Genomic DNA, 114,439 nt, shown 5'->3' on the forward strand with positions numbered 1-114,439 from the left:
CGATCACGGACCAGACCTCGTCCGAGATGACATCACGCGACATGTCCTCAGACTCGCGCATTCACGTCCCCGACTCCTTTAGCAACACGCCCTAGCAGCCGTGTCGGCCAGCGCTCATGGGGCGATTTCCCCAGCCTGCAGCGTCATGAATACCACCCAGCAAGTATCGGGCGTCGAGCATTCAGCCCGCCTCACGATTCGCTCGGATTAAACATTCTCAATATTCGCCATCCTAATGAAGTCAATCAAGCCCAGAACATTTTCGCGAAGGTCATGCGGAAAAGTGCCGGGCGGCCAGTTTGAAACGACCTCGCGGGCGATTAGCACCTTATTGGGTGAAATGTGCTCGACCCTACCACCTCGCCCGGAATTAATAACCAACGGGGAATCCCATTTTGTTTCGGGTGGACAATACGTCCCGCGCGGATGCACCTTTGCGACGGCCTCAACGAGTACATCTCGCGGGACATAATTCTCTATTGTCCGACATCCCGTTACCCATGCCAGTCCAGTCGAGGATGGTTCATTGAACTCCTCGACAATGCGCTTCTTTGTGGCGTTAAGCCTAGATTGCGCACTCGTCCTGTCACTGTCAATAACAATCGAGGACCAACGATTCAGCCTCCGCAACGAGATGAAGTCTTCCGCGCCGTCATCTCGGCCATCCCCCTCACTCGAGTCATGCCCCGTTAGGTGTTTCACAAGACCACCACCATAGAACATGACAGAGTAGTGTACACCCTCAATAAACTGACCCGGTGCTAGCACCTCAATCCACTTCCGGATGTATATGCGATCCGATGGACCCTCAACCCAGATGACCGCATTTGCTTGAATGAAATCGGAAGGGCGGTATCCCAGATCATGACAGATTGCAGCAACTTCCGGACCTGAACTTGCAGTTCGACATACTGTACCCTCGAGTTCGTCATGCGTGACATGAAAGACTCTAGCGCCAGGGTGATCCAAAAACTGAGCCGAGTGGGTCGCGATCAAATATTGATTACTAGTCTTCTCATCCAGGAATTTAATGAGCTTCTTCTGCAAGATTGGATGCAGATGAAGCTCCGGCTCCTCCATGCAGATTAGGCTGTCGCTAACCAGAGTAGAGGCCGCTGCAATGATTACAACCTGATGGACCCCTGTTCCTAGATTAATCAACGGAAGAACGCGGGCGCCCTGGCTCACCTGAAGTTCAGTTCTGTCTGCAGAGATCTTGATCTCAACAGATGAATCGTCCAGCACGCTTCGTGCAAAATCGTTAATCGCGTCAAACTTAGGCCGATCTCGCGCGTAGTTCTGGCTAACCGGCCGCTCAAGTGAGGCAAGGTGCTCAACCAGGTTGACACCATTAAGTGACGATGCGATTTCGACATCGCTAGCACCAGGTTCGACTCTAATTTGACGAAATGCATCAATGGTGTACACAGGGGGAAAATTCAAAGGGAAAACCTTATCCAGAACCCGCCGAACGTCATCTCCCTCGAAGCCGCCGGAAGTACCAGTCATCCACATCGAAGCGGAATTCCAGCTAATCCGAGGCACGCGTCGCGGCAGTTCGATCCCTGAAGCGGCCTGCGCGAATTCACCATCAAGGGTCCATCGCTGAGATTCGTAAGGATTGGCATTATCTGGCAGGGAGTATTTGAGCCATACTTCACCCCCTTCCACGGGGTGGAAAATGGGATCGCTGAACATATACTCAAGGCTTGATATGTCACCACCCCTCGTCATAGTCGAGAGATGACGACCGTCAGGAGCAGGGTAAGCTATAAACAAACCCCTCCCCGGGCCATCTGGAATTGGGTTATCATCCCACGCAAAGGGGGTGAATTTTGATCTCAAATAGCCTTGTACGAAGCGTAGGAAGTTCGACTTCCCGGAGTTATTCATTCCGGCAATTATGTTTATTTTTCCCAGGGGTCCTATAAATTGGGGGTCTCGGATGCTTCGATACCCGGCAATGCCCAGCCCGAGGAGAAAGTTCTCCTTACTCATTCCACCCCCTGTACTCTTTGTGACAAATTAAGGAAGAAAAATATTCTACGTGCACCCGAGCGCTTGATTAAAATCCTCCGCCACCACCCGCATCACTTGCCAGGTTCGAGAACCGAGAGTAGTGCCCCTGGAACCCCACCACAATGGTCTTCGTGGGGCCGTTGCGGTGCTTCGCCACGATCAGGTCGGCCTCGCCGGCCCGCGGGGACTCCTTGTCGTACACGTCCTCGCGGTGCAGCAGGATCACCATGTCCGCGTCCTGCTCGATGGAGCCGGACTCGCGCAGGTCGGACACCTGCGGCCGCTTGTCCGTGCGCTGCTCGGACCCACGGTTCAACTGGCTCAACGCGATCACCGGCACGTCCAGCTCCTTGGCCAGCAGCTTCAGGGCGCGCGAGAACTCGGCCACCTCCTGCTGGCGGCTCTCCACCTTCTTGCCCGAGCTCATGAGCTGCAGGTAGTCCAGCACCACCATCTTGAGGTTGTTGCGCTGCTTGAGCCGGCGGCACTTCGCGCGGATCTCCATCATGGTCATGTTCGGGGAGTCGTCGATGAAGAACGGCGCCTCGTTCAGCCGCCCCACCGTCGCCGCGATCTTGGACCACTGGTCGTCCCGGATGGTGCCCTTGCGCAGGTCCTGCAGCGCGATCGTCGCCTCAGCGCTCAGCAGGCGCATCGCGATCTCGTTCTTCCCCATCTCGAGGCTGAAGAACACGGTGGCCATGTTGTGGTGGATCGCCGCGGCCCGCGCGAAGTCCAGCGCGAGCGTGGACTTGCCGACGGCGGGGCGCGCCGCGATCACGATCATCTGCCCGCCGTGCAGGCCCTGCGTCAGCTCGTCGAAGTCGTAGAAGTCGGTGGGCACGCCGGTCATGCCCTCGCCCTGGTTGCCCGCGGCCTCGATCTCGTCGACCGCGTGCTCCATGATCTCGGAGAGCTGGACGTAGTCCTCGGACTGGCGGTTCTCCGCCACCTTGTAGATCTCGGACTGGGCCTCGTTGACGATCTCCTCGACCTCGCCGTCGCCCTGGTAGCCCAGCTGCGTGATCTTGGTGCCGGCGCCCACCAGGCGCCGCAGGATGGCCTTCTCGGCCACGATCGCCGCGTAGAAGTTGGCGTTGGCCGCCGTCGGGACGGACTGGATGAGCTCGTGGAGCACGGCGGGGCCGCCCACGCGGCTCAGCTCCTGGCGCTTGTTCAGCAGGTCCGCCACGGTGACGGCGTCGGCGGGCTCGCCGCGGCCGTAGAGGTCGATGATCGCCTCATAGATCATCTCGTGGCTGGGGCGGTAGAAGTCATGGCCGCGCAGCAGCTCCACCACGTCCGCGATCGCGTCCTTGGAGAGCATCATGCCGCCCAGCACCGAGCGCTCCGCCTCCAGGTCCTGGGGCGGGAGGAACCGCTCGGTGGAACGGCCGCCGTCGTAGGAGCCCGAGTCTCCGTAGTTGTCCGTCACTGCGGAGACTCCCTTCCCCGGCCCCCAACGACGGCGGCCCCCATGGCCGGCGCGCGCCGGCCCCTGATCCTGCTGGTCCCCACGGTGAACCGCCGCACCCACCTGCGGGAGGCGGATGCGGCGGCCCCCGGCCGCGACGATCATGCAAGCGGATGCGCGCCTGGCTCGAGGGCCTGGGGCCAATACCCGCTCTCGCGTTGGGGATACTTCGGGACACTACGCGCGGTCAGGAGGCCGGGCAAGCACGTTGTCCACAGGCAGTGTGGACAACGGGTGGATTCTGCGGCGTGTCGTGTGGACGCCCTGGGGACGGCGCTGTGGACAGCCCTGTGACGCCTCCCAGAATCGGCGCCTGACCTGGCGTTTTCCTATCCCCACGACTGTGGAGAAGAAAATTCTTCCGCATCTGGAGAGCGCGGAGTCGACTTGACAGAGGCCCCCCTTGCCCCCCCGTCTCTCCCCTCTGGCAACGGCGGTTTGCCCGCATTCCATCCACACCGTCCACATCTGTGGACAAACACTGTGGACAAACCCGCCTGACCTGGGGAGAGCCAGCTTGACACCTCCTGTTAACCCGGAGGGCACTTCGGCACCGCCCGGGCGGCGACGGCGGCCCGATGCGCGACACCGTTGGAACTCATTCCTATTTCGCATCAATAGCCCTCTTATGTGGCACGGATCACTCCCGGTATGCATCAATGGCGGAACCTTCTCCACTCCCCCGCAGTGAACGGATCCCCCATGGCCCTGTCTCGACGCCGTTTCATCCTGAGCAGCGGTGCGGCCGCGGCGCTGACCGCCGTGACCGGCTGCGCCCCCACCGACGGCACTCAGCAGTCCGTCTGGTCGACCTACGGAGTCGGCACCGGCACCTACAACGACCTCGCCGCCGTCGCGAACACGCTCACCCAGGTCAACGGGCGCCAAGTCCGCCTCATGACCTCGTCGACCGGCATGGGCCGCATGGCGCCTCTCATCAACGGCACAGCCGACCTCGCCCGCAGCGGCGACGAGTACTTCTACGCCTTCGAGGGCGATGACGAGTTCTGCTCCTCCCAGTGGGGACCCCAGCCGATCCGCCAGGTCTGGAGCCCGCGGGGCAACTACGGCGTGCTGGTCCGCAAGGACAGCGGCATCGAGACCGTGGAGGACCTCAGGGGTCGCAACTATCCCAACCTGGTGGGCGCCACCTCCATCAACCGCAAGCTCGAGGCCTTCCTGAACTACGGCGGCCTCACCCGGGCGGACACCAACCTGGTCAATGTCAGCTACGCGGGCCAAGTGGAGGCGCTCAAGACGGGACAGATCAACGCGCTGTACCAGAACGTCGTCGGGTCCAACATCGAGGAGCTCGCCTCCCAGTACCCGGTGCGGTGGCTGGACCTCAGCAGCGACGACCCCTCACGCTTCGCCTCATGGAAGCGCCTGGCCCCCATCGCCAGACCGGGGCGGTTCACGGACGGCGCGGGCCTGGCTGAGGGCGAGTCCGCCGTCAACATGCAGTACTCCATCCCCCTGGCGACCGTCGCCGCGCGCCCGGCCGACGAGGTGACGACGCTCGTGACCCAGATCCACGAGAACTTCGACAAGTACAGGACCGCGACGCAGGACGCCAAGATGTTCGCCCTCGACAAGATCATGTTCACGCCCATGGTGGTCCCGTTCCACGAGGGGGCGATCGCATTCTTCAAGGACAAGGGCGTCTGGACGCCGCATCTGCAGCGGCGCCATGAGGCTCTGCTCGACCGAGAGGGCCGGCTCAAGGAGGCCTGGCCCGTCTTCCTCGAGGCCCATGACGAGGTGGAGAAGGCCGCTCAGCAGTGGTTCGACTGGAAGCAGGAGAACCTCCCCGACCTGCCCCCCGTGGAAGACCTTCCGGAGGACGACGCCACTTCGACCGACAGCCAGGAGGCTGACGCATGAGCCACATCGCGACCACCGCAGAGGCCGACGGCCACGTGGCCGAAGGCACGGACATCGGCTCCATCGCCGATGCGAACGCGGTGACGAGTCAGAATCCGCGCCTCACCCCCTTCTGGATCGCCGTCACCGTGGTCCTGACCGTCCTGGGCGTGCTCGTCACCATGAACCAGGTGTTCTTCTGGCGGCTCGGCGGAGTCACCCTCCTCCAGAACGCGTTCCTGTACCTCCTCCTGGCCTGCTTCCTCCCAATCGTGTTCATCATGACGCCGGCCGTGAAGCCCAAGACGCGCCAGGACGACGTCGCGGAGGGGACGCCGCCCGGCACCGGGGCGCTCAGGATCCTCGAGGCCGAGGGGATGCTCCAGGCGCAGCGACGCGGCGTCCCCCTCTACGACGTGGTGCTGATGCTCCTGGTCGTGGCCTCCTGCCTGTACTTCGCCGTGAACGGCGTGGACATCCAGCAGTACGGCTGGGAGTGGAACTCCCCCACGATCGCCACGGTCCTCGCCGTCGTGTTCTGGGCCCTGATCGTGGAGGTGCTGCGCCGGGCCGCCGGGTGGATCGTCGCCGCCCTGGCTCTGGCCTTCTCGCTCTACCCCATCATCGCGGGGCAGATCCCGATCGGGATCCTGCAGGGCATCGACTACGACGTCCTCACCCTCGCCCAGATCCACTCCATGGGCACCGAGTCGATCCTCGGCATGCCCCTGCAGGCAGCCGGCACCCTCCTCGTCGGCTTCCTCCTGTTCGGCACCGTGCTCCAGCACACGGGCGGCGCGGACTTCTTCCACAGCCTCTCCATGGCCGTCTTCGGCCGGTATCGCGGCGGTTCCGCCAAGGTCGCCGTGACGTCGTCCGCCGCCATGGGCATGATGTCCGGCTCCGCCGTGTCCAACGTGCTGACCACCGGCCCCATGACCATCCCCGCCATGATCCGTTCCGGCTTCACCCCCCGCGTGGCCGGCGCCGTCGAGGCCACGGCGTCCTCCGGCGGCTCCATCACCCCGCCCATCATGGGCACGGCCGCCTTCCTCATGGTGTCCTTCGTCGGCGTGCCCTACACGTCCATCCTGGTCGCCGCCACCATCCCCGCCTTCCTGTACTTCTTCGGCATCTTCCTCCAGATCGACGCCTACGCGGCGGTGCACGGGCTCAGGGGCACCCCCCGGCACCTGCTGCCGCGCCTGGGACGCTCCCTGGTCCAAGGCTGGCCGTACCTCGGCGCCCTGACGGTGCTCACGGGGCTGCTCTTCATCCTCGACTCGGAGGCCCAGGTGCCCTTCTGGGTGGTGGGTCTCCTCATCCTGATCGCCGTCCTCAGCCCCCGCGTGGCGATGACCCGCCGCGCCTGGCTCGACATGATCGTGGACTGCGGCAGGACGCTCGGGCAGATCATCGGCATCATCGCCGGCGTCGGCCTCATCCTCGGCGGCCTGACCGCGACGGGCGTCGCCCTGTCCCTCTCGCGCGACCTGGTGGCCCTCGTGGGCGACAACGTGATCCTCCTGCTGATCGCCGGCGCCGCCGTGTGCTTCGTGCTCGGCATGGGCCTGACGATCTCCGCGGCCTACGTGTTCCTGGCCATCGTGATGGTCCCCGCGGTCATCGCGCTCGGCGTGGACCCCATCGCGGCGCACCTGTTCGTCATCTATTGGGCCTCGGTCTCCTACATCACCCCGCCCGTCGGGCTGGCGGCCTTCGCGGCCGCCGGCATCTCGAAGGCCTCCCCCATGGCCACCTGCTTCGAGGCCATGCGCCTCGGCGCGGTGAAGTACATCGTGCCCTTCGGCTTCGCCCTGAACCCGGCCCTCGTGGCCCAGGCGGGGACGGGGGAGATCGTCCTGGCGTTCGTGTTCAGCCTCATCGCCGTCTACGCGATCGCCGGCGCCCTCGGCGGCCACCTCGCCTTTGTGGAGCGGCGGGTCCCGCTCTGGGCCCGCGTGGCGCTGGCCGTCAGCGGTTTCCTCATGTTCCTCCCGCAGATGTGGATCACCCTCCTCGGCCTGGGCCTCACTGCGGCCGTCATCCTCGTGGTCCGCCTCACCGTGCCGGGGGACCGGCCGGCCGGGCTCGCAGACGGCCCCGATCCCGCGGGCGCGCTGGCGGCGCGTGGGCCCGCCCGGCCCTGACCCGGCCCACCCCCGTCCTCCCACCCTGAAGGAGCCCCCGCCATGACCGACCCCCAGCCCACGAACGCCGACGAGCAGGACCTCGTGCTGCTCACCGCCTTGGACGGCATCGGCGTGATGACCGTCAACCGACCCGAGGCCCGCAACGCGATGGATCAGGCCGTCCAGGCAGCCGTCCGGCAGGTCCTGGACGAGGTCGAGCGACGCGACGACATCCACGTGCTGATCGTCACCGGTGCCGGGGACAAGGCGTTCGTCGCCGGTGCGGACATCCGGGAGATCACCTCACGCGGCCCCCTGGACGGACTCGCCGGGCGCATGCAGGGCCTGTACGCGCGCCTCGCCGCCATGGAGACCCCCACCGTCGCCGCCGTGAACGGCTACGCGTTCGGCGGGGGCTGCGAACTGGCGATCGCCTGCGACGTCCGCATCGCCTCAGACCGGGCGCAGTTCGCCCTCCCCGAGACCGGGCTGGGGATCCTCCCCGCCGCAGGCGGGACCCAGCGCCTCGCCCGGCTGGTCGGCGTGGGGAATGCGACCGAGATGATCCTCACCGGACGCCGCGTCCCGGCCGAGGAGGCCCTGCGCATGGGCCTGGTCACCGCCGTCACGCCCCCCGAGGAGCTCATGGCCCGGGCCCGGGAGACCGCCGAGGCGATCGCCGCCCGCGGGCCACTGGCCAACCGCCTGGCCAAGACCGTCCTCGAGCGCGCCTTCGACTCGGACCGCGAGACCGGGCTGCTCCTCGAACGCCTGGCGGTCGGCATTCTCTACGCCCACACGGAGCGCGACGAGGGCACCGCGGCGTTCTTCGAGAAGCGCGCACCCCGGTACCGGTGACACCCGATCAACAGCACAGGAAGGCCACTCCATGAGCACCGACATCCGCACCGTCGTCGTCCTCGGCGCCGGCACCATGGGATCCCAGATCGCCGCCGTCGCAGCCCTCGCGGGCTACACCACGGCCCTCGTGGACATCCGTCAGGAGCAGCTGGACCACGCGCGCGCCCAGCTGCGCTCCCGCCTGGACCGGGACGTGGAGAAGGGCCGCCGGACCCGCGCCGACGTCGACGCCGCCTGGGAGCAGCTCACCCTGACGACCGACCGGGACGCCGTGGCCGCGAGCGCGGACCTCGTCATCGAGGCGGCCGTCGAGGACCTGAAGATCAAGCGGTCCATCTTCGCGGAGCTGGACCGTGTGTGCCCCCCACACACCCTGCTCGTGACGAACTCCTCCAACATCGTCTCCTCGCGCGTGGCCGACGCCACCGATCGCCCGGAGAAGGTGTGCAACCTGCACTTCTTCAACCCGGCCCTCGTGATGGCGTGCGTCGAGGTGGTGCCGCACGAGACCACCGCCCCCGAGACGGTGGACGCCGCCACGGCCTTCGTCGAGTCCCTGGGCAAGACCCCGGTGCGGCTGAAGCGCGAAGTCCCCGGCTTCGTGGCCAACCGCCTGCTGAACGCCCTGCGCCGGGAGGCCGTCGGCCTATACGAGGACGGCGTCGCGGACTTCAAGGACATCGACCTCGCGGCCAAGACGGCCCTGGGCCATCCCATGGGACCCTTCGAGCTGATGGACCTGGTCGGCATTGACGTCGTCTACCTCATACGCCTGGCCGAGTACGAGCAGACCGGAGACCCGTCCGCCCTGCCGGCACGCTCCGTCAAGGAGAAGTACGAGGCTGGGGACTTCGGCCGCAAGACGGGCCGCGGCTGGTACGAGTACCCCGGCGCATGAACGCCTCAGTCGCCCTCGCGCGGCGGGGAGAACAGTGCCGCGGCGATGCCCGTGACGCGCTGGACGGCGCGGTTGGCCTCGTGATCGCGCCAGATCAGTCGCACGTCCAGGGGCGGTCCCCCCGCCTCGATCGCCAGCCACGACACGCCGTCCGCCCCCACGTTGTCCCGGACCGAGTCCAGGGTGAGCGCCACGCCCACCCCGGCGTCGACGAGCAGGATCTGCGTCCACGAGTCCGGCGCCTGCTCCCGGATCCTGGGGACGAAGCCCGCGGCGCGGGCGAGGCTCTGCAGCCGGTTGGTCAGCGCCGACGTCGGCCCACCGGGCAGGACGATCCAGTCCGCATCCGCCAGGGCGGCCATGGACACCGACGAGGCCCCGGCGAGCGGGTGGCCCCGGGGCGCCGCCACGAGAAGCGTCTCGCGGGCGACGACGTAGGAGCGCACCTCCGCGGGCAGGTAGTCCCAGCGCCCGAGGCACAGGTCGAGCTCCCCGCTCAGCACGTGCTCGAGACCCTGCGGGGAAAACTGGGAGCTGTGCAGCTCCAGGCGCACGCCGGGACACCGGGCCCGCACCTCGCGTGCCAGGCGGGCGACGCTGCGGTTGATGGACGCCCCGGCGAAGCCCAGCCGCACGAGGCCCGTCTCCCCCGTCACGGCGCCCCGGACGACGTCGCGCGCGCGGTGGGCCACCGCCACGAGCTCGCGGGCCACGTCGACCAGGGCGACCCCCGCGGGGGTGAGGGACACGTGCCGGGTGCTGCGGTCGAACAGCACGGCCCCGACATCGGTCTCCAGGCTCTTGATGAGGCGGCTCAAGGCCGGCTGGGCCATGCGCAGCCGCAGCGCGGCGCGGCCGAAGTGCAGCTCCTCAGCGACCGCGAGGAACGCCTCGGCGTGATGGACGTCCATCAGACCACCTCTCTGCGACGCACCGTGGGTACACGAATTGATGCGTCCGGCGAATATATCAAGCGTCCAATATGTATTGGACGGGATCCAATCACACTGCTTTGGTGGTGTCCTGCATGTGCTGCACATCACAGAGAGGAGAGCATGGCATGAACGCCCTCGATCCCGGACGCCCGGGGGAACGACGCCCCCTCGACGGCGTCGTCGTCGCCGACTTCTCCCGCGTGCTCGCCGGCCCCTATGCCACCATGCTGCTGGCAGACATGGGCGCCACCGTCATCAAGGTCGAGTCGCCGGCCGGGGACGACACACGCCTGTGGATGCCTCCGGAGCGTGACGGGATCGGCACGTACTACCTCTCGGTGAACCGCAACAAGCACTCCATCGTCCTGGACTTCTCGGACGAGGAGGACCTGGCCACGGCGTACGCGATCCTCGATCGCGCCGACGTCTTGGTGGAGAACTTCAAGCCGGGCGGACTGAAGCGCTTCGGGCTGGACGCGGAGACCGTCGCCCACCGGTGGCCGCAGCTCATCCACACGACGATCACCGGATTCGGCACCGCGGGCGGCGCGTCCATGCCCGGCTACGACCTCCTCGTCCAGGGCATGTCCGGATTCATGCATGTGACCGGCCATCCCGACGGCGATCCCCAGCGAGCGGGCGTGGCGATCTTCGACGTCGTCACCGGCCTGCATGCCGCGGTCGGCATCCTGGCGGCCCTCGTCGAGCGGGGCCGCAATGCAGATGCCGGAGGGCAGCACGTCGAGCTCAACCTCCTCTCATCCGCCCTGTCCGGCCTGGTGAACCAGACGACGGGGTATGCGGCCGCGGGGAACAACCCCCAGCGCCTGGGCAACGACCACCCCAGCCTCTACCCTTACGGCCCCTTCCCCACCGCCGAACGCGACCTCATCATCTGCGTGGGCAACGAGAGCCAGTTCTCCCGCCTGACGGCCTGCCTCGGCCTCCCCGAGCTCGCCGCCGACCCGCGCTTCCGCTCCGTACGGCTGCGCAACGAGAACCGGGACGAGCTGCGCGCGCTGATGGTCGAAGCCCTCGCCGGGCACGATGCGGACCACTGGTTCGCCGCCCTGCAGTCCGTGGGCGTCCCCTGCGCACCGATCCTCGACATCGCCGACGGCGTGGAGCGGGCCGCCGATCTCGGCCTCGAACCAGTCGTCCAGGTCGGGTCCCCCGAGACCCGCCAGGTCCCGCTCATCCGCAATCCGGTGTCCTTCAGCCGGACCCCCGTCGCCTACCCGAAGGCGCCTCCGCACCTGGGCGAGGACGACGACGCGGTCCGCTCCTGGCTCGCGACGACCCCAGCCCGCGCTGCGCGGCTGGCCACGGCCGGGCCCCGGACCGAAGGGGAAGCATGAGCGGCCCCGACGCCCCCGGCTGGTTCGAGTGCCCGCTGCCGGTCCGCTGGTCCGACCAGGACCTCTTCGGACACGTCAACAACGCGCGCATCGTCACCCTGCTCGAGGAGCTGCGCGTCACGGCCTTCCGGGAACGGATGGACTGGAGGCCCGACCGACGGGTCCCCCGCGTCCTGCGGACCCTGAACGTCGACTACCGGCGGCCCGTGCACGACGTGGACCCCCTCACGGGGCGGCTGTGGATCTCCCGCATCGGCCGCAGCTCCTTCGTGGTGCAGCACGCCCTGCACCAGGCGGGACGGCCCGTGGTCACGGCGGAGGCGGTGCTCGTCCAGCTCCACCCCGACCAGTCCGGTTCACGGCCCCTCGACGACGACGCCCGCGCGTCCCTCGTGCGGATCCTCCGGCCCGACGTGACCGCCCACGCGGAGGCGGACGCCGAGGAGCACCACGCCTCCAGCGCCTGACCACCCCGCCGCACCTCGCACCACCCCCGACAGGAGACGCCGACATGACCGACCGACCCGCCCTCATCGACCACCCCGACTTCTTCCTCCTCGACGAAGACCTGGACGACCGGGCCCGCGGGGTCCGCGACCGCGTGCGCGCCTTCGCGATGGAGCACGTGGAGCCCGTCATCAACGAACACTGGGAGCGCGCGGAGTTCCCCGCGGGGATCCTTCCCGCGCTGCGGGACACCGGCATCGTGGGCACCTACATCCAGGGCTACGGCTGCCCGGGGATGTCCCGCCTCGAAGCAGGCCTCGTGGCCCGGGAGATGGGCCGCGTGGACGGCTCCGTCAACACCTTCCTGGGCGTCCACGCGAACCTCGGCATGGGCTCCATCTACATCCTGGGCAACGAGGAGCAGCGGCAGCGCTGGCTCCCGTCGATGGCCCGGCTGGAGAAGACCGGCGCGTTCGCCCTGACCGAGCCCGCGCACGGCTCCGACTCCGTGTCCCTCGAGACCTCGGCCCGACGGGACGGGGACGCGTGGGTCATCGACGGCCACAAGCGCTGGATCGGCAACGGCGCCGCGGGAGACGTGGTCGTCCTCTACGCCCGGGATGAGGCGGACGGCCAGGTCAAGGCGTTCGTGGTCGAGAAGGACGAGGACGGCCGCTACCCGGACGGCTACTCCCCCGAGGTGATCACCGGGAAGGTCGCCAAGCGCGCCATCCACCAGGCGGACATCCGCATCGAGGGCCTCCGCATCAAGGAGGAGGACCGCCTCGCACGCTGTGAGTCCTTCGCCGGCGTGAACCGCGTCCTCAAGGCGACGCGAGGCGGGGCCTCGTGGGAGGCCCTCGGCCACGGGATGGCCGCCTTCGAGATCGCCGCCGGCTACGCGCTCGAGCGCGAGCAGTTCTCCGCGCCGATCGGCTCCTACCAGCTCGTGCAGGAGAAGCTGGCCACCATGCTCTCCGACCTCGTGTCCATGCAGCTCATGTGCCGGCGGATGGCAGAGCTCGCCGAGCAGGAGCGCCTCTCGGACGCCATGGCGTCCCTGGTGAAGATGACCACGTCGCGGAAGGCCCTGGCCATGTGCCGGGAGGCCCGGGACATGCTGGGGGGTCAGGGGCTGCTGCTGGAGAACCACATCGCGCGGCACATGACGGACATGGAGGTCGTGTCGACCTATGAGGGCACGGACTCGATGCAGGCGCTGATCGTGGGTCGTGAGATCACCGGCATCTCCGCCTTCACTCGGAAGAGCAGGACGCCCCGCCCCACCGACGCCGCCCGTTCCCACTGAGAGGACCACTCCCATGACCACCCCCTTCCACACCGAGTCCGACTCCTTCTTCGGCCGCGTCGACGTCGTTGGCCTCGACGCCCTGTTCTCCGACGAGGAGAAGGCCACCGCGCTGGCCGTGCGCGCCTTCGTGGACGAGCACATCCGCCCACACATCGCCTCCTGGTACGAGGACGCCGTGTTCCCGCGGGAGATCGTCCCGGAGCTGGGCCAGCTCGGCGTGCTGGGCATGCCCTACGCCGGCTACGGCTGCCCCGGGCGCTCGGCCGTGGAGTACGGCCTGGCCGCCCAGGAGCTCGAGGCTGGCGACTCCGGCCTGCGCACCTTCGTGTCCGTGCAGGGCTCGCTGGCCATGGGCGCCATCCACAAGCACGGCTCCGAGGAGCAGAAGAACGCGTGGCTGCCCCGCATGACCAGGGGCGAGGCCGTGGGCTGCTTCGGCCTCACCGAGCCCGCCGCGGGCTCGGACCCGGCCGGCATGCTCACCACGGCCCGGCAGGAGCCGGGCGGGGACTGGGTGCTCAACGGCACCAAGCGGTGGATCGGGCTGGGGACCATCGCGGACGTCGCGATCGTCTGGGCGCAGACCGGCGAGCACGGGGACGGCCGCGGCGTGCGCGGCTTCGTGGTCCCCACGGACACCCCCGGCTTCACCGCCGAGGCCATCACCGGCAAGCTGTCCATGCGGGCCTCCATCCAGACCGAGCTGCACCTGGAGGACGTCCGCCTGCCCGCGGACGCGATCCTCCCGGCCGACTCCGCCGTCGGGCTCAAGGGCCCGTTCCAGTGCCTCAACGAGGCCCGCTACGGGATCATCTGGGGGGCGATGGGCGCCGCCCGCGACTCCTTCGACGCGGTGCTGGACTACACGATGGGGCGGAAGCAGTTCGGCGCTCCCCTGGCCTCCTACCAGCTGACGCAGGCGAAGCTCGCGGACATGGCCGTGGCGATCGGCAAGGGCTACCTGCTGGCCCACCAGATCGGCCGCGCGAAGGACGCCGGGCCGCTCACGCCGGCCATGATCTCCGCGGGCAAGCTGGACAACTGCCGCGTGGCCATCGGGATCGCCCGCGACGCCCGCGAGATGCTCGGCGGCAACGGCGTCACGCTGGAGCACTCGCCGCTGCGGCACGCGAACAACCTCGAGTCCGTGCGCACCTACGAGGGCACGGACGAGGTCCACCAGTTGACCCTGGGCCGGCACCTCACGGAGATCGGGGCGTTCGCGCACCGGGGCTGAGCCGTCCCCCTCACCCCCGCCGCGGGCTGAGCGCCGCCGGGCCGTGCTGCCGCACCATGTGGACCAGCGGTGCGACGGCGCTCATCCGATCCTGCGGCTCGAGCCCCTTCCCCAGCCGGGCCAGCTGCAGCTCGTACCAGGGCAGGGCCAGTGCCGGCCCGAGCGTGGAGTCCACGGCGGCGAGGCCGGTCCTCACGCGCGGCAGCTCCACCTCGATCTCCTGCCCCGCGATCGCCCGGGCGGCCAGCTCCGGCTCGATCACGAACGGCCGGGCCAGGCCCACGATGTCGGTCACCCCGTCCGCGAGCGCCGCCGCCATCGTCGCCGCGGAGCGGAATCCGCCGGTCAGCATGACGGGGACGTCGGTGACGTCCCGCAGGCGGCGGGCGTACCGCTCGAAGTACGTGCCGCCGTCGTTGTTCCCGCCCATCATGGCGGGGCTGGTGTAGGAGCCGCCGGAGACCTCGAGGAGGTCCAGGCCCAGCTCGCCCATGCGCTGGGCCACCCGCCGCGAGTCCTCCTCGGTGAGGCCGCCCTCGGAGAAGTCGGAGGAGTTGAGCTTGAGGCCGATCGGGAAGCCGTCCCCGAGCTCCTCGCGCAGCGCGGCGTAGATCTCCACGAGGAAGCGCATGCGCCCCTCGAGGTCCCCGCCGTAGCGGTCCGTGCGGCGGTTGGCCTCGGGCGAGAGGAACTGGTTGACGAGGTAGCCGTGCGCACCGTGGATCTGCACGCCGGTGAAGCCCGCGGCCCGGGCGTGGGCGGCCGTGACGGCGAACCGCTCCACGATCCCGCGCACCTCCTGCGTCTCCAGGGCGCGGGGCATGCCGAAGAAGCGGCCCGCGGAGCCGCCGAGGGGCACCGCGCTCGGGGCGGCGGGCGTGCGCATCACGGACTTCGGCGCCTGCCGGCCGGGATGGTTGAGCTGCATCCACAGGTGCGCGCCGCCCTGAGTGCCGGCCTCGGCCCAGCGGCGCAGTGCGGCCGCGTGCCGGCCGTCCTCCACCGCCACGTTGCCCGGCTCGCCCAGGGCGTGCGCGTCCACCATCACGTTGCCCGTGATCAGCAGGCCCGCGCCGCCGCGCGCCCAGCGCCCGTAGACCCGCTCGTGGGCCACGGTGGGGGCGAGGTCCCTGCCCGCGAGCGCCTCGCTCATGGCGGACTTGGCGATGCGGTTCTTCAGCACGGCCCCGCTCGGCAGGGTCAGCGGGGCGCCGAGGCGGGCGCCGGCGGCGCGGGGATCAGTCGTGGGAGCGGAGTCGGGAGTGGGGGCAGGGGTCGCGTCGGTCATGCCCCCACCCTGGCACGCGGCACCCGCACCGGGCACCCGGCGACGACGGCGTCGGCCGGCCCGGGCGTTCCTCTCCCGCTCGGCGTAGCGTCGCCCCTGACGACCCGCCCGTCCGGGCGCCCGCCGACCCTCAGGAGTGCCGCGCATGAGCACAGCCCACGATCCCGCCCCCTTCGAGACGGAGCTGCAGCTGCGCTGGTCGGACCAGGACGCCTACGGCCACGTGAACAACGGACGGCTGGTCACGCTGGCGGAGGAGGCCCGGGTGCGCGCGCTGGCCGATTGGGCCTACCCCCTCACGCCGGGCAGCGGCGCGCTCGTGGTCCGAACGCTCCACCTCGAGTACCTGCGCCCCGTGCACTACGCCCCCGCGCTGACGGCCCGGGTCTGGGTCTCGCGGATCGGCACCACCTCGTTCGTGCTGCAGCACGCGCTCATCCAGGACGGCGCCGTGACCGTGACCGCCGAGGCCCTGATGGTGCATCTCACCGCGGACATGAGCGCCACCGCGCCGCTGTCCCCGACCCTGCGGGAGGCCTTCGAGGCGGTGCACCGCCCCGGGGTGAGCGCCGCGCAGGACCTCTGACGGGACGACGGCGCCGCACCGTCCGGGCGTGAACTGCTCCCGGACGGTGCGGCGCCGTCGTCGTGCCCGGGAGGGCCCTCAGGCGTCCGAGCCGGTGCCCGGATCCGTGGCGGACAGCGCGGGCGCGGCCGGCGCGGCGGCCGCCTCCTCGGCCACGGGCTCGAGGATGGGGTTCTCCGGCAGCTTCCGCACCTTCTTCGGGCGCCGCGAGCGCGCCGGGATGAGCGAGCGCATGTTCTCCAGCTTGCCGAAGCACAGCAGGCGGTCGCCCTCCTCGAGCACCTTGGAGTCGGCGGGGTTGGGGAACACGGACGTGCCGCGGTGCAGCGTGAGCACCTGGACGTCCTTGGCCAGCAGTCCCGAGTCCTCGATGCTCTCGCCCACCATCTCCGAGCCCGCGTGCACCGCGACCTCGGCCACCCCGTAGCCGCGGGAGACGGAGAGGCGCTGGCGCACGTCGATGTCCGGGAAGCCGGCCTGGTCCGCGATGTAGTCCACGATCGCGCCAGCCACGTCCAGCTCGGTGGCCGCCTCGATGCCCTGCAGGCCGGGCGAGGAGTTGACCTCCATGACCAGTGGCCCGTCCGTGCCCTCGAGCATGTCCACGCCGGCCACGCGCAGACCCATGATGTGGGCGGCGCGCAGGGCGGTCTCCTCGTACTCGGGCGTGAGCTCCACGCGCTCCACGGACCCCCCGCGGTGCACGTTGGAGCGGAACTCGTCCCCCTGGGCGCTGCGGCGCATGGCCGCCACCACGCGGTCCCCCACCACGAGCGCGCGGATGTCCTTGCCCTTGGACTCCTCCACGAACCGCTGGATGAGCACCTGCTGGTTCGTGCCGTGGAGCGTCTCGATGATCGCCTCGGCCACCTTCTTCGTGGGGGCCAGGATCACGCCGATGCCCTGCGTGCCCTCGAGCAGCTTGATGACCACGGGGGCGCCGCCCACCATGTCGATCGCGGACGACACCTCGCCACGGTTGCGCACGAACACCGTGGCCGGCATGGCGATCTGGTGGCGGGAGAGGATCTGCGTGGCTCGCAGCTTGTCCCGCGAGTTCATGATGCCGGCGGCCGTGTTGGGCGTGTAGACGTCCATCTGCTCGAACTGGCGCACGACGGCGGTGCCGAAGTAGGTGACCGAGTTGCCGATGCGCGGCAGCACGGCGTCGTAGGAGGAGAGGGGACGGCCACGGAAGGTCAGGTCCGGCTCCTCCGTGGAGAGGTCGATGCCGAAGCGCAGCGTGTCCAGCACCTTCACGTCATGGCCGCGCTCGAGGGCGGCGGACTTGAGGCGCTGGGTGGAGTAGGCGCGCGGGGAACGGGAGAGGATCGCGAGCTTCATCGGGTGTTCCTGCGAAGATGGGTCACGTGACCGAATCTAAGCACACGCAGGTGTCCATCCCCGCAGGTGTCCACACCGGTCACGACGGCGGCGCAGACGCCCCCGGCGCCCGCGTCGGCTGGCGTGAGTGGGTGGGCCTGCCCGGGGCACAGACGCCATGGATCAAGGCGAAGATCGACACCGGCGCCCGCACCTCCGCGCTGCACGCCTTCGGCATCCGCCGGTTCGAGCGCGAGGGCGGCGACTGGGTCCGCTTCGAGGTGCACCCGTGGCAGACCTCCGCCGCGGACGCACGGGTGGTCGAGATGCCGATCGCCGACGTGCGCGCCGTCCGCTCCTCGAACGGGAACGTCCAGGACCGCATCGTCGTCGTCATGCCGCTCACGCTCATGGGCCGCACCGTGCAGGCCGAGGTCACGCTGACCCACCGCGACGAGATGGGCTTCCGCATGCTCGTGGGCCGCACCACCCTCGCCGCCGCCGGGCTCCTGGTGGACCCGGCCGCCTCCTACCTGGGCGGCCAGCCGCCGCGCGGCGTGCGCCGCCGCAACCGGGGCGCGCTGTGAGCGCACCCGGCCGCCACGACGGCGACGCGCCCCTCGCGGAGCCCACCCGGGCCCCACGCGGCCGGCGGCGCACCCGCGAGTCCTTCCGCCTGGGCGAGGTGGAGGTGCGCCCCGGGCACCGCCGCGAGGTCTCCCTGCCGATCTCCCGCCTGGTCACCGGCGCCGAGGTCACCCTTCCCGTGCACGTGCTCCACGGCCGGCACGACGGCCCCACGGTGTGGGTGTCCGCCGCGATCCACGGGGACGAGGTGGTGGGCATCGAGGTCATCCGCCGCGTGCTGCAGCGCCTCTCCCCCGGCCGGATGCGCGGCACGCTGCTGGCCGTGCCGATCGTCAACGTGCTGGGCGTGATGGCCGGGGACCGCTACCTCCCGGACCGCCGGGACCTGAACCGCTCCTTCCCCGGCGCGGCCCGCGGCTCGCTCGCGGCCCGGATCGCTCACCTGATGATGACGCAGATCATCAGCCGCTGCGAGGTGGGGATCGACCTGCACACCGGCGCCGACCGCCGCTCCAACCTCCCGCAGATCCGCTGCGACCTGGAGGACCGGCGCACCCGGGAGCTCGCCGAGGCGTTCGGTGCGCCCGTGCTCTTCCACGCCAAGCTGCGCGACGGCTCGCTGCGCGCCGCCGCCCGGGAGACCGGCGCGCGCGTGCTCCTCTACGAGGCCGGCGAGGGCTGGCGCTTCGACGAGTACGCGATCGCCCCCGGCGTGGACGGCGTGCTGCGCGTGCTCACCGCGCTCGGCATGGTCGACGGCGGAGACGTGGGCGTGGCCCTGCCCCCGGCGTCGGCCGAGGACGCGGCCCAGGCGGCCGACGTCGTGGTGCCCCTCGGCGACGCCACCACCGACGTCCCCGAGGCCCTCGACGCGATGGGCGAGGACGCGGAGATCGTGCACGCCAGCGTCGTGGACGGCGAGCAGGACGCGCCCCTGACCGTGTGGCACTCCAGCTGGGTGCGGGCCCGCGCCGACGGCCTGCTGCACCTCGAGGTCACCCTGGGCCAGCAGGTGCGGGCCGGGGAGAGCATCGGCGCGCTCTACAACTCGTTCGGCCGGCGGCTCTCGGACGTGAAGGCGGAGCTGTCCGGCGTGGTGATCGGCCGCACCGAGGCCCCGCTCGTGCACCGCGGGGACGCGCTGGTGCACATCGGCGAGCTCGGCGGCCGGCCCGGCTCCACGTTCCCCACCCCCGACGGCGGCCGGCGCCTCCCCTCGCGCGTCGCCGAGGGCGACCCGGAGGCCGCACGGCGCTCCACCGAGGACGACGAGGGCTGACACCGTCCGGAGGTGCGGGCGTCTCGTCAGGATGGGGGGACGACGACGCCCCGGCCTGCTCGAGCGAGCGGACCGGGGCGGCGTCGGGGTGATCGGCGAGCCGATCGGTCAGAAGCGGATGATCACTTCTTGGAGGCCTTGGCGGCGACGACCTGCAGGTCGATCACGGCCACGACGTCCTCGTGCAGGCGCACGTGGGCCTGGTGGGTGCCCACGGACTTGATGTGGGCCGGCAGGGTCACGGTGCGCTTGTCGATGGAGCCGAGGCCGGCGGCCTCGACGGCCTCGGCCACGTCCGCGGCCTGGACGGCGCCGAACAGGCGGCCGCCCTCACCGGCGGTGCGCTCGAGCTTCACCGTGGCGCCCTGGAGCTTGGCGGCCAGGGCCTGCGCGTCCTCCAGGTTGGCCACGGCGCGCGCGGCGCGGGCGTTCTGCATGGACTCGACCTGCTTCTCCCCGCCCTTGGTCCACACGGTGGCGACACCGCGCGGGAGCAGGTAGTTGCGGGCGTACCCGTTCTTGACCTCGACCACGTCACCGGAGGCGCCGAGGCCGGCGACCTCCTGGGTCAGGATGAGCTTTGCCATCTGTCTTCCTTCCTCTGCTCGATCAGCCGCGGCCAGCGCCGGCGTAGGGCAGCAGGGCCACCTCACGGGCGTTCTTGACGGCCTGGGCGATCTTGCGCTGCTCCTGGACGGTCACGCCGGTCACGCGGCGAGCGCGGATCTTCCCGCGGTCCGAGATGAACTTGCGCAGCAGGGCCACGTCCTTGTAGTCGATCTCCGTGATCTTGGCGGCCTTGAGCGGGTTGGACTTGGGTTTGGGCTTGCGGAGTTCAGCCTTCGCCATCGTGGTGCTCCTCAATGTTCTCTGGAGCCCGCAGAACGGTTCTGCGGGATGGGATCACGCGGCGACCCGGAGGGGCCGCTGCCGCGTGAGAGGCGCCCCGGCGGTGCCGGGGTGCTCGGGGTGGTCCGCCGGGGGGCGGGCCTCCGGGCGCCGTGCGCCCGGACGGAAGTCGTCTCGGTGTCCTTCGGTCCCGTGGCGGGACGGCTCAGAACGGAGGCTCGTTAGAGGAGGGGGTGTCCCATCCTCCGCCGCCGCCGCTGCCGGCCCAGGGGTCCTGCGGAGCAGCGTTGGCGCCGCCCTGCTGACCGCCCCAGCCGCCGCCCTGCTGACCGCCGCTCTGCTGACCGCCGCCGAAGCCGCCGTCGTTGGAGCCGCCGCCGGCGTTGCCGCCGAAGCCGGAGCCGCCCTGCTGGGGACCGCCGAAGCCGCCGCCCTGCTGGCCGCCACCGAACCCACCGCCGCCGCCGCGCTGAGAGCGCGTGACCTTGGCCGTGGCGTACTTCAACGAGGGGCCGATCTCGTCCACGTCCAGCTCGTAGCTGGTGCGCTTGTTGCCCTCGCGGTCGTCGTACGTGCGCGCCTTGAGGCGGCCCTGGGCGACCACGCGAGTGCCCTTGGTGAGGGTCTCGGCCACGTTCTCGGCGGCCTCACGCCAGATCGACGCGCGGAGGAACAGGGTCTCCCCGTCCTTCCACTCGTTGGTCTGACGGTCGAACGTGCGCGGGGTGGACGCGATCGTGAAGTTCGCGACCGCCGCACCGTTCGGGGTGAAGCGCAGCTCGGGGTCGGCGGTGAGGTTGCCGACCACGGTGATGACGGTTTCTCCGGCCATGGTCACTCCTGGTGTTCGCGGGAACGGGCGGGTGGTCAGGACACCCGGACGAACGAGGTCACTCGGCGGTGACCTTCTGCTCCTCGGGACGGATGATCTTGGTGCGCAGGATCGTCTCGTTGATGTTCAGAAGACGGTCCAGCTCCTGGGTGGCGGCCGGCTCCGAGTGGAAGTTGACGACCACGTAGATGGCCTCGGACTTCTTCTGGATCTCGTAGGCGGTCTTGCGACGGCCCCACACATCGACATTGTCGATGGTGCCGCCAGCGTTGGTGACGACCTCAAGGTACTTCTTGAGGGTCGGCTCCACGGTGCGCTCGTCGACCTCAGGGTCGATCAGCACCATCAGCTCATAAGCACGCATGCGAACCCACCTCCTCTGGGCTTGCGGCCACGGTCTCTCCGTGGCAGGAGGTTCTGTGCTTGTCCCCGCGTGGGTGTCCGCGCTCTTCGGCGGCACGCAGGGAACCAATCGAGTCTAGCAGGTGCCGGCACCGATCCGCCGGGCACCAATCAGTCTGGCACCGATCAGCCGGGCACCGATCAGCCGGGGACCGCTCAGCTGGGCGCAGTACTGCCAGGTAACGCCGGGGGTTACTTGGCAGTACTGCGCCCAGCTGATGGGTGCTCCGCTCATGACTGCCCCGCACCTGACGACAGCGCTCCGACCGCGCCCATCTCATGCGTCTCCTGCTCATGCGTGGCCCCGCTGCCGAAGAAGCCGGGCCACCCGCTCCACGAAGCGCGGCCACTCCGCGAGGCCGAAGACCTCCTTGTCCACCCGCAGCACCTCGACGCCCGCATCCCGCAGCTCCTCGTCGCGGCGCATGTCCCGCCGGTACTGCGCGGCGTGGGTGAAGTGGTGCTCCCCCTCGTACTGGATCGCCAGGCGAGCGCGCTCGTAGAACAGGTCCACCGACGTGGACTGCAGGACCCGCCCCAGGGCGTCGCGCAGGAGCACCACCGGGGGATTCACCTCAGGCTCCGGCAGCCCTGCCTCGACGAGACGGAGCCGCAGTCGCGTCTCCTGCGGGGAGTCCGACCCCTCCCGGACCCGCTCGAACACCTCTCCCATCACGCTCCACCGGCGCAGGCCGCGCCACTCCTCCGCGCCCTGCCACATCGCCGTGCGACTCGCCAGCGGGTGCCTCCATCCCCTCGGCAGGCTGCCGCGGGGGCCGTCGGCCCGGCGCAGGAGCGAGTCCCCGGCCACCACCAGGTCCTCCACGGGCAGACCGCTCGCGGTGAGATCGGCCCACGTGCGGACCGGACTCGTCACGGAGTAGGCGTCGTCGTCCTGCCCCAGCGTGATGACATGCCGCTCCGGGTCCAGGCGCAGCCGGTGGCCGTGCGCGCCCTTCACCCGCGGCTGGGCTCCGGGCCGCACGCGTGAGAGGTGCGGCCGCACCTGGCCGCCATGAGGGAGCCAGATCCCCCACACGGCGGCAGCGGTGTTGTGACTGAGGACCAGGCTGCGGTCGTGCCGAGCATGCGCGATCGCGGTCTGCAGGGGGTCCGGTGGGGATCCCCGACGACGGCGCAGCCCGCGGCCGGCGGCCTCCAGGTCGCTCCGGCGCGCTCGGCTCGTCGTCAGACCTGCCGTCACCGCGCGGTCGACGGGGAACACGGACTCGGGCAGGGCGTCGAGAGGATCACTCACTCCCGCAGTGAAGCGCGGCGCAGCGCCTCGCCGGCATGCCCGCGGCCCATCTGTGCACAGGAATCCGGCCCGCGGAGCCGGTGCAGGAGCCGACGTCGAGGGCTCCAGGTCTCCCCACCGGCAGATCGGATGGCGGGATGCTCCGCCGAACGGACCGCCGAAGGGACCGCCGTGCAGGTCGATGGACGGGTGGCCTTACGGGTGGCCGTACGGGTGGCTGGACGCACCGCCGGCCAGCCGCCCACTAGCTGGGCGCAGTACTGCCAAGCAACGCCGGGGTTACCTGGCAGTACTGCGCCCAGCTGATGCCGCGCCGCGCTCACCTCGCCCGGACCACGCCGGCTCGCGCCCAGCTGATGCCGCGCCGCGCTCACCTCGCCCGGACCACGCCGGCTCGCGCCCCGCCTCCCGCTCACACCCCGCCCCAGGACTCCGGGCCCGTCTCCCGCTCACACCCCGCCCCAGGACTCCGGGCCCGTCTCCCGTTCACACCCCGCGGAAGAACTCCCGCACCGCCGCGCTCAGCCACGCGGGGTCCTGCGCGCCGCACATCTCCCGGGCGGAGTGCATGGAGAGCAGGCCGATGCCCACGTCCACCGTCCGCACGCCCAGGCGCGTGGCGGAGATGGGGCCGATCGTGGAGCCGCACGGCATGTCGTTGTTCGAGACGAACGTCTGGAACGGCACGCCCGCCGCCGCGCACCAGCGCGCGAACGCGGCCTCGCCCTCGGCGTCCGTGGCGTAGCGCTGGTTCGCGTTGATCTTCAGCAGCGGGCCGGCGTTGACGCGCGGGTGGTTCACGGGATCGTGGCGCTCGGCGTAGTTGGGGTGGACGAGGTGCCCCGCGTCGGCGGAGAGCAGCCACGAGCCCGCCCGCGAGCGCGCCCTCCCCTGGCCTCTCACGCCGAGCGCGTCCAGCACGCGGTCCATGACCTCCTCGAGCAGCGGCCCGCCCGCACCGGTGCGCGTGGCCGAGCCCACCTCCTCGTGGTCGAAGGCCGCCAGCACCGGCACGACGACGCCGCCCGCACCCCCGGCGCCCTCCTCGCCTGAACCGGGGGCCAGGGCCTCCATGGCCGCCAGCCCGGCGTGCACCGAGGAGAGGTTGTCGAGGCGGCCGGAGGCGAAGAACTCGCCGTTGGCGCCGAACGCCCCCGGGGCCTGTGCATCCGCGACCACCACGTCCACGCCGCGCACCTCCGCCACGTCCACGCCCGCCTGGGCCGCGAGCAGCTCGATCACGTTGCCGCCGAGCTGCACGGACGCGGTGTCCCCACCGGCGGCCGAGCCCACGGCCGCGACGAGGGGCTGCGTGTGGCGCTGGCGCTGAAGGGCCAGGCCGTCCGAGTTCACGTCGCGGTCCAGGTGGACGGCCAGCTGGGGGATGCGGCCCACGGGCCCGGTGGCGGCCAGCACCTGGGTGCCGTCCGCGAGCACGAGCCGGCCGGCGAAGCGCAGCTCCCGGTCCAGCCACGAGTTCAGCAGTGGCCCGCCGTACACCTCGACGCCGGCCTGGACCCAGCCGTCAGCCGTCACGCTCATGTGCTGCGGCTTGAGCTTGAAGCCGGGGGAGTCGGTGTGGGCGCCGAGCACGCGGAACGTCGGAACGCCGCCCACGCCCCGGCCCGCACGTCCAGCCGCACTCCCGTCCACACTCCCGTCCGCGCCCTCCGGCACGATCCAGGCGATCACGGCGCCGTCACGCACCACCACGTACCCGCCGGGGGCGGCCGGGAAGTCGGCGGCCTCGTCCAGGCGGGTGAAGCCCGCGGCCTCGAGCCGGCGGGCGGTCTCGGCGGCGGCGTGGAAGCTGGAGGGGGAGGCCTGCACGAACGCGGCCAGGTCCTGCAGGTGGGCGGAGAGCGCGGGGGTGTCCGGGGTCACGGTGGTCATGTCCCGACCGTACCGCGCACCCCGGACGCGGCACCCGCACCGGGCACCTGCCTGCACCTGACGCCCGGCGGCCGGCGGCCCGCGGCCCGGCACCCCGCGCCCGGCATCTCACGACCGCGCCACGCCCACGCCCGCGCCCCGCCCCCGTAGCCTGGGCCCGTCGCCGTCGTCGAGCGAGGAGGAGACGCCGTGGAGATCCTGACCGCCGTGGCCGTGGGGGTGTTCCTCATGGTGGCCTGGACCGTGGGCGGCTGGCTGATCGTGCGCATGGGCTTCGCCCGGGACAGGGACGCCGCCCCGCACCGCACCCCCGGCGCCCCCGCCGTGGACCCCGGCACCGACCCCAACGCGGCCTGGCGGGCGCAGATGAAGGCCGCGACCGCCGCCTCGGGCGCCGTGTGCGCGTGCCCTCAGCCGGCCGGAGCCGCCGACGGCCGCGGCGCGGGTGCCGGCGTCACCGGCGCCGACGTCGTCGAGCCCTCCCCCGACTGCCCGATCCACCGCTGGGACTTCGCCTGACCGGTGCCGACCGCGCCGGGTGTCCCGAACGCGCCGGCGAGCGGGTCGGCGTCGGGACCGGCGCCCTCGGACTGCTTCACCAGGTCCTCCTCCGGGTGCAGGATCTCCCGCACCACGCGGGCGCAGAGCCAGAGGACGGCGAGCATGTGGGCGAGGATCGCGGCCACGTACACGGAGTCGTCCATGGAGTGCTGCGGCATGGAGCCGGCGGCGGTCTTGGCCAGGTACATCCACACGGCGAAGAAGTGCAGGGCCTCCACGGTCTGCCACACCCAGAAGTCCCTCCAGCGCGGCAGGGCCAGCGCCATGAGCGGGATCAGCCAGATCACGAACTGCGGCGAGTACACCTTGTTCGTCAGCACGAACGCGGCCACCACGAGGAACGTCAGCTGCCCCAGGCGCGGGGTGTGCCGCGCGCGCACGCCGAGCACGAAGATCGCTGCGCAGCACACCGCGAACGCCCCGTAGGCCAACAGGGAGAGGGAGTCCGCCGGCACCCTCCCCCACCCGGCCTGGACGGCGACGACGTCCCACGCGTGCCACACGCTCGACAGGCCGGGGCCGCGCTCGCCGGAGAAGGTGAAGAACACGGACCACGCGTCGAAGTTGGCCACCATGAGGGGCACGTTGACGGCGGCCCACGCGAGCAGGGTGCCCGCCGTCGCCGTGAGGAACGGCGCCCAGCGGCGCGAGCGCACGGCCAGGATCAGCAGCGGCCCGAGGATGAGCAGCGGGTAGAGCTTCGTGGCGGCGCCGAGACCGAACAGCACACCCGCCCAGCCGGGCCGCCCGCGGGAGAACACCCACATGCCCCACGCCATCAGCGCCACGGCCCACAGGTCCCAGTTGATGGTGCCGGCCAGGATGATCCCGGGGGCCACGGCCACCATGAGCCCGTCCGTCCAGCGGCGGCCCGCGGTGCGCACGGTCAGCACGGCGACGGCGGCCCACAGCCCCGTGACGAACAGCAGGTTCACGATCCAGAACACGAGCGTGCCCTGCTCGGCGCCGAACGGGAGCCCCTGCGTGATCTGCGCGGTCACCGATCCCACGAGGGACATCAGCACGGGGTACTCGAAGGTGGACCCGGCCGCGAACGGCGCCCACGCGTTCTCCGCGAACCCCCGCCCGCCGTACAGCGCCGCCCAGTCCGAGTAGCACCCGGCGTAGTACACGTTGGGCGCGCCCCAGCCGTTCAACAGGCACGGCGCCTTCTGCAGAAGGCTCACGACGGCGGCCAGCGCCACCAGCAGCCCGGCGAGGGCCGCGGGCGAGGCCCAGGATCCGGTCCCCCGGCCGGGGCCGTTCGCGGCCAGGCCCCCGGGGAGGGCGAACCGGCCCGCCTCGCGCCCGATGCGCGCCGCCGAGGCCGCCGCGTGTGCGCCCTCAGCGGAACGCGCGGCGGCGCCACGGCCCTGCTCGGAGGCCTCCCGGGAGGGCCCGGAGAGGGCATGCGTGGGCGGCTCGTCAGGGGTGGCGGCGTGCGCCGGGGCCGGGCTCATGCTCCCATCCTAGGAAGCGCGGAGGACACCTCGCCGCGCCCCCGTGCCCCCGTGCGTCGTAAACTGGGGGCGCTGTTCCCCCGGGACAGTGCGCCCGCGCACCGCCGCGCGGGCCCCTCGTGCGCGCCCGCCGCGCCGAGCATCCATCCCGGATCCGCTGAGGAGAGAACCTGACCGTGGCCAAGAACCCCATCCGCGTCGCCATCGCCGGCGTGGGCAACTGCGCAACGTCCCTGATCCAGGGCGTGGAGTACTACCGCGACGCCGCGCCCACGGACGCCGTGCCCGGCCTGATGCACGTGCAGTTCGGGGACTACCACGTCTCCGACCTGGAGTTCGTGGCCGCGTTCGACGTGGACGCGAAGAAGGTGGGCCTGGACCTCTCCGAGGCGATCCTCGCCTCCGAGAACAACACCATCAAGATCGCCGACGTCCCCCACGCCGACGTCACCGTGCAGCGCGGCCCCACCTTGGACGGCCTCGGCAAGTACTACCGCGAGACCATCGAGGAGTCGGACGCGGAGCCCGTGGACGTCGCCCAGGCGCTCAAGGACGCGAAGGTGGACGTGCTCGTCTGCTACCTGCCCGTGGGCTCGCAGCAGGCGGCCGAGCACTACGCGCAGGCCGCGATCGACGCCGGCGTCGCCTTCGTCAACGCCCTGCCCGTGTTCATCGCCGGCACCCCCGCGTGGGCCGAGAAGTTCACCGCGGCCGGCGTGCCGATCGTGGGCGACGACATCAAGTCCCAGATCGGCGCCACCATCACCCACCGTGTGATGGCCAAGCTCTTCCAGGACCGCGGCGTGACCCTGGACCGCACGTACCAGCTCAACGTCGGCGGCAACATGGACTTCAAGAACATGCTCGAGCGCGAGCGCCTCGAGTCCAAGAAGATCTCCAAGACGCAGGCCGTCACCTCCAACACCACCGCGAAGCTCGCGGCGGACGACGTGCACATCGGTCCCTCCGACTACGTGGCCTGGCTCGACGACCGCAAGTGGGCCTTCGTGCGCCTCGAGGGCCGCAACTTCGGCGACGCCCCCGTCAGCCTCGAGTACAAGCTCGAGGTGTGGGACTCCCCCAACTCGGCCGGCGTGATCATCGACGCCGTGCGCGCCGCGAAGATCGCCCTGGACCGCGGCATCGGCGGCCCGATCCTCTCGGCGTCCTCGTACTTCATGAAGTCCCCGCCGGTCCAGCACAACGACGACGAGGCCCGCGAGCTCGTCGAGGCGTTCATCCGCGGCGACATCGAGCGCTGACGGACCGCACGCCGCACTGGGCGCAGTACTGCCAGGCAACCCACCGGGTTGCCTGGCAGTACTGCGCCCAGCTCATCTGGGGGAGGCCCCGGTGACCCCGAGGCCTCCCCCCTCAGAAGAGCCCCGTCACCGTGCCGTCGTCGGCCACGTCCATGCGGTCGGCGGCCGGGGAGGCGGGCAGACCCGGCATCGTCATGACGGCACCGGTGAGCGCGACGACGAACCCGGCCCCCGTCTTCGCGGAGAGCTCGCGCACGGACACGGTGAACCCCTCGGGCGCGTTCAGGAGCGTGGGGTCGTCCGAGAACGAATACTGCGTCTTGGCCATGCACACCGGCAGGCGGTCCAGTCCACGAGCGCGCAGCTGCGCGAGCTGCCGCCGGGCCACGGGGCTCAGCTCCGCTCCGGCGCCCCCGTACACGCGGCGGACGACGGCCTGGATCCGCTCCTCCACCTCCATCCCCTCGGTCCACAGCCCGGTCACCGGCGGCGCGGGCTCGCCCGGGGCCGGCAGGTGCTCCCCCAGCAGGCGAGCCAGCTCGAGGGCGCCCTCGCCGCCGCCGCCCCACACGTCCGCGACGGCCACGGGCACGCCGTTCTCCACGCCCCACGCGCGCAGCACGTCGAGCTCGGCGTCGTCGTCCTGCGTGAACCGGTTCACGGCGACGACGACGGGCACCCCGTACGCGCGCATGTTCCCGACGTGCCGCTCGAGGTTCGCCAGGCCGGCCCGCAGGGCGTCCACGTGCTCGGCGCGCACGTCGGCGAGGCCCCGGCCCGAGCGCTCGGCCGCCTCGGCGATGCCCGCCTTCACGTCCGGCAGCGCGATCCCGGCCTGCAGCTTGAGCGCGCGCACCGTGGCGACGACGACGGCGGCCGCGGGCGGGAACCCGCCGGCCACGGCCGTGATGTCCATGAACTTCTGTCCGCCGAGGTCCGCGCCGAACCCGGCCTCCGTGACCACGAGGTCTCCGAGCCGGCGGGCCGTGCGCGTGGCGATCACGGAGTTCGCCCCGTGGGCGATGTTCGCGAAGGGGCCGCCGTGCACGAGCGCGGGCGTGCCGCCGAGCGTCTGCACGAGGTTCGGCTCGATCGCGTCCTTGAGCAGCACGGCCATGGCCCCCTGGGCACCGTTCGGGCCGATCTGGGAGGCGGTGACGGCCTCGCCGTCGTACGTGTAGCCCACCGTGATGCGGCCGAGGCGGGCCTTGAGGTCGGCCAGGTCCGCGGCGAGGCAGAAGACGGCCATGGTCTCGGTCGCCACGGTGATCTCGAAGCCGCCCTCGCGCGGCACGCCCTGCGTGCGGCCGCCCAGGCCCGTGACGACGTCGCGCAGCGTGCGGTCGTTCATGTCCAGGGCGCGCTTCAGGGCGATGGTCCGCGGGTCGATGCCCAGCGCGTTGCCCTGCTGCACGTGGTTGTCCACGAGGGCGCAGAGCAGGTTGTGCGCGGAGGTGATGGCGTGGAAGTCGCCGGTGAAGTGCAGGTTGATGTCCTCCATGGGCACCACCTGCGCGCGGCCGCCGCCCGTGGCGCCGCCCTTGATGCCGAACACCGGCCCGAGGGAGGGCTCGCGGAGCGCGACGACGGTGCGGGCTCCGGCGACGGCGGCCGGCGCGTCCGGCTGCTGCGCCAGGAGGTTGAGGCCGTCGGCCAGGCCCACGGTGACGGTGGTCTTGCCCTCGCCGGCCGGCGTCGGGCTGATGCCGGTGACGAGCACGACGCGGCCGCGCTCGGGGGCGGTCAGCGCGTGGACGTCCACCTTGGCCATGTGTCGGCCGTAGGGGATGAGCAGGTCCTCGGCGATCCCGGCCTCGGCCGCGATCTCGGCGATCGGACGGATCGGATGGGCGGCGGCGATCTCGGCGTCGTTCATGGGGCCGATCCTGCCACCTGGCCCTCGCGGGCCGCCGCCCCTCAGCCCTCCGCGCCCTCCTGGGCCTCCGGCTGCTCCGCCCACCAGCGGCGCAGCTCGGCCTCGGCCACATCCGCCTCATGCGGGCCCTCGTCGAGGCGCCACTCGAGCAGGTGCCGGTAGGCCCGCCCGACCACGGGGCCGGGGCGGAGGCCGAGCAGCGCCATGATCTGCTCGCCGTCCAGGTCCGGACGGACGGCCGCCATCTCCTCCGCCTCGGAGATCTCGGCGATGCGCCGCTCGAGGTCGTCGTACGCGTGGGCCAGGGTCTCGGCCTTGCGGCGGTTGCGCGTGGTCACGTCAGAGCGGGTCAGCGCGTGGAGACGCGGCAGGAGGTCCCCGGCGTCGTGCACGTAGCGGCGCACGGCGGAGTCGGTCCACCCGGCGTCCCCGTACCCGTAGAAGCGCATGTGCAGCTCCACGAGGCGGGCCACGGCCTTGGTGGTGTCGTTGTCGAACTTCAGGGCGCGCAGCCGCTTGCGCACCAGCTTGGCGCCCACGTTCTCGTGGTGCCGGAACGTCACGGCGCCGCCCTTCTCGAAGCGGCGCGTGGCGGGCTTGCCGACGTCGTGCAGCAGCGCGGCGAGGCGCAGGACGACGTCGGGCCGCTCCGGGGAGTACTCCGCCTCCAGCTGGGCGGCCTGCTCGAGCACCGTGAGGGAGTGGTCGTAGACGTCCTTGTGGCGGTGGTGCTCGTCCGTCTCCAGCTTCAGCGCGGGCAGCTCGGGCAGCACGTGCTCGGCCAGGCCGGTGCGGACCAGCAGGTCCAGCCCGCGCCGCGGGTGGGCGCCGCACACGAGCTTCACGAGCTCCTCCCGCACGCGCTCGGCGGAGATGATCGCGATGCGCTCGGCCATGGCCGTCATCGCGGCCTCCACCTCGGGCGCCACCTCGAAGCCGAGCTGGGAGGCGAAGCGGGCGGCGCGCAGCATGCGCAGCGGGTCGTCCGAGAAGGAGTCCTCGGGGGTGCCGGGGGTGCGCAGCGCGCCCGCGGCGAGGTCCCGCACGCCGCCGTGCGGGTCCACGAGAGCCATCTCGGGCAGGCGCAGGGCCATCGCGTTCACGGTGAAGTCGCGGCGGAAGAGGTCGTCCTCGAGGCTGTCCCCGAAGGCCACCTGCGGCTTGCGGCTCTCCGGGTCGTACTGCTCGGCGCGGTAGGTGGTCACCTCCAGCTGCCAGCCGCCCTTGCGGAAGCCGATCGTCCCGAACCGCCGGCCCACGTCCCACGTGGCGTCCGCCCAGCCGGCGCCCACGGCCTCGGCGGCGTCCGGGTCCGCGTCCGTGGTGAAGTCCAGGTCCCCCGAGTCCCGCCCCAGGAAGAGGTCGCGCACCGGGCCGCCCACGAGGGACAGCTCGTGCCCGGCGCCGGCGAACCTCTCCCCCAGCTCCACGACGACGGCGGGCAGGGAGGCGTCCGCGGGGAAGCCGGGGGGCAGTGCGAGGGAGTCGTGGCTCAGTTCCATGATGCCTACAAGGGTGCCAGACCCTCTCCGCCCCGGCTCCGCGCCCGCCGCGTTAGAGTTGTGGGCATGACCAGCCCCGATCCTTCTGCGCACCGGGGCGCCCCCCTGCCCTCCGCACTGGGGCTGCGACGACGTCGTCCCGAGCCCGTCCGAGCGGAGGCTCCCCCCGCCGTCGCGCCGCGGGCCCCCGGGGCGGCCGGACTGCCCACCGTCGAGGAGGTCTCCGCCGGCGGCATCGTGATCCGCGAGCACGAGGACGGCCTCGAGGTGGCCATCATCGCCCGGTACAACCGCGGCGGACGCCTCGAGTGGTGCCTGCCCAAGGGCCACCCCGAGGGCGCCGAGGACCACCGCCAGGCGGCCGTGCGCGAAGTCGAGGAGGAGACCGGGATCGCCGGGCACATCCTCGAGCCGCTGGGCTCCATCGACTACTGGTTCACCGTGTCCCGCCACCGCGTGCACAAGACCGTGCACCACTTCCTGCTGCGCGCGACCGGCGGCGAGCTGACCATCGAGAACGACCCGGACCACGAGGCCGTGGACGTGGCGTGGGTGCGCCTCGAGGACGTCGCGCGGCGCCTCTCCTTCGCCAACGAGCGCCGGATCGTGGACCTGGCGCGGCGGATCGTGGACCAGCACTTCCCCGCGGGCGGCGCCCGCGACCACCGCCCCTGAACCCCGGCCCCGAGCGCGGGGCCGCCTGAGAACGACGGGTGACCCCCATGAGCAGCAGACCCGCCCCGCGCCGCGCGCTGGAGACCGCCCCGGCCGCCACCCCCACCCAGGACGAGGTGACCGCCGAGGGGGCCGCGCAGACCGCCTCCCCCGGGGCGACGCCGTCGGCGGCCACCGAGGCCACGGCGCCCGCCGACGTCGTGCCGGAGGGCGAGCAGCGCGCCGCCCGCTCCACCGCGATCATGGCCGCGGGAACGCTCGTCTCCCGCGTGCTGGGCTTCGTGCGCACCATCCTGCTGGCGGTCGCGATCGGCTCGACCGCGCTCGTGGCGGACGTCTTCGAGTCCGCGAACACGATCCCCAACGTGATCTACATGCTGCTCGCGGGCGGCATCTTCAACGTGGTGCTCGTGCCCCAGCTGATCAAGCACGCGAAGGACGCCGACCGCGGCGCGGACTACACCTCGCGCCTCATGACCCTGGCGACCCTCGTGATGGCGGCGTTCACGGTGCTGCTGACTCTGGCCGCCGCGCCCCTCATGAGCACCCTCACCGCGGGCTGGTCCGAGCCGATGCTCGCGCTCGGCACGGTCCTGGCCGTCTGGACCCTGCCCCAGGTGTTCTTCTACGGGATGTACGCGATCGTGGGCCAGGTGCTCAACGCCCACGGGCGGTTCGGCGCGTATATGTGGGCGCCCGTGGTGAACAACGTGGTCGCGATCGCCACGATCGTCCTCTACCTCGTGATGTTCGGCCGCTACTCGGGCGGGGACCAGCTCGCGGAGTGGACCACCACGCAGACCATGGTGCTCGCCGGCGGCCACACCCTGGGCATCGTGGCGCAGGCGCTCATCCTGTTCCTGCCCCTGCGGAGGCTCGGCCTGGGCCTGCGCCCCACGTTCGGCTGGAAGGGCATGGGCCTGCGCTCCACGGGCAGGCTCGCGGGCTGGACCCTGCTGACCATGCTGGTCGGCAACGTGGTCAACCTGCTGTGCACCCGCATCGTCACCGGTGCGACGGCGGCCCGCGCGGACGCCTCCGCCCGCATCCCCGGCACGGAGGGCTGGTCCGACGCCTTCGCGCAGGCCGCGGTGCCCGGGCTCCAGGCGTACAACGTGGGCATGCTGATCGCGATCCTGCCGCACTCGGTGTTCGTGATCTCCCTGGCCACCGTGCTCTTCAACCGGCTCACCCGCGCCGTGGGCAGGGGCGACGACGGGGCCGTCCGCGACTCCCTGCGCTCCGGCCTGCGGGCGTTCACGGTGCCGCTGCTCTTCGCCGTGGGCCTCTACGTGGTGCTCGCCGGGCCCCTGGGCCGCATCTTCGGCTCCTCCGCGGACACCGCGCTGGCCTCCGGCGTGGCGATCGGCCAGATCCTCCTCATCCTGGCCGCGGGCCTGCCGTTCCGCTCCGCGAGCTTCTACCTGCTGCGCAGCTTCTACGCGGCCGAGGACGCCCGGACGCCCATGGTCATCCAGGTGACCTCCGCCCTCGGGATGCTGGTGCTCGCGTACGCCGGCGCCTGGGTGCTCCCGGCCTGGTCGTTCGGCCACTGGGTGGCCGCCGTCGGCACGCTCTCCTACGTCTACCAGTTCGTGGTCGCCCACGTGCTGACGGTGCGGCGCATCGGCGACTACGGCCTGGCCTCCGTGGTGGCCGCGCACGCGCAGACCGGCCTGGCGGCCCTCGTGGCCGCGGTGCCGGGCGCGGCGGTGGTGTGGCTGCTCGGCGGCTACGACGGCGGCTACGCGTGGGACTCCATCCTGACGGCGCTGCTCACCTGCGCACTGACAGGCGCCGCGATGGCCCCCGTCTACCTGATGGTGCTGCGGGCCCTGCGCTTCCCCGAGCTCGACGACGCGCTGCGGCCGATCGTCAGCCGCGTGCCGGCCCTGGGCCGCGTGCTCGGCTCCCGTTCCCCCTCCGCCCGCTGACCCCGCCCCCGACCCGCCGTGGCGGGCCCCGCCCCAGTATCATCGGGATTCGTCCCCGTCGTCAGGAGAAGACCCCGTGACCCAGCCCCTCGCCGTCGGTTCCGTCCTGGGCGGCCGCTACCGCATCACCGAGCACCTGGTCACGTCCGCGGACCAGAACCTCGTGTTCCTCGGCGCCGACCAGGTCCTCAACCGACGCGTCACCATCCTGGTGGCCTCAAGGGAGGACGCGGCCCAGGTGGCCACCTCCGCACGCGAGCTGGCCACGGGTGAGCGCCAGGACGACGTCCAGGTCCTGGACCTGGGGCTCAGCGAGGGGCGGACCTACCTGATCGCCGGCGGCGGGCCCGACCCGGACGTCCTGCTGGGCCTGGCCTACCCCCAGGAGGTGTTCGTCGAGCCGTTCCAGACCGACACCCTGGGCTCAGAGATCTTCGGCGAGGCGCGCCGGGGCGAGGCGCACCGCTACGAGGACGACGAGGACTACTACTCCGACCTCGACCGGCAGCTGCGCGCCGACGAGGAGCAGTCGCGGCGCCGCCCGGGCATCCTGAACCGCATCTCGGACCGCCTCACCGAGCGGATCCGCCCCGCGGACGGCACCGCGGCCAAGGCCGCCGCGGCGGCCTCCGCCCTCGCCGCCGCCGACGCCGCCACGCGCGCCCGCGTCGAGGAGGTCAAGGCCCGTGAGGAGCGCGAGGCCTCGGAGCAGGCCGGCGCCCAGCAGGCTGAGCTGAGGCCGCGGGACGAGCTCACGCAGGAACCCGATCCCACGGAGTCCGTCGCCGTCGTCCAGGCGGACGGCGCCACCGACGCCCCGACGGCGAACGAGGCCGCCGACGCCCCGACCGAGACCCAGGCCGACGCGTCCGAGACCCTCGAGGATGCCGCGGCCACGCCGTCCACGGAGACTCGCGCACCCGCTCCGACGCACCCCGAGGAGCCGTCGGCTGACACCGCGGCCTCCTGGCGGGCCGACGTCGCCGCGGCCACGGTGGCCGCCACCGGCGCCGAGCCGGCGCCGCGCACCCGTCCCGCGCCCCGCCGCGCGCTGCCCGCCTTCACGCCGCTGAGCACCACCCCGGGCACGGAGGGCGGGGAGACGCCCGCAGCGTCGTCCGGGGAGTCCCCCGACGCGTCCCGCGCCCCGCTGACCCCCATCGCTCCCCTGGCCCCCGACGCCCTGCCGCGCGCCGCGGAGGCGGCGGCGCGCCCCGCCGTCGCCCCCGTCCCCGACCACGTCCACGACGCCGAGGCCGGCTCCCGCGCCGAGGCCCCGGAGGGCTCGGGCGGACGGTCGAAGTGGCTGCTGCCCCTGCTGATCCTCCTGGGCCTGCTGGCCGCGGTGGCCCTGGGCTTCCTGCTGCTGAACCAGAACCTGCGCGCCGTGCCGGCGGCGGAGAGCTCCTCCCCCGCCGCACCCCCGGCGGCCTCGTCGTCCCCGGCCTCCTCCCCCGCGGAAACGGCCACCAGCCCGGCCGAGTCCGAGACGCAGTCCCCGGCCGAGTCCGCGGCCCCGGCGGCGAGCTCCCCCGCCGCGACCGGGGACGCGTCGTCGTCGGAGACGGCCCCCGCCGGGCGCCCCCGCGCCGCGGGCGTGGCCCGGTCCGTCCCGGACATGCCGAGCCTGGAGGACGCCCACGACGGCGAGCTGGGCAGCCTCGTGGACGGCGACACGTCCACGGCCTGGCAGAGCTACACCTACACGCGCCCCAACTTCGGCGGCTATGTGGCCTCGATGGACCTCGCGGTCGCCCTCGAGGAGCCGGCCCGGGTGAACGAGGTCGTGGTCGACCACGCCGGCGGCTCCGGCGGTGCGTTCACGGTGCTCCTGGCGGACTCCCCCGACGGGGAGAACGCCCGCGAGGTCGGCCAGGGGACCTTCGACGCCGACCGCGCCGTGGTCCCGGTGGAAGCCGACGACGCGGCGGCCGGCCACGTGATCCTCCGCGTCACCTCCCTGCCCCGCCTGGAGGCCGGGGGCGGCGAGCGCCCGTACGGACTGCGCCTGACGGAGGTCACCGTCCGCTGAGCCGTCCCACGCGGGGCGTCGGGAACCACCCGGGGCGCCCGCGGGCGGAATACCCGGGGCGCGGCCGGCTGTTGTGCCGGGTGAGCGTCCGTCATCCCGACCCCACCTGGAGGAACCCCCGTGGCACCCACCGATCAGGACCCGAGCGTCCGCAACGTCGCCATCATCGGCTCCGGCCCGGCCGGCTACACCGCCGCGATCTACACCGCGCGCGCCCACCTGGAGCCCGTGCTGCTGGCCGGCTCGGTGACGGCCGGCGGCGAGCTGATGAACACCACCGAGGTGGAGAACTTCCCCGGCTTCCCGGAGGGCATCCAGGGCCCGGAGCTGATGGCCAACCTCGAAGCCCAGGCCCGCCGCTTCGAGACGGAGGTGCGCTACGACGACGTCGTGGAGGCCGACCTCACCGCCACCCCCAAGGTGCTCACCCTGGGCGACGGCACGCGGATCAGCGCCCACGCCGTCATCATGACGACCGGCTCGGCCTACCGCGAGCTGGGCGTGGAGGGCGAGAAGCGCCTCTCCGGTCACGGTGTGAGCTGGTGCGCCACGTGCGACGGCTTCTTCTTCCGCGACCAGCACATCGCCGTGGTGGGCGGCGGCGACTCCGCGATGGAGGAGGCCCTCTTCCTCACCAAGTTCGCCTCCAAGGTCACCGTCCTGGTCCGGAAGGACTCGCTGCGGGCCTCGAAGATCATGGCGCGCCGCGCCGAGGAGAACGAGAAGATCGAGTTCCGCTGGAACACCGAGGTCGTCGAACTCGTGGGCGCGGACAAGCTCGAGTCGGTGCGCCTGCGGGACACCGCGACCGGCGAGGAGTCGACCCTGGACGTCACCGGCCTGTTCGTGGCGATCGGCCACGATCCGCGCACCGACCTGGTGCAGGGCCAGCTCGAGCTCACCGAGCACGGCACGATCCGCATCGACCACCCGTCCTCCCGCACGTCGGTGCCCGGCGTCTTCGCGGCCGGCGACGTCACCGATCACAGCTACCGCCAGGCCATCACCGCGGCCGGCTCCGGCTGCGTGGCCGCCCAGGACGTCGAGCACTACCTGGCCACCGTCGCGGACGTGGAGGAGGCCGCCCCGGCCGAGCCGGCCTCCGACAGCGTGCCGGCATGACCGTCTGACGTTTGACCCGTGAGATCTGCGGGACTGCGTCACCCTCGTACCAAAGAACGACCCTGAACCCGTCTCGAACCGAAAACCAGGAGGCTCCCATGAGCACCATCACCGTCACCGATGCCGACTTCCAGCAGAAGGTCCTCGACTCCGAGCTCCCCGTCCTCGTGGACTTCTGGGCGGAGTGGTGCGGCCCGTGCCGCATGCTCGGCCCCGTCCTCGAGGAGATGTCCGACGACTACGAGGGCAAGGTCGTCATCGCCAAGGTGAACGTGGACGAGAACCCGGCCTCGGCCGCCCAGTACGGCGTGACCTCGATCCCGCTGGTCCTCGGATTCCAGGGCGGCCAGAAGGTCGCCGAGTCCGTGGGCGCCAAGCCCAAGGCGGCGCTGGAGAAGGAGTTCTCCGCGCTGCTGGGCTGATCAGTTCCCCTGACTCACGCAGCAGGGCCCCCTCCAGACGGAGGGGGCCCTGCTGTGTCCGCGGACGCGGACCGATGCGCGGTGTGCGGGGTCAGCGGTGTGCGGGGTCAGCGGGAGGTGTCTCCCTGGATGACGTCCATGATCCGGTTCAGATCGTCCACCGAGGCGAAGTCGATCGCGATCCGGCCCTTCCGCGCGCCCAGCGTGATCTTCACGTTCGTGTCGAGCCGCGAGGTCAGCGCCGTGGCGAAGTGGTCCAGCCGCTCGTGGTGGGCGCTCTCCCCTCGCGTGCGTCGCGCCGCGGGGCCGGGGCGAACCGTGCCCTGGAGCTGGGTGACAGCCTCCTCGGTGGCACGCACAGAGAGCCCGTCGGCCACGATCCGCTGAGCGAGGCGCTCCATCTCCGCCGGATCGGTGAGGCCCAGCAGAGCGCGGGCGTGGCCCGCGGAGAGTGCTCCCGCGGCCACCCGACGCTGCACCAGGGGAGGCAGGCGAAGCAGGCGCATGGTGTTCGAGATCTGCGGCCGGGAGCGGCCGATCCGCTGCGAGAGCTCGTCCTGGGTGCAGGCGAAGTCCTCCATGAGCTGCTGATACGCGGCAGCCTCTTCGAGAGGATTCAGCTGGGATCGGTGGAGGTTCTCGAGGAGCGCGTCTCGCAGCAGGTCCTGATCCGGGGTGTGCCGGACGATGGCGGGAATGGTCTCGAGCCCGGCCAGCTGGGTGGCCCGCCAGCGGCGCTCACCCATGATGAGCTCGTACGGCACGGCTCCGGAGACCTCACGGACCACCACCGGCTGCAGCACGCCCACCTCGCGGATGGAGGTGACGAGCTCCGCCATGTGCTCCTCGTCGAACACCTCACGCGGCTGCCGCGGGTTCGGCTGGATGTCCCCCACGGGGATCTCCCGCAGCACGGCGATGCTCGTGGGGACGGTGCCCTCGCTCTGCGGTGCAGGACGGGCGGCAGTGGCGCGCCCGGCGGCTGGAGCGGTCGTCTCAGGCTGAGCGGGCGGAGCTTCCGTGGTCGTGGCGCCCGTCGCTCCGGCATCGGCCGGCTTCGTCCCGGTGTCCGCTCGTCCGGGCCTCTTCTTCGCCGGGGCCTTCACCGTGGGCATGACCGGCCGGCCGCCCCGCGGGGCCTGTCGAGAGACAGGCTCATCGGAGGGCGCCGCTGGGGTGTTCTCGACGGCTGCGGATGCCTCTCCCGAAGACTCGGGCTCGGCGGGAGAGGAGAAGAAGACGTCCACGGGGCGCGGTCCTGCGGCTCCCCCGCTCTTCTGTGCGGTGCCGGCCTTGGACTGCGGAGCATCGTCCGTGGAAGGGGCGGCCTTCGTCTTGCCCCCGGTGCCGGCTTCGCTGTCTGCCTTGTCCGCAGGGCGCGACTTCTGAGCGTTCTTCGTCTTCGGCGTGGCGGCCGAGGCGTCCTTGCCGGCCTTCATGTCGCGTGCCTGCTCGACGGGAGCGAGAGTGGCCTCCTCCCCCGCCTCGGTCTGCTCGATCTCCGGCTCGGCGGTGCTCTGGATCAATGCTCCAAGGCCTCGGCCGAGGCCTCCGCGGCGGCTGGTCTTCACGGGTCCTCCTGGCGAGTGGGGTGGTCGAGGTCAGTCTATGCGCGGCTCTCGCTCTCGGTTGCTCCCTGTTCCTTTCTGCCGCAGCCGCGTTGCGGCAGGAACGACGCCAGCGAGGACGGCCGTCATGGGGTGGCATGTTCCCCGGCGGCTCTGAGGGTCTGTCGTTTCACGTGAAACATCCGCGCGCCCTGAGGCAGTCGTCTCATGGTTGTCAGTTATCAAGGTTCGCACTGACCCGACAGGTGTGCGCTCACGAGGCCCTGTCCCATCCGAAACCGCCTCGCAATCGTGTGGTCAGAGCGGCGGCGTTTCACGTGAAACACCACCCACACCCTTCGACCGCAGGGGAGATTCAGAACTCCGGGGCTATCGACGTACACGCTCGGCTGAGGCCCCGCTCCCGTACAGAGACTCGTTTCAACAAGCAGAAGAGCCTGTATCGGAGTTCTTCAGATGTGCTTCGGCCGCTGAGGTCCAGATGTGCCGATGCGGCCCTCAGCTGACGGCCTTACAACCCGTGCCAAGTATTCAGTGACCAGTGCCCAGTGCCTAGTGCGCAGTGCCCAACTTCGAACATGGCACATGACTCCCCGCTCCCGCAATTGACGGCCGCGCCGATGACCTACGCCGTAGAGAAGTCCGATCCCGTCCATCTGCGGGGATCCACTCCGCCCTAGGTGCCGAGACGAAACGCTCCACGTTTCACGTGAAACATGTGAGGCCAGCTGTATCACAGATGCGGTCGTCAGGCAGTTATTCCGACTCTTGGGCTACGGGCGGACGCGCGCATGGACAACCACCGGCACGTGCCGATGCCTCCGCCCCTCGCGGCCCGACGCTAGCGCCCACCTATGCGCCCGGGAGAGGAGGGCTGTCTTCTGCGGAGTGTCGTATCCGGAAGACCACTTCAGGGCGCACCCTTCCGCCTGCGTCAGGCCCAGAGGGAGAGCAGAGACTTCACTCAAGGTTCGCCGGATAATCCTCAAATGCATCTCTCAAGGATGGCGATCAGGGTACTCGGAAGTGCTTCAGAACCACGGGCCACAGAGTGCGCGAGGTCGAATCGCCCCCTGTTTCACGTGAAACACGGCTGAGGCAGCTGGGCGTCGCCTTCGCTCACCCGTTGCGTGCGTCCTTCTCCGTCCCCGCTCACGCCGGGGCCGCAGGTGAACTAGACGGTGCAGGTGTCCTTCCCGATGGGGGAGCGGTCCGTCCAGAAGCGAGGTGCCACCCGGCCAGCACCGCTCTCCCAGAACGGCACAGCACGCCAGGGTACGTCCCCGTGTATACAGTTCCCGGCTCAGCCATTGAGCGCTCGCCTTTCCCGGCGAGAGGAGTCTGAGGGAAATCACATCCCTTCTGCCTCTGAATTCGCCACGGGAAACAGCGGGGACAAGGGGTGCAGGGGGCCCGTGCTCGGAGGATGCCCGAGCATCTCAGCCGCATTCCACCGTTCACTTCGTCCCTCAGACCGCAGCTGGCAGCTCGCAATCCACAGACCGGTGCCTCGTGCCCACCGCGATGTCCACAAGCGAGAGAGTCACAAGAGGCCCCGTTATCCACACGGAGGTCTTTCATAGACCGCAATTGACCTGTGTGCCAGCAGACCGCTGTCTTCGTTGTCCACAGGAGTTCTCCACATATCAACAGCGGATCCTCCTCCTGCTCCCCGGGGCTCCACGGTCATCTACGCTCCCTTATCCCCTGCGCGGTCGCCTGGGATCGACCCGCGGCGCTGGGGGAATGGGCAAGTGGCGAGCGGGGTCTCCGCGGGGATGGCGCGCCCAGCACCGCTCGTATGCACTGAGGTCCGTCGCACGCGTGGACCCCGTCGCTGTCCGCACAGAGGCGGCACCGCCTGGGGGAGAGGCCCCGACGCCGGCGCCGACTGCTCGTTGCAGAGTGGCCCATGCCTGGGGAGGCGTCCCGCGCCAGATAGGCACGCCTCGAACACCCCGCCGCACCGGGCCCGCGGCCCCGACCGGCACCCACCGGCCCGGGCCCGCACAGTCCCCTCCCGCGGAGGGTCGACCATCGAGGATGCCTCACGCGCGGTTTCACGTGAAACGGCGGCGCCCGCAGGCGCCGCCGTTGCTCCTCCTGCCCTGCACGATCCGGGCAAACATCAATTCATCGCGTTCGATGTCACGCGGGCCGACCCGTCACAGAGGCGTCGGAGCACCTCGCCCGGCGATCTCGACCGCCGCCTCCCGATACGCCACCGCACCCGCAGACGTCGGGTCGTACGTGAGCACCGTCTGCTGATAGCTCGGGGCCTCGGAGATGCGCACGTTGCGGGGGATGGCGGTCTGGAGCAGCTGCTGGGGGAAGTGGGCCCGGACCTCTTCGGCGACCTGGACCGCCAGGTTGGTCCGCGCGTCGAACATCGTGAGGAGGATGGTCGTGACCTGCAGCCTGCTGTTCAGGTGCTTCTGGATCATCTGCACGTTCTTCAGCAGCTGCGAGAGGCCCTCCAGGGCGTAGTACTCGGCCTGGATGGGGATGAGCACCTCCTCGGCGGCCACGAACGCGTTCACGGTCAGCAGGCCCAGCGAGGGCGGGCAGTCGATGAACACGTAGTCCAGCCGCTCCTGGCCCTGCTCGGCGCGCCATGCCACGTAGCGCTCGAAGGCACGGGAGAGGCGCTGCTCGCGGGCCACGAGGGAGACCAGCTCGATCTCGGCGCCGGCGAGCTCGATGGTCGCGGGAACCACCTGCAGCCCGTCGACGTCGGGCGCGTCCTGCACGACGTCCTGGATCTCCATCTCGTCGAGCAGCACGTCATACACGGAGGGGACGTCCCCGGCATGGGGGATGTTCAGCGCAGTCGACGCATTGCCCTGCGGGTCGATGTCGATCACCAGCACGCGCATCCCGGCCCGCGCCAGGGCGGCGGCCAGGTTCACCGTGGTGGTCGTCTTGCCGACGCCACCCTTCTGGTTGGACGTGGTGATCACCCGCGTCCGCTCCGGGCGCGCCAGTCGGCGCGCCTTCGGACGGGCGGCCTCCTCGGCGCCCGACTTCTCGGGGGGCCGTCCGGACCACTTCTGGCGCAGGGCCTTCCAGGCCCCACCCCGGCTCTCCTGCTCCTGCGCCATGCGGCTCTTCCTTCCGTGAGGCGGGTACGACGTCGTCGACGGGGATCCGCGCCGGCCCCTCCCGGGGGAGGGGAGGGTCAGCGGGGGCGTCGGGCGGCCACGCGCACCACCGTGGTGGTCTCGGGGAGCAGCCCCTCGCCCAGCGTGAGGATCTCCGGTTCAGCTCCACCATACGTGCGGAGCACTTTCCGGGCCGCGCGGATCTCCTCGGGCGCGGAGCGTCCCTTGATGGCCAGCAGCTCGCCCTCCCCGCGCAGCAGGGGCATGGTCAGGGGCAAAAGGTTCTTCATGGCTGTCACAGCGCGCGCGGTCACGACGTCGGCGCTGACCTCGCCCACCACCTGCTCCGCACGGGCACGGACCACGTCCACGTTCCCCAGGCCCAGGTCCTCGACCACCATGTCCAGCCACTCGACACGCCGCTCGAGGGGCTCGATGAGCACGAACCGGCAGTCCGGGCGAGCCAGCGCGAGGCAGAGCCCGGGCAGCCCGGCGCCCGAGCCGACGTCGGCCACATGCGCGTCCCGGGGCAGCAGCTCCGCGACGACGGCGCAGTTGAGCACGTGCCGCTCCCACAGCCGCGGCGCCTCGCGCGGGCCGATCAGGCCCCACTCGATGCCGGTGTCCGCGAGGTGGGCCACGTAGCGCTCCGCGAGGGGCAGAGCGTCCCCGAACAGCTGACGGGCGGGCCCGGCCAGCTCGGCGGTGAGCGGCGGGGCCGGCTGGCCCTCGGGCGCGGGTCGTTCCCCGCGCTCACCCGGGCGCAGCCCGGGCCGCTCCTCGTAGGACGGCGTCGGCGACTCAGGCATCGGCGGACACGACGACGTGGCGCCCAGCGCCCTCGCCGTCCGACTCGGAGGTCAGGGCCGCCTCGGCCACCACGTCGTGCACGATCTTGCGCTCGTAGGCGCCCATGGGCTCCAGGCGCACCGGGCCCTCGCCGTCACGCACGCGCGCGACGGCGTCGGCGGCCAGCGCGCGCACCTCGGCGTCCCGGCGCCGACGGTGCCCGCAGATGTCCAGGATGAGGCGGGAGCGGTGCCCCGTGGACGTCAGCACGGCCAGGCGCGCCAGCTCCTGCAGCGCCTCGAGGGCGCGGCCGTCCTGGCCCACCAGGGCCGCCAGGCGCTCGTCGTCCTCCTCGGACACCACGGAGACGTAGGTCCGGCCGTCGCGCACCTCGATGTCGATGTCCCCGTCGAGGTCGGCGATGTCCAGCAGCTCCTCGATGTAGTCGGCCGCCACCTCGCCCTCCTCCTCGAGGCGGCGCAGGCCGTCCTCCTCGGGTGCCTCGTCCGCGCCGGGAGCGGCGCCGTCGTCGGGCACTGCACCTCCCTCCGGAAGGCGGACGTCCTCCTCGACGGCGGGATCCTGTGCGGGCACGGTCACTTCCTCCTCCGGTTCTTGCGCTGCGGCTGCACGCGCTGACCCGGGCGGAGCGGCTCACCGTTGAGCACGGTGCCGGCGGACGCACCCGAGGTGTGCGCGGAGGACGAGGCGGCCGGGGCCTCGGTGACCTTCTTGCCGACGGGAGGCAGGCCCTTGGCGGCGCGGCGCTCGTTGAGCTCCTGCTCGGCGATCGAGCCGGGGGTGGGGTTGTTGCGGATGATCCACCACTGCTGGCCCACGGCCCAGAAGTTGGAGTACGTCCAGTAGAGAAGCACGCCGATGGGGAAGTTGATGCCGCCGATGCCGAAGATCAGGGGCATCGCGTAGAGCATGATCTGCTGCGTCTGGGCCATGGGACCGGTCAGCGCGGTCTGGCTCATGTTCTTGGACATGAGCATCTTCTGCATGTAGAACATGGAGCCGCTCATGAGCAGGATGAGGACCAGCGCCACGATGAGCACGGGCAGGCCGCCGTCCTGGCCGAACGAGCGCATGAAGGTGTCCGACATGCGGGCGCCGAAGATCGTGGAGCCCTCGAAGGAGCGGATCTGGTCCGCGGAGAGCGCGTCCATGCCCTGGCCCTGCTCGGCGGCGGTCCGCGCGCCGATGAGCACCTGGTAGAGGGCGAAGAAGAACGGCATCTGCACCAGCAGCGGGAGGCACGCGGCGAACGGGTTCGCCTTGTGCTCCTTCATGAGGGCCTGCTGCTCGAGCGCCATGGCCTGGCGGGAGAGCTGGTCCTTCTTGCCCTTGTACTTGGCCTGCAGCTTCTGTAGCTCGGGCTGGATGGCCTGCATGGAGCGCTGGGCGTTGATCTGCTTGACGAACAGCGGGATCAGCAGGGTGCGGATCAGCACCACCAGCAGGAGGATGGACAGCGCCCACGTCCAGCCGGAGTCGGAGGGCATGCCCACCGTCTCCAGCAGGGTGTGGAACGCCCCGAGGATCCAGGACATGAGCCAGCGGAACGGGGCGAGGATGGCTTCGAACATGGGGGTCAATCCTCCGGCTGAGGGTCGGGTGGGACGGGAGGGTGGTTCAGGGAGATGATCCGGGGCTGCCGGCCCGGCGGCCACACGCGTCGGCCTGGCGGCACGGGGTCCACCCCGCCGTCCGCCCACGGGTGGCAGCTGGCGATCCGACGAGCGGTGAGCAGACTCCCCTTCGCGGCCCCGTGCACGTGGACGGCCTCGAGGCCGTAGGCGGAGCAGCTGGGGAAGTACCGGCACACCTGCCCGTACAGGGGCGAGACGGCGAACCGCCAGGCCATGATGACCCACGCGAACAGCGTGGAGGGCAGGGCGCGGAGGGGTCCCCATTCCCGCGCGGGCTCGCGCACCGTGAACGGTGAGGAGGCGGTGGCCATCAGGCCTCCTTCGCGAGGGGCGGCGGCGGGGGGAGGGGAGAGGGGTCCGCGGTCAGGCCGCGGGTGCGCAGCGCCTTGGCGAGGGCGCTGCTCACGTCTCGGCGCAGCGTGGCGTGGTCTGCGTCGGCCGCGGCGGGCAGGGCCCGCACCTGGACGAGCACGGGCAGCCCCCGAAGGGCCGGGGTCTCGAACTCGTGGCGGACGATGTCCCGCAGGCGGCGCTTGACGCGGTTGCGGACGACCGCGTTCCCCACGGACTTGGAGACGACGAACCCGGCCCGCGGTCGCTGAGGCGTGCTCAGCGTCGAGGGCCGGGTCGGCGCAGGGTCCAGGGCGAGGGACACCACGACGCTCCGACGGCCGACCCGGGTGCCGGTGCGGCCGATGTGGCGGAACTCCGCGGGGGTCCGGACGCGCCGGTCTCGGGGCAGCACGGCGCGCGTCAGCCCTGGAGGCGCCTGATCAGGCGGACAGCTCCGCGCGGTTCTTGCCGCGGCGGGCGGAGAGGATGGCGCGGCCGGCGCGGGTGCGCATGCGGGCGCGGAAGCCGTGCTTGCGGGCGCGGCGGCGGTTGTTGGGCTGGAAGGTGCGCTTGCTCACTGTGATCACTCCACGACGTGTTGTGTGTGCCTGCGACCGCCGACCTGAACAGGTGAACCAGGGGGATGGACCGGTGAGGCTCTGACATGAAATCCCCGGCGGGCACGATGGATCGACAGCCCGGGGGACCAGGCAACTCTAGTTCCCACGGACGCGCGGGTCAAACGGGTGCGCGGGCGAGCCCGGGCGCGCGGGGCGGGCGGGCGGGGTCGTCCACAGGAGGATAAGGGTTGTCCACCGACTGTGCACAACCCTGTGGACAGTCGCTAGACTCCCCTCACCGAGTCCGATGGACGCCGTTCGCCGCAGTCTCCTCACCTTTGGTGGGCTGCCCCAGGAAAGGAAGTCTCCGTGGTGGCAGATCAGGCCGTGCTGACGTCGTGGCGCTCCGTCGTGAGCACGCTGGAGGACGACGCGCGGGTCAGCGCGCGTCTCATGGGCTACGTCTACCTGGCCCAGCCGCAGGGGCAGATCGGCAACACCCTCCTGCTGGCGGTGCCCAACGAGACCACCCGCGAGACGCTCCAGAGCGCCCAGGTGGCCGAGGCCCTGACGGACGCCCTCACCGCGGTGTTCCGCGAGGAGATCCTGCTCGCCATCTCCATCGACGCGAACCTGCAGCCGCCCCGCACCCCCGAGCCGGAGGCCCGCCGCTCCGCCCTCGCCGGCGAGCCCGTGAGCGCCGAGCCGACCCCGGACCCCGACTCCCGGCCCGGCCGTCGCGCGGTCGCCGCCGAGCTCCCCGGCTTCGAGCGTCGCCAGGAGGACCCCGCGCCCGAGGCCCCGGCCCCGGGCGGTCCCGCCGCCGGCGCGCCCACGCCGGCGCCGCCGTCGACCTCGGCCGAGACGAGCCGCCTCAACGAGCGCTACCACTTCGAGACGTTCGTGATCGGCTCCTCCAACCGCTTCGCCCACGCCGCGGCGAACGCCGTGGCGGAGGCGCCGGCGAAGGCCTACAACCCGCTCTTCATCTACGGCGAGTCCGGACTGGGCAAGACGCACCTGCTGCACGCGATCGGGCACTACGCCCGCCGCCTCTACCCGGGCCTGCGCGTGCGCTACGTGAACTCCGAGGAGTTCACCAACGACTTCATCAACTCCATCCGCCATGACGAGGGCGCCTCGTTCAAGCAGCTCTACCGCAACGTGGACATCCTGCTGATCGACGACATCCAGTTCCTGGCGGACAAGGAAGCGACCGTGGAGGAGTTCTTCCACACCTTCAACACGCTCTACAACAACAACAAGCAGGTGGTCATCACCTCGGACCTGCCGCCCAAGCAGCTCTCCGGGTTCGAGGACCGCCTGCGCTCCCGCTTCGAGTGGGGCCTGATCACGGACATCCAGCCGCCGGACCTGGAGACCCGCATCGCGATCCTGCGCAAGAAGGCGGAGGCCGAGGGGCTCGTGGCCCCGCCGGAGGCCCTCGAGTACATCGCCTCCCGCATCTCCACCAACATCCGCGAGCTCGAGGGCGCCCTCATCCGCGTGACGGCGTTCGCCTCGCTGAACCGTCAGCCGGTGGACATCGAGCTGGCCGAGCACGTCCTCAAGGACCTCATCACGGACGACTCGGCGCAGGAGATCACGCCGGAGCTGATCCTCCACGCGACGGGGGAGTACTTCAACCTCACCCTCGAGGAGCTGACCAGCAAGTCCCGCACGCGCACGCTCGTGACGGCGCGCCAGATCGCCATGTACCTGCTGCGCGAGCTGACCGAGATGTCCCTGCCGAAGATCGGCCAGGAGCTCGGCGGACGCGACCACACCACCGTGATGCACGCGGACCGCAAGATCCGCGAGCTCATGGCCGAGCGTCGCACGATCTACAACCAGGTGACCGAGCTCACCAACGAGATCAAGCGCAAGCAGCGCGGCGCCTGAGGGACGTCCGATCCCCTTCAACCGGAGCCTGAGACTCCATCCACATTGTCCACCACTGTGGACAACCCTGTGGAGAAGCGCCCCCGCTGTGGACAACGCGCGCCCCGTCCCCGCGGGATCCCCGCGCCGATTCCGAGCAGTCCACACCCCTGGGGACGGTGGCCGCGCACAGGGTGGGGAGCCGGCCTCGAGCGAGGAGTTCTCCACCGTCATCCACAGGCGTCCACAGGCGTGAACCGCATGATTCCGCGGATCCAGCGAGCTGTGGACAAGGTCTGTGGACAGAACTGTGGACGGCCGGAGGACAAACGGTGCAGCGCACCGCACAACCTCCCACACCCCTGTGGACGACGTCGGTGGGCTGCGATCGGCTCATCCACCGGCCGTGCACACCCCCGACGGGACGGAATCCCCACGCCCCCCACAGCGAGATCGGCGGCCTGACGCCGCACATCGTGGTTGTCCACAGAATCCACACGTGCTATTACCCCTACTGACCCTTCCGTAGAGATCCTGTCAAGCAACATCAAGGCTCCCTGCGCCACGCCCCGCTCCCGGCCCCTGCCGGGCCCCTGAATGACACGTCCTCGGCAGCCCTCCACAGAGCGGGGGTGAACTGACACCGCCCGCGCCGAGCGCCTATGCTGACGTTCACGTGACGGCTCGCCGAACCGCGGTCCCGCACCGCACGCCCGAGTCCGTCACCGCCGAGGCCTCCCATCCCCTCCGCCGGCGCTCGCGCCGAAGAGGGACGGGTCTCCCATGACCGACGTCCCCGCCAGAGAGGCAGTGCAGAGCTCGTGAAGTTCACCGTCGAACGCGACATCCTCAGCGACGCCGTCTCCTGGACCGCCCGCTCGCTCTCCCCGCGGCCCCCCGTTCCGGTGCTCTCCGGCCTGCTCCTCACGGCGGAGAACGGCCTGGTCTCCCTGGCCAGCTTCGACTACGAGACCTCGGCACGCCTGGAGATCGAGGCAGACGTGGAGGCCGAGGGCCAGGTCCTCGTGTCCGGGCGCCTGCTGAACGACATCGTCCGCTCGCTGCCCGCCGCCCCCGTCACGGTGGAGCTCGACGGCGGCAAGGTCGTGGTGACGTGCCGCTCCTCCCGCTTCGCCCTGGCCACCATGCCGGTGGGCGACTACCCCGCGCTCCCGGAGCTGCCGACGGCCGTCGGCACCGTGGACGGCGCGGCCTTCGCGCACGCCGTGGCGCAGGTGACCGTGGCCGCCTCCAAGGACGACACACTCCCGATCCTCACCGCCGTGAAGGTCGAGATCGACGGCGACACCATGACGTTCCTGGCCACGGACCGCTACCGGCTGGCCATGAAGGAGATCCGCTGGACCCCCGCCGACCCCTCGATCTCCACCTCGCTGCTGGTCAAGTCACGCACCCTCACCGAGGTGGCCAAGTCCCTCGGGGGCGGCGGCGACCTCGAGATCATGGTCAGCGAGAAGGTGGACCTCGTGGGCTTCGCCTCCGGCGGCCGCCGCACCACCTCGGTGCTGGTGGACGGCGAGTACCCCAAGATCCGCTCCCTCTTCCCGGAGTCCAGCCCCATCCAGGCCGTCGTGGAGACCGGCGCCCTCGTGGAGGCCTCGCGGCGCGTCGCCCTCGTGGCCGAGCGCAACACCGCGCTGCGCATGGTGTTCCGGGAGGGCGAGGTCAGCCTCGACGCCGGCACGGGGGACGACGCGAGCGCCACCGAGTCCGTGCCCTGCACCCTCGAGGGGGAGGAGATCACGGTCGCCTTCAACCCGTCCTACCTGTCCGAGGGCCTGGCCGTCGTGGACCAGCCGCAGGTGCGCTTCTCCTTCACCGCCGCTCCGAAGCCCGCGCTGCTCACGGGCGTCTCCGAGGACGCCGGCACCGTCTCCGACTACCGGTATCTCGTGATGCCGGTGCGCCTGGCCTGACGGGCCCGGCCCCCACCCCGTGCACCTGTCCCGCCTGACCGTCCAGGACTTCCGGTCCTACCGGTGGGCCGACCTCGAGATGCAGCCGGGCTCCACGGTCCTGCTCGGGGCCAACGGCGTGGGCAAGACCAACCTGGTGGAGGCCATCGGCTACCTGGGGTCGCACCAGTCCCACCGGGTGAGCGCCGACGCGCAGCTCATCCGCTTCGGCCAGCCCGGCGCCAGGATCGCGGGCCGGGTGCACCGCGGCTCGCGCACGGTGGCGCTCGAGCTCGAGATCCTCCCGGGCCGCTCGAACCGGGTGGCCATCAACCGCGGCGCCCCCGTGCGGGCCAAGGAGGGCCTCGGCATCCTACGCACCGTGGTGTTCGCCCCCGAGGACCTCGGCCTCGTCACGCAGGACCCGGGCGGCCGCCGTCGCTTCCTCGACCAGCTCATGGTGCAGCTGCGCCCCGCCCTGGGCGAGGCCGCCTCGGACTTCGAGCGGGTCCTGCGCCAGCGCAACGCGCTGCTGAAGTCCGCGCGGCGTGCCCGGCGCTGGGGCGCGGAGGAGGAGTCCACCCTCGCGGTGTGGGACGAGCACCTGTGCGCGGCCGGAGCCCGGCTGCTGCACGGCCGACTCCACGTGCTGCGCCTGCTGGCCCACCCGCTCCAGGAGATGTACGCGGCGCTCACCAACGGCTCCAAGGCCGCGACCTACGCCTATGACTCCACCGTCCCGCTGGCCCGCGGCACGCACGCAGAGGTCCCCTCCGTGGCCGAGCTGGCCGCGGACATGGCCACGGCCCTCCTCGCCCAGCGCGACGAGGAGCAGGCCCGCGCCCTCACCCTCGTGGGCCCGCACCGGGACGAGCTGACCCTCTTCCTGGGCCCGGCCCCGGCGCGCGGCTACGCCTCGCACGGGGAGACCTGGTCTCTCGCGCTCGCCCTGCGCCTCGCGGCGTACGACGTGCTCGTGGCCGACGACCCAGATCCGGACGGCCGTCCCGTGCTGATCCTCGACGACGTCTTCGCGGAGCTCGACTCCGCCCGGCGCTCGCGCCTGGCCCGCCTCGTGGGGCGCGCGGAGCAGGTGATCGTCACGGGCGCCGCCGTCGAGGACATCCCGGCGGAGCTGACCGGGCCGCGGATCCTCATCCGTCAGGACGTGGAGGGATCCGAGGCCGTGCCGGCCGCCGACCCGGTGGAGGGAGACATCCGCGCCCCCCGCGAGGGCGGCCGCGATGGCTGAGCCGGAGCCCCCGTTCACCCCGGACCGCCCGGACCTCGCCCTCGTGCAGCTGCGCCGGGTCCGCGACGCCGCCCGGGAGCGCGGAGAGGCCCCCCTGCGCACACGAGGGAGCGGCGCGGGGCTCGCGGCGTCGATGGCGGGTACGGGCGGCGGCCCCCGCGGGCACGACGACGGCGTCCGTCGTCGCCGGCCGTTCTCCGGCGCGGACCGGGACCCGGCCGAGGTCTCCGACGTCTTCTCCCGCCTCATCCGGGACCGCGGCTGGTCCACGCCCGTGGCCGTGGGCTCCGTGCTGACGCGCTGGACCGAGCTGGTGGGCCCGGAGATCGCGCTGCACTGCCGCCCCGAGTCCTTCGAGAACTCCGTGGTGCGGGTGCGCACCAGCTCCACGGCATGGGCCACGCAGCTGCGGCTCATGGCGCCGGTGCTGCTCGAGCGGTTCGACGAGGCGCTCGGCCCGGGCGTGGTCACGCGCCTCGAGGCGCTCGGCCCGCAGGCGCCGAGCTGGCGGAAGGGCCCGCGCACCGTGCGGGGCGGCCGCGGCCCCCGTGACACCTACGGGTGACCCGGGACCGTAGGCGCCCCTCTGACGCACGGAGGGCCCGTCAGACGGCCCGGGTGTCCTGGACGGGATCCCGCACCCCTCCTGAGTGGTCTCTGGGGCCGCTCAGGGGCGGTCTCGGCCTCCGCCTTCCGCGATGTGGCGGGCACGAGGGCGGCAAGCGCCTAGACTGGTGGGGAACTGCGGAGCCCCGGTCCCATCCGACGCTCCGCCCCCGCAGCAGCCCGTCCGCGTCCTCCCGCAGGACCGCGGCGCCGTCCGCCCCCCGGCCGGGCGCCCGCGCGCGGGATGCCACGTGAGGATGCCGCCGACGTTGAGGAGTGACCAGCACCCGTGAGCGACGCAACGCCCGAGAACCCGGCCGAGGTGCCCGCGGCCACGCCGCAGCCCGAGACGCCGCAGGCCTCCGCCGAGGCCGCGCCGGCCCCGCGCGACCGCAAGGTGCCCGGCGACTACGGCGCCTCCGCCATCACGGTCCTCGAGGGCCTCGAGGCCGTGCGCAAGCGCCCCGGCATGTACATCGGCTCGACCGGCCCGCGCGGCCTCCACCACCTCGTGTACGAGGTGGTGGACAATTCCGTGGACGAGGCCCTGGCCGGGTACGCGGACGGGATCGACGTGACGCTGCAGGCCGACGGCGGCGTGCGCGTGGAGGACAACGGCCGCGGCATCCCCGTGGACGTCCACCCCACCGAGGGCAAGCCGACCGTGGAGGTCGTCATGACGATCCTGCACGCCGGCGGCAAGTTCGGCGGCGGCGGCTACGCCGTGTCCGGCGGTCTGCACGGCGTGGGCATCTCCGTGGTCAACGCGCTCTCCCGCCGCGTGGACACCGAGGTGCGCCGCCAGGGCCACGCGTGGCGCATGAGCTTCGCGAACGGCGGCGTGCCGCAGGGCGAGCTCGTGAAGGGCGAGGAGACGGACGCCACCGGCACCGTCCAGACCTTCTACCCGGACCCGGAGATCTTCGAGTCCGTGGAGTTCGACTGGGAGACGCTGCGCGCCCGCTTCCAGCAGATGGCGTTCCTCAACAAGGGCCTGCGCATCACGCTCACGGACGAGCGCGTCCAGGAGGACAACGCCGTCCAGGACGACGAGATCGTGGGGGAGGGCACCGCCGGGGACGCCCTCGAGGAGAACGGCCTCGACGAGGCCGCGCCCGCGCCCCAGCGCCGCACCGTGACCTACCGGTACGAGAACGGCCTGCTGGACTACGTGCGCCACCTGAACTCCTCCAAGAAGGTGGAGCTCGTGCACGAGGACGTCATCGCGTTCGAGGCCGAGGACGGGGACCGCTCCATGGCCGTCGAGGTGGCCATGCAGTGGACGGGCGCCTACTCGGAGTCCGTGCACACGTACGCCAACACCATCAACACCCATGAGGGCGGCACCCATGAGGAGGGCTTCCGCGGCGCCCTGACCGCCCTCATCAACCGGTACGCGCGGGACAAGGAGATCCTCAGGCCCAAGGAGGACAACCTCACGGGCGAGGACATCCGCGAGGGCCTGACGGCCGTGCTCTCCGTGAAGCTCGCAGAGCCGCAGTTCGAGGGCCAGACGAAGACCAAGCTGGGCAACTCCGAGGCCCGCGGCTTCGTGTCCAAGGTGGTCACGGAGCACCTGGGCGACTGGCTCGAGCGGAACCCGGGCACCGCGAAGGAGATCATCCGCAAGGCCATCCAGGCCTCGCACGCCCGCCTGGCGGCCCGCAAGGCGCGCGACCACGCGCGGCGGAAGTCCCCGCTCGAGTCCTTCGGCATGCCCGGCAAGCTCGCCGACTGCTCCTCGAAGGACCCGGCGCGCTGCGAGGTGTACATCGTGGAGGGCGACTCCGCCGGCGGCTCGGCCAAGCAGGGCCGCAACCCGGACACCCAGGCGATCCTCCCGCTGCGCGGCAAGATCCTGAACGTGGAGCGCGCCCGCCTGGACAAGGCCCTCGGCAACGCCGAGATCCAGTCCATGATCACGGCGTTCGGCACCAACATCGGCGAGGAGTTCGACCTCTCCAAGCTGCGGTACCACAAGATCGTGCTCATGGCCGATGCGGACGTGGACGGCCAGCACATCACCACGCTGCTGCTCACGGTGCTGTTCCGCTACATGCGCCCCCTCATCGAGGCGGGCCACGTGTTCCTGGCCCAGCCCCCGCTGTACCGCGTGAAGTGGTCCAACGCCCCGCACGACTACGTGTTCTCCGACGAGGAGCGCGATGCCGCGATCGGGGCCGGCCTGGCCCGCGGCTGGCGCTACCCCAAGGACAACGGCGTGCAGCGCTACAAGGGCCTGGGCGAGATGAACTACCAGGAGCTGTGGGACACCACCATGGACCCGGAGCACCGCACCCTGCTGCAGGTGACCATGGAGGACGCGGCCGCCGCGGACGCCGTGTTCTCCATGCTGATGGGCGAGGACGTCGAGTCCCGCCGCGGCTTCATCCAGCAGAACGCCAAGGACATCCGCTTCCTGGACATCTGATCCGCGCCCGACACGCGGGCGGGCATCCCACGGGTGCCCCGCGCGTCGGGCCCCCGGACTTCCCCCTGCATGAGCTGACGAGGACGAGAGGACCCGCGTGAGCGAGATGACCCCCCCGGAGAACGAGTCGCCGGAGAACGAGACGCCCGAGACCGGGATGCCCGAGGGCACCGCCCCGGAGGGCGGCGTGCACGCCGCCGCGGTCCCGGCTGAGGTGAGCGAGGGCATCGAGCACTACGTGCTGCCCGAGGGCGCGGCCGACAAGGTCGAGCCCGTGGACCTCGAGTCCGAGATGAAGCGCTCCTACCTGGACTACGCGATGGCCGTGATCGTCGGCCGCGCGCTCCCGGACGTGCGGGACGGCCTCAAGCCCGTGCATCGCCGCGTCCTCTACGCGATGTACGACGGCGGCTACCGCCCGGACCGCTCCTTCAACAAGTCCGCCCGCGTGGTGGGCGAGGTGATGGGCAACTACCACCCGCACGGCGACACGGCGATCTACGACGCCCTCGTCCGCCTGATCCAGGACTGGGTGCAGCGCTATCCGCTCGCGCTCGGCCAGGGCAACTTCGGCTCGCCCGGCAACGACGGCGCGGCGGCCCAGCGCTACACCGAGACCAAGATGGCCCCGCTGGCCATGGAGATGGTCCGGGACATCGACGAGGACACCGTCGACATGCAGGAGAACTACGACGGCAAGCAGCTCGAGCCCGTCGTCCTTCCCGCGCGCTACCCGAACCTGCTGGTCAACGGCTCCTCCGGCATCGCCGTGGGCATGGCCACCAACATCCCGCCGCACAACATGCGCGAGGTGGCCTCCGGCGTCCAGTGGTACCTCGAGCACCCCGAGGCCACGCGCGAGGAGCTGCTCGAGGCGCTGCTGCAGCGCGTGCACGGCCCCGACTTCCCCACGGGCGCCCAGATCCTGGGCCGCAAGGGGATCGAGGAGGTCTACCGCACCGGCCGCGGGCCCATCACCATGCGCGCCGTGGTGAACGTGGAGGAGCTCCAGGGCCGCACGTGCCTCGTGGTCACCGAGCTGCCGTACATGACCAACCCGGACAACCTCGCCGCGAAGATCGCGGAGATGGTACGTGACGGCAAGATCAGCGGCATCGCGGACATGCGCGACGAGACCTCGGGCCGCACTGGCCAGCGCCTCGTGATCGTGCTCAAGCGGGACGCCGTGGCCAAGGTGGTGCTGAACAACCTCTACAAGCACACCGAGCTGCAGTCCAACTTCTCCGCGAACATGCTCGCGCTCGTCGACGGCGTGCCGCGCACCCTCTCGCTCGACGGTTTCGTGCATCACTGGGTGAAGCACCAGATCGACGTGATCGTGCGCCGCACCGCGTTCCGCAAGCGCAAGGCCGAGGAGCGCGCCCACATCCTGCGCGGCCTGCTCAAGGCGCTCGACATGCTGGACGAGGTCATCGCCACCATCCGCCGCTCCGCCTCGGCCGAGGTGGCGCGCGAGGCGCTCAAGGAGCTCCTGGACATCGACGACGTCCAGGCGCAGTCCATCCTGCAGATGCAGCTGCGCCAGCTCGCTGCGCTCGAGTCCCAGAAGATCCAGGACGAGTACGACGAGCTCATGGCCCGGATCGCCGCGTACACGGAGATCCTGGAGAGCCCGCAGCGCCAGCGCGAGGTGGTCTCCGGCGAGCTCGCGGAGATCGTGGCCAAGCACGGCGACGACCGCCGCACCGAGATCGTGGCCGGCTTCGACGGGGACATGTCCATCGAGGACCTCATCCCCGAGGAGGAGATGGTCGTCTCCATCACGCGCGGCGGCTACGTCAAGCGCACCCGGATCGACCAGTACCGCTCCCAGGCGCGCGGCGGCAAGGGCGTGCGCGGGGCCACCCTGCGCGGCGACGACGTGGTGGAGCACTTCCTCACGGTGTCCACGCACCACTGGCTGCTCTTCTTCACGAACTTCGGCCGCGTGTACCGGATCAAGACGTACGAGCTGCTCGAGGCCGGCCGGGACGCGAAGGGCCAGCACGTGGCCAACCTGCTCGCGTTCCAGCCGGACGAGCGGATCGCCCAGATCCAGCCGCTCACGGACTACTCCCGGGCCCCCTACCTCGTGCTCGCCACGCGGGGCGGCCTCGTGAAGAAGACCCCGCTGCTGGACTACGACACGAACCGCACCGCCGGCCTGATCGCGATCAAGCTGCGCGAGGGCGACGAGCTCGTCTCGGCCCGGGTGGTCTCCGACACGGACGACCTCGTCCTCATCTCCCGCCTGGGCCAGTCCCTGCGCTTCACCGCCACGGACGAGGCGCTGCGCCCCATGGGCCGCGCGACCTCCGGCGTGACCGGCATGAAGTTCCGCGGCGGCGACTCCCTGCTGGCCATGGACGTCATCCGGGCCGAGGGCGACGACGACGCGTACGTGTTCACCGTGACCGACGGCGGCTACGCCAAGCGCACCCGCGTGGACGAGTACCGCCTGCAGGGCCGAGGCGGCCTGGGCACCAAGGTGGCCAAGCTCGTCGACGACCGCGGCGGCCTCGCCGGCGGCCTCGTCGTCCACGAGGATCAGGAGGTGCTCGTGGTGATGGCCTCCGGCAAGGTGGTGCGCTCCGCCGTCGCGGGCGTGCCCGCCAAGGGCCGCGACACGATGGGCGTGATCTTCGCGAAGCCGGACAAGAAGGACCGGATCGTGGCCGTGACGCTCAACAACGAGCAGGAGATGGTGGCCAAGGCGGACGCGGAGGCCGATGCCGAGGTGAACGCGCCCGAGGCGGCCAGCGAGGCCCTCGGCGACGCCGCGGATCCGGCGGTCAGCACGGCCGGCCTGGGCGTCGTGGCCGGGGTGGAGACGGGAGCCGACGAGGCCTCCGAGGACGGGCCGGGCCCGGATGTACCCTTGGACGCAGCAGCCGATCAGAACGACCCCGTAGCCGAGGCCGACGGCGCCCTCGAGGCGTCCGATGCTGAGGATGCAGACGGAGGAAAGCAGTGAGCACGTCCGCAGCGCAGCGCCCGTCCGGCTCCGGCCGGGCCGCGGGCGGCACGGAGAGGTCCTCCCGTCCGGTCCGCAAGGCCACCTCGTCCGCGGGGCAGGAGAACCTGGTCCGCGCCGTTCCCAAGGCGAAGGTGCGCCGCGCGCGCCTCATGCTGAGCCGGATCGACCCGTGGTCCGTGCTCAAGCTCGCGTTCCTGCTCTCCGTGGCCCTGGGCATCCTGACCGTGGTGGCCTCCGTGGCGCTCTACTCGCTCGCCGACGTCACGGGCGTGTTCGAGAAGGTCAACGGCATCCTGGGCACCGTCCTGGGCGTGGAGGCCGGCCGCTTCACGGTGCAGAGCCTCGCGCCGCTGAGCACCGTGACCTCCCTGGCCACCGTGCTCTCCGTGCTGAACGTGATCCTGCTGACCGCTCTCGCCACCGTGTTCGCGCTGCTGTACAACCTCTGCGCGTCCCTGGTGGGCGGCATCGGCGTCACGCTCACGGACGACTGACCGCCGCCGTCGGCCTCTCCCGTACGGGCCGACGGCGGTGGGCGTCCGCGCGCATTTGCGCCGGGCGCCCGCGCTCGTGTAGTGTCATCTCCTGTTGTGAACGGCTTCTGCCGAGAACGACGGTGAGGGCGTATAGCTCAGGCGGTTAGAGCGCTTCGCTGATAACGAAGAGGTCCCAAGTTCAAGTCTTGGTACGCCCACTCCCACCACAGAGCCCCGGTCCGCTGGGGCTCCGTTCGTACCCGGAGGGTTTCCCATGGATCGTCTGGCCCGCGTCGCCCTCGTGGCGGCCGCCGCCGCGGCGGCCTACGGAGCCCGCACGTGGCGGGCGAACCGTGAGGGGAAGGACATCTGGGCCTCGGCCACGGATGGCCTGCCGGAGAGCGTGACCCACGCGGACCCGGCGCCGAAGGACCGACCCGCCTCCTGAACCGGAGACGTGGAGCGGACCGCTCGGGGGCATGGCGCAATTGGTAGCGCACCTGCTTTGCAAGCAGGGGGTTAGGGGTTCGAGTCCCCTTGCCTCCACGGACGAACCATCACGAGGGCCCCGCCGGACGATCGAGACGATCGGCTCCGGCGGGGCCCTCGCCGTCTCTGCAGATCTCGCCCGTGCGCCCGCCGCGCGCTGACCGGTCCACGAAGTGGACCACGGACGTCCCGGGGACCGTCAGGAGGGTGTCCGGCGCCCTGCCCTCCCCGGTCCACGAGGCCCGCTGACGCCGCGCCCAGGCGGCGACGCCCGGGAGGGACATCACGAGGCCCGCCCAGAGGACCAGCCCGCCCGTGACGGTCAGGTAGCCCGCGGCGACCGGTGCACCCGGCGTGGCCTCCCACGCGGTGTGCACCACGGCGTACGCGAGCAGTGCCGTCACGGCGAGACGCATCCGGCGCCGCTTCGCCTCCTCATCCGGGCTGCGGGGCGGCCCGTGCAGCGGCGGGGGCGCTGCGCGCGGTGGGCGGAGGAGGACACGGCCGGCCGACCACCAGGCGGCGCCGCAGAGGAGGAGCATCAAGGTCACCTGCCGGCGATCCCGCCTGCCGAGGGGCGGGCTGCCGGTCCACGCCTCCAGCACCCCCCACGCCGGGAGGGCGAGGCCCAGCACGGTGACCACGGCCCCTCCCACGATTCGCCTCCTCCCCTCCATGCCGCCGACGCTAGCGGCCCGCCCCACGCCTCCGGGATTCCCTGTGGACAACGCGAGCCGCCGCCGTCGCGCCGGGCCTGCCCCGCGGGATGGTTGGATGGGTCGGTGAACACCACCGAACACCCGACCACAGACCAGCCCGCATCTGGGCAGGGCCCCGCGTCCTACGCCGCGGTGCCCCACAGCTACTACGACATCTTCGTGGGCGTCTTCATCGCCCTCCTCATCCTCTCCGGCGTCACCGCCGCGAAGCTCTTCTACGGGCCGACGGTGCCGATCCTCTCCGACGTCTTCTACGAGGGCGGCCCCCTCATCTTCGACGGCGGCGCCTTCCTGTTCCCGTTCGTCTACATCATCGGCGACATCCTGGCCGAGGTGTATGGCTGGCGCCGGGCCCGCCGCGCCATCCTCACCGGCTTCGCGATGCTCGTGCTCGCCGCCGCGACCTACACGGTGGTCTCCTGGACCACGCCCGTCGAGGGCTTCGAGGTCTGGGACCAGGCGCTCTCGCCGATGCTGCGCATCACGATCGCCGGCTTCGTCGCCTTCCTCGTGGGCTCGCTGCTCAACGCGACCATCGTGGTCCGCCTCAAGGAGCGCATGAGGGAGCGTCACGTGGCGTTCCGGCTGATCCTCTCCACGATCGTGGGCCAGTTCTTCGACACGCTGATCTTCTGCACGATCGCCTTCGCCGGCAAGATCTCGCTGCTGGAACTGGTGAACTACACGGTGACCGGCTTCGCGTACAAGACGCTCATCGAGATCCTCATCGTGCCTGTCACCCTGCTGATCATCCGCGCCCTCAAGAAGCGGGAGCCCACCTACCGGGCCCCCGGCTTCGAGATCCACCGCGAGGCCTCGCCGGCCGCCTGAGCGAACGCCGCGAACACCGCATCGGGGTCGTTGCCCGTGACGCGCCGCGCGTTCGGGCGGCGGCCCCAGATGCCGCGGTCGTCGTGCACCGTGGTGCCGCGCAGCAGGTCCGAGTCTGCCTCCACGTCGATCACCGTGGCCGCCGTCGTGATCTCCGCCTGACCCGTGGCCACCTGCGCGGCGAACAGGTCGTGCAGGTGCGCCACGTAGCCCTGGTCGTAGTCGTGGTGGAACTCGAAGTAGAACCGCAGCGCGTCGGCCAGCACGTCCAGCACGGCGCTCCCGGTCCCCGCGAGGGGGCCGGGCTGCCGGGCCCGGTCCGCGCTCCACCCGACGGGGGAGCGGCCGGCGCCCGCGAGGAGCGCGTCCAGCAGGGCGGGGGTGTACTCGATCCGCTCCGTGGTCTCGAGTGCACACACGATCGGCAGCCGCTCCTCGGGCAGCCCCTCGAAGGCCGCGAAGACCTCCTTCGCCGCGTCCGGGTCACACCACGTGTTCCACTCCGCGGAGGGCGTGGTGTTGCCGGGGTGGTGGAAGGCGCCGCCCATGATCACGATCTGCTTCGCCCTCTCCGGCAGGCGCGGCTCGGCGCGCAGGGCGAGGGCCAGGTTCGTCAGGGGAGCGGTGCACAGCAGCACGCTCTGGCCCGGATGTGCCCGCAGCTCCTCGAGCCACACGTCGAGCGCGGGGCGCGCCGAGATCCGCTCCTCGCGCCACGGCACGCGCGCGTAGCCCAGCCCCTGCGGCCCGTGCGTCTCCGGGGTGGTCTCGGCCGGGCGGCGCAGGGGGGCCTCCGCACCCAGGGCGACCTCGACGTCGTCGTGCCCCAGGACCTCCAGCAGGCCGGCCGCGTTGAGGGCGCACTGCCGGGCGGAGGCGTTGCCGCCCACCGCCGTCACCGCCGCGATCTCGGCGCCGGCGCCCACGAGCTGGATCAGCGCGCACGCGTCGTCGATGCCCGGGTCCATGTCCACCAGCACGCGCATGCTCACGGTCCGGACCCTATCGCCTTCCGCCGCCGCGCCCGCTAGCCTCGGCCTCATGAGCGAGCTCTTCGAGAACGAGCAGAAGCAGTCCATGACCCGCGAGCAGGCGGCCGCGCGCCTGCGCGAGATCGCCGACCAGCTCTCACGCCAGAACGAGGTGCGGGTGGTGCAGGGCGGTCGCGACGTCGTCGTGGCCGTGCCCGACCGGGTGGAGCTGGAGGTCGAGGTGGAGGTCGAGCAGGGCGGGACGTCCGAGCTGGAGATCAGCCTGTCCTGGTGACCGGCTGACGGCCCCCACGACGTCGAGGCCCCGCCGGAGCGATCCGGCGGGGCCTCGTCATGTCAGCGGGTGGGCTCGCCCAGCACGCGGGCGTCGGCGTCCGCCACGGCCTGGCCCTGGCCGACGACGCGGTGGCCCGTGGCCTCGGCGACGGCCTCGCGCTGCTTGGCGTAGGGGTCGTTCGCCGCACCGCGCTCCACCACGGGGATGTTGGCGGTGATGGGGCCGGGGGTCGGCGCGGCCCACGGGTCCTGCACCGGCTTGGTGAGCTTCCAGATCGCGAAGCCGGCGCCCGCGGCGGCGGCGGCCATGCCCGCGACGATCCAGCCGCGGCCGCCCGCGCGCTCGGAGCGGTCGGCCTTGCGCGCGGTGCGCTTGAGGTCCTTCTCGGTCTGGCCGGCGTAGTGCTCGGCGCCCTTGCGCAGCTTGGCCACGATCTTCTCGTCCCCGGTGAGGGCGATCAGGGCCTGCTCCACGGAGGTGGGCACCTGGACGTCGTGCGCGGTCTGGCGGGCGCTGCCGGCCACGTCGGCCAGACGCGAGGCGGCGACGGGCGCGAACTCCTCACGACGCTGCTCGGCGTAGCGGGAGGCCTCGGCGAGGCGCTCCTGGACCTGCGGGGCCAGCTTCTCGCCCTGGTCCTGGACGGCGGCGACGGCGGCGGCCAGGAGCCCGGCGGCGGTGAGCCCGCCCTTCGCGGCGGCGTCCTTGGCCTTGCCGGCCTTCTGGGCGGTCAGGAAGCCCAGCACGTCGGCCTTCGTGTCCGCCTTCTTGGCGGCGCCGCGGGCATCCTTGCGGACCTGCTTGGTCTTCTTCGCGCCGCGCTTGCCGGCCTTCTTCGCGGCCTTGCGGGCGGACTCGGCCTCCTTGGTGAACTCCTCGCCGAGCTCGGCGGCCTGGTCCTGGAGCGCGGAGAAGAACTCGTGCAGGCCGTCCTTCTGCTTCGCGACCACGGGGGCGACGGCGCCCAGGCCGCCGGCCACGGCCTTGCCGGCGCGCTCGGCCAGGGGGGCCATGTCCTGCTTGACGTCCTTGGCGCGGCGGCGGCCCTCCTCAGCGGCGACGGTGGTGCCCACCTCGCCGAAGGCGGTGCCGGCCTCGCCCCACGCGAGGGCGGCCTCGATCCTGGGCTCGGCCCAGTGGCGCAGGATCTCGCCCTGGCGGGTCAGGAATGTGTCCGCCCCGCCGTCGTGCTGGATCGCGGAGTCGGTGGTCGGGTTCTTGCGGGCCATGTCTGCCTCCCGTGCAGTCGGATGTTCGCTGGACTGGTCGTCTCCGGATCAGCCTAGTGGCGTGCGGTGGCCATGGCACGGTCCGAGCGCGCCCCTTCTTCGAGCACCGCCCCGCCGGGGCGCCGCGATTCGGCCCACCGCGAAGACGCGGAGGGCGCGTCGGTCGAGCCGGTGCAGGCGGGGGCCGCGGGTGGAACAATGACGCCCATGACCGCCAACGCAACGCACACCGCGACCATCCACACCAACCACGGCGACATCGTCGTCGAGCTCTTCGGCAACCACGCGCCGAAGACCGTGAAGAACTTCGTGGGCCTCGCCACCGGCCAGCAGGAGTGGACCCACCCCCAGACCCGCGAGAAGAACAACGGCGCCCCGCTGTACTCCGGCACCGTGTTCCACCGCATCATCAAGGACTTCATGATCCAGGGCGGCGACCCGCTGGGCATGGGCGTCGGCGGCCCGGGCTACCAGTTCGGGGACGAGATCCACCCCGAGCTCCAGTTCGACCGCCCCTACCTGCTCGCCATGGCCAATGCCGGCCCCGGCACCAACGGCTCGCAGTTCTTCATCACCTCCGTGCCCACCGGCTGGCTCAACGGCAAGCACACCATCTTCGGCGAGGTGAAGGACGAGGCCTCGAAGGAGATCGTGGACCAGCTCAACGCCGTCGCCACGGACCCGCGCGATCGCCCGCTCGAGGACGTCGTGATCGAGTCCATCGAGATCGCCGAGGCCTGAGCGGCCCGCTCCCGGTGAGCACCACCCCCGAAGGACCGCACGGCCCGGAGTCCGCGCACGGCACACCCCCGGTGTGCCCGCGGCATCCGGGCCATGCGGCGTTTGTGGCCTGTCCCGCGTGCGGCCGCCCCGCGTGCCTCGAGTGCCAGCGCCCCGCCGGCGGCGCCATGGTGTGCGCGGACTGCGCGGCCCGCGCCGCGGCACCCGGCAGCGGCGCCGCCGCGACGCCGTCGTCCGCCCCCGCGCGGGCGTCCCATGGGCGCGGCGGCGTCCTCGGCGCCCTGACCGCGGCACCGATGACGACCGGCCTCATCGTGCTCACCGCCCTCGTGTACGCGCTGCAGTGGCTGTACCGGGACCCCGTCACCGGCGTGACGCCGTCCCTCTGGTACGCAGGCCTCTACACCTCGCCGCTGGCCTTCGAGCCGTGGCGCCTGCTGACCTACGCCCTCGTGCACGACGTCTCCGGGCCCACTCACCTGGCCCTGAACCTGCTGGCCCTGTGGGTGATCGGCCGCGTGCTCGAGCCGGTGCTGGGCCTGTGGCGATTCCTCGCCCTGTACGCGATCTCGGCGCTCGGCGGAGCCGTGTTCGCCCTGTGGACCTCCGCCCCGCTGCAGCCGGTGGTGGGCGCCTCCGGCGCCGTCTACGGGCTCTTCGCGGCGCTCTTCCTCCTCACGCGGATCGGCGGCGGTCAGGTGCGCTCGATCGCGGTGCTCATCGGCCTGAACCTCGCGGCCTCCTTCGCCCTGCCGGGGATCTCGTGGCAGGTCCACGTGGGCGGCCTGCTCACGGGAGCGGCGGTCGCCCTGGTCCTCACCCGGCTCGGCCCGCTGCCGGGCACTCCCGGGCGGGGGCGCGGCGGGGTGGGCGCCCAGGTGGCGGGCCTCGTGGTCGTGCTGGCGGCACTCGGGGGCCTCACCGCCCTGGGGGCCTCCCGGATCGGACTCGACGCGCTGGTGATGTGAGCCGTGCCGGTCCGCGCCGCGCGGGCCGGCAGGCCGGCCCGCGCGGTGGCGGACTGTCCACAGGGGCCCTGTGCAGGAGTGGCCCACTCACCGTCCACACCTGTGGACAAACCCGGGGACAACAGCTTCAGCCGCGTCAGCGGGCCGAAGAAGTTCTCCACAGGGTTGTCCACCGCTGTGGAGAATCACACCCGTGTCATTCGCTCCAGCGGGACATCATGAGGAACCCGAGAAGGGCGAGGCCGAAGCCGATGAGGATGTTCCAGCCGCCGAGGCCCACCAGCGGGAAGAGCCCCTGCGTGAGGTAGTAGGTGCAGACCCACAGCAGGCCGAGGATCATCAGGCCGAACATGACGGCCTTGTACCAGCGGGGCAGGGGAGCGGGCCCGGCGTCGACGACGCCGAGGTCGGTGCTCACGGAGGAGGCGCGGGCGCCGGAACGGGCCCTCTCGAGCTCGGCGCGCTTGCGGCGGGCCGAGTCCTTGCGCTTGCCGGAGGGGGCTGCCACGGTGATGCTCCTTCTGCTGCCCGGGTCCGGGCGTCGCGGGTGGGACGTGGGGGTCCAGGGGCCACGCGGTATCCTTCCCTGACCTGCCGAAGGACCGGCGCGCGGCGTGCCGGGCCAGTCTATGCACCCCGCCCTCGCGCGGCGGGGAGGAAGAAGCGGCCCTCGTGAGCGACTCTCCGGTCTCCGTGCTCGTCGTCGACAACTACGACAGCTTCGTCTACACCCTGGTGGGCTACCTCCAGGAGCTGGGCGCCCGCACCACCGTGATCCGCAACGACGAGGTGGACGCCGAGCGCGCCCTCGCCCTGGCCGCGGAGCACACGGCGGTGCTCATCTCGCCCGGGCCGGGCGCGCCCGCCGACGCCGGCGTCTCCCTCGACCTCATCCGCTCCGCGGCCGACGGCGGCCGGCCGCTCTTCGGGGTGTGCCTGGGCCACCAGGCGATCGCGGAGGCGTTCGGCGCGACCGTGACGCACGCTGAGACGCTCATGCACGGCAAGACGTCCGTGGTGCGCCATGACGGGCACGCGACCTTCACGGGGCTGCCGGAGCGCTTCACGGCCACCCGCTACCACTCGCTCGCCGCCGTGCGCGACACGGTCGACGAGTCCGTCCTGGAGATCACCGCGGAGACCGACGACGGGGTCGTGATGGGCCTCGCGCATCGCACGGCCCCGCTGTGGGGCGTGCAGTTCCACCCCGAGTCGGTGCTCACCGAGGGCGGCTACCGCATGCTGGGCAACTGGCTCGAGTCGGTGGGGCTGGACGGCGCCGCCGAGCGCGGCGCGCAGCTCACGCCGCTCGTCCGCGAGGACGCCTGACCACGAAGGCCCACGAGGACGGCTGAGCGGTCCCCGCCGCCCCGCGGCTCACGTGGAGGGCGTCGGCTCGATCGAGGGCTCGGGGAGCACGGGGCCCACGCCGCCCGAGGTCGAGGGGTCCGGATCGGCCGGTGCGGTCGGATCCGGCTCCGGGTCGGGTGCCGGGCCACTGGGTGAGGGCTCCGAGGGGTCCGGGCCGGGCACGGGATCGCTCGGCGGTTCAGTGCTCGGGTCCGGGGTCGGCTCGACGGAGGTGCTCGGCTCCGGGTCGTCGCTGCTGGGCCGCGGGTCGCTCGGAGGCGCCGGGGCCGCGGTGGTCGGATCCGGCCGCGGGGCGGTGGCGGGCGGCTCCGCCGGCGGGGGGTCCCGCGTCGGCTCGGGCTCGATCCAGGACGGGGCGGGCGCGGCCGGGTCCTCCACCAGGGCGGGTCCCTCCACGCTCGCGATCGCGGAGGAGGACGTGGTCAGCGTGATCGCGGACCGGTTGTCCACGCGAGTCCCCGCGGGCGGATCCTGGCCCACCACGACGCCGGTGGCCACGGCCCCGCCCTCGTCGGACTGGACGCGGGTCGCCAGGTCCGGGGCCGTCCGGCGCAGCGTCGCCTGGGCGTCCTCCACCGTCATCCCCACCAGGTCCGGGACCGGCACCATGCCGGAGGAGAGGTAGAGGACCACGGGAGTGCCGGAGTCCACGCCGCTGCCGAGCGTCGGGTCCGTGCGCACGAGCCGGCCCCGCGCCATCCCGCCGGCGTCCTGGTACTCCACGGAGGACACGGACAGTCCCAGCCGCTCCAGCTCCGCGCGCACCGTGGACTCGGGCGCGCCCTGCAGGGACTCCGGGACCACGACGTCGGCGGGGCCGCGGGAGACGTGCACGCGCACCTCGGCGCCCCGGTCCATGGCGGCGCCGGCGGCAGGATCGGTGTCCACCACGTGCTGGGCGGGCACGGAGGCGTGGAACACCGGGACGACGGCGGCGGTGAGGCCCGCGTCCGAGAGCGCCGCCACGGCCTCCGCCTCGGTCCGGCCCCGCAGGTCCGGCACCGTCGAGGGGCCGAGGCCCCGCCCGCCCAGCGTCAGGGTGAGGACGGCGGCCAGGAGCAGCAGCACCGCCCCCATGGCGCCCACGAGGGCCAGGAACCGACGGCGGGACGTCCCCGGCTCGGGCGGCGGTGCGGCATGGGAGCCCGCGGGCGTCGGGGCTGCGGGCACGAGGGCCAGGGGGCCGGTGGTCGGGCGGGCCGGGGCCACCGCGTGGTGCGAGCCGGTGCTGGGGGAGCGTCCGTCCACGGAGGCCGCGGCGGCGAGCTGGGCGGCCGAGGGTGCTCCGGGCAGGGAGGTGCCGGCCACGGCGTGCCCGGCCACAGCCTGGGTGTCCGCGTCGTCGGGCGCGTCGCCGGGCCGTCCCCCCTCGCCCACGGCGGGCGGCGCCGCCGGGAGCGAGCGGGTGACCGGTCCCTCCTCGGCGAGGGGGAGCGCGGTGGGGTCGGCGACGGCGGCCTCGAGGGCACGGCGGAACTCGGTGGCGGAGGCGTACCGCTCGGCCGGGTCCTTGCGCAGGGCGCGCAGCACCACGGGGTCCAGCGCCGGCGGCAGCCCGGAGGCCACCTCCGAGGGCGCGGGAGGGGTTTCGCGCACGTGCTGGTAGGCGACCGCCAGAGGGGTGTCCCCCGTGAACGGCGGCCGTCCTGTGAGCAGCTCGAAGAGCACGCAGCCCGCCGAGTACAGGTCGGCACGGGCGTCCACCGCGCGCCCCGTGGCCTGTTCGGGGGAGAGGTAGAGGGCGGTGCCGACCACGGTCTGCTGGGACGTGTTCGCCGAGGTGTCCGCGAGGGCGCGGGCGAGTCCGAAGTCCGTGACCTTCACGTCCCCGGCGGGGGTCACCATCACGTTGGCGGGCTTCACGTCCCGGTGGACGATCCCCTCAGCGTGCGAGTGCTCGAGGGCCTCGAGCACGCCCACCGTCCACGCGGCGGCGCGCCGCCATGGCACGCACCCGTCGTCGAGGACCTCGCGCAGGGTCCGCCCGGAGACGTGCTCGAGGACCAGGAACGGGCAGTCGATGGGATGGTGCTGGTCCTCGCTCATGCAGACGTCGCCCGTGTCGTACACGCCCACGATCGAGGGGTGGTTGAGGGCGGCGGCGGCGCGGGCCTCGCGCCGGAACCGCGCCTGGAACTGGGCGTCCCGAGCGAGGTCCGCGCGCATCAGCTTCACGGCCACCGTCCGGTTCAGGCGCAGGTCCCGGCCGCGGAAGACGTCGGCCATGCCGCCGCGTCCGATCAGCTCGTTGATCCGGTAGCGGTCGTTGAGGATGCGGGGTCCGGGCACGGGCACCTCCGTCGGCCGGCGTCAGCCGGCGGGGGTCGCCGTGGACGTCGGGACGTCCGTGGCCGAGGGGTCGGCCACGCCGGGCGAGGAGGCGCCCCCGTCCGCGGGGGACGGGGTGCTGGTCTCGGCCGACGAGGGGTCGGGGGGAGTCGGGGCCGGGGCCTCCGTGGTCGACTCCGGGAGGGGTTCGGCCGCCGAGGAGGTCGGGGAGGCCTCGGGGGTCACCGGGGCGGCCGGGGTGCTCTCGGCGGGCTGGGAGGTGCTGGGCGCGGCCGGCGGCGCGGCGGGGGCCGAGGACGACGCCGGGGCCGGCTCCACCGGCGGGGCCGCGGGGGCGGTCCCCGAGCCGGCCGTGGCCACGATCACCTGGACGGGCGTGTCGAAGCGGTGCCGCTCCCCCGAGCCGGGCACGACGCGGACCACCTCGCCGGCGGCGCCGTCGGCCTCCGGATCGTCCACGCGGTCCACGCTGAACCCGCGCTCGCGCAGCAGCGCGACCACCGTGTCCACGGGCTGGCCCACGAGGTCCTGGGGGAGTGTCCCGGCGCCGGTGGAGACGGCCAGGGTCACGGTCTGGCCGCGTTGCAGGGGGCCCACGGGGTTCACGCCCACCACGGTGCCCTCCGGCTGCGGGTCGTCACGGTCCTCCTGCGCCACGGTCAGGCCGAGCCGCTCCAGCTCGGGGCGCACCTCGGCCACGGGGCGGCCCCGGTAGGCCTCGGCGTCCACCTGGACGGCCGAGGCCGAGGGGGAGGAGCCTGGGGCGCCGCCGTCGCGCGCCCCCATGATCAGGGGCCACAGCAGGGCGCCGAGCACCGCGAACACGAGGAGGGCGAGGAGGGCGATGAGCGGCCAGCGGGGTCCGCGGCGTCGGCCCGCGGGCGCGGAGCCCGACCGGGGCGCCACCGCGGGGGCGCCCCAGGACTCCTCGGCCGGCGCCACCATGGGCGAGGGGCGGGTGTCCGCCGGGCGCGTGGCGGAGATGTCCTGGTCGGCCTGGGGCGCGGGCGCGGCGGCCACGGGCAGTTCCGCGGTGGCTGGGCCGTCCCCGCCGCCCCGGCCGTCCTCGGAGCCGCTCTGATGCGTCGCGCGCATGCCCGCGTAGTCGAGCGTGGCGGTCTCCTGGTCCGCCTCGGCCGGCACGCCCTGCTCCTCCAGGAACGAGGCCAGCACGGGCGCGGCGGCGACGGCGGCCCGTGTGTCCCGCTGGCGCAGGGCGTCCGCCGCGTCGGAGAGGGCCGTGGCGTCGGAGGGACGCTCCCTCGGGTCCTTCGAGAGCATGCACATGATCAGCGCGCGGACCGGCGCGGGGACGGTGTCCGGCAGCGGCGGAGGGGTGTCGTTGACCTGCGCGAGGGCGATCGCGATCTGGGACTCGCCCGTGAACGGCCGGCGGCCGGCGAGGGCCTCGTAGCCGATGATGCCCAGCGAGTAGATGTCCGAGGACCCGGTGGCCTGCTGGCCCGTGGCCTGCTCGGGGGCCAGGTACTGGGCGGTGCCCATCACCTGCCCCGTGGCCGTCAGCGGCACCTGGTCCGCCAGGCGCGCGATCCCGAAGTCCGTGACCTTCACCCGGCCCGAGGGCGTGATCATGAGGTTGCCGGGCTTCACATCCCGGTGCACCAGGCCCTGCGCGTGGGCGGCGGAGAGCGCCGCGGCGGTCTGGGAGATGATCCGCAGGGTGCGCTCCGGGGAGAGGGAGGTCTCCTTCTCCAGGATCGCGGAGAGCGGCTGGCCCGGCACGAGCTCCATGACGAGGTAGGCGGAGCCCTTCTCCTCGCCGTAGTCGTACACGTTGGCCACGCCGGGGTGGTTGAGCAGGGCGGTGTGCTGGGCCTCGGCCCGGAAGCGGCGCAGGAAGTTGGGGTCGCCCGTGTACTCCTCCTTGAGGATCTTCACGGCCGTGATCCGGCCCAGGACCTTGTCCCGCGCCTTCCAGACCTCGCCCATGCCGCCGATCGCGATCCGATCGGTCAGCTGGTACCTGCCCCCGAGGGTGATCCCCGATGTCGGCCTCATTCTGCGACCACCGCTTCCATGATGCTCTTCATGCCCTCCACCACTGTCCGGTGTCCGAAACTCGTGTCCACGTCCTCGATGACGATCGTCACCGCGACCTGCGGGTCCTGCGCCGGCGCGAAGCCGGTGATCCATGAGTGCACGTTCTCACTGTCACCGATCTCCGCCGTGCCCGTCTTCGCCGCGATCCTCATCCTGTCCGAGGCCGCGCCCGTCGCGGTGCCGCTGCGGACGACCTCCTCCATCATCCCCGTGATCTGCCGCGCCACGTCCGCGTCCGTGCCTCGGCCGTGCTCCCGGGGGCTGAACTCCTCCACCGTGGTCAGGTCCGGGCGGCGCACAGCCCGCACCAGTTGCGGCTCCATCACCATCCCCTCGTTGGCGATGCCCGCGGCCACCATGGTCATCTGCAGGGCCGTGGCCTGCACGTCGCGCTGCCCGATGGCGGACTGCGCCAGGGATGCGTCGTCGAGGTCCTCGGGGAAGCGGGACGCGGCGATCGGCAGCGGCATCGAGCCCTCCTCGTTGAAGCCGAAGCGCTCGGCGGTGTCGCGGATCGCGTCCTCCCCGAGCTCGACGGCGGCCATCGCGAAGGGGGTGTTGCAGGACTGGGCCATGATCGTGGTGAGCGTGGCCTTCTCGATGCCGTCGCACTGGCCGCCGTCGTAGTTGCCCATCTGCGCCGAGGTGCCGGGCAGGGTCCACCGCGCGGGGACGTCCAGGACGTCGTCCGGGGCGTAGTCGCCGGACTCCAGCATGGCGACGGCGTCGATCAGCTTGAACGTGGAGCCGGGGGAGACCGTCTGCTCGGACGGACGGTTGCGGTACGCGCTCGCGCCCGGGATCGCCTCGAGCGCGGACATGGCCTCCTGGGCCTTCGCACGCGTGTGGGAGGAGAGGGCATTGGAGTCGAAGCCCGGGCGGGAGGCCATCGCGAGGATCTCGCCCGTCTCGGGGTCCGTGACCACCACGGAGCCGCGCACGCCCTCGGGCAGCGCGGCGTAGGCGGCGCGCTGGGCCTCCGGGTCGATCGTGAGCTCCACCTGGTCGCCCTCCGCGGTGGCGCCCGTGATGATCTCCACGGCGCGGTCCATGAACTGCGAGGTGGGGGTGCCCGCGAGCTGCTCGTTCATGGCCTTCTCCAGGCCCTCCGTGCCGTACGTGAGCGAGTAGAAGCCGGTCAGCGGCGCATACAGCGCGGTGTCGTGGTAGACGCGCTGGTAGGTGAAGGCGTCGTCGGACTCCACGGACTCGGCGATCGGCTCGCCGTCCACCAGGATGGGCCCGCGTGGTGCGCCGAACTCCAGGAAGATCTGGCGCGAGTTCAGGGGGTTCTGCTTGAGCCGGTCCGCGGCCACCACCTGGATCACGGAGGCCGCTGCGGCCAGCACCAGGAACATGGCCACCATGACCGTCCACGTGCGTCGGATCGCCTCGTTCATCGCGGGCCACCCCCCGTGGAGGAGGAGCCGGAGGCGACGGCGGCGCGCGGCAGCTCCGCGCCCGGGTCGAGGTGGCCGGCGCCGGGGCCCGAGGCGTTCACCATGGCGTCCACCACGACGGGCCGGCGGGCCGCGTGCGAGATGCGCAGCACGAGGCCCACGATGATCCAGTTGGCCAGCAGGGACGAGCCGCCTGCCGCCAGGAACGGCGTGGTCAGGCCGGTGAGCGGCAGCACGAGGGTGACGCCGCCCATCACCACGAAGACCTGCCACGCCATGGTGAAGGCCAGGCCGGAGGCGAGCACCTTGCCGAACGCGTCCCGCACGCCGAGGGCCGCCCGCATCATGCGGGTGACGAGGAGCAGGTAGAGGACCAGCACGGCGGCCAGGCCCACGAAGCCGAGCTCCTCGCCGATGCTGGCGAGGATCATGTCCGAGAAGGACAGCGGCACCTGGGTGGGGTTGCCCGCTCCGAGGCCCGTGCCCATGAGGCCTCCGGAGGCCATGGCGAACAGGCCCTGGACCACCTGGTAGGAGCCGCCGAAGTCCCGGTGGTAGATCTCCGGGTCGAACGCGTGGAGCCAGATCTGGAAGCGGGCGGTCACGTGCGGCATGAACAGGAACGCCAGCACCGCGCCCGCGGCCACCAGGCCCAGGCCCAGCAGGATCCAGGAGAACCGCGAGGTGGCGATGTACAGCATGGCCATGAACATGCCGAAGAAGAGGAGCGCCGAGCCGAGGTCCCGCTGGAACACGAGCACGCCGAGCGCCACGAGCCAGGCCGCCACGAGCGGGCCGAGGTCGCGTACCCGGGGGAACGTCAGCGGGCCCACGCGCCGCCCGGCCAGCAGGATGAGGTCCCGGTTGGCGGAGAGGTACCCGGCGAAGAAGATGGCCAGCGTGATCTTGGCGATCTCGCCCGGCTGGAAGGTGCCGAAGCCGACGTTCACCCAGATGCGGGCGCCGTTGGCGCTCAGACCGAGGCCGGGCACGAGCGGCAGCACCAGGAGGAGGGCGGAGGCCGCCAGGAAGAGGTACGGCCAGCGGCGCAGCAGCCGGTGGTCCCGCACCAGGAACACCAGGGCCGTGGCCACCGCGACGGCGAGGACGGACCACATCAGCTGCGAGTCGGCGCTGGCCCCGCGCGTGTCCTCGCTGAGCCGGCGGATCACGGCGATGCCCAGGCCGTTGAGCAGCGCGGCGATCGGCAGGATGAAGGGGTCCGCGTAGCGCGCGCGCAGGCGCAGCACAACGTGCATCACGAGGGTGGCCGCGGCGAAGACCCCGAGGGGCACGAGGTCCGTGCGGGTCACGGTGCCGCCCGCGCCCAGGATGCCCAGCAGGTCCGCGCCGACGGCCACGGCCAGGGCGAAGACCAGCAGGATCAGCTCGGTGGTGCGGCGCGGTCGCGGCGGGGAGATGACGTCGGGCATCAGCGCTCGCCTCCTTCCGGGGTCTCACCCGTGGGCGCGGGGGCGCCGGGGGCGAGGGACTCGCTCAGCTCGGTCACGATCTGCTCGGCGTGGCCGAGGTCACGGGCCGCCATGCCGGAGCGGACGCGCTCCTGGGCGTACGAGGGGAGGCCGTCCACGGACAGGTCGGTCCGCCGGTCCACATGGGAGAGGTCGAGCGGGCCCAGGTGCTGGGGGACGCCGCGGTACACGGCCACCTGCCCGGCGTCCTCGCCCACGTAGTACTGGGTCTGGGTCCACAGGTAGCCCCACAGCGCCACGGCGGCGAGGAGGAGGGCCAGCAGGGTGGTGAACACGGGGATGAACCAGCCGCGGCGGTACTGCGTCGGCTTCCCGTCGCGCCTGCGGCGGCTGTCGCCGTCGGCGCCGTCCGCCGGGGACTGCGCGGTCGCGGAGCCCTCCGGGGTCCCGACGGCGCCCGCCGCCGCGGTGTCCGAGGCGGACGCGGCCTCCGCCTCCCCGGGGGTCCCGGGACGGTCGGACGGGCCGTCAGCGGAGTCGAGCGGCGCGGGGGTGACGGACTCGCCGCCGCTCGTGAGGAGCGCGGCCGTCCGGCGGGGACGGTTCTCCGGGGCGGGCGTCTCGCCGAGCAGGGCGGCCGCGCGGCGGCGGGTGGAGCTGCGGGTGACCACGGGGATGCGGTCGGTCTTCACCGCAGAGGAGGCGGCGCCCACGATCAGGTGGGGCCGCGCCGCGAGGTCCTCGCGCAGCAGGCGCCCGGACACCGCGCCGGCCTCCGGCGCCTGGGCCACGGCCAGGGCGTCCTCCGAGAGCTGCACCTCCGGCGGAGGGGCGAGCTCCTCGGGCGTGCCCTCCGCGACCTCGAACACCACGATGGTGACGTTGTCCGGGGCGCCGCCCTTGAGGGTGAGGTCCACCAGGTTGTCCACCACGGTGTTGAGGGCCTCGCCCTCGGCCAGCTCCTGGTGGATGCGCTCCACCGTGACCACGTCCGTGAGTCCGTCGGAGCAGAGCAGCCAGCGCTCGCCGGCCGCCACGGGCACGTCGAACACGTCGAGCTCGGGGGAGGCGTCCACGTCTCCCAGCACCCGCATGAGGACGTTCTTGTTGGGGTGGAACTGCGCCTCGGCAGCCTCCAGGCGGCCCTCGTCCACGAGCTTCTGCACGAACGTGTGATCGCGCGTGACCTGGGAGAACGCGCCGTCGGCGAGGCGGTAGGCCCGCGAGTCGCCGATGTGCGCCATGTGCAGCGTCTCGCCGGCAAGGAGCGCGGCGGTGCAGGTGGTCCCCATGCCGGCCAGCTTGGGGTTGGCGTGCACGAGCTCGTTGAGGATCAGGTTCGCGTTCTGGATCTCGTCCGGCAGGACCGTGCCCGGGTCCTTGTAGCCGACGTCGTCCAGCGGGGCCAGGTCCAGCACCGTGGAGGCGCTCGCGACGTCTCCGCCCACGTGCCCGCCCATGCCGTCCGCGAGCACCGCCAGGTGACGGCCCACGTAGGCGGAGTCGTCGTTCTTGGAGCGCACGCGTCCCACGTCGGACCGAGCGGCGAAGCGGAGGACGAGGGTCATCGGATCAGGCCTCGAGCCTCATGACGGTCTTGCCGATGCGGATCACCGATTCCGGGCCCACGGGCAGAGCGCGGGTCACGGGCGCGCCGTCCACGGCGGTGCCGTTGGTGGAGCCCAGGTCCTCGAGGAACCAGCGGGTGCCCTGCGGGAAGAGCCGTGCGTGGCGGCCGGAGGCATAGTCGTCCACGAGGACCAGGCCTGCGTCCTGCGCGCGCCCCATGAGCAGCGGGCGGCCGTCCAGCTCCACCGTGCGGCCCGCGAGCGGGCCCTCCACGACGCGCAGGGTGCGGGCCAGGCGCGGGGCAGGGAGGGTGGGGGCGCTCGCGGCGGCGGGCGCGGCGTGTGCGGGGGACGACGACGGCGCCGCGGGCGAGGACCCGGCCGCGGAGGCTCCGGCGGTGGCCGGGACGGGGCCGGCGGCCACCCGGGCGACGGGGGCCTGGACCTCGGCGTCGCGCCGGGCCTGCTCGAAGCGGGTCTTGTTGCGTCGGCCCACCACGAGGTCCCGTCCCTGGGAGAGGACGATCGAGATGATCAGGATCCACAGGGCCAGCAGGAGGCCGAGGCGCAGCACGGCGATGGCGAGCTCGTTCATGCCCGGCTCCCTCCGGTCGGCGCAGCGGCGTGGAAGACCAGCTCGGTCTGGCCCACGGTGATCCGATCACCCTCGCGCAGGGTGGTGGAGCCGTCGACGCGACGGCCGTTGACGAGCACGCCGTTGCGGCTGCCCAGGTCGATGAGGGTGACCGTGGCGCCCACCCGCACGAGGCGCGCGTGCTCGCGGGAGACCGAGGTGTCCGGCACCACGAGGTCGGCGCGCTCGGCGGACCGGCCCAGCACCACGTCTGTGGTGTCGATGCGGTGGTGGACGCCGTCCAGCTCGAGTGCGGGAACGCGGGGCTGGGCCGGCTCGCGGGGCAGGACCACGGTGGGCTGGACGGCCGGCGCAGCGGCTCGGCGCGGGGCCGGCCGGCGTGCGGGCTGCGGTGCTGCCGGTGCCGGCGGCGGTGCGGGGGCAGTCGGCGCCGGAGCGGCGGGGGAGGAGGAGCTCGAGGAGCCGTCGTCGAGGTGCGAGACGACGCGCAGGCTGCCGGGGCGGACCGCCTCGTCCGCGTGGAAGGCCACGCGCACCGCGCCGGGGAGGCCGTACCCCTGGGTCTCGGCGTGGCGGATGACCTCGTCGCAGAGCTGGCTCGCCAGGGGGCTGCCCCACGCGCGGGCACGCTCGAAGTCCGCGGGGGAGAAGTGGACCACGAAGTCGTTGGGCGCCACCGTATGGCCCTCCGACAGGGCGAAGGACTCGTCGTCCATCGCGTGCCGCAGCGCCGTGGCGATCTCCACCGGCTTCACCGAGCGTGAGCCGCCCGCGGAGAACGCGGAGCGCACGGCCTTCTCCAGGCCGTGTTCGAGGTTGTCCAGAAGTCCCACCGATGGGGCCCCTTTCCACAGTCGTCGCCTCCGATAGTACGGGGCCGGACCGTGGCGAGAGGATTTGCGGGGCGGCCGGGCGTGCGGGTAGAGTATCCCTCGCTGCCTGCGGCGGTTCGTGTGAAAAGCGGATCACGAGCAGGAAGCCACTCGCGCGAGTGGCGGAATAGGTAGACGCGCTGGCTTCAGGTGCCAGTGTTCGAAAGGACGTGGGGGTTCAAGTCCCCCCTCGCGCACAGCGGGCCGGACACCGGCCGCACGGAAGGACCCGGGAACCTCGGAAGAGGATCTCGGGTCCTTTCTGCATGTCCGGGCAGGGGCGTGCTCGTGCCCACGCTCAGGGAGTCAGGCGGACCGGGAGTGGTCCGTGAATCTGTACCCGATCGGGTACTCGGCGTAGAGAACACGGCGCGGGAAGAGGCAGCTCACCTCGTCGGAGAACGCTGCCGCCGCCGAGCGGGATTCGAAGACGCCCAAGACGGTGTTGTCCGGCGTCTCATCCTGGAGGACGATCCAGACACTCGGGCGGTCCTTTTCTGAATTCATGTGGTGATCATGCACTCCAGCCTCACTCGCAGACGACCCCGTCATCGTCGCCGTCGCGGTACCAGGCGTACTTGGGGTCCGAGCCGGACGCGTAGGGGCCGTACCCGGCGTCCTTGGCCTTCTTGCAGCTGCTGAAGCGCGGGTCCGTCGCGGATTCCTCGGCTTCAGCCTCATCCGGTGCGGCCGCCTCGGGCTCGGTGGTCGCCAGCCGGGGCGCGGCCTTGGTCGGTGCGGGTTTCGGGGCGGGGGCGGGCGCCGCGCTGCTCCTCACGGGCTCCGGCGCTGCCTGCGGTTCGCTCATCGCCCCCGGCGACGCGCCGCCGTCGGGAAGCTCCTGGTCCGGGCAGGACTCGAGTACGCGTTCCATCGCGCCCTTCTCCCCGTCGGTGACCCACAGCGTGTAGGTCATCTTCACCGCGATCTGCCGCGCCACGTAGGGGCACCGCGCCGCGCTCCGCGGGGGCAGCCACGAGGCGGCGTCGGCGTCGGACTTCTTCTGGTTGGACGGGCCGTCCACGGCCAGCAGGTTCAGCGGGTCGTTGGCCAGGGCCGTCCGCTGGGCCTCGGAGAGCCCCTGGGCGCCCTTCTGCCACGCGTCCGAGAGCGCCACGACGTGGTCGATCTGCACCGCCTCCGACGTCCCCTGCCCGCGCGTGAAGTGGATCTGGGTGCCCGTGTACGGGTCCTCGAGGACACCCGTGAGCACGACGCAGTCCCGCGTGCCCGGCTTGAAGGTCTCGTCCACGAGGTCACGGGCAAGGACGTCGTTGCGCGTGTCGCAGCCGTTGTGGTCCGTGTCCGTCCACGCCGGGCCGAACTCCGCGCGGTCGTAGCCCGTCTTGGGCGCGCGGCCCTTCACCTCCAGCCGCTCCAGGGCCGCGAGGGCGCTCCCGGATCGGGCCTGCCCCTGGGCCTCCGGCGCGGACGACGACGTCGGCGCGGGCTCGGGAGGGATCGTCGCCTCGGGCGTCGCGGACCCCGACGGCGGCCCGGCCGTCGTCGTAGGGCTGGAGGCCGCCTCGGGTGCGGGCAGCGTGGGTTCGGCCGCCCGGGTGACGGACGCGGCCGCCCGGCTCGGGTCCGGCGTCGGCGTGGAGGCGGTGCTGTCCGGGGGGACGCAGCCGGACGCGAGGAGCGCGAGGGCGGCCGTGAGCGCGGCGAGGGCGCGGGAGCGGGGGAGGGGCATGCGAAGGGTCCGGTCTGTCCCCAGGCGGACGGCTGTCCCGCGGTCGGCCCTCCTGGGTGCGGGCGGCCGCGGGGGCACCTCGGGGTCAGCGGGACGATCCGGCGCGGGTGCGGGGGCCGGATCGGGGAAGGAGAGCGTTCCACCCTATCGGCGGGGGTCGTCCCCCCATGTCAGGGGCGGGTCCGGCGCGTGTCGTGGGGTGTGACGCGGGCCGCCGTCGCCCGTCCCTGGGGTGTGGCGCCTCCGGCCACTACGCTGGCCGGGTGCCCGCTGACCGTCCACCTGACGGCGCGGGCGTGAATCCGTCCGGACCGGCCTCCCCACTGACGTGGACGCCCGCTCAGGTCCGGCCGGTGACCACCCCCATCACCGACCGAGGACGTTCAACGATGACGACCACCCCGACCGGCGCCGCCACGGCGCCGGCGCCCCGCTCCCCCCTGGACGACGCGAAGGACCAGCTTGCCGCCGCCGTCGCCACGCTGGGCTACGACGAGGGGCTCCACCAGCTCCTCGCCACCCCCCGCCGCGAGATGGCCGTGGCCATCCCGCTGCGCCGCGACTCCGGTGAGGTCGAGGTGCTGCGCGGCTACCGCGTGCAGCACAACCTCTCCCGCGGCCCCGCCAAGGGCGGCGTGCGGTTCGCTCCCCACGTGGAGCTCGACGAGGTCCGCGCGCTGGCCATGTGGATGACCTGGAAGTGCGCCCTCCTGGACGTGCCGTACGGCGGCGCCAAGGGCGGCGTCAGCATTGACCCGCGCCAGTACTCGGCCGGCGAGCTCGAGCGCGTCATCCGCCGCTACACCTCCGAGATCCTGCCGATCATCGGCCCGGACCAGGACATCCCCGCCCCGGACGTGGGCACGGACGAGCGCATGATGGCCTGGATGATGGACACCTACTCCACCAGCCGCGGCCACACCACGCTCGGCGTGGTCACCGGCAAGCCCGTCGCCCTGGGCGGCTCCCTGGGCCGCGCGTCGGCGACGTCGGCCGGCGTCGTGCACGTCGCGCTCGCCGCCCTGCGGCACCGCGGCATCAAGCCCGAGGGCGCCACCGCGGTGGTCCAGGGCTTCGGCAAGGTCGGTGCGGGCGCGGTCGAGTTCCTCGCGGAGGCCGGCGTCAAGGTCGTCGCGGTCTCGGACCAGTACGGCGCCGTGCACAACGCGAACGGCCTGGACTACGACTCGCTGCTGGCGCACATGCTGGAGACCGGCAGCGTGGTGGACGCCCCGGACACCGAGCCGATGGACGCCGCCGCCGTGCTGACGATGGACGTGGACCTGCTGGTCCCGGCCGCCGTCGAGGGTGTGCTCACCGAGGAGAACGCGGGCGACGTGACGGCGCGGATCGTGGTGGAGGGCGCCAACGGGCCCACCACCTCCGCCGCCGACCGCATCCTGACCGAGAACGACGTCCTCGTGGTGCCGGACATCCTGGCCAACGCGGGCGGCGTGGTCGTCTCCTACTTCGAGTGGGCCCAGGCCAACCAGGCCTACTGGTGGTCCCGCCAGGAGGTGGACGAGCGCCTCGAGAAGCGCATGGTCACCGCGTGGGACGCGCTCCTGGAGGCCAGCCAGAAGCGAGGCCTCACCCTTCGTGAGGCCGCCACCGTGACCGCGGTGGAGCGGGTGGCCGACGCGCACCTGCTGCGCGGCCTCTACCCGTGATCGGGGGCGCCTGAGGGCGCCTGTGCACTGCACCTCGGCCCCGCGTCTCCCCCTCGGAGGCGCGGGGCCGACGTCGTCACCGGGGTGCGGGTCAGGGCTTCACGCAGAGCACGGGCACGCGGGCCTCGAGGATGAGCTGCTGGGCGGCGGAGCCCAGGAGGAGCTTGCCCACGGGGGAGCGGTGCTTCACGCCCACCACGATCCGCGTCGCGCCGATGCGCTCGGCGTGGTCCAGCAGATCTCCGACGGCGTCCCGTCCGCGCTCCTGGGCATGCTCCACGGACACCTCGACGCCCGCGTTCCCCGCCTCGGACGGGTCCGGCTCCGTGCCGTCGAGGGAGAAGTACACAAGGTTCTCGCCGCGCAGGGCGGCCTCACTCAGGGCGGCCCGGTGGGCTGCGGCGCTCTCGGGGGAACCGGTGCCGGCGATCACGATAGTCATGGGGTCCACTGTGCGCGATGGGTCGGGCGTTTGTCCCCTCCAGGAGACATGTGGCGCCCTCGATCGAATGTGACCCACATCGCTGATACCGTCTCACCACCACTCGCACCAAGACCCGTCGGCGCGGATGTCTCCGCCCTGCCGGGTCTCGTCAGAAGGACCCCAGCATGCCCTCCTCCTCGACGGCCGATCCGCCTCGCCGCGGCGGCCTCGGTCGCCTCCTGTTCTCCGTGGTGGCGGTGATCACCGTCATCGTCGCCAGCGCGTTCTCCATCGGCTCGGCCTCGGGCGGCACGGACGTCCGCACCAACCTCACCCTGATCGCCCCGGCCGCGGCCGGCGGCGGCTGGGACTCGTTCCAGCGGGAGCTCCAGCAGGCGATGCGCGTGAACGGCCTGGTGAACAACGTGCAGGTCGTGAACATCCCCGGCGCCGGCGGCACCATCGGCCTGGGCCAGCTGAGCACGCTGGAGGAGCCGAACAACCTGATGGTGGGCGGCACGGGACACATCGCGACCCACGCGGCCCGGGGGGCGGGACCGCAGCTGTCCGACGTCACGCCGATCGCCCGCGCCGTGGAGGAGTACAACCTCGTGGTGGTCCCCGCCGACTCGCCGTACCAGAGCATGGACGAGCTCATCGAGGCATGGCGTGCGGATCCGCCGCACGTGGCGTGGACCGGCGGCGGATCCTTCGACCAGCTCGTCATGGCGGACCTCGCCGGGCAGGCCGGGATCGATGTGGAGGAGACCACCTACATCAACTCCGACGGCGGCGGAGAGGCGATCCAGGCCCTGCTGAACGGCACCGCCCAAGCCACGGCGGGCGGCTTCGCCGACATGTACCCCCAGGTGCAGGGCGGCCGCCTCCGGGCGCTCGGCGTGGTGGCCCCGGAGCGACTCACGGGCGTCGAGGACATCCCCACGCTGCGGGAGCAGGGCTACGACGTGACGCTGACCAACTGGCGCGGCCTCTTCGCCCCTCCCGGGATCTCCACCGAGGACCGGGCCGATCTCGAGGCGCTCGTCACCGAGGCGCTGCAGACCCCCGAGTGGGCGGACGCGGTGGAGCGCAACTACTGGAACCTCGTGCCCCTGACCGGGCCGGAGCTCGAGACGTTCATCGACGACGAGGTCCAGCGCATCCAGAGGCTGACGGAGGAGATCCGATGAGCGACTCGACCACCGTCTCCGCCGTCTCGCCCGAGCGCTCCCGCTGGGGGCGTGCCACCGGCCTCTCGGCCCTCGTCATGCCCGGCGTGCTGGCGGCGTTCAGCCTCTACCTGCTGATCGGCTCGCTCCGCATGGACACCGAGGGGATGGACTTCCCCGGCCCCTCGTTCTTCCCGCTGATCCTCGCGGCGGTCGGGCTGGTGCTCGCCGTGGCCCTCGCCGCCCAGGTGGTGGTGACGCGCGAGTCCCCGGAGGGCCAGGCGGACGCGGACGGCGAGGTCGGCCAGCCGGCCGGTTCCCTCACCCGCTTCCACTCGGACTTCTCCGCTTTGGCGTGGGTGTTCCTGGGCTTCCTGGCGTTCTCGCTGCTGCTGCCGTGGCTCGGCTGGATCCTGGCCGGCGCCCTGCTGTTCTGGACCGTGGCCCGCGCCTTCGGCTCGCCGCGGCCGGTGTTCGACATCCTCGTGGCCCTGTTCGTCTCCTCGCTCGCGTACCTCGCGTTCGCGGTCGTGCTCGGTCTGACCCTGCCCTCGGGCATCCTGGGAGGTGGCTTCTGACATGGAGACGCTCGGTCTTCTGATGGAGGGCTTCGCGGGAGCCCTCACCCCGATGAACCTGCTGTGGGTGGTGCTCGGCTGTCTGCTCGGCACCGCCGTGGGCGTCATGCCCGGCCTCGGGTCGTCCATGGCCGTGGCCCTGCTGCTGCCCATGACGTTCGCGCTCGAGCCCACGGCCGCGTTCATCCTGTTCGCCGGCGTGTACTTCGGCGGCCTGTTCGGCGACTCGACCATGGCCATCCTGATGAACACCCCGGGGCAGGCCTCGGCCATCGCCTCCACCTTCGAGGGCCACCGCATGGCCCAGGACGGGCGCGCGGCCCAGGCGCTCGCGACGGCGGCGATCGGCGCGTTCATCGGCGGCATCATCGCCTCGGTGTGCGTGGTGTTCCTGGCGCCCGTGCTGGCCGAGTTCTCCACGAGCTTCGGACCGGCCGAGTACTTCGCGCTCGCCCTGTTCGCCTTCGTGGCCACCTCCTCCGTGGTCGCCGACTCCGTGCTTCGGGGCCTGGCATCGCTCGTGCTCGGGCTGGGCATCGCCGTGGTGGGCATCGACGGCGTCACCGGGACCGAGCGGTTCACGATGGGCTCCTCGCAGCTCTTCGACGGGATCCCGCTGGTGACCGTGACCGTGGCCGTCCTCGCCCTCGGCGAGGTGTTCCATGTCGCCTCCCGCGTGCGCCGCGAGCGGAGGGACCTGCGGATCCGCCGCACCGGCCGGCCGTGGCTCTCCGGGGCCGAGTTCCGCGAGGCCGCCCCCGCGTGGCTGCGCGGCACCGCGATCGGCCTGCCGTTCGGCATCGTCCCCGTCGGCGGCTCCGAGGTCCCCACGTTCCTGGCCTACTCCGCGGAGCGCCGCCTGGACAGGCGCCGCCGGGTCCCGATGTTCGGCAAGGGCGCCATCCGCGGCCTCGCCGCCCCGGAGGCCGCGGGCAACGCGACCACCGGCATGGCGATGGGCGCCCTGCTCACGCTGGGCCTGCCCGTCTCGGCGACCGCCGCGATCATGCTCGCGGCGTTCCGGCAGTACGGCCTGCAGCCCGGCCCGCTGCTGTTCGACCGCTCGCCCGACCTCGTGTGGGCGCTGCTGGCCAGCTTCTTCATCGCCATGGTGGTGCTCCTGGCCATCAACCTCCCGTTCGCCCAGCTGTGGGCCAAGCTCCTGCTCATCCCTCAGCACTACCTGTACGCGGGGATCACCCTGTTCTGCGGGCTCGGGATCTACGCCACCACGGGCGCCGTGTTCGACCTGCTCATGCTGCTGGCCCTCGGCGTGCTCGGCTTCCTCATGCGCCGCTACGGCTACCCGCTCGCCCCGCTCATGATCGGCATGGTCCTCGGGCCGCTCGCCGAGACCAGCCTCAGGGATGCGCTGCTGAGCTCGGTGGGCGATCCCGCCATCCTGGTCTCCAGCCCCATCACGTGGGTGATCTACGGGATCCTGGCCGTCGTCCTGGCGTTCTCGGTGCGTGCCGCCGTCGTCAGCCGCACCCGCCGGGACGTCTGAGCGGAGGCGGGATCCGCGCCCCCCGAGGCAACACGGGTTGAGTTGTCACCGGTGTGCGGCCTCCGCACCCGTGACAACTCAACCCGCGTTTCTGGTGGGCGACGGCCCCGCTCAGTAGTGGTACGTGTCCGACGGCGCCGTGATCGCGTTGTCCTGGTCCGGGTACCGCGTGGAGTGCACCCCGAACGCGGCGGCCAGCCCGAGGATCTTCTCCGCGCGCGCCTTGCGGGGCAGGTCGGAGCCGTTGCGGATCTCGCCGCCGTCGGCCTCGAAGTCCGCGAGGAACTCGTGGGCCCACGCCAGCTCCTCCTGGGACGGGCTGAGCCCCTCGTTCACGGCCGCGCACTGCTCCGGCGCGAGGCACAGCTTGCCGGTCATGCCGAACTCCGCGGTCACCGCCGTCGCCTCGGCGAGCTTCACGCCGGTGGAGCCCACGGTGGGCCCGTCGATCGCGCCCGGCAGCCCCGTGGCCTTCGCCGCGATCGTGAACTGGGACCGCGTGTACGCCAGCGCCATCGGCGACTCGCCCAGGCCGGTGTCGCGGCGGAAGTCGCCGATGCCGAACGCCAGGCGGAACGTGCCCTTCGCGGCGGCGATCGAGTCGATCCGCTGCAGTCCGCGTGCCGTCTCCACGAGCGCCACCACGGGCACGCCCGGCAGCCGCTTCGCGGTCTCGTTCACGTGGTCGGTGGACTCCACCATCGCCAGCACGACGCCGGCCAGGCCGCCCTCGGCGACCGGCCCGCCCAGGTGCGCGGGCAGGGTCGCGGCGAGCGCCGCGACGTCGTCCTCCCACCACTTCGAGCCGTAGCCGTTGAGGCGCACCCACGCGGTGTGGCCCGAGGTGAGCCAGTCGACGGTGTCCTGCAGGGCCTTGGGCTTGTCCGCGGGGGCCACGGAGTCCTCGACGTCCAGGATGACGATGTCCGCGGCCGAGTCCTCCGCGGGCTGGAAGCGCCCGGGCTGCGCGGCGTTCACGAGCAGCCAGGAGCGGGCGAGCTCGGGGTCGATCCGCTGGCCGGGCACGGGGGAGAACGGCTGGGTGGGCGAGGGGGAGAGGGTGACGGTCATGGCTGGGCCTCCTTCAGGCGGGAGGGCGACGCGGGGGCGGGTCGCCGGGGCTGGTGTCGTCGTCGGACGGTCCGCGGGCGGGGTGCCTCACGCGGATCGGTCGGACGGGGAGGACCAGGTGGGGGCCCGTCGTCGTCGGCGCGGGTCGGCGCCGGGAGCGGCCGCGGGTGGGCGGCACGTGTGGCCTAGGTTACAGGACACCGGTCGCGACGACGATGCCCGCGCCCCCGGCGCGCGAACGACGAGATTCCGCGGTTCACACGTGAAGTGTGACGGAGTGTTTCTGACTTTCACGTGCAAGTCCTGGACGCGCGATGGAGAGAGATGTTTAGATTTGAAACAAGCACGGGGGAGCACCCTGTGACCGCAGATCCGAACATCCTTGAAGGAGCATCCCCATGACGCAGGTCACCCCCGGAACCTGGAACCTCGACGCCTCCCACACCGAGGTGGGCTTCACGGTCCGCCACGCGGGCATCTCCAAGGTGCGCGGCACCTTCCAGGCCGTCTCCGGCACCCTCACCGTCGCCGAGGACTTCGCCCGCTCCTCCGCGGACATCACCGTGGACATGCAGTCCATCGACACCAAGGACGCCAACCGCGACGGCCACCTCAAGGGCGAGGACTTCTTCGACGTGGAGAAGCACCCCACCATGACCTTCCGCTCGACCGAGGTCCGCGGCTTCGACGGCGAGGAGTTCGTCCTGGTCGGCGACCTCACCATCCTCGAGACCACGAAGCAGGTCGAGCTGGAGGTCGAGCTCGGCGGCCAGACCACCGACCCGTTCGGCACCACCCGCGTGGGCTTCGAGGCCAAGACCGAGATCTCCCGCAAGGACTTCGGACTGACCTGGAACGCCGGGCTCGAGGCCGGCGGCGTGCTGGTGGGCGACAAGGTGAAGATCGAGATCGACGCCGAGTTCGTCCAGGCCTGATCCGGGCCCGGCCCGCCGGACCCGCAGACGTCCGGGGCTGATCGTCTCCCCCCCCGGACACCCCACGACGCCGGTCGCCCCCACTCCGGGGCGGCCGGCGTCGCCGTGGCCGGACCGGGTGCAGGTCAGCGGGCCGCGGATGCACGAGAATCGTCACCATGGACTCCGCCTCCCCGGTCCCCGCCGCCCCGTCCGCCTCCCCGGTCCCCCGCCGCCAGGTGGACATGCCCGCCCTCGCCGACGCCGCCGAGCTGCGCAACATCACCGACGTCCTGGAGCGCCGCGTCGCGGGGCACCCCGACGTGGTGGCCTTCCAGGTGCGCCACCCCGCCGCGCCGTTCGACGCCCCGTGGGAGCCGGTCACCACGGCCGCGTTCCACGCCCGGGTGCGCGCGCTGGCCAAGGGCCTGATCGCGCTGGGGATCCGCCCGGGGGACGCCGTGTCCATCGTCTCCGCCACCCGGTACGAGTGGACCCTGATGGACCTCGCCTGCCTCTACGCGGGCGCCGTGGTGGTCCCCATGTTCGACTCCGCCCCGGCCACGCAGATGGCGGCGATCGCCGACGTCGTGGGCGTGCGCGCCGCCTTCGCCGGCTCCCGGGCCGCCGCAGCCACGCTGCGCGAGGCCCTCGACGCGCGGGACGGCGCCGCTCGCGGCCCCCACGGGTCCGCGGTGTGGACCCTGGACGACGCCGACGCCGACGGCGCCCCCGCCGGCGACCTGCGCGCCCTCGAGGCGCTCGGCGCCGACGTCACCGACGGGGCGCTCGAGGCGGCCCGCACGGCCCGAGGCCTGGACGACGTCGCCACGATCGTGTTCACGTCCGGCACCACGGGGGAGCCCAAGGGGACGAGGATCCTGCACCGGTCCTTCGTCCACCAGGTGCTCAACGTGGCCGAGGCCTACCGGGGGTTCGTGCACCCGGGCGGCTCCACCGTGCTGTTCCTGCCGCTGGCGCACGTGCTCTCCCGCGCCGTGCAGATGATCTGCCTGCACGGTGGGATGTCCGTGGCGCACGTGGGCTACCCGAAGGCCGCCGTGCCGTCCATGGGGCAGATCCGCCCGACCTTCGTGATGGTGGTCCCCGGCGTGCTGTCCAAGATCGTGCTCGGCGTGGAGGAGAAGGCGCGCGGCACCCGCGTGGGCCCGCTCTCCGTGGGCGTGCTCTGGGAGCGCGCCCGGGCGGCCGCCGTCGCGAAGGGGCGCGTGGTGCTGGGCGAGGACCCCAAGCTCCTGGTGCCCGTGCGCGCCCAGCTGGCCCTCTACGAGCGGCTCTTCTACCGCCGGGTGCGGCACCTGCTCGGCGGCCGGGTGACCCACCTGCTGTGCGGCGCGGCCAAGCTCGACCCGGACCTGCTGCGCCTGTTCACCGGCATGGGCCTGACCGTGTTCGAGGGCTACGGGCTCACCGAGACCACCGCCCCCGCCGTGGGCCATCGCGAGGGGGACGTGGTCCCCGGCACCGTGGGCCTGCCCCTGCCCGGGATGTCCGTGCGGATCGCTGACGACGACGAGATCCAGATGCGCGGCCCCGGCGTGTTCGCCGGGTACACCGACGAGGATGAGACCGCCGCCGCGTTCGACGGCGAGTGGTTCCGCACCGGGGACCTCGGCCGTCTCGACGACGACGACCGGCTCACCGTGACCGGTCGCGTCAAGGACGTGATCGTCACCGCCAACGGCAAGACCATCAACCCCGCCGCGTGGGAGCGCGAGGTGGAGCTGCACCCCGCGGTCGGCCACGCCGTGGTGATCGGCGATGGCCTGGACCACCCCACCGCCATGATCCTGCTGGACCGCGAGGCCCTCGCCGCGTGGGTGCAGCGTCACCTGCCGGACTGGCAGGTGCCCGACGCCGTGTCCGCCCGCCTGCGGGACGGCGCCGAGACCGCGGAGCGGTTCAGGGACGAGGCCGGGCGCATGATCGAGGTCTCCGAGCAGCGGATCCGCGACTCGGTGGGCGCGGCCATCGACGCCGCCAATGCGAAGGTCCCCGTGCCCGAGCGGCTGCGCTCCTACAAGGTGCTCCTGCCGGACCCCGAGGAGCTCGCCGCGCTCCTCACGCCCACGCAGAAGCTCAAGCGCTCGGCGCTCGCGGAGCGGATCGCGCACCTGCTGCCGAAGCGCTGAGGTGCTGAAGCGCTGACGCTCCGACGCTTCGGCGCTCCGGCGCGCCGGCGCGTTGTGGTCACGACACGCCGTCCGCCCCGGAGCGTGCGCGGCGTGTCGTGACCACAGCGCGGAGTGCGACCAGCCCTCGCCGCACCCCGGGCGCGATCCGTAGGGTGGGGCGCATGATGGCTTCCAAGACCCCGCACCAGAACGTCTCGTTCAACCTGCCCACGAAGGACGCCTCCCGCGACGGCGACCAGCAGGGCCACGGCTACCTTGCCCTCCCCGAGTCCGGCCAGGGCCACGGCGTGATCGTGATCCAGGAGTGGTGGGGCCTCGTGGACCACATCAAGGACGTGTGCGACCGCCTCGCCGAGGAGGGCTTCGTGGCCCTCGCCCCGGACCTCTACGGCGGCTGGATCGCCCATGACGGCGACGAGGCCGGCGAGATGATGGAGAACCTCCCCGCCGAGGAGGGTGCCCGCCAGCTGGCCGGCGCGGTCGACTACCTCCTCTCCCGCGACGAGGTCACCTCCGAGACCGTCGGCGCGATCGGCTTCTGCATGGGCGGCGGCTTCGTGCTCGCCCTGGCGAACCAGCAGGGCGCGAGGGTCTCCGCCGCCGTGCCCTTCTACGGCGTGGGCCAGGGCGTGCCCGGCGACTTCTCCGGCGTCCGCGCCGCGGTCCAGGGCCACTACGCCGAGCGCGATCAGATGTTCCCCGTGGAGAAGGCCCGTCAGCAGGAGCAGCAGATCCGCGAGGAGTCCGGCGCGGAGGTCGAGTACTTCTACTACGACGCCGACCACGCCTTCCACAACGACGAGAACCCGGCGGGCAACTACCAGGAGGCCGAAGCGAAGCTCGCCTGGGGCCGCGCGGTCTCCTTCCTGAAGGAGAAGGTCCGCTGAGCCCCGCACGAGGCGGCCGCCCCTCCCGCTCCGGCGGAGGCGCGCGGCCCGGACGGCCCGGCGGCAAGACGGGTGCGGGCAAGGCCGGCGGGGCGAAGGGCGGCGCCGGCCGCCGTCGCGACGCCCCCGCGGCGAAGGTGCGCTTCGACGTCGCGGAGAACCCGCCCGAGACGCTGTTCCTGGCGACCATCCCCGGGGCGACGCCGTCCACGTGGGTCGGACGGTTCAGCTCGCGCGAGCGCGTAGTGAAGCTGGTCAACCACGACGAGTCGGCGCAGTTCGCGCACCTCGCCCATGACGCCTACGGGCTTCCGCTGCACCCGCTGCCCCAGCTGGGGTACGTGCGGTGGCGCCGCGACCGCACCCTGGACGAGGTGCTGACCGCGGCCGGCGTCGATCTGCGGCACGTGCACACGGTCACCTCCTACTCCGAGCTGCCCGTGGTGTGCGTCGGCAAGGACCACCTGCTCTCCGCGTGGGACGTGGACGCGGACGGCCCCGTGCCCATGGCCGAGCTCGACCCCGAGGAGGAGCTCGAGCCCGCCCGCTTCGCCCCGGCCCCGAGCGAGGACCCCCTGGACCCGGCCGAGGTGCCGGGCGCGGGCGAGCGCATGGCCATCGAGATCGCCGCGTCCGGCACCGGGCACGTCGTGCTGCCGATGTCCGTGGCGCGCATGTTCGGCCGCAAGGACGTCGTGGTGCTGCCCGTGGCCAGCGCGCTGGACGACGTCGTGGGCAAGTCCCGCGCCGACCGCGAGGCCGAGGCGATGCTCCAGGAGCTCGAGGGCGAGGCCGCCGTCGAGGACACGGGAATGGAGGGCGAGGTGTCCGCGGAGGGGGCCGCCTACGAGGCCGGCGACCCCCGTCATCCCGGCTGGGACGTGGGCCTGGCCTGGCTCAAGGAGGCGGACACGCCGCTGGTCCAGACGTTCGTCGGCGTGAGCCGGGGACGGCGACCCGGGAGCTCGCGATGACCCGGCGGGCAGACATGACGAGCACCGCCGACAGGACGAGCCCTGCGCCGTGGGGCCCATCCGCGGTGAAGGGGGCCCACGGCGCAGGGGTCGTCGACGGGGGCGGCCGAGGCGGGAGGGCCTCCCGGACGCTGCGCACGGCCGTGCTGGCCGCGTGCGCCCTGGCGTATGCGCTCTCTGTGGGGTCAGTGGTCCTGGGCCATCCGAACGGGCTGACCGTCTCCGCCGACCCCTCCGCCCCGACCCTGCCCCTGTGGCAGGTGTTCCTGCCGCCCGTGGTGGGTGTCGCTCTGACCCTCCTGCTGCCGCCCCGGCGGACGTCCCAACCGGCGGTGGTGGGAGAGGCGCGGGCGTTCCGGCACGGCACGGCCTTCCTGGTCGGGCTGGCCGTGCTCACGATCGGGCTCGGCCTCTCGCCGCTGTCCGACGTGGACTTCGTGCTCTCGAAGGCCCTGCTGTTCATGGTGCTGCCCGCCCTCGCGCTGCGCTTCGTGTGGCGTGGCGGGGTGGAAGTGCTCCGCGCTGGAGGGGCGTGGCGCTGGTGGGCGCCGCTCGCCGTCGTCGTGGTGTGGGCGTGGCTGTCCCAGGCGGCGCCGTGGGTGCCGGCCGCGGACTTCTCCGGCCACGACCTGACGTTCCTGCTCCTCGGGGCGGCGGTGACGGCGCTGACGGCGGGCGTGGGCGAGGAGCTGTTCTACCGCCGCTGGCTGCAGACGCGGCTGGAGGTGTGGCTGGTGCCGGCGGCGGGCATCGCGCTGACGTGCGTGCTGTTCGGGCTCATGCACTTCGGCACGCACGGGTCCACGGACCTGGCCCGGGATGCCGCACTGATCGTGGCGGTGCAGGGCACGTCGGGCCTGTTCCTGGGCCTGCTGTGGTGGCGGTACCGGAACATCGCGATGAACATCCTGGCGCACCTGATCATGAACGGCTGGGCCGTGGCGGCGTACCTGCTGACGCGGTGAGCCCCGGCAGGGCTCGCCGCCCACCTCAGCCGAGGCGGCCGGCCTGGGTGGCCTCGTACCGCTCGGCGTCCTCGTCCTCGGGGACCGGCTCGGTGCCGCGCCAGCGGGCCACGGCCGTCATGAGGTGGTGCACCACGAGCGCGGCGATCGTGCCGAGCGTGATGCCGCCGAACACCAGCCCGCCCGCCGTCAGCTGCGGGTCCGCGATCGCCACGATCAGGCCCGCGCCCGCCGTCATGAGGTGGATGGTGTTGGAGAAGTCCACGCGGTTCTGGACCCAGATCCGCACGCCCATCACGCCGATCATGCCGTAGAGGATGATGCCGGCGCCGCCGGCCACACCGGCCGGGATGGTCGCGACGGCGGCCCCGAACTTGGGCAGGAAGGCGAGGGCGATCGCGGTGAGGCCGGCCACCCAGTACGCGGCGGTCGAGTACACCCGCGAGCTCGCCATGACGCCGATGTTCTCCGCGTACGTGGTGGTGCCGACACCGCCGCCCAGGCCGGAGAAGGTGGTGGAGAGGCCGTCGGCGATCAGAGCGCGGCCGGTGAGCGGGTCGAGGTCCCGCTTGGTCATCAGGCCGACGGTCCTGACGTGGCCGATGTTCTCGGCGATCAGCACGAGCACCACCGGCAGGAACAGCGGCAGCACCTGGAGGCTGAACTCGGGCGCGTGGAACGGCGGCAGGCCCACCCAGGCCGCCTCGCCGACCGCGGTGAAGTCCACCTGGCCCTGGGCCAGCGCCAGCACGTACCCGGCCAGGATGCCCACGAGGATGGACAGCCGTCCGACGAGGCCGCGGAACAGCACCGCCGTGAGCACCACCGCCAGCGCCGTGCCGAAGGTGGTCAGGGGCACCTCCTGCATGGCCGCCGTCGTCGCGCCGGCGAGGTTCAGGCCGATCAGCGCCACGATGGTGCCCATCACGGCGGGCGGCATGAGGGCGTGGATCCAGCCGGTGCCGGACAGGTGCACGACGACGCCGATCGCCGCGAGCAGCAGCCCCGTCGCCATGATGCCGCCGAGCGCGGCGCCCGTGCCCTCGAGCGCGGTGGCCGCCGTGAGCGGGGCGATGAACGCGAACGAGCTGCCGAGGTAGCTCGGCAGGCGGTTGCCGGTGATCACGAGGAACAGCAGGGTGCCGATGCCGGAGAAGAGCAGCGCCGTCGTCGCGGGCATGCCGGTGATGGCGGGAACGAGCACGGTGGCGCCGAACATGGCCATCACGTGCTGCACGCCGATGCCCACGGTGCGTGGCCAGCTGAGGCGTTCGTCCGGGGCGACGACGGTGCCCGGCGTGATGGTGCGGCCGTCGCCGTGCACGCGCCAGCCGAACCCCCGGGAGGGGTCGGCGTGCCGAGCGGGTGAGGTGGGGGTGCTGTGGGCCATGGCCGCCTTGCCGTTCAGGAGTGGATGAGGGCGCCGGACCGGGCTTCGGCTCGGGGCGCGCGTCGGTCTGTAGGGTACCGTTTGAGGTGTGTCTGAGTACTTCGGAGTGATCGGCGAGGCCCTGGTGGACGTGGTCCTCTCGGACACCGCCACGCCCCGAGCGCACGTGGGCGGGAGCCCGCTGAACGTGGCCGTCGGCGTGAGCCGCCTGGAGCGCCCCGTGCTGTTCGCCGGCCGCTTCGGCCAGGACGAGTACGGCGCCATGATCGCCGCCCATCTCGAGGGCAACGGCGTGCGCAGCCTCCTGGAGCCGGACTCCTCCCCGACGTCGCAGGCCACCGCGCGCCTGGACCCGACGGGCGCCGCCAGCTACGAGTTCGACCTCGACTGGACGCTGCCGCCCGCCGCCGCCCTCGTGCGGGACCTCCGCGCGGCCGCCGGCGGGTCCCTCAAGCACGTGCACGCCGGCTCGATCGCCACGATGCTCGCCCCCGGCGACGCCGAGGTCATGGGTCTGCTCGAGGCGCTCTCCCCGGAGACCACCGTCAGCTACGACCCCAACGTGCGGCCCAGCATCGTCCCGGACCGGGTGTTCGCCCGTGCTCGCGCCGAGGAGTCGGTGCGCCTCTCCGACGTCGTCCACGCCTCTGATGAGGACATCGCCTGGCTCTACCCGGACCGGCCGCTGCTCGAGACCCTGAAGGCGTGGCAGGCCATGGGCCCGGCGTTCGTGGTCATGACGCGCGGCGCCGAGGACATCGTGGCCGTCACTGCACACGGCGTGCGCGAGCGCCCGATCGTCCCCGTGGACGTCGCGGACACCGTGGGTGCCGGCGACTCGTTCACCGCGGCGCTCCTGGCCGCCCTCGACGACCGCTCCCTGCTCGGCGCGGCCCACCGCGAGCGGCTGCACGCCATGGACCCGGCCGATGTCGAGTCCGTGCTGATCTACGCCTCCCGCGCCTCCGCGATCACGGCGTCCCGCCCGGGCGCCGACCCGCCGACGCGGGCCGAGCTCGCGGGCTGACGACGCCGCGGGCGGACGCCGTCCGACGCAGAGTGGTCACAACACGCCGCGTGCGGACGCCGTCGGACGCAGAGTGGTCACGACACGCCGCGTGCCATGTCTCCAGACGGCGTGTCGTGACCACCCTGAGGGGCGGGCGGCGTCCCGTCGTCCGGCGCCCGCCCGTTCCCCAGCCGGCTCGCTCAGAGCAGCCCGAGCCCCGTGACGGCCTCCCGCTCCTCGTCGAGTTCGGCCACGGTCCTCTCCAGGCGCTCAGCCGCGTCCGGCAGCAGAGCGGCGTCTGGCTCCAGGCCCGGCACGATCCGCCACTGCCCGCCCTCGGACTCCACGGGGAACGAGCTGATCAGGCCCTCGGGCACGCCGTAGGAGCCGTCGGACACGATCGCCGCGGAGGTGCGCCGGGCCTGCCCGTCCGTGCCCACGCCCGTGCCGAGGAACCAGTCGCGCATGTGGTCGATCGTCGCGCTCGCGGCCGACGCCGCCGAGGACGCCCCGCGCACGCTGATGATCTCCGCGCCGCGCTCGGCCACCCGCGGGATGAACTCCTCGGCGGCCCATCCGGCGTCCACAACCTCGAGCGCGGGGCGCCAGCCGCCGTCGGCGCCGCCCACCCGCACGCGCGCGTGGGTGAGGTCCGGGAACTGCGTGGCCGAGTGGTTGCCCCAGACGGTGATGCCGTCCACGTCGGTCACCGCGACGCCGGCCTTCGCCGCGAGCTGCGAGACCGCGCGGTTGTGGTCCAAGCGGGTGAGCGCGGTGAAGCGGTCGGCCGGCACGTCCCGAGCGTGGGAGGCGGCGATCAGCGCGTTCGTGTTCGCCGGGTTGCCCACGACGACGACGCTCACGTCCTCCGCTGCGTGGTCGTTGATCGCCTGGCCCTGGGGCCCGAAGATGCCGCCGTTGGCCTCGAGCAGGTCGCCGCGCTCCATGCCGGCCGAGCGCGGGCGGGCGCCCACGAGCAGGGCGTGCTGCACGCCGTCGAAGGCCACCGCGGGATCGTCCGTGACCTGGACGTCCGCGAGGAGGGGGAACGCCGCGTCCGCGAGCTCCATCGCCGTGCCCTCGGCGGCCCGCAGCGCCGCCGGGACCTCGAGCAGGCGCAGGCGCACGGGGACGTCGGCGCCGAGCATCTCGCCGGAGGCGATCCGGAAGAGCAGCGCGTAGCCGATGTTGCCGGCCGCGCCGGTGACGGTGACGGTGCGGGGGGTCTGGGCCGCACTCATGGGGGCGGGGGCGGTGCGCGCGGCGCTGCTCTGGGTGTCCATGCGCTCATCCTGCCAACTGCCCGCGCCCCTCGCGAGGACCCCGCCTAGACTCGACGCATGCCTCTGCCGACCTCGATCCGCCGCCCCCGGCTCGTCGCCACGGACCTGGACGGCACCGTCATCGGCTACGCGCACACCCGCTCGGGGCGGCTCTCCCCGCGGACCATCGCGGCGCTGCGGTCGGCGCACGAGGCGGGCGTCGTCGTCGTGTTCGTGACGGGGCGGCCGCTGCGCTGGCTGGACGCGCTCGCGGACCAGCTGGGCGACGTCGGACCGGTGATCTGCTCCAACGGCGCCGTGGTGGTGGATCCCGCGACCGGCGAGGTGCTCGAGTCCCGCCCGATGGAGCGGGGGACGGTGTGGACGGCCGTCGAGCGGCTGCGGGCCCTGGACCCCACCGCCACGTTCGGCGCCGAGACACTGGACGGCTTCTTCTGGGAGACCGCGTTCACGGAGGCGTCGGCGTTCGAGGACGCCACGCCGGCCGCGGCTGCCCTCGAGGGCGTGCTGCCCGCGGAGGCCGTCGTCGTGAAGCTGATGGCCCGCTCCACCGCCCTCGAGCCGGACGCGTTCCTGGAGGCCGCGCGCGCCGAGCTCGGGGAGCTCGTCAGCGCGACGCACTCCGCGCCCGGCGTGGCCCTCGTGGAGATGTCCGCGCCGGGCGTGCACAAGGCGGCCACCCTCGCGGACTTCGCGGCGAGCCGGGGGATCGCGCCGGCGGACGTCGTCGCCTTCGGGGACATGCCCAACGACGCCGAGATGCTCGCGTGGGCGGGCCTCGGCTGCGCCGTGGCCTCAGGCCACGTGAGCCTGCGCGCGGCGGCGGACGCGGTGGTCGGGGCCTGCGACGACGACGGCGTGGCCGGGGCGATCGAGGAGCTGCTGGCGCTGCCGGAGGGCTGACGGGCGGGCGCGGCCGACCGGCCCGGCCTGCCCGCCGGGGTCACCAGCGCTCGCGGGTGAGGTCGGCGTCCTCGGCGCGCACCGGCTTCGAGCCGGTGACCAGCTTGTGGCCGAGCCACAGGGCCAGGAACAGCGGCAGGCCGAGGTACGCGGTGGCTGCGGCGAGCAGGTCCACGCCCTCGCCGAACGCCCCGTACCCCTGCCCCAGGACCACCACGGTGCACAGCAGCAGCGCGACGATCGGGCCCAACGGGAAGAGCGCGGCGCGGTAGGGCAGGTCCTCGAGGCGGCCGCCCTGGACGATGTACGCGCGGCGGAACCGGTAGTGGCTCCACGCGATGCCCATCCACACGATGAACCCGGCCAGTCCGGAGGCGGAGACGAGCCACACGTAGGCGGCCCCGTCTCCGACGAGGGTGGTGAGGAAGCACAGGGCGCCGACGGCGGTGGTGACCAGCAGCGCGTTCATGGGAACGCCGCGGCGGTTGACCTTGGCGAGGAACCGCGGGGCCTTGCCCGAGTCGGCCAGGGCCCAGAGCATGCGGGTGGAGGCGTACAGCCCCGAGTTGCCGGCGGAGAGGATCGCTGTGAGGATCACGGCGTTTATCACGGCGGCCGCGGCCAGCACGCCGGCGTTCTCGAACACCAGGGTGAACGGGGAGATCGAGATGTCCTCCACGCCGCTGCCCAGCAGGTTGGGGCTGGTGTAGGGGATCAGGAAGCCGATCACGGTGATCGCGCCGACGTAGAAGAGCAGGATGCGCCAGAACACGGTGCGGATGGCCTTCGGGACGTTCTTCTCCGGGTCCTCCGCCTCGCCGGCCGCGACGCCGACGAGCTCGGTGCCCTGGAAGGAGAAGCCGGCCACCAGGAAGATCGCGAGGATGCCCGGGGCGCCGCCCACGAACGGGGCCTCGCCGGTGGTCCAGTTCTCGAAGCCCGGGGCGGCGCCGCCGAGGATGCCGGCGATCATCATGACGCCGAGGACGAGGAAGACCACCACGGTGACGACCTTGATGAGCGAGAACCAGAACTCGGACTCGCCGTAGGCCCGGGTGGAGAGCGCGTTGAGGCCGAAGAGGATCGCCAGGAAGAGCGCGGACCAGGCCCACGAGGGGACGTCCGGGAGCCAGTAGCGCATGACCAGAGCGGCCGCGACGAGCTCCGCGGCCACCGTGATCGCCCAGTTGTACCAGTAGTTCCAGCCGATGGCGAAGCCGAACGAGGGGCTGACGAACCGGGTGGCGTACTCCTCGAAGGCGCCCGAGACCGGCAGGTAGGTGGCCATCTCGCCGAGGGACTGCATGAGCAGGAACACCATGAAGCCGATGACGACGTACGCCAGCAGCGCGCCGCCGGGGCCGGCGGTGGCGATGCTGTTGCCGGAGGCCACGAACAGGCCGGTGCCGATGGCGCCGCCCATCGCGATCATCATCAGGTGGCGGGCGGCCAGGGTGCGGCGCAGGCCGTTGTGCGCCTCTGACGGGGCGGGAAGGGCGGCGGTGCTGGCGGCGGGAAGGGCGGCGGTGCTGGCGGCCGGCAGGGCAGAGCCGGGGGTGTCTCTGGAGTCCACGGAGGTCTTTCGTCGCTGGGGGCGGGCGCACGTCGGGCGCCTCCACCCCGGATTCGAGGTCGCAGAACTCTACACCCGGACGCGGCCGCGGCGCGCGTCGCCCTCGGGTCAGCCCGCCGCTGCGAGCTCCTCGCGCAGGGCCGCGACGAACGCGTCGACGTCCTCCTCCGTGGTGTCGAAGCTGCACACCCAGCGGACCTCGCCCGTCGCGGGGTCCCAGTCGTAGAACCGGAAGGACCGGCGCAGCCGGTCCGCGACGCCGGCCGGCAGGGTCGCGAAGACCGCGTTGACGTCGGTGTTCTGGGTCAGCGCCACCCCGGGGAGGGAGCCGTCCGCGATGCCGGCCGCCACGGCGTCGCTGAGGCGCCGGGCCATGGCGTTCGCGTGGCCGGCGATCCGCAGGTGCAGGTCCCCGTCGAAGAGCGCGATCAGCTGCGCCGAGACGAAGCGCATCTTGGACGCGAGCTGCATCTGGTGCTTGCGCAGGTAGGCCAGGCCCTGCACGGCGTCCGGGTTCAGCACCACGATCGCCTCCGCGGCGAGCGCCCCGTTCTTGCTGCCGCCCAGGGAGAGCACGTCCACGCCGGCGTCCGTGGTGAACGCGCGCAGCGGCAGGCCGAGCGCGGCCGCGGCGTTGGCGATCCGCGCCCCGTCCAGGAACACCGTCATGCCGCGCGCGTGCGCGTGCTCGGTGATCGCGCGGATCTCCTCCGGCGTGTACAGGGTGCCGAGCTCGGTGGACTGCGTGATCGCGACGACGAGGGGCTGGGCCCGGTGCTCGTCCCCCCATCCCCACGCCTCGGCGTCGATCAGCTCCGGGGTGAGCTTGCCGTCCAGGGTGGACACGGGCAGGAGCTTGATCCCGGCGGCCTTCTCCGGCGCGCCGCCCTCGTCCACGTGGATGTGGGCGGTGTCCGCGCAGACCACCGCGCCCCAGCGCGGCAGCATGGACTCCAGGGCGACGACGTTCGCGCCCGTCCCGTTGAACATCGGCCAGGCCTGCGCCTGCTCGCCGAAGTGCCCGCGGACCACCTCCTGCAGCCGGGCGGTGTAGGCGTCCTCGCCGTAGGCGGTCTGGTGGCCGCCGTTGGCCTCGGCGATCGCCGCGAGGACCTCCGGGTGCACCCCGGAGTAGTTGTCCGAGGCGAACCCGCGGCTCTCGGCGTCGTGGATCCTCTGCATGTCGGTCCCCTTCCGGTGGGTGGTCATCGTGCGACGCGCCTCAGGCGTCCGCGGCGCGGATGCCGGCCGTGGAGTCGATGACGCCCCGCATCTTCTTCTCGAGCGCCTCGAAGAACATGGAGAGCGGGAACTCGTCGTCGAGCACGAGGTCGGTGAGCCCCTTCGGCGGGCCCGCCAGCACGTCCTGGGGGAGGCCCTGCGCCCACGCCGAGGCCGGATGCGGGGCCACCACGGACGCGACCAGCTCGTGGGCCTTGAGCCAGTGCACGGTCTTGGGGCGGTCGATGGACTCCCAGTACAGCCGGTCGATCGCGTCGCCGAGCTCGACGACGGCCGGTGCCAGGCCCTCCCAGTCCACGCTGAGCTTCACGTCCCGCCACTCCACCACGTGCCGGCGGTGGAGCCACGCGAAGAGCAGCTGGCCGCCGAGGCCGTCGTAGTTGCGCACGCGGGAGCCGGTGAGCGCGAAGCGGAAGACGCGGTCGAAGAGCACGGCGTAGTGCACGAGCTTCGCGTGACGCAGGGTCGCCTGCTCCGTCTCGCTCAGGTCCTCCCCGGCCTCCGCGCGGGCGGTGAGGGCCTGCTCGATCCGGACGCACTCGCGGAACGCGGTCAGGTCGCAGCGCATCTCCTCGAGCGTGTAGAGGAAGAACGGCATGCGCTGCTTGATCATGAACGGGTCGAAGGGCAGGTCGCCGCGCATGTGCGTGCGGTCGTGGATGAGGTCCCACATGACGAACGTCCTCTCGGCGAGGTCCTGGTCCGCCACGAGCTCCGCGGCGTCGGCGGGCAGGTCCAGCTTCGTGATGTCCGCGGCCGCGGCGACGACGCGGCGGAAGCGGGCCGCCTCGCGGTCCTGGAAGATCGCGCCCCACGTGAACGTGGGGATCTCGCGCATCGCCACGGTCTCGGGGAACAGCACCGCTGAGTTCGTGTCGTAGCCCGGCGTGAAGTCGATCAGCCGCAGGGACAGGAAGAGCTTGTTGCCGTAGTCGCCGGCCTCGAGGTCCGCGATGAACTCCGGCCAGATGGCCTCCACGATCAGAGCCTCGACGTGTCGGTCGGGCGAGCCGTTCTGGGTGTACATCGGGAAGACCACGAGGTGACGGATGCCGTCCACGCGGTGCTCCTGGGGCTGGAACGCCACGAGGGAGTCCAGGAAGTCGGGCACGCCGAAGCCGTCCGCCTCCCAGCGCGCGACGTCGCGGGGCAGGGCGGCGAGGTAGGCGGCGTCGTGCGGGAAGAGCGGGGCCAGCGTGGCGACGGCGGCGGTGATCACGGCGACGTGGTCGCGGGCGGCGGGGTGGTCGACGGGGTCAGGCACCGAGCCGTCCTTGGCCTGGAGTCCCTGGAGTGCCGTGGCGGCCGCCTTGAGCCGCAGCCAGGCCGGGTGGGACTCGGCGTGGCGGGCGTCCTCGACGACCTCCGGCTCGCCGATGATGGCCTGCTCCGTGGGCAGAGAAGTGGTCATGAACGCCTCCTGTCGCTGTGTCGCCGGTAAATCTCCCGCGATCCGGGCTGTAGACAGAAGAATCATCACCTCACGGGTGTGATGTCAAGCACACGGGGCGTGCCTGCTAGCGTTCGGCCCATGGACGACCCCGTCGACGTGCGCCTGGCCGCGGAGGTCTCCCGCGATCCGCGTGCCACCCTCGCCCAGCTCTCGGAGCGGGTCGGCCTCTCCTCGTCCGCGGTGCAAGCGCGGCTGCGCAAGCTCGAGGGGAGCGGGGTGATCACCGGATACCGGGCGCTGCTGGACCCCGAGGCGGTCGGCAAGCCGCTCGCGGCCTTCATCGAGATCACGCCGCTGGACCCCCGGCAGCCCGACGACGCGCCGCAGCTCCTGGAGGGAATCGCCGCGATCGAGGCCTGCCACTCCGTGGCCGGGGACGCGGCGTACATGCTGTTCGTCCGGGTGGGCTCGCCACGCGGGCTCGAGGCGCTCGTCAACGAGATCCGCCACGTGGCCTCCGTGAACACGCGGACCACCGTGGTGCTGCAGACCTTCTACGAGCACCGCCCGATGCTGCCCCTCGAGGAGCCCGGCCCGGTGCGCTGACGCACGGGGGCCGGTGGCTCAGAGGAACTCGAGCGGATCGAACTCGGCGACGTCGATGACGCGCAGGCGCGGCAAGGACGAGTCGAACGCCTCGACCTTGTACTCGAGGTCGAAGAACTCCACGCCCGGGATGGCCCGCAGGATGCCGGAGAGGAACTCCTCGAAGCCGATGATGCCGGTGCGGCGGCCCGGGGTGGAGGCCAGGTCGGCCAGCTGCGGGGCGAAGTCGGCGTCGTGGCTGACGAGGACGACGTCGTCCTCGCGTGCCTGGAGCGCGGCCATGGTCTTCTGGATGCCGAGGTCCACGACCTTGCCCTCGCCGCGCAGCATGATCGGCTGGTAGCCGAGTGCGGTGAGCGCCTGCACGAAGGGGATCGGGATCTCGCCGTCGATGGCGAGGAAGAACAGGCCCTTGACGGGCTGGTTCCAGTGGTCCTGCATGAAGTGGAGCAGTCGCTTCCAGCGCGGCCGCTCGTCGGACTGGGGGCGCCGCTGGAGGATGGACGTGCCGAGGGTCGCGTCGATGTTCTCGCCGTCGACCAGCAGGTAGGTGGTTCGCTCGCTCACGGTCTCGAGGCTACCCCGCGGGGCGGACGCGGTCCGCGGGGCGGTGGCGGTGGCGGGGTGGAACTCGACGGCGGGCGTCTCGAGCGAGCCCGCGGGAAGGTCGGCGCGGCGGGCCATCAGCGGCCGCCGATCCGGTCCGTCACGAGGCGCGCCACGCCCTCGATCGGGCCCGCCCGCCAGGGCCGCGACCGCACGTACGTGCGCCACAGCAGCGGCAGCGCGATCGCGCCGAGGATCAGCACGACCACGTTGAACCACGTGTCGTCCGCGCCGCCGGGCGTGCGCCACGGGCCGGGGCCCGCAGCGCGCGCCGCCCACCCGAGGTAGGCGTGGTGCGCCACGTACACGGACAGGGTCATCGCTCCCGGGATGGAGAGCAGCTCGGTGGCGGGGTTCGCGTGGTTCGGCACGACGGCGGCGCACAGTCCCAGCACCAGCAGCACCAGGCCGGTGTCCACGAGGACCTCGGGCACGGTGCCGGAGTACGGGACGGGCATCGCACCGGTCCTCGCGCGGGAGGACGCGAGGACGACGCCGGCCAGGGCCGCCCCGCCGACCGCCCACCACACCGCGTCCACGCGCATGCGGCGGGCCGGGTCCTCGCGGGTCCCGTGCAGGGTGCGCAGGACGACCGCTCCGAGCAGCGCCCACGCGAGCAGCAGGGGCAGGCGGTAGGGCGCGTCGGTGAGCATCGTGGCCACGCCCGTCGCGAGGCGGTCCGCGGGCAGGCCCACCGCGTCGGCCAGCGGCAGGAGTGCGGCGACGGCCGCCGTCGTGCCCTGGGCCACGAGGGCGACGCCGCCGGACCCCGAGAGGAGGGCGAGGACGAGCTGCGCGGCGAGCGGGAGCGCGGCGAGCAGGCCCATGAGGAGGGCGACGACGGCGAGGTGGCCCAGGATGTCGTAGACCTGCGCCTCGAACAGGCCGACGAGCCAGGAGCACGCCGCGAGGACGAGCGCCCGGATGACCGCGCGGGCCGCCGCGCGGCCGATGCCCAGGTGCTGGACCTCGAGGCGGGCGGAGACGCCCACGAGCGCCGCGAACAGGGCCGCCGTGAGGTGCTCGGTGAGGTTCAGGACACCGCCGGGGCCGCCGGTGGGCGCGGTGTGGGCGATCATCATGCTGATCAGGGCGAGCCCGCGGGCGACGTCCACCCAGAACAGGCGGTGGTGGACGGGGCGCGAGGACGGCCCGGCCCGGCCACGCGAGCGGGACGAGGTGCGGGGCACGGAGGGCTCCTGAAGACGGGGACGAGGTGGGTCCAGTCTAGGAAGCACCCTCGTCGCCGTCGGACTCGCAACGGGAGGTTTCCGGGCGCCCGCTACCCTGACCCCGTGACCCGCCGAACCGTGCCGTCCTCAGGCCCGTCGCCGTCCCCGTGTGCCCGTCCCGCGCGCTCCCTGCGTGCGCCCCGGCCAACACCCCGTCCCGCCCCCGCCTACCTCGCGGACTCCCTGCCCGGCCGTGCCGGCCGGCCCCTCGGCTTCGCGCACCGCGGCGCCGGGAACGAGCGGGAGAACTCGCTGGCGGCGTTCCAGTCGGCCTGTGATGCGGGCTTCGCCTACCTCGAGCTGGACGTGCGCACCACGAAGGACGGCGTGCTCGTGGTCTTCCACGACGAGACCCTGGACCGCGTCACCACCGGCCGCGGCCGGATCTCCGACGTCACGTGGGAGCAGCTCCACTCCGTCACGGTCGGCGGCGAGCCGCTCCTGCGCTTCGCCGACCTCCTCACCGCACTCCCCGAGGCCCGCCTCAACGTGGACCTCAAGGACCGCGCGGCCGCCCCCGCCATGGCCCACCTGCTCGCCGAGCACGAGGCGTGGGACCGCGTGCTCGTCGCGTCCTTCCACGACTCCCGCCGCCGCCTCTTCCGGCGTTCTCTCACCGCCCTCGGCCACGCCGAGCGCGCGCACGGCCCGCACCGCATCGCGACGTCGGGCGGGGCCGCCGCCATCGCCGCGCTCGTCCTGCTCGGCCCGCTTGGCCTCACGGGGTGGCTGCGCCGCCACGCCCTCGACATCGACTGCGTGCAGGTGCCGATCCGGCACGGGCGCATCCGGGTGGTGACGGCCGACTTCGTGCGCCGCTGCCACGCTGCGGGCCTGCCCGTGCACGTGTGGGTCGTGGACGAGGCCGAGGAGATCGAGCGACTCCTGGACCTCGGCGTCGACGGCGTCATGACCGACCGTGCCGACGTCCTCGCGGAGGTCTTCACGCGCCGCGGCCTCTGGCCGCAGCGCTGAGCCTCACCGTCGCGGCGCCAGCACCAGCTCGACGCCGGCCCGCGTCAGGGTGAGCGCGCCGTCCTCCGCCTCGTCCACGGCCACCGGGCCGTCGAAGAGCCGACGCACCGCCTCGGTTGCCGAGGCGGTCTCGTCCTCGGGCAGGCACGCGACGGCCGGCTGGCCCTCGCTCGGGTGCGCCTGCCACCCGTCCGGCGTCACGCTCAGGACGTCCACGCGCGGCTGCCCGCACAGTTCCCGAGCGGTGAACGTGAACGGCGCGCCCGTGTCGACGTCCACGCTCGTCCACGGACCCGTCGCCACGGGACGCCCGTCCCAGGCCAGGGACGTCACCGCGTGGGGCTGCGTGCCGACCGGCAGATCGCCGCCCCGGCCCCGAGCCGCGCCGGGCGCGGCGAGGTCGGAGGCGGAGATGCGCGACGGCGTCGCCCCGCTCGGGGACCCGGCGCCGGCACCCTCCGATGACCCTCCCGACGTCGGCCCGGCGCCGCACCCGGTGACGGCGAGGAGGCCCGTCATCACCAGGGCCGGCGGCAGGCGGCGCAGCCGGCTGTCCATGTCAGAGCATCTTCGGGATCATCTTGCGCTTCATCCAGCCGTACGGCGGGTACGCGGTCTTGAGCGTGTCCACCTGGTCCGACTTCGTGATGGACGGGCGCAGGTGGGAGAACGTCTCGAAGCCCGCCTGCCCGTGGTAGGCGCCCATGCCGGAGGATCCGATGCCGCCGAAGGGCAGCGTGGTGATGCCGGCGTGCAGCAGGGCGACGTCGTAGCCGAGGCCGCCGGCCTGGACCTGCTCGTCGAACGCGCGGTGCAGGCGCGGGCGGTCCGTGAAGAGGTACGCCGCGAGGGGGTGCGGGCGGTCGGCGATGAAGTCCAGCGCGTCCTGGAACGCCCCCACCGTCAGCACGGGCAGGACGGGGCCGAACAGCTCCTCCTGCATGAGCGCGCCGTCCGGCTGCACGCCCGTGACCACGGTGGGCGCCATGTAGCGCGCGGCCGGGTCGACCTCGCCGCCCACGAGCACCTCGGCGCCGGCAGCCACGTCCTTCTCCACCATGTCCGCGAGGCGCTGGGCGTGCTCAGCGGAGATGAGGCGGCCGTAGTCCTTGGACTCGCGCGGCTCCGCGCCGTAGAACTCGCGGATCGCCTTCGGCAGCTCGGCCACCACCTGCGCGTGGGCCTCCTCGCCCACGGCGAGGATGTAGTCCGGGGCCACGCACGTCTGGCCCGCGTTGGTGAACTTGGCCCACGCGAGGCGGCGGGCCATCGCCCCCGTGTTGCGCGCGGGCGTCACCACCGCCGGGGACTTCCCGCCCAGCTCCAGCGTGACGGGGGAGAGCGTCTTGGCCGCGGCCTCGTACACGATCCGCCCCACGCGCTCGCCGCCCGTGTAGAGGATGTGGTCCCACGGCTCCGCGAGCAGCGCGGTGTTGCAGTCCCTGCCGCCGGCCACCACGGAGATCAGCGCGGAGTCCAGGTACTGAGGCAGCAGCTCCTGCAGGGCACGGGCCGTGGCGGGCGCCTTCTCCGAGGGGCTGATGACCACGGCGTTGCCCGCCGCCAGCGCGCCCACCAGCGGGGCGAGCGTGAGCTGCACGGGGTAGTTCCACGCGCCGATGATCAGCACGAGCCCCTTGGGCCGTGGCCGCACCTCGGCGCTCGCGGGCTGCAGGGTCAGCGGCAGCTTCGCGGGCCGCGGCTCCATCCACTCGCTCAGGTGCAGGATCGCGTGGTCCACCTCCGAGCGCACCGAGATCACCTCGGTCATCAGCGCCTCCGTGGGCGCCTTGCCGAGGTCCTCGCCCAGGGCGTTCACGAACCGCTCCTGCTGCTCCGTGAGCATCCGCTTCAGCCCGCGCAGCTGGTGCAGGCGCACGGTGCGGGGGTGGGCGGCGCGCAGGCGGGCGGCGGCGCGCAGCCTCCCGACGGCGGCGTGCGGCTCCTCGGGTCGGGTGCCGGCAGGCATGATCGGCAGGGCCTCGGTGGGCAGCGGCTCGCGCAGGGGCTCGGCGGTCTCCTCCTCGGGCTCGTCCTCGCCGAGGTCCCAGCCGACGTCCGCGGCCAGGCCCTCCGGGAGGGCCCCGGCCGTCGTCAGGAGGGCCGGGGTGCCGGTCGCCGCTGCGTCGTCCGCGGTGTCCGTGACGTTGCCGTCGTGGGGGGAGGCGGCGTCGGTGCGGGTCGTGTCCGGCTCCTCGCTCGCGTGGCGGGGACGGGGCTGCTCGGGGGTGCCGTTGCTCATGGAGCCCACGCTACCCAGGCGGGCTGGGCGGCGGCAGGGTGCGCCTCCGCGCTCAGCCGATGACGCCGTCCACCAGCCGCTGCGCGTCCTGCTGCACCTGCGCCAGGTGCTCCTCGCCCAGGAAGGACTCCGCGTAGATCTTGTAGACGTCCTCGGTGCCGGAGGGGCGCGCGGCGAACCACGCGTTCTGCGTGACCACCTTGAGACCGCCGATCGCCGCCCCGTTGCCCGGGGCGGTCGTGAGGGCGTGGAGGATCTGCTCGCCGCCCACGGTCTCGGCGGTGATGTCGTCCGCGGTGAGCTCCTTGAGGCGGGCCTTCTGCTCGGCGGTGGCCGGGGCGTCGATGCGCGCGTAGGCCGGGGCGCCGTGCAGGGCCACGAGGTCCCGGTAGCGCTCGGACGGGGACTGGCCCGTGACCGCGATGATCTCCGCGGCCAGCAGGCACAGCAGGAGGCCGTCCTTGTCCGTGGACCAGGCGTCGCCGTCGAAGGTCACGAAGGACGCGCCCGCGGACTCCTCGCCGCCGAACACGCCCGTGCCGGTCAGCAGGCCGGGCACGAACCACTTGAAGCCCACCGGCACCTCCACGAGGTCGCGCCCGAGGTCGCGCGCCACGCGGTCGATCATCGACGAGGAGACGAGGGTCTTCCCGACGCCGGCGTCCTGCGGCCACCCCTTCCGGCTGCGGTAGAGGTAGTCGATGGCCACCGCGAGGAAGTGGTTGGGGTTCATCAGCCCGCCGTCGGGGGTGACGATGCCGTGACGGTCCGCGTCGGCGTCGTTGCCGGTGGCGACGTCGAAGGGGGCCACCCCGTCCGCGTCCGGGGTCATGCGCTCGATGAGCGAGGCCATCGCGTGGGGGGAGGAGCAGTCCATGCGGACCTTGCCGTCCCAGTCCAGCGTCATGAAGCCGAACCGCGGGTCCACCTCCGGGTTCACCACGGTCAGGTCCAGCCTGTGCCGCTTGCCGATCTCGCCCCAGTACGCCACCGACGCGCCGCCCATGGGGTCCGCGCCGATCCGCACGCCGGCCTCGCGGATCGCCTCGAGGTCGATCACCTCGGGCAGGTCCGTGACGTAGCGGTCCAGGAAGTCGAACTCGCCCAGCTTCGGATGGCCGGCGACCTCGTCCGCACCCACGCGGCGCACGCCGTCGAGGCCCGCGGCGAGCAGCTCGTTCGCGCGGTTCGCGATCCAGGACGTGGCCTCGGTGTCCGCGGGGCCGCCGTGCGGAGGGTTGTACTTGAAGCCGCCGTCGGCGGGCGGGTTGTGGGAGGGCGTGATGACCAGCCCGTCCACGAGACCGGTGTTGTCCCCGTCGGCGGAGAAGCCCGCCGGCGTGAGGTCGCGGCCCTCGTTGAGGTGCAGGATCGCGTGGGAGACGGCCGGGGTCGGCGTGTAGCCGCCGCGCGCGTCCACGAGCACCTCGACGTCGTTGCCGAGCAGCACCTGCACCGCGGTGTCCTGCGCGGGCTCGGAGAGGGCGTGGGTGTCACGGCCGACGAGGACGGCGCCCGTGATGCCCTTCTCTGCGCGGTACTCGACCACGGCCTGCGTGATCGCCGCGATGTGGTCGTCGTTGAAGGAGGTCTTGAACGCGGAGCCGCGGTGGCCGGAGGTGCCGAAGACGACCTTCTGCGCCGGGTCGGACGGGTCCGGGTGGCCCGTGCGGTAGGCCTCGAGGAGGGCCTCGACGTCGATCAGGTCCTCCGGCAGTGCGGGGGTGCCAGGGCGCTGGGAGGCGGGGACGGGAGCGGCGTTCTCGGTCATGCCCCTCACCTTGGCACGCGCGGGTGAGCGGGGGAAGAACTCGCGGTTGCCGCACGGTCCTGGCCTGACGCACCCACCCCCCCCACGACGACGGGCGCCCACCCGCGAGGGTGAGCGCCCGTCGTCGTCCGGCCAGGACCTCGGCGCGTCCGGGCGTCCGAGGCCCAGGGGCGTCAGCCCTGGTTCGTGGACTCCTTGGCGGCGCGGCGCGCGTCGAAGCGGTCCGCGTCCATGACCGTGGCCCACGCGGCCACGAAGTCGCGCACGAACTTCTCCTTGGCGTCGTCGGCGGCGTACACCTCGGACAGGGTGCGCAGCTCCGAGTTGGAGCCGAACACGAGGTCGTCGCGGGTGCCGAAGAGCTCCTTGCCCTCGGCGGTCACACCGCGGTACCGGCCCTCGGCCACCTTCTCCCACTGCGTGTCGATGTCCGTGATCGCGGTGAGGAAGTCCTGGGACAGGACGCCCACGTTCTCCGTCCACACGCCGTCCGTGGTGCTGCCGTGCACGGCGCCCAGCACGCGCAGGCCGCCCACGAGCACGGTCATCTCCGGGGCGGAGAGGCCGATCAGGTTGGCGCGGTCCACGAGCGCGAACTCGGACGGGAAGCGCTTGTCCTGGCGCGGGTCCCAGTTGCGGAAGCCGTCCACCTTGGGCTCCATGTGGCCGAAGGACTCGACGTCCGTCTGCTCCTGGGTCGCGTCGCCGCGGCCCGGGGTGAAGGGCACCGAGACGGGCACGCCGCCATCGGCGGCCGCCTTCTCCACGGCCCAGTTGCCCGCGATCACGAGGGTGTCGGCGAAGGAGACGCCGGTCTGCTCGGCGATCTGCTCCAGCTTCGCGATGACCGGGCCGATCACGGCCGGCTCGTTGACCTCCCACGAGCGCTGCGGCTCGAGGCGGATGCGGCCGCCGTTCGCGCCGCCGCGCTTGTCCGAGGAGCGGAAGGAGGAGGCCGCGGCCCACGCGGTCTTCACGAGCTCCGTCACGGACAGGCCGGAGCCGGCCACGGCGTCCTTGACGGCCTGGACCTCGGCGTCGCCGGGGACCTGCGCCGGGGCGGTGACCGGGTCCATCCACACGAGCTCCTCGGCGGGCACCTCGGGGCCGTAGTGGCGGGCGATCGGGCCCATGTCGCGGTGGGTCAGCTTGAACCACGCGCGGGCGTAGGCGTCCTGGAACGCGGCGAAGTCGTCCTTGAAGCGCCGGGAGATCTCGCCGAACACGGGATCGAAGCGCAGGGCGAGATCCGAGGTCATCATGCGGGGCTCGCGGCGGCCCTTGAAGTCGGACTCGGGGACCATGTCCGAGCCGCCGCCGTTGACGGGGCGCCACTGCTTCGCGCCGGCCGGGGACTCCATGAGCTCCCACTCGTACGCGTAGAGGATGTGGAAGAACTCGTTGTCCCAGCGGGTGGGGTGGTAGGTCCAGGTGACCTCGAGTCCGGACGTGATGGTGTCGCGACCCTTGCCCTCGCCGTAGGCGTTCTTCCAGCCCAGGCCCATCTGCTCGATGTCCGCGGCCTCGGGCTCGGCGCCGATGTTGCCCTCCACGGGGCCGGCGCCGTGGGTCTTGCCGAAGGTGTGGCCGCCGCCGATCAGCGCGACGGTCTCCTCGGCGCTCATGCCCATGCGGGCGAACGTCTCGTGGATGTCCTTGGCGGACTTCAGCGGGTCAGGCTCGCCCTCGGGGCCCTCCGGGTTCACGTAGATCAGGCCCATCTCGACGGCGGCCAGCGGGTTGTCCAGCTCGCGGTCGCCCTTGTAGCGCTCGGCGCCGCCGTTGGTCCACTCGGTCTCGGGGCCCCAGTAGACGTCGTCGGCGGGCTCATAGGCGTCGATGCGGCCGCCGGAGAAGCCGAAGGTGGGCATGCCCATGACCTCGTGGGCCACGGTGCCGGCCAGGACGATCAGGTCGGCCCAGGAGAGGGACTGGCCGTACTTCTTCTTGACCGGCCACAGCAGGCGGCGGGCCTTGTCCAGGGAGGCGTTGTCCGGCCAGGAGTTCAGGGGCGCGAAGCGCTGCTGGCCCTCGCCGGCGCCGCCGCGGCCGTCGGTCACGCGGTAGGTGCCCGCGGAGTGCCAGGCCATGCGGATCATGAACGGGCCGTAGTTGCCGAAGTCGGCCGGCCACCAGTCCTTGGAGGTGGTGAGCACCTCGGCGATGGTCGCCTTCACCTCGGCGAGGTCGAGCTTCTCGAACGCGGCCGGGTAGTCGAAGCCGCCGTCCTCGGGGCGCTGGACCGGCTGGTCCTTCGCGAGGATCTTCAGGTTCAGGCGGTTCGGCCACCACTGCTGGTTGGCGTCGCCGGAGGTCGGGTGCGCCAGCGGGGCGCCGTGCGCGACGGGGCACTTGCCCTCGGCGGCGTCCGACTGCGGGTTCGTGGCCGCGGCGTCGGTGGCCGTGTCCGGGCCGTCGGCGTCGTGGCGGGGCGCGGTGGGCTGGCCGACGGCGACCGTGTCGTTCATCTCGCCGACGGTGGTGCTCTCCTCGCCGTGCGGGAGGTTCTTCTCTTCAGCGCTCATGGCGTGATCCTTTCGGGGACGGAAGGTGGGGTCGCGGGATGGATGGGGGGCTCAGGGGGCCGCGGCGGACGACGACGGCGGGGCCGCCTCGTCCTGCCCGTCGCGGCACGCGGGGCACAGGCCCCAGTAGTAGACCTCGGCCTCGTCGATGAGGAACCCGTGGTCCGACTGCGCCTGCAGGCACGGGGCGGACCCGGTGTGGCACGGCACGTCGACCACGGCGCCGCACCCGCGGCACACGAGGTGGTGGTGGTTGTCATGGCGGCGGATCTCGTAGCGCGCGGCGGAGCCGGCGGGCTGGATCGAGCGGACGAGCCCGGCCTCGGTGAGCGCGTGGAGGCAGTCGTAGACCGCCTGGTGCGAGACGGAGGGCAGGGCCTCCCGCGCCGCGTTCAGGACGGCGGCCGCGTCCGCGTGCGGGTGGGCGCGCAGGGCGCTCAGCACCGCGAGCCGTGGGCGCGTCACACGCAGCCCGGCGTCGCGCAGGAGCGCGTGCTCGGGGAGCGGGGCTGTCGACGACGGGCGCATGGGCCCCATGTCACCGCCTTTTCTGGAACTTGTCAAGAAAGCCGCCCCTGCCGCGTCCGTCTCCGCGTGTGACGCCCCGGCCCCGGGCCGTTCCCCCGCTCCGGGGCCGCTCGCTAGGGTGAACGCCCAGTGCGGCACCGCGGCCGTACGCGGAAGAAAGGCCCCGTCATGAGCGCACCCGAGCCCGTCCGGCTCCCCCTGGTCTCCGGGGAGCGGCCGTCGACACGGGGAGAGCGGGGGCCGCTCCCCACGGGCGCCCGCGTGCTTCCCCGCGACGACGCGGCCTTCCTCTCCACTGCTGCGGCCTGCGGGGGCGACGTCGCCCCGATGGTGGCGCTGCTGAGGGAGGGCGCGGCCGACGGCGACGCCCCTCTCGACCTCCCGCTGACCGGCGAGGGCGCCACCCGCGAGCAGTGGGAGCTGCTCGCCTCCGTGGCCGCGCAGGACCTCTCCGCCGCCCGGGTGCTCGAGCCCCACCTGGACGCGCTCTCGATCCTGTCCCAGGCCGGCGTCCCCGCCCCCGAGGGCCTGCTCGGCGTCTACGCATCCGAGTCGGGCGGGCAGACCCCGACGGTGCGCCGCACCGACGACGGCTGGCGCCTCGACGGCGAGAAGCCCTGGTGCTCTCTCGCAGACGAGTGCTCCCACGCGGTCGTCACCGCGAAGGACGGCGACGGCGTGCGCCACGCCCTCCTCGTGGACCTCGGCGATCCCGGTGTGACGACGGCCGACGCCGCGTGGCCCGCCCTCGGCCTGGCCCCCATCACCACCGTGGGCCTGCGCTTCGCGGACGTCCTCGGCGAGCCCGTCGGCGAGGACGAGTGGTACCTGACCCGCCCGGGCTTCGCGTGGGGCGGCATCGGGGTGGCCGCGGTGTGGTTCGGCGGGGCCGTCGGCATCGCGCGCACCCTGCGGGACTCCCTGCGGCGGCGGGCGGCGGGCGCGGGCCCCGGCCCGGACCAGGTCGGCGAGGCCGCGCTCGGCCGGGTCGACCGCCTCCTGCACGCGATGGGCACCCTCCTCGCGCGCGCGGCCGCCGACGTGGACGCGGGGCGCCTCGACCACGGGGACGGCGTGCTCGAGGCCGACCGCATCCGCGGCACCGTGACGCAGCTGTGCACGGAGGTGCTCGACGTCGTCGGGCAGGCCACCGGTCCCGGCCCGCTCACGGGGAACGCGCGGCACGCGCGCGCCGTGGCGGACCTGCAGGTCTACCTGCGCCAGCACCACGGCCACCGCGACGACGCACGCCTCGGCCGGGCCCTGCTGGAGCGCGGGGGCGCTCGGGACGCGGCGCCGGTCCCCACCACCGACGGTGCGTGGGCCTGGTGAGCTTCTCCCACCTGGACGCCGGCACCTCCGAGGACGCCTGGGCCGCGGGGGGCATCGCCGAGCTGCCCGCCCTGACCCCGCCGGACTGGACCCCGCGCACCCTGCTGCTGGTCGCCGTCGCGCATCCCGACGACGAGACGCTCGGCGCCACCGGCCTGATCCGCGCGGCGCTGCGGGGCGGGGCCGGCGTGCGCGTGCTCGTGGCCACCGCGGGCGAGGCCTCCCACCCGGACTCGCCGACCCACACGCCGGAGGACCTCGTCCGGATCCGCCGCGGGGAGATGGACCACGCGATGGACGCGCTCGCGGCCGGCACCGGCCCGGACGGCGGGGACCGCCGCGAGGCGCTGACCTGGACCTCGCTCGGCCTGCCCGACTCCGGCGTCGCGGACCACGCGGACGCGGTGCGGGAGGCGGTCGTCGCGGCGATCGAGGAGCACCTCCGCGCGCACCCGGACGGCGCCGTCGTCCTCGCCTCCCATGACCCCGGGGACGGGCACGCGGACCACGAGGCGGTGGGCGCCGTCGTCGCGGACCTGGCCGGCGAGCGCGACCTGCCGCTGTGCGCGTTCCCCATCTGGTTCTGGCACTGGGGCGACCCCGCGGACCTGCCCGCGCGCCGTTACCGGCGGCTGCCCCTCACCGATCAGGACCGGGCGGCCCGCCGCGCCTCCCTCGCCGCGCACGCCTCCCAGGTGGCGCCGCTGTCCGAGGCGCCCGGCGACGAGGCCATCCTCGGCCCGAACGTCCTGGCCCACCACGAGCGGCCCTTCGAGGTGCACCGCTACTCCGGCCCCGAGGACGCCGACGCCGGCCGCGCCGCGGCCGTGTTCGACCGGCTGTACCGGGAGCACGCGGACCCGTGGCGATACCTCAGCTCCCCCTACGAGGCCCGCAAGCGCGCGCTCACCCTGGCGATGCTGACCCGCCCGCGGTACGGCACCGTGGTGGAGGCGGGCGCGTCGATCGGCGTGCTCACCGCGCAGGTGGCCGAGCGGGCGGAGCGCGTGGTGGGGCTCGAGGCCTCTCCGGTGGCGGTGGAGCGGGCGGCCGAGCGGCTCGCGAGCCTGCCCGATGCCGAGGTGCGCCGCGCGGTGCTGCCGGGGGAGTGGCCCGCGGACGCGGCCGGGGCCGACCTCGTGATCGCCTCGGAGATCGGCTACTTCCTGCAGCCCGAGGAGCTGGACGCCATGCTCGACCGCGTGGCCGAGGACCTCGCCCCCGGCGGGGAGCTGCTGCTCTGCCACTGGCGCCACCCGATCCAGGGCTGGCCCCTCGACGGGGACACGGTGCACGCCCGCGTGGCCGCCGACCCGCGTTGGCGCCTGCATGCCGAGCACACCGAGGACGACTTCCGGATCAGCCTCCACGTGCGCGCGGCCGCGGCCACCCACGCCGTGGTCGTGGTGCCGGCTCGGAACGAGGAGGCCCTGCTGCCCGGCTGCCTCGCGGCGCTGAGCACGGCCATGGACCGCTGGGAGCAGCACCACGCGCAGGGCTCCGTGGCCGTCGTCGTGGCGGCGGACGGGTGCGAGGACGCCACCGTGTCGGTCGCCGAGCGCGCCCGCCACGCGGACCCGCGTCTCCACGTGCTCGAGCTCGGCGACGGCGAGGGCGGCGTCGGCCGGGCCCGCAGGGCCGCGGCGGGGCACGCGCGCGGCCTCTTCCCGGACGTGCCCGCGGAGCGCCTCTGGCTCGCCTCCACGGACGCGGACTCGCGCGTCCCCGCCGACTGGCTCCTCGCCCAGACGACGACGGCGGGCGAGCGGGAGGCCCTCGTGCTCGGGACCGTGGACGTCGAGCTGGAGGCAGGCGGCGCGGGCTCCGGTGAGGGCTCCGGAGCGGCGGAGGGCGCCGCCGGCACCGCCCGCCACGCCGCGCTCGAGGCCTGGCGGGTTGCCTACCGCCACGGCGAGGGGCACCCCCACGTGCACGGCGCCAACCTGGGCCTGCCGTGGTCCCTCTACGAGGCCGCGGGCGGCTTCCCGGCCGTCCCCGAGCACGAGGACGTGGAGCTCACCGGGGCGGTGCGGGCACTCGGTGAGGAGCGGGTGATCGCCACGGACCGCGCGCGCGTCTGCACCTCGGCCCGCCTGGTGGGCCGCACCCCCGGAGGGTTCTCCGGGTTCCTGCGGGAGGCCGGCGGGGAGTGATCGGGCCCAGGGCGCATCGGCCTGGAGCGCCTGTCCGGCGCGCCTGCCCTTCAGCTGGGCGCAGTACTGCCAGGCAACCCCCGAGGTTGCCTGGCAGTACTGCGCCCAGCTCGCGTGGAGGCGGGTCCGGTGGGGCAGGTTCGGCAGCGCGGTGACCGGCGGGCGGGTCCGGTGGCCAGTGCCCGGGCCTGGGGCGCGCGAGGCCCTGCCGACTAGACTGGTGACATGACCGAGCCGAACGCCCAGCCCGACCCGCACCGCGCTCCCGCGTCCCAGCCGAGCTGGTACGGGAGCGGTTCCGCCGACGGCGCGAACGGGTCGAGCGCCGCCGGCTGGCCGGACGCCTCCGCCACGCGTGGGCCGGAGACCACCGCGCCCGGACCCTACGGCCGGGGCGGCGACGGCGCATCCCCGGGTGCCTACGGGACCGCCCCGGGGTCCTACGGCGCGTACGGCGGCGGCATGCCCGCCTACACGTACGGCGGCCAGCCCCTCGCACCGGGGCAGACCGCGGGCACAGGGCTGTCCGTGTCCTCCATGATCCTCGGCATCGTGTCCCTGGTCGGCGGCCTCATGCTGTTCTTCCCGCCCATCGTGGGCGTGGTGCTGGGCCACATGGGCCTCAAGCGGGAGCCCAACGGCCGCGGCATGGCCATCGCGGGGCTGGTGATGAACTACATCTCCCTCGCGCTGCTGGCGCTGCTCGTCGTGGGGTTCATCCTCCTGATCGTGGTGATGGGCATGTCCATGGACGCCGTGTACAACGACGCCGTCCAGGGCCTGGACGCCTGATCACCGGAGACCGCGGGGCCCCGCTCACCCCGCCAGCAGCAGCTCCAGGTGCGCCGCCAGCTGCAGCAGGGCCCCCTCGGTGCCTGCCCGGCCGATGAGCTGCACGGACCAGCTCAGGCCGTCGTCGTCGGTGAGCACGGGCACGGACACCGCGGGCAGGCCCATCACGTTGACCATGGACGTGTAGGGGGTGAAGGCGCACTGCGCCGCGTAGTTCTCCTCCGGCGCCATGGCGAGGAAGTGCCCCACGAGGGGCGGCGCCGTGGCCAGCACGGGCGTCATCACGACGTCCACGTCCGAGAACTGCGCGCGCATCCCGTGCGCCCACTCCTCCAGGCGCGCGACGGCGGCTCTGATCTCCTCGGCGCCCGTCGCCCGCGCGGAGCGCAGGAACGAGGCCGCGACGGCGCCCAGGTGCACCTCGGCGCCGTCGGGCAGGGGCGCCTCGAGCAGGCCCGAGGTCCACGCCGTGCGGAAGTCCCGGTGGTAGTCCTCGCCGTAGTAGGGGCTGAACTCCTCCACGCGGTGGCCGCCGCCGCCCAGGGCGGCCGCGGCACGGGTGAGGGCGGCGATCGCGGGGCGGGCCAGCGTGATCTCCACGTCCGGGCTGAAGGGCGAGGCCATGGTCACCCCGATCCGCCGGGGGTCCCCGAGCTCGCCCGCGCTCGCCCGCTCCACGGTGCTGCGCACGTCCGTCAGGGCGCGGCCGGCGAAGCCCTCCGTGCCGGCGAGGACGTCGAAGAGCAGGGCCGCGTCCGCCGCGGTGTGGGCGAGGGGGCCGGCCACGGTGAGGTTGCGGACGGTGTCCTCCGACCGGTCCGTGGGCAGCGTGCCGCGGCCCGGCTTGAGGCCCACGAGCCCGCAGGCCGCGGCGGGGATGCGCACCGAGCCGCCGCCGTCGGAGCCGGGGGCGAACGGCAGGATCCCGGCGGCCACCGCCGCGGCCGAGCCGCCCGAGGAGCCGCCGGGCGTGCGCGCCGGGTCCAGGGGGTTGCGGGCGGGGGCGTCCACGAGGTTCTCCGAGTACGAGTCGAGGCCGAACTCGGGGACCGTGGTCGTGCCGAGGGTCACGGTCCCCGCGAAGCCGAGGCGGGCCACGAGCGGGTCGTCCTCGGCGGCGGGCGGGGCGTCGGCCAGCAGGGCGGAGCCCTGCCGTGTGGGCAGCCCGGCCACGTCGACCAGGTCCTTGAACGCCACCGGCAGGCCGTGGAGGGAGGCGGGGACGACGTCGTCGCCCGCTGCGCGCCGGGCGTCCGCGCCGGAGCCGGCGGCGTGCGAGCCGCGGCGCGCGGACTCGGCGTCGAGCGCGTCCGCCCGGGCGAGAGCGCGCTCCTCGTCCAGGACCACGAACGCGCCGAGGTCGGCGTTCGCGTGGGCGGCGTCGAGCGCGGCCCGGGTGACCTCGCGCGCGGACAGCTCGCGTGCGGCCAGCGCGTCCCGCAGCTCCACGGCGGAGCGGTCGAGGAGTCGGGCGGTGCGGGCGGCGGAGTTCTCCATGGGGACGAGGGTAGCCAGCCTTGTGGTGTCCGGGCGCCGCCGTAGGGTGGAGCCATGAGCAACTTCGAGACCGTGACCGTGGACCAGATCCCCGCCGACGCCCCCATCCCGGACGTGCGTGAGGACGACGAGTGGGCCCTGGGGCGCGCCGCCGGCGCCCAGCACATCCCGCTGGGCCAGCTGCCGGACCGCCTGGAGGAGCTGGACCCGGACACCGACTACCACGTGATCTGCCGCACGGGCGGCCGTTCCGCGCGCGCCGCGGAGTTCCTCGTGGGCCGCGGCTACTCGGCGATCAACGTGGCCGGCGGCTCGGGCG

97 protein-coding genes, 3 tRNA genes and 1 pseudogene (1 of these 101 cut by a window edge) are annotated in these 114,439 nt (G+C 72.6%); 51 read left to right on the forward strand and 50 right to left on the reverse strand.

Going from position 1 to position 114,439, the window contains the following annotated elements; genetic code table 11:
- Positions 1-207: 207 nt before the first annotated feature.
- Positions 208-1,698, reverse strand: coding sequence for an AAA family ATPase (locus tag AB0302_RS05580; RefSeq protein ID WP_366370809.1), 1,491 nt, complete (start codon positions 1,696-1,698; stop codon positions 208-210).
- A gap of 367 nt (positions 1,699-2,065) precedes the next feature.
- Entirely contained in the window at positions 2,066-3,454 is a 1,389-nt protein-coding gene (gene dnaB / locus AB0302_RS05585) for a replicative DNA helicase (protein WP_366370810.1), read from the reverse strand.
- 741 nt (positions 3,455-4,195) lie between these two features.
- On the opposite strand from dnaB, the gene AB0302_RS05590 reads away from it, so the two are divergent.
- The 4 genes from AB0302_RS05590 to AB0302_RS05605 are packed head-to-tail and all read left to right on the forward strand — an operon-like array spanning position 4,196 to position 9,247.
- Positions 4,196-5,377: a TAXI family TRAP transporter solute-binding subunit gene (locus AB0302_RS05590; RefSeq protein ID WP_366370811.1), complete on the forward strand. Its 1,182-nt coding sequence runs from the start codon at positions 4,196-4,198 to the stop codon at positions 5,375-5,377.
- On the forward strand, positions 5,374-7,506 hold the full coding sequence (locus AB0302_RS05595) for a TRAP transporter permease (RefSeq protein ID WP_366370812.1): 2,133 nt from the start codon (positions 5,374-5,376) through the stop codon (positions 7,504-7,506). Before AB0302_RS05590 ends, AB0302_RS05595 begins: the two co-directional genes overlap by 4 nt.
- Positions 7,507-7,548: 42 nt before the next feature.
- The gene (locus tag AB0302_RS05600) at positions 7,549-8,346 is read left to right on the forward strand and encodes an enoyl-CoA hydratase-related protein (protein ID WP_366370813.1); all 798 of its coding nucleotides are present in this window, start codon (positions 7,549-7,551) and stop codon (positions 8,344-8,346) included.
- A 31-nt stretch (positions 8,347-8,377) separates the two neighbouring features.
- Entirely contained in the window at positions 8,378-9,247 is an 870-nt protein-coding gene (locus AB0302_RS05605) for a 3-hydroxyacyl-CoA dehydrogenase family protein (protein WP_366370814.1), read from the forward strand.
- A gap of 5 nt (positions 9,248-9,252) precedes the next feature.
- On the opposite strand, the gene AB0302_RS05610 is transcribed toward AB0302_RS05605, so the two are convergent.
- Positions 9,253-10,158: a LysR family transcriptional regulator gene (locus tag AB0302_RS05610; protein WP_366370815.1), complete on the reverse strand. Its 906-nt coding sequence runs from the start codon at positions 10,156-10,158 to the stop codon at positions 9,253-9,255.
- A gap of 149 nt (positions 10,159-10,307) precedes the next feature.
- On the opposite strand from AB0302_RS05610, the gene AB0302_RS05615 reads away from it, so the two are divergent.
- From AB0302_RS05615 to AB0302_RS05630, 4 genes are read left to right on the forward strand one after another with little or no spacing between them, the layout of a single operon-like run.
- Positions 10,308-11,540 carry a CoA transferase gene (locus tag AB0302_RS05615; RefSeq protein ID WP_366370816.1) on the forward strand — a complete coding sequence of 411 codons (1,233 nt, stop codon included), beginning with the start codon at positions 10,308-10,310 and terminating at the stop codon, positions 11,538-11,540.
- Positions 11,537-12,007 carry a thioesterase family protein gene (locus AB0302_RS05620; RefSeq protein ID WP_366370817.1) on the forward strand — a complete coding sequence of 157 codons (471 nt, stop codon included), beginning with the start codon at positions 11,537-11,539 and terminating at the stop codon, positions 12,005-12,007. The genes AB0302_RS05615 and AB0302_RS05620 overlap by 4 nt, the downstream gene beginning before the upstream one ends.
- A 44-nt stretch (positions 12,008-12,051) precedes the next feature.
- The gene (locus AB0302_RS05625; protein ID WP_366370818.1) at positions 12,052-13,296 is read left to right on the forward strand and encodes an acyl-CoA dehydrogenase family protein; all 1,245 of its coding nucleotides are present in this window, start codon (positions 12,052-12,054) and stop codon (positions 13,294-13,296) included.
- A gap of 13 nt (positions 13,297-13,309) precedes the next feature.
- Entirely contained in the window at positions 13,310-14,536 is a 1,227-nt protein-coding gene (locus AB0302_RS05630) for an acyl-CoA dehydrogenase family protein (RefSeq protein WP_366370819.1), read from the forward strand.
- A 10-nt stretch (positions 14,537-14,546) separates the two neighbouring features.
- Here the strand turns inward: AB0302_RS05630 and AB0302_RS05635 are convergent, their stop codons facing one another.
- Positions 14,547-15,824: an NADH:flavin oxidoreductase/NADH oxidase family protein gene (locus tag AB0302_RS05635; protein ID WP_366370820.1), complete on the reverse strand. Its 1,278-nt coding sequence runs from the start codon at positions 15,822-15,824 to the stop codon at positions 14,547-14,549.
- Positions 15,825-15,969: 145 nt separating this feature from the next.
- On the opposite strand from AB0302_RS05635, the gene AB0302_RS05640 reads away from it, so the two are divergent.
- Complete coding sequence (locus tag AB0302_RS05640) at positions 15,970-16,410, forward strand: thioesterase family protein (RefSeq protein WP_366370821.1); 441 nt, start codon at positions 15,970-15,972, stop codon at positions 16,408-16,410.
- A 78-nt stretch (positions 16,411-16,488) separates the two neighbouring features.
- Here the strand turns inward: AB0302_RS05640 and rimK are convergent, their stop codons facing one another.
- The gene (gene rimK, locus AB0302_RS05645) at positions 16,489-17,754 is read right to left on the reverse strand and encodes a 30S ribosomal protein S6--L-glutamate ligase (RefSeq protein ID WP_248116775.1); all 1,266 of its coding nucleotides are present in this window, start codon (positions 17,752-17,754) and stop codon (positions 16,489-16,491) included.
- 26 nt (positions 17,755-17,780) lie between these two features.
- Between rimK and AB0302_RS05650 the strand changes: the two genes are divergently transcribed.
- Both AB0302_RS05650 and AB0302_RS05655 read left to right on the forward strand, forming a co-directional pair.
- Positions 17,781-18,320: a RimK/LysX family protein gene (locus tag AB0302_RS05650; RefSeq protein ID WP_248116773.1), complete on the forward strand. Its 540-nt coding sequence runs from the start codon at positions 17,781-17,783 to the stop codon at positions 18,318-18,320.
- 89 nt (positions 18,321-18,409) lie between these two features.
- On the forward strand, positions 18,410-19,600 hold the full coding sequence (locus tag AB0302_RS05655) for a succinylglutamate desuccinylase/aspartoacylase family protein (protein WP_366370871.1): 1,191 nt from the start codon (positions 18,410-18,412) through the stop codon (positions 19,598-19,600).
- A 122-nt stretch (positions 19,601-19,722) separates the two neighbouring features.
- On the opposite strand, the gene rplI is transcribed toward AB0302_RS05655, so the two are convergent.
- From rplI to AB0302_RS05685, 6 genes are all read right to left on the reverse strand, one after another.
- Positions 19,723-20,187 (reverse strand): 50S ribosomal protein L9, encoded by a 465-nt coding sequence (rplI, locus tag AB0302_RS05660; protein WP_366370822.1) that lies wholly within the window; start codon positions 20,185-20,187, stop codon positions 19,723-19,725.
- A gap of 22 nt (positions 20,188-20,209) precedes the next feature.
- Positions 20,210-20,449: a 30S ribosomal protein S18 gene (gene rpsR / locus AB0302_RS05665; protein ID WP_002857788.1), complete on the reverse strand. Its 240-nt coding sequence runs from the start codon at positions 20,447-20,449 to the stop codon at positions 20,210-20,212.
- A 205-nt stretch (positions 20,450-20,654) separates the two neighbouring features.
- Positions 20,655-21,281 (reverse strand): single-stranded DNA-binding protein, encoded by a 627-nt coding sequence (locus tag AB0302_RS05670; protein ID WP_298714566.1) that lies wholly within the window; start codon positions 21,279-21,281, stop codon positions 20,655-20,657.
- Between the two features lie 58 nt (positions 21,282-21,339).
- A complete protein-coding gene (gene rpsF, locus AB0302_RS05675) occupies positions 21,340-21,645 on the reverse strand; it encodes a 30S ribosomal protein S6 (RefSeq protein ID WP_248116767.1) in 306 nt (101 codons plus the stop codon).
- Positions 21,646-21,975: 330 nt separating this feature from the next.
- On the reverse strand, positions 21,976-22,941 hold the full coding sequence (locus tag AB0302_RS05680; protein ID WP_366370823.1) for a hypothetical protein: 966 nt from the start codon (positions 22,939-22,941) through the stop codon (positions 21,976-21,978).
- 486 nt (positions 22,942-23,427) lie between these two features.
- Positions 23,428-24,834 carry a M18 family aminopeptidase gene (locus AB0302_RS05685; protein ID WP_366370824.1) on the reverse strand — a complete coding sequence of 469 codons (1,407 nt, stop codon included), beginning with the start codon at positions 24,832-24,834 and terminating at the stop codon, positions 23,428-23,430.
- 189 nt (positions 24,835-25,023) lie between these two features.
- On the opposite strand from AB0302_RS05685, the gene AB0302_RS05690 reads away from it, so the two are divergent.
- On the forward strand, positions 25,024-25,353 hold the full coding sequence (locus AB0302_RS05690; RefSeq protein ID WP_298987812.1) for a hypothetical protein: 330 nt from the start codon (positions 25,024-25,026) through the stop codon (positions 25,351-25,353).
- Here AB0302_RS05690 and AB0302_RS05695 read toward each other — a convergent pair.
- Positions 25,245-26,855 (reverse strand): glycosyltransferase 87 family protein, encoded by a 1,611-nt coding sequence (locus AB0302_RS05695; protein WP_366370825.1) that lies wholly within the window; start codon positions 26,853-26,855, stop codon positions 25,245-25,247. The two genes, AB0302_RS05690 and AB0302_RS05695, sit on opposite strands and share 109 nt — an antisense overlap.
- 176 nt (positions 26,856-27,031) lie before the next feature.
- Here AB0302_RS05695 and AB0302_RS05700 point away from each other — a divergent pair, with 176 nt between their 5' ends.
- Positions 27,032-28,117, forward strand: a complete 1,086-nt coding sequence (locus AB0302_RS05700; RefSeq protein ID WP_366370826.1) for an inositol-3-phosphate synthase — start codon at positions 27,032-27,034, stop codon at positions 28,115-28,117.
- Between the two features lie 112 nt (positions 28,118-28,229).
- Here the strand turns inward: AB0302_RS05700 and AB0302_RS05705 are convergent, their stop codons facing one another.
- Together AB0302_RS05705 and AB0302_RS05710 are read right to left on the reverse strand one after the other, a co-directional pair.
- Positions 28,230-29,993 (reverse strand): formate--tetrahydrofolate ligase, encoded by a 1,764-nt coding sequence (locus AB0302_RS05705; RefSeq protein WP_366370827.1) that lies wholly within the window; start codon positions 29,991-29,993, stop codon positions 28,230-28,232.
- A 41-nt stretch (positions 29,994-30,034) separates the two neighbouring features.
- A complete protein-coding gene (locus tag AB0302_RS05710; RefSeq protein WP_366370828.1) occupies positions 30,035-31,495 on the reverse strand; it encodes a CCA tRNA nucleotidyltransferase in 1,461 nt (486 codons plus the stop codon).
- Positions 31,496-31,561: 66 nt separating this feature from the next.
- On the opposite strand from AB0302_RS05710, the gene AB0302_RS05715 reads away from it, so the two are divergent.
- From AB0302_RS05715 to trxA, 5 genes are all read left to right on the forward strand, one after another.
- Positions 31,562-32,170: an NUDIX hydrolase gene (locus tag AB0302_RS05715; RefSeq protein ID WP_366370829.1), complete on the forward strand. Its 609-nt coding sequence runs from the start codon at positions 31,562-31,564 to the stop codon at positions 32,168-32,170.
- Positions 32,171-32,217: 47 nt separating this feature from the next.
- Positions 32,218-34,104, forward strand: a complete 1,887-nt coding sequence (locus tag AB0302_RS05720; RefSeq protein WP_366370830.1) for a lipid II flippase MurJ — start codon at positions 32,218-32,220, stop codon at positions 34,102-34,104.
- Between the two features lie 76 nt (positions 34,105-34,180).
- Positions 34,181-36,136 carry a hypothetical protein gene (locus tag AB0302_RS05725; RefSeq protein WP_366370831.1) on the forward strand — a complete coding sequence of 652 codons (1,956 nt, stop codon included), beginning with the start codon at positions 34,181-34,183 and terminating at the stop codon, positions 36,134-36,136.
- Positions 36,137-36,256: 120 nt separating this feature from the next.
- The gene (gene trxB / locus AB0302_RS05730) at positions 36,257-37,258 is read left to right on the forward strand and encodes a thioredoxin-disulfide reductase (RefSeq protein WP_366370832.1); all 1,002 of its coding nucleotides are present in this window, start codon (positions 36,257-36,259) and stop codon (positions 37,256-37,258) included.
- Between the two features lie 98 nt (positions 37,259-37,356).
- Positions 37,357-37,680, forward strand: a complete 324-nt coding sequence (gene trxA / locus AB0302_RS05735; protein WP_248116745.1) for a thioredoxin — start codon at positions 37,357-37,359, stop codon at positions 37,678-37,680.
- Between the two features lie 107 nt (positions 37,681-37,787).
- Here the strand turns inward: trxA and AB0302_RS05740 are convergent, their stop codons facing one another.
- The 8 genes from AB0302_RS05740 to rpmH all read right to left on the reverse strand — a co-directional run bounded on the left by AB0302_RS05740 (position 37,788) and on the right by rpmH (position 45,704).
- Complete coding sequence (locus AB0302_RS05740; RefSeq protein WP_366370833.1) at positions 37,788-39,251, reverse strand: ParB/RepB/Spo0J family partition protein; 1,464 nt, start codon at positions 39,249-39,251, stop codon at positions 37,788-37,790.
- 2,162 nt (positions 39,252-41,413) lie between these two features.
- Positions 41,414-42,349, reverse strand: a complete 936-nt coding sequence (locus AB0302_RS05745; RefSeq protein WP_319076315.1) for a ParA family protein — start codon at positions 42,347-42,349, stop codon at positions 41,414-41,416.
- Positions 42,350-42,426: 77 nt separating this feature from the next.
- Complete coding sequence (gene rsmG / locus AB0302_RS05750; protein ID WP_248116737.1) at positions 42,427-43,158, reverse strand: 16S rRNA (guanine(527)-N(7))-methyltransferase RsmG; 732 nt, start codon at positions 43,156-43,158, stop codon at positions 42,427-42,429.
- Entirely contained in the window at positions 43,151-43,675 is a 525-nt protein-coding gene (locus tag AB0302_RS05755; RefSeq protein WP_248116828.1) for a R3H domain-containing nucleic acid-binding protein, read from the reverse strand. Before AB0302_RS05755 ends, rsmG begins: the two co-directional genes overlap by 8 nt.
- A gap of 59 nt (positions 43,676-43,734) precedes the next feature.
- Positions 43,735-44,730, reverse strand: coding sequence for a membrane protein insertase YidC (yidC, locus tag AB0302_RS05760; RefSeq protein ID WP_248116735.1), 996 nt, complete (start codon positions 44,728-44,730; stop codon positions 43,735-43,737).
- 5 nt (positions 44,731-44,735) lie between these two features.
- The gene (gene yidD, locus AB0302_RS05765; RefSeq protein ID WP_248116733.1) at positions 44,736-45,104 is read right to left on the reverse strand and encodes a membrane protein insertion efficiency factor YidD; all 369 of its coding nucleotides are present in this window, start codon (positions 45,102-45,104) and stop codon (positions 44,736-44,738) included.
- Entirely contained in the window at positions 45,104-45,538 is a 435-nt protein-coding gene (gene rnpA, locus AB0302_RS05770) for a ribonuclease P protein component (protein ID WP_248116731.1), read from the reverse strand. The genes yidD and rnpA overlap by 1 nt, the downstream gene beginning before the upstream one ends.
- A 28-nt stretch (positions 45,539-45,566) precedes the next feature.
- Complete coding sequence (gene rpmH, locus AB0302_RS05775; RefSeq protein WP_248116729.1) at positions 45,567-45,704, reverse strand: 50S ribosomal protein L34; 138 nt, start codon at positions 45,702-45,704, stop codon at positions 45,567-45,569.
- Between the two features lie 351 nt (positions 45,705-46,055).
- On the opposite strand from rpmH, the gene dnaA reads away from it, so the two are divergent.
- From dnaA to AB0302_RS05825, 10 genes and pseudogenes are all read left to right on the forward strand, one after another.
- Positions 46,056-47,588, forward strand: coding sequence for a chromosomal replication initiator protein DnaA (gene dnaA / locus AB0302_RS05780; RefSeq protein WP_366370834.1), 1,533 nt, complete (start codon positions 46,056-46,058; stop codon positions 47,586-47,588).
- An 800-nt stretch (positions 47,589-48,388) separates the two neighbouring features.
- Complete coding sequence (gene dnaN, locus AB0302_RS05785; protein ID WP_366370835.1) at positions 48,389-49,504, forward strand: DNA polymerase III subunit beta; 1,116 nt, start codon at positions 48,389-48,391, stop codon at positions 49,502-49,504.
- Positions 49,505-49,523: 19 nt separating this feature from the next.
- Positions 49,524-50,735 carry a DNA replication/repair protein RecF gene (gene recF / locus AB0302_RS05790; RefSeq protein ID WP_366370836.1) on the forward strand — a complete coding sequence of 404 codons (1,212 nt, stop codon included), beginning with the start codon at positions 49,524-49,526 and terminating at the stop codon, positions 50,733-50,735.
- Positions 50,728-51,300, forward strand: coding sequence for a DciA family protein (locus AB0302_RS05795; protein ID WP_248116721.1), 573 nt, complete (start codon positions 50,728-50,730; stop codon positions 51,298-51,300). The genes recF and AB0302_RS05795 overlap by 8 nt, the downstream gene beginning before the upstream one ends.
- A 330-nt stretch (positions 51,301-51,630) precedes the next feature.
- Positions 51,631-53,772, forward strand: a complete 2,142-nt coding sequence (gene gyrB / locus AB0302_RS05800) for a DNA topoisomerase (ATP-hydrolyzing) subunit B (RefSeq protein ID WP_319075604.1) — start codon at positions 51,631-51,633, stop codon at positions 53,770-53,772.
- Positions 53,773-53,878: 106 nt separating this feature from the next.
- Positions 53,879-56,479: pseudogene (gyrA, locus tag AB0302_RS05805) on the forward strand (DNA gyrase subunit A); the annotation flags it as partial.
- Positions 56,480-56,742: 263 nt separating this feature from the next.
- Positions 56,743-57,243 (forward strand): DUF3566 domain-containing protein, encoded by a 501-nt coding sequence (locus AB0302_RS05810; RefSeq protein WP_248116719.1) that lies wholly within the window; start codon positions 56,743-56,745, stop codon positions 57,241-57,243.
- Between the two features lie 126 nt (positions 57,244-57,369).
- Positions 57,370-57,443, forward strand: a tRNA-Ile gene (locus AB0302_RS05815).
- Between the two features lie 56 nt (positions 57,444-57,499).
- Positions 57,500-57,673, forward strand: a complete 174-nt coding sequence (locus AB0302_RS05820) for a DLW-39 family protein (protein WP_366370837.1) — start codon at positions 57,500-57,502, stop codon at positions 57,671-57,673.
- Positions 57,674-57,698: 25 nt separating this feature from the next.
- Positions 57,699-57,771 (forward strand) — tRNA-Ala (locus tag AB0302_RS05825).
- An 11-nt stretch (positions 57,772-57,782) separates the two neighbouring features.
- On the opposite strand, the gene AB0302_RS05830 is transcribed toward AB0302_RS05825, so the two are convergent.
- The gene (locus tag AB0302_RS05830; protein ID WP_366370838.1) at positions 57,783-58,130 is read right to left on the reverse strand and encodes a hypothetical protein; all 348 of its coding nucleotides are present in this window, start codon (positions 58,128-58,130) and stop codon (positions 57,783-57,785) included.
- 366 nt (positions 58,131-58,496) lie between these two features.
- Between AB0302_RS05830 and AB0302_RS05835 the strand changes: the two genes are divergently transcribed.
- Positions 58,497-59,264, forward strand: coding sequence for a queuosine precursor transporter (locus tag AB0302_RS05835; protein ID WP_366370839.1), 768 nt, complete (start codon positions 58,497-58,499; stop codon positions 59,262-59,264).
- Here the strand turns inward: AB0302_RS05835 and AB0302_RS05840 are convergent.
- On the reverse strand, positions 59,213-60,256 hold the full coding sequence (locus tag AB0302_RS05840) for a nucleoside hydrolase (RefSeq protein WP_366370840.1): 1,044 nt from the start codon (positions 60,254-60,256) through the stop codon (positions 59,213-59,215). The two genes, AB0302_RS05835 and AB0302_RS05840, sit on opposite strands and share 52 nt — an antisense overlap.
- A gap of 49 nt (positions 60,257-60,305) precedes the next feature.
- Between AB0302_RS05840 and AB0302_RS05845 the strand changes: the two genes are divergently transcribed.
- Positions 60,306-60,530, forward strand: coding sequence for an amphi-Trp domain-containing protein (locus AB0302_RS05845; RefSeq protein ID WP_248116708.1), 225 nt, complete (start codon positions 60,306-60,308; stop codon positions 60,528-60,530).
- A 62-nt stretch (positions 60,531-60,592) separates the two neighbouring features.
- Here the strand turns inward: AB0302_RS05845 and AB0302_RS05850 are convergent, their stop codons facing one another.
- Positions 60,593-61,762, reverse strand: coding sequence for a hypothetical protein (locus tag AB0302_RS05850; protein ID WP_366370841.1), 1,170 nt, complete (start codon positions 61,760-61,762; stop codon positions 60,593-60,595).
- 207 nt (positions 61,763-61,969) lie between these two features.
- On the opposite strand from AB0302_RS05850, the gene AB0302_RS05855 reads away from it, so the two are divergent.
- Both AB0302_RS05855 and AB0302_RS05860 read left to right on the forward strand, forming a co-directional pair.
- Complete coding sequence (locus tag AB0302_RS05855) at positions 61,970-62,503, forward strand: peptidylprolyl isomerase (protein WP_366370842.1); 534 nt, start codon at positions 61,970-61,972, stop codon at positions 62,501-62,503.
- Positions 62,504-62,607: 104 nt separating this feature from the next.
- On the forward strand, positions 62,608-63,471 hold the full coding sequence (locus AB0302_RS05860) for a rhomboid family intramembrane serine protease (protein ID WP_366370843.1): 864 nt from the start codon (positions 62,608-62,610) through the stop codon (positions 63,469-63,471).
- Positions 63,472-63,667: 196 nt separating this feature from the next.
- On the opposite strand, the gene AB0302_RS05865 is transcribed toward AB0302_RS05860, so the two are convergent.
- Complete coding sequence (locus tag AB0302_RS05865) at positions 63,668-63,979, reverse strand: cell division protein CrgA (protein WP_248116700.1); 312 nt, start codon at positions 63,977-63,979, stop codon at positions 63,668-63,670.
- A 164-nt stretch (positions 63,980-64,143) separates the two neighbouring features.
- Between AB0302_RS05865 and AB0302_RS05870 the strand changes: the two genes are divergently transcribed.
- Complete coding sequence (locus tag AB0302_RS05870) at positions 64,144-64,800, forward strand: aminodeoxychorismate/anthranilate synthase component II (protein ID WP_366370844.1); 657 nt, start codon at positions 64,144-64,146, stop codon at positions 64,798-64,800.
- A gap of 48 nt (positions 64,801-64,848) precedes the next feature.
- On the opposite strand, the gene pknB is transcribed toward AB0302_RS05870, so the two are convergent.
- From pknB to AB0302_RS05905, 7 genes are read right to left on the reverse strand one after another with little or no spacing between them, the layout of a single operon-like run.
- Positions 64,849-67,131, reverse strand: coding sequence for a Stk1 family PASTA domain-containing Ser/Thr kinase (gene pknB / locus AB0302_RS05875; protein WP_366370845.1), 2,283 nt, complete (start codon positions 67,129-67,131; stop codon positions 64,849-64,851).
- A gap of 21 nt (positions 67,132-67,152) precedes the next feature.
- Positions 67,153-69,150: a protein kinase gene (locus AB0302_RS05880; RefSeq protein WP_366370846.1), complete on the reverse strand. Its 1,998-nt coding sequence runs from the start codon at positions 69,148-69,150 to the stop codon at positions 67,153-67,155.
- Positions 69,147-70,592 (reverse strand): penicillin-binding transpeptidase domain-containing protein, encoded by a 1,446-nt coding sequence (locus AB0302_RS05885; protein ID WP_248116692.1) that lies wholly within the window; start codon positions 70,590-70,592, stop codon positions 69,147-69,149. Before AB0302_RS05885 ends, AB0302_RS05880 begins: the two co-directional genes overlap by 4 nt.
- Positions 70,589-72,025, reverse strand: coding sequence for an FtsW/RodA/SpoVE family cell cycle protein (locus AB0302_RS05890; protein WP_298710821.1), 1,437 nt, complete (start codon positions 72,023-72,025; stop codon positions 70,589-70,591). Before AB0302_RS05890 ends, AB0302_RS05885 begins: the two co-directional genes overlap by 4 nt.
- The gene (locus AB0302_RS05895; protein ID WP_366370847.1) at positions 72,025-73,593 is read right to left on the reverse strand and encodes a PP2C family serine/threonine-protein phosphatase; all 1,569 of its coding nucleotides are present in this window, start codon (positions 73,591-73,593) and stop codon (positions 72,025-72,027) included. Before AB0302_RS05895 ends, AB0302_RS05890 begins: the two co-directional genes overlap by 1 nt.
- Positions 73,594-73,597: 4 nt before the next feature.
- Positions 73,598-74,188 (reverse strand): FHA domain-containing protein, encoded by a 591-nt coding sequence (locus AB0302_RS05900; protein ID WP_248116686.1) that lies wholly within the window; start codon positions 74,186-74,188, stop codon positions 73,598-73,600.
- Positions 74,185-75,021: a DUF3662 and FHA domain-containing protein gene (locus AB0302_RS05905; RefSeq protein ID WP_366370848.1), complete on the reverse strand. Its 837-nt coding sequence runs from the start codon at positions 75,019-75,021 to the stop codon at positions 74,185-74,187. Before AB0302_RS05905 ends, AB0302_RS05900 begins: the two co-directional genes overlap by 4 nt.
- A 152-nt stretch (positions 75,022-75,173) precedes the next feature.
- Between AB0302_RS05905 and AB0302_RS05910 the strand changes: the two genes are divergently transcribed.
- Positions 75,174-75,257: transfer RNA gene (locus AB0302_RS05910), tRNA-Leu, on the forward strand.
- Between the two features lie 109 nt (positions 75,258-75,366).
- On the opposite strand, the gene AB0302_RS05915 is transcribed toward AB0302_RS05910, so the two are convergent.
- A complete protein-coding gene (locus AB0302_RS05915; protein WP_366370849.1) occupies positions 75,367-75,567 on the reverse strand; it encodes a hypothetical protein in 201 nt (66 codons plus the stop codon).
- Positions 75,568-75,589: 22 nt separating this feature from the next.
- Complete coding sequence (locus AB0302_RS05920) at positions 75,590-76,753, reverse strand: DUF1524 domain-containing protein (RefSeq protein WP_366370850.1); 1,164 nt, start codon at positions 76,751-76,753, stop codon at positions 75,590-75,592.
- A gap of 389 nt (positions 76,754-77,142) precedes the next feature.
- Between AB0302_RS05920 and AB0302_RS05925 the strand changes: the two genes are divergently transcribed.
- Positions 77,143-78,423, forward strand: coding sequence for a Glu/Leu/Phe/Val dehydrogenase (locus AB0302_RS05925; RefSeq protein ID WP_366370851.1), 1,281 nt, complete (start codon positions 77,143-77,145; stop codon positions 78,421-78,423).
- Positions 78,424-78,514: 91 nt separating this feature from the next.
- Here AB0302_RS05925 and AB0302_RS05930 read toward each other — a convergent pair whose 3' ends face one another.
- A complete protein-coding gene (locus tag AB0302_RS05930; RefSeq protein WP_248116675.1) occupies positions 78,515-78,865 on the reverse strand; it encodes a universal stress protein in 351 nt (116 codons plus the stop codon).
- A gap of 167 nt (positions 78,866-79,032) precedes the next feature.
- Between AB0302_RS05930 and AB0302_RS05935 the strand changes: the two genes are divergently transcribed.
- From AB0302_RS05935 to tctA, 3 genes are read left to right on the forward strand one after another with little or no spacing between them, the layout of a single operon-like run.
- Positions 79,033-80,037 (forward strand): tripartite tricarboxylate transporter substrate binding protein, encoded by a 1,005-nt coding sequence (locus AB0302_RS05935; protein ID WP_366370852.1) that lies wholly within the window; start codon positions 79,033-79,035, stop codon positions 80,035-80,037.
- On the forward strand, positions 80,034-80,594 hold the full coding sequence (locus AB0302_RS05940; protein WP_366370853.1) for a tripartite tricarboxylate transporter TctB family protein: 561 nt from the start codon (positions 80,034-80,036) through the stop codon (positions 80,592-80,594). Before AB0302_RS05935 ends, AB0302_RS05940 begins: the two co-directional genes overlap by 4 nt.
- A gap of 1 nt (position 80,595) precedes the next feature.
- Positions 80,596-82,101: a tripartite tricarboxylate transporter permease gene (gene tctA / locus AB0302_RS05945; RefSeq protein WP_248116669.1), complete on the forward strand. Its 1,506-nt coding sequence runs from the start codon at positions 80,596-80,598 to the stop codon at positions 82,099-82,101.
- Between the two features lie 111 nt (positions 82,102-82,212).
- Here tctA and AB0302_RS05950 read toward each other — a convergent pair whose 3' ends face one another.
- Positions 82,213-83,172 (reverse strand): CoA ester lyase, encoded by a 960-nt coding sequence (locus tag AB0302_RS05950; RefSeq protein WP_366370854.1) that lies wholly within the window; start codon positions 83,170-83,172, stop codon positions 82,213-82,215.
- A 398-nt stretch (positions 83,173-83,570) separates the two neighbouring features.
- Between AB0302_RS05950 and AB0302_RS05955 the strand changes: the two genes are divergently transcribed.
- From AB0302_RS05955 to AB0302_RS05975, 5 genes are all read left to right on the forward strand, one after another.
- The gene (locus AB0302_RS05955) at positions 83,571-84,107 is read left to right on the forward strand and encodes a YceI family protein (protein WP_248116665.1); all 537 of its coding nucleotides are present in this window, start codon (positions 83,571-83,573) and stop codon (positions 84,105-84,107) included.
- A gap of 158 nt (positions 84,108-84,265) precedes the next feature.
- The gene (locus AB0302_RS05960; protein WP_298986784.1) at positions 84,266-86,239 is read left to right on the forward strand and encodes an AMP-binding protein; all 1,974 of its coding nucleotides are present in this window, start codon (positions 84,266-84,268) and stop codon (positions 86,237-86,239) included.
- Positions 86,240-86,403: 164 nt separating this feature from the next.
- Positions 86,404-87,129, forward strand: a complete 726-nt coding sequence (locus tag AB0302_RS05965; RefSeq protein ID WP_366370855.1) for a dienelactone hydrolase family protein — start codon at positions 86,404-86,406, stop codon at positions 87,127-87,129.
- A gap of 137 nt (positions 87,130-87,266) precedes the next feature.
- Positions 87,267-88,103: a hypothetical protein gene (locus AB0302_RS05970; protein WP_319075653.1), complete on the forward strand. Its 837-nt coding sequence runs from the start codon at positions 87,267-87,269 to the stop codon at positions 88,101-88,103.
- 143 nt (positions 88,104-88,246) lie between these two features.
- Positions 88,247-89,068 (forward strand): CPBP family intramembrane glutamic endopeptidase, encoded by an 822-nt coding sequence (locus AB0302_RS05975; protein ID WP_366370856.1) that lies wholly within the window; start codon positions 88,247-88,249, stop codon positions 89,066-89,068.
- Between the two features lie 25 nt (positions 89,069-89,093).
- On the opposite strand, the gene AB0302_RS05980 is transcribed toward AB0302_RS05975, so the two are convergent.
- Entirely contained in the window at positions 89,094-90,458 is a 1,365-nt protein-coding gene (locus tag AB0302_RS05980; protein WP_366370857.1) for a solute carrier family 23 protein, read from the reverse strand.
- A gap of 106 nt (positions 90,459-90,564) precedes the next feature.
- Here AB0302_RS05980 and AB0302_RS05985 point away from each other — a divergent pair, with 106 nt between their 5' ends.
- The gene (locus tag AB0302_RS05985; RefSeq protein WP_248116822.1) at positions 90,565-91,485 is read left to right on the forward strand and encodes a carbohydrate kinase; all 921 of its coding nucleotides are present in this window, start codon (positions 90,565-90,567) and stop codon (positions 91,483-91,485) included.
- Between the two features lie 182 nt (positions 91,486-91,667).
- On the opposite strand, the gene AB0302_RS05990 is transcribed toward AB0302_RS05985, so the two are convergent.
- Positions 91,668-92,750 (reverse strand): malate dehydrogenase, encoded by a 1,083-nt coding sequence (locus AB0302_RS05990; protein ID WP_366370858.1) that lies wholly within the window; start codon positions 92,748-92,750, stop codon positions 91,668-91,670.
- A 57-nt stretch (positions 92,751-92,807) separates the two neighbouring features.
- Between AB0302_RS05990 and AB0302_RS05995 the strand changes: the two genes are divergently transcribed.
- Complete coding sequence (locus tag AB0302_RS05995; protein WP_319075660.1) at positions 92,808-93,653, forward strand: HAD-IIB family hydrolase; 846 nt, start codon at positions 92,808-92,810, stop codon at positions 93,651-93,653.
- A gap of 40 nt (positions 93,654-93,693) precedes the next feature.
- Here AB0302_RS05995 and AB0302_RS06000 read toward each other — a convergent pair whose 3' ends face one another.
- The 3 genes from AB0302_RS06000 to AB0302_RS06010 all read right to left on the reverse strand — a co-directional run bounded on the left by AB0302_RS06000 (position 93,694) and on the right by AB0302_RS06010 (position 97,879).
- The gene (locus tag AB0302_RS06000) at positions 93,694-95,118 is read right to left on the reverse strand and encodes an amino acid permease (RefSeq protein ID WP_366370872.1); all 1,425 of its coding nucleotides are present in this window, start codon (positions 95,116-95,118) and stop codon (positions 93,694-93,696) included.
- A gap of 216 nt (positions 95,119-95,334) precedes the next feature.
- Positions 95,335-96,408, reverse strand: coding sequence for a beta-eliminating lyase-related protein (locus AB0302_RS06005; protein WP_366370859.1), 1,074 nt, complete (start codon positions 96,406-96,408; stop codon positions 95,335-95,337).
- 40 nt (positions 96,409-96,448) lie between these two features.
- Positions 96,449-97,879 carry a DUF6421 family protein gene (locus AB0302_RS06010; protein WP_366370860.1) on the reverse strand — a complete coding sequence of 477 codons (1,431 nt, stop codon included), beginning with the start codon at positions 97,877-97,879 and terminating at the stop codon, positions 96,449-96,451.
- A 120-nt stretch (positions 97,880-97,999) separates the two neighbouring features.
- Between AB0302_RS06010 and AB0302_RS06015 the strand changes: the two genes are divergently transcribed.
- Positions 98,000-98,467, forward strand: a complete 468-nt coding sequence (locus tag AB0302_RS06015) for an Lrp/AsnC family transcriptional regulator (RefSeq protein ID WP_319075666.1) — start codon at positions 98,000-98,002, stop codon at positions 98,465-98,467.
- A gap of 18 nt (positions 98,468-98,485) precedes the next feature.
- On the opposite strand, the gene AB0302_RS06020 is transcribed toward AB0302_RS06015, so the two are convergent.
- On the reverse strand, positions 98,486-99,034 hold the full coding sequence (locus AB0302_RS06020; RefSeq protein ID WP_248116655.1) for an NYN domain-containing protein: 549 nt from the start codon (positions 99,032-99,034) through the stop codon (positions 98,486-98,488).
- Positions 99,035-99,150: 116 nt separating this feature from the next.
- Complete coding sequence (locus AB0302_RS06025) at positions 99,151-100,263, reverse strand: heparan-alpha-glucosaminide N-acetyltransferase domain-containing protein (protein ID WP_366370861.1); 1,113 nt, start codon at positions 100,261-100,263, stop codon at positions 99,151-99,153.
- Positions 100,264-100,434: 171 nt separating this feature from the next.
- Here AB0302_RS06025 and AB0302_RS06030 point away from each other — a divergent pair, with 171 nt between their 5' ends.
- Positions 100,435-101,280, forward strand: coding sequence for a glycerophosphodiester phosphodiesterase (locus AB0302_RS06030; protein WP_298710882.1), 846 nt, complete (start codon positions 100,435-100,437; stop codon positions 101,278-101,280).
- A 3-nt stretch (positions 101,281-101,283) separates the two neighbouring features.
- On the opposite strand, the gene AB0302_RS06035 is transcribed toward AB0302_RS06030, so the two are convergent.
- The 5 genes from AB0302_RS06035 to AB0302_RS06055 all read right to left on the reverse strand — a co-directional run bounded on the left by AB0302_RS06035 (position 101,284) and on the right by AB0302_RS06055 (position 108,355).
- Positions 101,284-101,838 (reverse strand): hypothetical protein, encoded by a 555-nt coding sequence (locus AB0302_RS06035; protein ID WP_298710780.1) that lies wholly within the window; start codon positions 101,836-101,838, stop codon positions 101,284-101,286.
- Position 101,839: 1 nt separating this feature from the next.
- Positions 101,840-103,522 carry an aldehyde dehydrogenase family protein gene (locus AB0302_RS06040; protein ID WP_366370862.1) on the reverse strand — a complete coding sequence of 561 codons (1,683 nt, stop codon included), beginning with the start codon at positions 103,520-103,522 and terminating at the stop codon, positions 101,840-101,842.
- A 52-nt stretch (positions 103,523-103,574) separates the two neighbouring features.
- A complete protein-coding gene (gene pgm, locus AB0302_RS06045) occupies positions 103,575-105,293 on the reverse strand; it encodes a phosphoglucomutase (alpha-D-glucose-1,6-bisphosphate-dependent) (RefSeq protein WP_248116651.1) in 1,719 nt (572 codons plus the stop codon).
- 173 nt (positions 105,294-105,466) lie between these two features.
- Positions 105,467-107,818: a catalase/peroxidase HPI gene (gene katG / locus AB0302_RS06050; protein WP_366370863.1), complete on the reverse strand. Its 2,352-nt coding sequence runs from the start codon at positions 107,816-107,818 to the stop codon at positions 105,467-105,469.
- Positions 107,819-107,869: 51 nt separating this feature from the next.
- A complete protein-coding gene (locus tag AB0302_RS06055) occupies positions 107,870-108,355 on the reverse strand; it encodes a Fur family transcriptional regulator (protein ID WP_366370864.1) in 486 nt (161 codons plus the stop codon).
- Between the two features lie 159 nt (positions 108,356-108,514).
- On the opposite strand from AB0302_RS06055, the gene AB0302_RS06060 reads away from it, so the two are divergent.
- From AB0302_RS06060 to AB0302_RS06070, 3 genes are all read left to right on the forward strand, one after another.
- Positions 108,515-109,678 (forward strand): acyl-CoA dehydrogenase family protein, encoded by a 1,164-nt coding sequence (locus tag AB0302_RS06060; RefSeq protein ID WP_366370865.1) that lies wholly within the window; start codon positions 108,515-108,517, stop codon positions 109,676-109,678.
- Entirely contained in the window at positions 109,675-111,831 is a 2,157-nt protein-coding gene (locus AB0302_RS06065) for a PIG-L family deacetylase (protein WP_366370866.1), read from the forward strand. Before AB0302_RS06060 ends, AB0302_RS06065 begins: the two co-directional genes overlap by 4 nt.
- A 225-nt stretch (positions 111,832-112,056) precedes the next feature.
- Positions 112,057-112,623 (forward strand): DUF4190 domain-containing protein, encoded by a 567-nt coding sequence (locus AB0302_RS06070; RefSeq protein WP_366370867.1) that lies wholly within the window; start codon positions 112,057-112,059, stop codon positions 112,621-112,623.
- A 24-nt stretch (positions 112,624-112,647) separates the two neighbouring features.
- Here the strand turns inward: AB0302_RS06070 and AB0302_RS06075 are convergent, their stop codons facing one another.
- The gene (locus AB0302_RS06075) at positions 112,648-114,120 is read right to left on the reverse strand and encodes an amidase (protein ID WP_319075683.1); all 1,473 of its coding nucleotides are present in this window, start codon (positions 114,118-114,120) and stop codon (positions 112,648-112,650) included.
- A gap of 54 nt (positions 114,121-114,174) precedes the next feature.
- On the opposite strand from AB0302_RS06075, the gene AB0302_RS06080 reads away from it, so the two are divergent.
- On the forward strand, positions 114,175-114,439 hold the 5' portion of the coding sequence (locus AB0302_RS06080; RefSeq protein WP_366370868.1) for a rhodanese-like domain-containing protein. The gene runs 62 nt beyond the window's last position; only the first 265 of its 327 coding nucleotides appear in the window; its start codon is at positions 114,175-114,177; the stop codon falls past the right edge of the window.

The sequence above is a fragment of the Micrococcus sp. NPDC078436 genome, from assembly GCF_040702705.1.
GTDB lineage: Bacteria > Actinomycetota > Actinomycetes > Actinomycetales > Micrococcaceae > Micrococcus.

Excerpts from the sequence above, each read along its gene's own strand:
- rpsF (WP_248116767.1), bottom strand. The coding sequence starts at position 21,645 with ATGCGTGCTTATGAGCTGATGGTGCTGATCGACCCTGAGGTCGACGAG.
- AB0302_RS06010 (WP_366370860.1), bottom strand. The coding sequence starts at position 97,879 with ATGACCACTTCTCTGCCCACGGAGCAGGCCATCATCGGCGAGCCGGAG.
- trxA (WP_248116745.1), top strand. The coding sequence starts at position 37,357 with ATGAGCACCATCACCGTCACCGATGCCGACTTCCAGCAGAAGGTCCTC.
- AB0302_RS05895 (WP_366370847.1), bottom strand. The coding sequence starts at position 73,593 with ATGACCCTCGTCCTCCGCTTCGCCGCTCGGTCCGACGTGGGACGCGTG.
- AB0302_RS05705 (WP_366370827.1), bottom strand. The coding sequence starts at position 29,993 with ATGAACGACGCCGAGATCGCCGCCGCCCATCCGATCCGTCCGATCGCC.
- AB0302_RS05930 (WP_248116675.1), bottom strand. The coding sequence starts at position 78,865 with ATGACTATCGTGATCGCCGGCACCGGTTCCCCCGAGAGCGCCGCAGCC.
- AB0302_RS05615 (WP_366370816.1), top strand. The coding sequence starts at position 10,308 with ATGAACGCCCTCGATCCCGGACGCCCGGGGGAACGACGCCCCCTCGAC.
- AB0302_RS05850 (WP_366370841.1), bottom strand. The coding sequence starts at position 61,762 with ATGGCCCGCAAGAACCCGACCACCGACTCCGCGATCCAGCACGACGGC.
- rimK (WP_248116775.1), bottom strand. The coding sequence starts at position 17,754 with ATGAAGCTCGCGATCCTCTCCCGTTCCCCGCGCGCCTACTCCACCCAG.
- tctA (WP_248116669.1), top strand. The coding sequence starts at position 80,596 with ATGGAGACGCTCGGTCTTCTGATGGAGGGCTTCGCGGGAGCCCTCACC.
- AB0302_RS05900 (WP_248116686.1), bottom strand. The coding sequence starts at position 74,188 with ATGAACGAGCTCGCCATCGCCGTGCTGCGCCTCGGCCTCCTGCTGGCC.
- AB0302_RS05960 (WP_298986784.1), top strand. The coding sequence starts at position 84,266 with ATGGACTCCGCCTCCCCGGTCCCCGCCGCCCCGTCCGCCTCCCCGGTC.
- AB0302_RS05940 (WP_366370853.1), top strand. The coding sequence starts at position 80,034 with ATGAGCGACTCGACCACCGTCTCCGCCGTCTCGCCCGAGCGCTCCCGC.
- AB0302_RS05955 (WP_248116665.1), top strand. The coding sequence starts at position 83,571 with ATGACGCAGGTCACCCCCGGAACCTGGAACCTCGACGCCTCCCACACC.
- AB0302_RS05925 (WP_366370851.1), top strand. The coding sequence starts at position 77,143 with ATGACGACCACCCCGACCGGCGCCGCCACGGCGCCGGCGCCCCGCTCC.
- AB0302_RS05630 (WP_366370819.1), top strand. The coding sequence starts at position 13,310 with ATGACCACCCCCTTCCACACCGAGTCCGACTCCTTCTTCGGCCGCGTC.
- AB0302_RS05620 (WP_366370817.1), top strand. The coding sequence starts at position 11,537 with ATGAGCGGCCCCGACGCCCCCGGCTGGTTCGAGTGCCCGCTGCCGGTC.
- AB0302_RS05995 (WP_319075660.1), top strand. The coding sequence starts at position 92,808 with ATGCCTCTGCCGACCTCGATCCGCCGCCCCCGGCTCGTCGCCACGGAC.
- AB0302_RS06040 (WP_366370862.1), bottom strand. The coding sequence starts at position 103,522 with ATGAGCAACGGCACCCCCGAGCAGCCCCGTCCCCGCCACGCGAGCGAG.
- AB0302_RS05950 (WP_366370854.1), bottom strand. The coding sequence starts at position 83,172 with ATGACCGTCACCCTCTCCCCCTCGCCCACCCAGCCGTTCTCCCCCGTG.
- AB0302_RS05830 (WP_366370838.1), bottom strand. The coding sequence starts at position 58,130 with ATGCGTCTCGCCGTGACGGCACTGCTCGCGTACGCCGTGGTGCACACC.
- rpsR (WP_002857788.1), bottom strand. The coding sequence starts at position 20,449 with ATGGCGAAGGCTGAACTCCGCAAGCCCAAACCCAAGTCCAACCCGCTC.
- yidD (WP_248116733.1), bottom strand. The coding sequence starts at position 45,104 with ATGGCCACCGCCTCCTCACCGTTCACGGTGCGCGAGCCCGCGCGGGAA.
- AB0302_RS05935 (WP_366370852.1), top strand. The coding sequence starts at position 79,033 with ATGCCCTCCTCCTCGACGGCCGATCCGCCTCGCCGCGGCGGCCTCGGT.
- AB0302_RS05965 (WP_366370855.1), top strand. The coding sequence starts at position 86,404 with ATGATGGCTTCCAAGACCCCGCACCAGAACGTCTCGTTCAACCTGCCC.
- AB0302_RS05610 (WP_366370815.1), bottom strand. The coding sequence starts at position 10,158 with ATGGACGTCCATCACGCCGAGGCGTTCCTCGCGGTCGCTGAGGAGCTG.
- AB0302_RS05990 (WP_366370858.1), bottom strand. The coding sequence starts at position 92,750 with ATGGACACCCAGAGCAGCGCCGCGCGCACCGCCCCCGCCCCCATGAGT.
- AB0302_RS06015 (WP_319075666.1), top strand. The coding sequence starts at position 98,000 with ATGGACGACCCCGTCGACGTGCGCCTGGCCGCGGAGGTCTCCCGCGAT.
- yidC (WP_248116735.1), bottom strand. The coding sequence starts at position 44,730 with ATGTTCGAAGCCATCCTCGCCCCGTTCCGCTGGCTCATGTCCTGGATC.
- AB0302_RS05980 (WP_366370857.1), bottom strand. The coding sequence starts at position 90,458 with ATGGCCCACAGCACCCCCACCTCACCCGCTCGGCACGCCGACCCCTCC.
- rplI (WP_366370822.1), bottom strand. The coding sequence starts at position 20,187 with ATGGCAAAGCTCATCCTGACCCAGGAGGTCGCCGGCCTCGGCGCCTCC.
- AB0302_RS05880 (WP_366370846.1), bottom strand. The coding sequence starts at position 69,150 with ATGAGGCCGACATCGGGGATCACCCTCGGGGGCAGGTACCAGCTGACC.
- AB0302_RS06075 (WP_319075683.1), bottom strand. The coding sequence starts at position 114,120 with ATGGAGAACTCCGCCGCCCGCACCGCCCGACTCCTCGACCGCTCCGCC.
- AB0302_RS05885 (WP_248116692.1), bottom strand. The coding sequence starts at position 70,592 with ATGAACGAGGCGATCCGACGCACGTGGACGGTCATGGTGGCCATGTTC.
- AB0302_RS05920 (WP_366370850.1), bottom strand. The coding sequence starts at position 76,753 with ATGCCCCTCCCCCGCTCCCGCGCCCTCGCCGCGCTCACGGCCGCCCTC.
- AB0302_RS05670 (WP_298714566.1), bottom strand. The coding sequence starts at position 21,281 with ATGGCCGGAGAAACCGTCATCACCGTGGTCGGCAACCTCACCGCCGAC.
- AB0302_RS05640 (WP_366370821.1), top strand. The coding sequence starts at position 15,970 with ATGAGCACAGCCCACGATCCCGCCCCCTTCGAGACGGAGCTGCAGCTG.
- AB0302_RS05795 (WP_248116721.1), top strand. The coding sequence starts at position 50,728 with ATGGCTGAGCCGGAGCCCCCGTTCACCCCGGACCGCCCGGACCTCGCC.
- AB0302_RS05625 (WP_366370818.1), top strand. The coding sequence starts at position 12,052 with ATGACCGACCGACCCGCCCTCATCGACCACCCCGACTTCTTCCTCCTC.
- AB0302_RS05890 (WP_298710821.1), bottom strand. The coding sequence starts at position 72,025 with ATGCCCGACGTCATCTCCCCGCCGCGACCGCGCCGCACCACCGAGCTG.
- AB0302_RS05635 (WP_366370820.1), bottom strand. The coding sequence starts at position 15,824 with ATGACCGACGCGACCCCTGCCCCCACTCCCGACTCCGCTCCCACGACT.
- AB0302_RS05580 (WP_366370809.1), bottom strand. The coding sequence starts at position 1,698 with ATGTTCAGCGATCCCATTTTCCACCCCGTGGAAGGGGGTGAAGTATGG.
- AB0302_RS05720 (WP_366370830.1), top strand. The coding sequence starts at position 32,218 with ATGAGCAGCAGACCCGCCCCGCGCCGCGCGCTGGAGACCGCCCCGGCC.
- AB0302_RS06055 (WP_366370864.1), bottom strand. The coding sequence starts at position 108,355 with ATGGGGCCCATGCGCCCGTCGTCGACAGCCCCGCTCCCCGAGCACGCG.
- AB0302_RS05845 (WP_248116708.1), top strand. The coding sequence starts at position 60,306 with ATGAGCGAGCTCTTCGAGAACGAGCAGAAGCAGTCCATGACCCGCGAG.
- AB0302_RS05710 (WP_366370828.1), bottom strand. The coding sequence starts at position 31,495 with ATGGAACTGAGCCACGACTCCCTCGCACTGCCCCCCGGCTTCCCCGCG.
- AB0302_RS06035 (WP_298710780.1), bottom strand. The coding sequence starts at position 101,838 with ATGGACAGCCGGCTGCGCCGCCTGCCGCCGGCCCTGGTGATGACGGGC.
- AB0302_RS05590 (WP_366370811.1), top strand. The coding sequence starts at position 4,196 with ATGGCCCTGTCTCGACGCCGTTTCATCCTGAGCAGCGGTGCGGCCGCG.
- AB0302_RS05915 (WP_366370849.1), bottom strand. The coding sequence starts at position 75,567 with ATGAATTCAGAAAAGGACCGCCCGAGTGTCTGGATCGTCCTCCAGGAT.
- AB0302_RS06005 (WP_366370859.1), bottom strand. The coding sequence starts at position 96,408 with ATGCAGAGGATCCACGACGCCGAGAGCCGCGGGTTCGCCTCGGACAAC.
- AB0302_RS05695 (WP_366370825.1), bottom strand. The coding sequence starts at position 26,855 with ATGAGCCCGGCCCCGGCGCACGCCGCCACCCCTGACGAGCCGCCCACG.
- pgm (WP_248116651.1), bottom strand. The coding sequence starts at position 105,293 with ATGACCGAGAACGCCGCTCCCGTCCCCGCCTCCCAGCGCCCTGGCACC.
- katG (WP_366370863.1), bottom strand. The coding sequence starts at position 107,818 with ATGAGCGCTGAAGAGAAGAACCTCCCGCACGGCGAGGAGAGCACCACC.
- AB0302_RS05605 (WP_366370814.1), top strand. The coding sequence starts at position 8,378 with ATGAGCACCGACATCCGCACCGTCGTCGTCCTCGGCGCCGGCACCATG.
- AB0302_RS05685 (WP_366370824.1), bottom strand. The coding sequence starts at position 24,834 with ATGACCACCGTGACCCCGGACACCCCCGCGCTCTCCGCCCACCTGCAG.
- AB0302_RS06070 (WP_366370867.1), top strand. The coding sequence starts at position 112,057 with ATGACCGAGCCGAACGCCCAGCCCGACCCGCACCGCGCTCCCGCGTCC.
- AB0302_RS05715 (WP_366370829.1), top strand. The coding sequence starts at position 31,562 with ATGACCAGCCCCGATCCTTCTGCGCACCGGGGCGCCCCCCTGCCCTCC.
- AB0302_RS05745 (WP_319076315.1), bottom strand. The coding sequence starts at position 42,349 with ATGGCGCAGGAGCAGGAGAGCCGGGGTGGGGCCTGGAAGGCCCTGCGC.
- AB0302_RS05820 (WP_366370837.1), top strand. The coding sequence starts at position 57,500 with ATGGATCGTCTGGCCCGCGTCGCCCTCGTGGCGGCCGCCGCCGCGGCG.
- rsmG (WP_248116737.1), bottom strand. The coding sequence starts at position 43,158 with ATGCCTGAGTCGCCGACGCCGTCCTACGAGGAGCGGCCCGGGCTGCGC.
- AB0302_RS05600 (WP_366370813.1), top strand. The coding sequence starts at position 7,549 with ATGACCGACCCCCAGCCCACGAACGCCGACGAGCAGGACCTCGTGCTG.
- AB0302_RS05595 (WP_366370812.1), top strand. The coding sequence starts at position 5,374 with ATGAGCCACATCGCGACCACCGCAGAGGCCGACGGCCACGTGGCCGAA.
- AB0302_RS06060 (WP_366370865.1), top strand. The coding sequence starts at position 108,515 with ATGAGCGCACCCGAGCCCGTCCGGCTCCCCCTGGTCTCCGGGGAGCGG.
- AB0302_RS05855 (WP_366370842.1), top strand. The coding sequence starts at position 61,970 with ATGACCGCCAACGCAACGCACACCGCGACCATCCACACCAACCACGGC.